We start from the raw sequence: 115,343 nt of genomic DNA, 5'->3' as shown, positions 1-115,343 counted from the left end.
GCCTTTTACAAGCGCAGGTGTTTATTTTTTAAAGCTGTATTTAACTGTACCATAGTCCAATAAGATTATTTTTATAATTTATTTAATTTAAAATTAAAAATGGCAGAGGTTTTGCATAAGTAGTACTAAACAAATTATAATACTACCATTATGGAAACTACAGAAAAAGCAATTGAAGTTTTAAATGATCTAATTGAAATTAACAATGACCGTATAGATGGCTTTGACCGCGCATCAAAAGAGTTAGGTGAAGGCGATAGCGATCTTAAAGCATTGTTTAGCAAATTTGCAGATGATAGCCGCCGCAACGTGCAAGAATTAAGTGCAGTAGTCAGGCAGGCAGGTGGCGAAGTTGAAACAGGTAATTCCGCATCGGGCACCATACATCGTGCATGGTTAGATGTTAGAGCTACATTTAGTGGCCATGATCGTAAAAGTATCTTAGAAGAATGTGAGCGTGGTGAGGATGCCATTAAAAAAGCGTACCGCGATGCTTTAACAGAAGATAATGGCTTATCAACACAAAACACCCAGCTAATTGCACAACAGCAACAAGTTATTAACGAAGGCCACGACAGGATCAAGGCTTTAAGAGACAGCCAGGTGTAATTTTAATAAAGAATATAATTAGAGAAAGGCCGTTTAGCAAATGCTAAGCGGCTTTTTATAAATATGGTGAATTTGTTAACATCAATTTTAAATCCATGGTAAAGTTTAAATCGTATATTTGTAATCATTATAAATAGCATTCCCATATTAAATCAAACTTTGTGATTATATTAATTTTCTTTTTAGCTCATTGGTTCTTATCCTTATTTTTCCAGACATTTTTTCTCCACCGGTACGCTTCTCATAAAATGTTTACTACTAATAAATTTTTTGAACGTGCGTTTTACATAATGACCTATGTTTTTCAGGGTTCGTCATTTTTAAACCCTCGCGCTTATGCAATTATGCACCGCGAGCATCACGCTTACAGTGATACCGAGAAGGACCCGCATTCACCGCATTTTTTTACAGATGTTTTCCAGATGATGTGGCACACTGTATTAAGTTATCGTGACCATATCAAGCGGTTAAAAGAACCCGAAGAACGCTTTAAAGGAAACTACCCGGAATGGAAGTTTTTAGATTATATAGGTTCTTCTATACTATCTCGCCTAATATTTGGCGCTATGTATATCGCCTTTTATATATTTTTTGCTACACAATGGTGGATGTACCTGTTAATTCCAATACATTTTATGATGGGCCCGTTGCATGGCGCTATTGTAAACTGGTGCGGCCATAAATATGGTTACGCTAATTTTGACAACAACGACAAATCAAAAAATACAACTCCGTTTGACTTTTTCATGCTGGGCGAATTGTTCCAGAATAATCACCACAAACGCCCAAACAACGCCAATTTTGGTGCCAAATGGTTCGAGATAGATCCGGTTTACCCAATCATGAAACTCATGCACTGGGCCAGGATCATCAGGCTGAGAAAAGCATATTTGTAAATATAAAGCTTTGTCCAAAACGTAAAGCGAAGAGCAATGTCCATATGATATTGCTCTTCGCTTTTTTTATGAAATGCTTTCTGCTTTAACCTTTCAGCATTAAGCTTATATTTGCTGCAATGAAAGTATCGGTATTAGCGCAAAATTTAAGCGGCTCTGAAATTATTAAGATAGCCGGCGAAATAAACGAATTAAAAAAACAAGGGCAAAACATTGCCAACTTAACTATTGGTGATTTCGACGCCGATATTTACCCCATCCCATCAGAACTAAAGGACGGTATTATTGACGCCTATAATAAAAACCAAACCAACTACCCCCCTGCCGATGGTATGCTGAGCCTGCGCGAAAGCGTATCAGATTTCCTTAGCAGCCGTATGGGATTGGAGTATGGCCCAAACCAAATCCTTATATCAGGCGGTTCAAGACCGTTGATCTACTCTGCCTTTCTCGCGCTGGTTGATCCGGGTGATAAAGTGGTTTTCCCAATTCCATCATGGAACAATAATCATTATTGCGACCTTACAGGTGCCGATGCCATTTTGGTAGAAACCCATGCCGGAAATAACTTTATGCCCACGGCAGACGAGATCCGCCCGCATTTAAAAGGCGCTACCATGCTGGCATTATGCTCGCCGTTGAACCCAACGGGTACCATGTTTGATAAAAAAGACCTGGAAGAAATATGCGACCTGGTAATTGCCGAAAACAAAACCCGTAACGCGGGTGAAAAACCACTGTATTTATTATACGATCAGATCTATTCACAACTAACTTTTGGTGAACACAAACATTATGATCCGGTAACCCTGCGCCCGGAACTAAAGGATTACACTGTGTTTATTGACGGCGGATCGAAATGTTTTGCCGCTACCGGCGTGCGTGTAGGCTGGGGCTTTGGCCCGGCGTTCATCATTGATAACATGAAGGCCATTGTTGGCCACATGGGTGCCTGGTCGCCTAAAGCAGAGCAGGTTGCTATGGCCGGTTATTTAAAGAACAACACTTTTGTTGATCAGTATCTTGATAAACTAAAATCTGGCATACAAGCCAGTCTGAATACTTTGCACCAGGGCTTTCAGCAATTAAAGGCCGAAGGTTTTAGTGTTGATTCCATTGAGCCAATGGGCGCTATTTACTTAACCATTAATGTTGATTATACCGGCAAAATCACGCCTGATGGCCAAGTGTTGAACAACAGCGCCGATGTAAACTTTTATCTGATAAAAGAAGCCGGGGTGGCGTTTGTGCCTTTCTCTGCTTTTGGTACCGGCGAAGAGATAACCTGGTTCAGGGCATCAGTTGGGGCAAGCACGCTTGAGGATATCCAGCAAATGATACCCCGCATCCGCCAGGCGTTGGCAAAGCTGAAATAACTTGTATACATTTATACTAAATAAACTTCCGTCACCATGAAAAAAGTATGTTTAGTAATACTGTTCACCATTTTTACTATAGGCACTTTGTTTGCCCAGGCGGACGCCGCAAATGATTCAGTTTATGTTTGTGCCCCCTGCGGTTCTGGCACATGTGACAATATAAAATATGATAAAGCGGGCATTTGTACTCATTGCAATATGGCGCTGGTTAAAGTATCGCTAAATGATTTTAAAAAACAGCAAGATCAAAAGCCGGTGACTATTTGTTTTTACCTGCAGGATGGCATTGAGCTGTTAGATTTTGCCGGGCCGATGGAAGTATTTACAATTGCCGGCTTTAAAGTTTTCACTGTATCGAAAACTAAAGACAAAATTAAATCACAAGGCGTACTATCTATTAATCCTGATTACAGTATACAGGATGCACCCGCAGCAGATATTATGGTGGTATTTGGAGGTAACACTGCGCCTACAGAAAGCGACCCGGATGTAATTGGATGGATAAAATCGCGTAAAGCACAAACAAAATCTTATCTATCGGTTTGTACAGGCTCTTTTATTTTAGGAAGGGCCGGTGTATTGGATGGATTAACCGCTACCACATATCACACCCAGATAGAATCAATGAGGATGCATTTTCCAAAAACAAAAGTTTTGGCAAACACCCGCTTTGTTGATAATGGTAATGTAATAACTACAGCCGGCATCTCTGCAGGTATTGATGGCGCCCTGCATTTGGTAGCTAAACTAAAAGGAAATTCATTTGCTAAAGGCGTTGCTCAAACCATGGAATACGACAAATGGATACCCGGGCAGGGTTTAATTCTTAACGCAGGCATAGCTGCTCACTAAACAAAATTATGGCTAACGGAACGCTTTTTTTAATACCTGTACCACTTGCTGACGAGGCAGCTGCAAAGTCCTTTACACCGTATTTGGTTGACACTATAAACAGTATCAAAGAATATATTGTAGAGAATGAAAAAACAGCGCGCCGCTTTTTAAAAGAGGCTGGTTTAAAAACACCGCAAAGCGAACTGGTCATACACGATTATGGCAAACATAACCGCGATGCGGGTCTTAAAGAGTTCTTTAAAGGCCTTATAACCGGTAACGATGTAGGCCTGATGAGTGAAGCCGGTTGCCCCGGTATTGCCGATCCTGGTGCTGATATAGTAGCCGAAGCGCATCGTAAAGGCATAAAGGTTGTACCGCTGGTTGGGCCGAGCTCTATTTTATTAGCGTTAATGGCATCTGGCTTTAACGGGCAAAGCTTTACGTTTCATGGCTATTTGCCAATTGATAAAATTGAACGCAGCAAACGCATTAAAGAATTGGAAGGCCTGGCCGAAAAAAACAAGCAAACGCAAATGTTTATTGAAACCCCTTTTAGGAATGATAGCATGCTGCAGGATGTATTAAAAAGCTGTAAGCCAAATACCCGCCTGTGCATAGCCTGCGATATTACTGCGCCTACCGAATTTATTAAAACCATGTCTATTGCCGATTGGCAGAAAGCATTGCCTGATCTGCGTAAACGGCCTGCAATATTTTTATTGTTTCATGCCTGATAAATGATTAGCCTGCCGCAACATACCACTGTACTGATAGTTGGTGCCGGCCCATCCGGATTAATGATGGCCGCCCAATTACTACGCAATGGTGTACAACCGGTAATAATAGACACCAGGCTCGGCCCAACCAATCAATCAAAAGCATTGGCTGTACAAGCCCGCTCACTTGAAATTTACCGCCAATTAGGGGTTATTGATAAGGTCATTAGCGGGGGTAAGCAAGCCGGGGGTGTTACTTTGAATGAAGATGGCAAACAGGTGGCTACGCTGCTTGTGCAAGACCTGGGCAATACACAAACCTTATTTCCATTTATACACTTATACGAGCAAAGCAAAAATGAGCGGATACTGCTTGAATACCTTACACAAGCTTGCTGCCCGGTTTACTGGGAAACCTCTTTAACTACCTTAAAACAAAATAAAGATAGCGTAACCGTTACCCTGCAAAATGGCGAAACAACTGCTAACCTTAATTGCAGTTATGTAGTTGGTGCTGATGGCGCTCATAGTGTTGTCCGCAAGCAATTGGGCATCCATTTTTCTGGTGATACCTATCAGCATAAATTTTACCTGGCCGATATAAAACTGGGAAATGATTTTGATGGCGATATTGTAAACCTGTTCCTTTCCAAAAAAGACTTTGCAGGCTTTTTCCCACTGCCCGAAGAAAGGTTGTTCCGGATTGTGGCCAGCTTACCGGATGAGCTGGAGGATAAGCAGGATTTGAGCATGGATGATGTAATGCCTTATCTGAATACAACTACCGCAACAGATATTAAAGTTGAGCAGGTAAACTGGTTCACTATTTATAAACTGCACCATCGCATGGCTGATAAATTCAGCGATCAGCGGTGTTTTTTGGTTGGCGATGCCGCGCACATCCACTCGCCGGCTGGCGGGCAGGGCATGAACACCGGTCTGCAGGATGCTTACAATCTGGCCTGGAAAATGGCCGCGGTAATAAACGGACAGATCAAAGAGAATATACTAACCAGCTATGCTGTTGAACGTATACCGGTAGCCAGGGAGCTGCTTAACACTACTGATCGTATCTTTAATATCATTACATCGCGCAGTTGGTTCAGTGGCTTAATAAAGCGTTATATAATGCCTAAAGCATTAAAGTTATTCTGGAGCAATAAAAATTTAAGAGAAACTTTTTTTAAGCGCATATCACAAACCAGCATCAATTATCGCGATAGCAAAATTAATTTGCAGCTGGGAAGTGTTACCTCAATAAAGGCCGGCGACCGTTTACCTTATCTGCCAATTTTTGACGAAAAAAAGCAAAGCAATACAGATATCCATGCATGGTGCAGTAAACCGGGATTCACGCTTATTACCCTGGGCGAAATAAGTGAGGTTTACCTGTTCACCCTCGCAAAGTGGATCACCCAAAATTATGCAAGCAGCCTTAATTTTTTTCACCTGCCGCCATCAGTTAACAATCAAAATGTGTTTAACACTTTTGAAATAAATGCGGGTACACGCAAAGCACTGATCATTCGCCCGGATATGCACATTGGCTACATGAATGATATTGTTGATATTGAACCGATGAATAATTACCTGCGAAATGTAGTTGGCTTTATCGCATAAATATTGTCTCATAACATACCTTGCATTCGGCAATGACCCTAATGTTATTAAGTTAAGAGGATATATTTTATAAATAGCGCCGTTAGGTGCTAAAGCTTTGTAGCGAATCATAATTAAACATTTTAGCGTGTCATCGGTATGCACCCTGGCGTAGTTCCGTACCGATGGCACGGTATTGCGATTTGATTATTTTTCTACAAAGCTTTAACCCCGATGGGGTTTATCCCCTGCTTTCCGTTAATGGAAAAGACACCCAACCTTTCTCCGGGCTGCAGATCACCGGGCATTTGCCCTATGCCTCCTGCCGGATATATTAATAATTAGCTAAAACAGCATTGCTATTTACGTTTGTCCGCACATCAACTTCCTTGTAGCTAATGACAGATAAGTTGTCCTGCATTTTCACCGTAAATGTCTCTTTACTATCCGGGAGGGCAAGTACCATGTATTCGCCAAAAGTGTTTAATAGGGTAAGGTCGCCGGTGGTGTAAATAATGGCCACCTTATGAGCATCAATAGTTGTAATGTCTGATGCTATCAGCTCAAACCTGGGCACTTCAAATAAAATATTATTGCCCAAATTGTCTGTTATCCCCGGGATGGTATTCTTTAGCATTTCTATACAATAACCAACAGAGAAACTCAACTTGTAATGAAGTGAGTTTGCCCGGCCATCGTTATTCTTCATCTCAGAAAATGTTTTCAATCTGTTACCCGGATTATAGGCTTGTGATTTGAGCAAAAATTCCTGATAGGATGCAAACAATACACTCTTTTCGAAATTACCGGTTGATGATGCATCAATAACTTGTTTGTAAGCGAGTTTAACAATTGCCTTTGCCATGATATTTATTATTAATGGTTAATACTAAAACTATAATGCTATACCAAAAGTGTAAGTACCTGTGTAACCTGCGGCAATGCTGCCAACCAATGATAATGTCTCATTTGCCAGGTCAGTGGCCGAGTTACCAAAAATACTATCAGATGCATTACGCACGGGGTTTATACCCGCGGTATACAGCGTGCTTTTATGCACCGCATCAGATATGGTTTCAGAGAAAGTAAGCTGGGCCTGCTTTTTTAAAACATCATTTACAAAAATTTCAAAGTGAATGTGTGTAGCCCTGCCGCCATACCAACCCGGGTAAATGGTTGTGAAAGCAACCGCTCCCTTAGCATCAGTTGCCTGGTAGCCGCGTAACCATGTTTCACCAACATAGCTTTTGGTACCCAGTATGCCGGGCTGGCCAGAATAACCGGAGTAATACCCATCTTTATTACAGTGCCAAAGATCAACTCGTGCATTGGCAACCACGTTGCAGTTATCATTTGTGTTTACTACAAGCAGGTTCAATGTTAACGGTACACCTGTTTGGCCACTGGTAATATCAGTTCGGTTAAGCGGGTTTTTTATTTCTCCTCCGGGATAAGGGTAAGGGCCTTCTACCTCAGTAGGTGTTACACGGCAGGCGCTGCTTGCCGTGCTTGCATCTGTAGATGTTGTGGTACCAGTGTCTGTTATACCTGATGATGCACTTTCTTTTTTGCATGCCTGTATAAGCATAGGGCCTGTTGCCGCTGCTATTGCAAATGTTTTTAAAAATTCATTCCGTTCCATATTACAAAAATCAGTAGGGGTTATTATTAACTGATATAAATGTACTATGGGTGTACAGTGTGTGGAACGGTGTATCGGTAAATGGAGAATATGTATCGACTATCCGAGTATTTTCATCTTAATTTCATCCATCGCCGGGCAAAATCAACATAACTATCGCTAATTGGCAATTCAATACTATCGAGTTTAACCTTACGGTTTTGTATCGAGTTGATTTTGTTTACAGGTACAATATAGCTGCGGTGTATGCGCTGAAACTTTTCTTCGGGAAGCTTTTCCAGTACCTTTTTCATCGGCATAAGGGTTAATACAGTTTTGGCATTTTGCAGGTGGATCTTAATATAATCTTCCATGCTCTCAATATATTCAATCTCCTTCAGGCTGATCTTAACCATACGGTATTCTGAGTATACATACAGGCTTTCATCCTGACCTTCATTGGCAGGTGCATTTTTATATTTATAATAGTCTACCGCTTTTTCAACAGCTTTGCCAAAGCGTTTTACGTCGATAGGTTTGAGCAGATAATCAATAGCTTCCAGTTCAAAGCCCTCAAAAGCAAAGTTTTTGTAAGCCGTGGTAAATATTACCATTGGCTTTAAAGTTAGCGAACGCACCAGGTCAATGCCGGTAATATCAGGCATGTTAATATCAACAAATAGCAGGTCTACAGTATTTTGGCGCAGGTATTCGGCACCGGATATGGCGTCTTCAAAAGTTTGCAACATTTGCAAGGCCGGAAACCGCGTAACGTAATTTTTAATCAATTCAAGCGCGAGCGGCTCATCATCAATGGCAACACATTTTAACTGCATAGGTTATCAGCAATGTAAGGTTAACACAACCACAAACATATTGTTGTCATCGGTAATTTTTAATATATGCCTGCCGGGGTATAAATGCTCCAAACGCTTCTTGGTATTGGCAATACCAATTCCTGTGCGTTCTATATTTTCTTTATGCTCAAATATGGGGTTAACACACATAAAGGTAACGGCACCATCTACAATATCAAGATTGATATTGATGGCACTTTCGTACTGCTTGCTTACACCATACTTAAACACGTTTTCAACAAAGGTCATGAGCAATAAAGGCGCTATTTTTTGCTGCGCGATAGTACCGGTAATGTTAAAATTAACTTTGGTTTTGCCGCCTAACCGCAATCGCTGCAAATCAATATAATCTTCAATACAAGCAACTTCACTTTGCAGGGTTACAAAATCTTCGGTAACATCATCTGTAACATAGCGCATAATGTTTGATAGCTTCATAATACTTTCGGCAGTGTTAGGGTTATTGGTAACTGCCAGCGTGTAAATATTATTCAGCGTATTAAATAAAAAGTGAGGATTGATCTGCGCCTTTAAAAATGATAGCTCGGCGCTTGCTTTCTCTGCTTCGGCGCTGATAACACGCTGCTCGGTTGCCTGCCATTGTTGTACAGTTTTTATAGCTGTGCTTAAAGCCATTATCATTACAAACAGGAACAAACTGGTGGTATCCACATGTCGCCCCCTGCCCCAACCCGGTCTGCCAAATTGCGAAAACTGGCCTTTACCCCGTGAAAATTGCTTCCCGGTTGTTAAACTATCACCAGGCGTACCTTGCCTCCCATTATTGGACGGGGGCGGCCCGCCCGGGCCAAAGCTATCATTTGGCGGATTACCAAATGGCGGCCCGCCCGGTTGCTGCATGGCCATGTTATTCCGCTTTACTACATTGTTGTGTAAGAGCCTGTCAAATGGCTGCAAAAAGTAAATGCCTGTTAACAAGCAAAAACAAACAATGGCATAGTTGAGATATTTTTTTTGAAGGAAAAGCTTCGGAAACAGAACGTAAGCGTTAAGATAGAAAAGTGCAATATAAGTGATACAGAACAACCAGTAATACGGCGATTCCAATAATGTGAAAATGCTAATAGTATTTCTACCGTTTAAGAACAGCAGCGGGAAAGCCATAAACAATAGCCAGCCGGCTATATGTATAATAATAACCGAAAAGGTTTTTAAGCGTAACATTCTCAAAGTAAGTACTATTTAGCCGTAATATAACCAATGTATCGGTGACCGGGTGCTTTGTATAGATGAACTACCCGTGTATGGTTTCGCCTTTCCCGTAGTTTTGTATCACCTGGGCCTCATAGGTCAGAAACTCTTTCCAGCGTTTGTCTACATCAATTTCAACCGCGTATTTTTTGGCCAGGCGAATAAACATAGCATAATGTGTGGCCTCACTAACCATTAATTCATGGTAAAAGGCTGATAGTTCGGCATCGTTAATGTTTTCTGACAGTACCTTAAAACGTTCGCAGCTGCGGGCTTCTATCATGGCCGAGAACAGCAGCCTGTCAATTAATTGAGCTTCGCGGCCACCGCCTATGATAATAAACTTACGCAACTCATTCACATAGTTATCCTTACGCTCTTTGCCTAATACAAAACCACGCTGAATAATTAATTCATGCACACGCTTAAAATGATCCATCTCTTCCTGCACCAAAGCTATCATTTCCTGTACCAGATCGCTCAGGTTTGGGTTTTGCACAATAAGTGTAATGCCATTTGTGGCGGCCTTTTGTTCGCAGTATGCATGGTCAGTTAACAGTTCTTCTATGTTACTTTCCACAACATTTTTAACCCAAAGCGGGTCGGTAGGTAACTGTAGTTTAAGGATGGTTTTCTCGCTCACGGAAGCAAAGATAGTAAGATTAGAATCAAGATGTAAGAATCAAGAGATAAGATGGTACCCAAGAATTTGAATTAACTACCTGTACAAACCCTTACTCTCTATAAACTTCAAAACCGGATCGGGCACAAAATATTGTACGTTCTTTTTCTCGGCTATTGATTTACGGATAAAGGTTGCGGATAATTCCATCAACGGCGTCATGGTGATGGTTACCGATGGGTGCGATGCAAATTCGGCATTTTCATAGCCCGGGCGGGGATAAACAAATATTTGATAGTCGCGCAGTATTAAACGGTAATTTTTCCATTTGTGCAGGGTCACCAGGTTATCTGATCCCATGATCAATGCAAATTCATGCTCCGGGTACTTCTCCTTTAAAAATGTGAGGGTATCAATGGTATAAGAAGGCTGTGGCAGCTTTAACTCTACATCGCTTATGGCAATATTTACAGCATTATCAGTAGCCAGTTTAGCCATCTCCAGCCTGTCGTAGGTATTAATCAGGTCGCCGTATTTTTTTAATGGATTTTGAGGCGATACCACCAGCCAAACCTTATCTAAAGTGGTGTGGTTAGCCATGTAATTGGCTATAATTAAATGCCCTATGTGTATGGGATTAAATGAACCGAATAGTAAGCCTATCTTCATTCTTGTTCATGGTTAATAGTTTATTGATCATAGCAAACAGAGTGTTTACTATGTATATTATACGCTGGCTTACTTTGAAAGGCAAGGTTATATTAATAACCTATGAGCCATTAATTTAGCAACTGCTAACTAACCAAAAAATCTTCCACCAATTTTTCTGCTTCCTTACAAGCCGTTTCAAGATCGTAATTTTTCAGGATAATATCAAATTGGGGAGCGTAGTTTAATTCTTTTTCTGCTTTTGCAAAGCGTTCCAGCAATTTTTCAGGGCTATCGGTGCCGCGGCCGCTTAAACGTTCTTTTAAAACATCTAACGAAGGGGGCTGTACAAATATGGCAAGTGCCTGCCCGTCATACTTACGCTTAAGGTGCATACCGCCCTCAACATCAATATCAAAAATAACTGTTTTGCCTTTTTGCCATATCCGCTCAATTTCGGTACGCAGGGTACCGTAAAAGGTACCCGAGTAAACTTCTTCAAACTCAACAAACTGCTTTTTGGCTATCCGGTGTAAAAACTCTTCCTTACTAATAAAGTAGTAATCTTTTTCATGCTCTTCATCGCCGCGCGCAGGCCTTGTAGTGGCCGAGATGGAAAACTCAAGATCGGGGATCTTGCCAAGCAGGTGATGTACAATAGTAGTTTTACCTGCGCCCGATGGGGCCGAAAATATGATGAGTTTACCTTCTTTCATTTTTATTGTAAAAGTTGTAAAGGTTGTAAGTGTTAAAAGGTTGCAGTGATACTTTAAAACCACTACAACCTTTACAACATTTTTAACTTTTTATAGTACGTTTAACAGTTGTTCTTTTATTTTTTCGAGTTCTTCTTTCATTCCTACCACCAGCTTTTGCATGTTGGCATCATTGGCTTTTGACCCCAGGGTGTTAATTTCCCGGCCAATTTCCTGCGAAATAAAGCCTAGTTTTTTACCATTGGCATCAGCGTTCTTTAAGGTTTCAATAAAGTAGTCGCAATGGGCCTTAAGCCTTATTTTTTCTTCCGTAATATCAAGCTTATCAATATAATAGATCAGCTCCTGCTCAAAACGGTTCTTGTCAATATTTTCGGCACCGGTTGCTTCGCTTAAAAACTGGTTTAAACGCTCACGGATAACCGGTATGCGCTTAGGTTCTTCTATCATAACCAGTTCAAGGTTTTTAAGAATTACGCCTATACGGTATTTAATATCCTGCTCTAATACGTTGCCTTCATCGCTCCTAAACTGCTGGAAAGCAGCCATAGCCTGCTGAAAAGTTTTTTCAACCAGCTTCCATTCATCATCAGATACGGTATCTTCTTCGTACTTCACTACTTCGGGTAAGCCCAAAGCCAGCTGTAGCAGGTTATCAGTTGGCTCGTTAAGCTCTTCGCTTACTGATTTTAGCTGATTGTAATAATGTTTAAGCAGTTCGCGGTCAATACCGGCTGCTTTAACATTAGTGCTTGCCTGCTCAACATTAATAGATAAATTTACCTTACCACGATCTATTTGCTTACTGCAATCATTCCGCAGCTGAAATTCCTTCTCAGCAAATATTTTTGGCAAGCGTAAAGAAAGTTCTAGAAATTTACTGTTCAGGGATTTTATTTCAACGGTGTACTTTATTCTGCCTGAGTCAAAGCTGGCAATTCCATACCCTGTCATGGATTTAATCATGTGCAAAGATAAATAAAGATTTGAGAAATGAGATTTGAGATGTGAGAAAGGGTTGTTAATGAAGCGCTTCTTTCCGATCATCTGCACATTTGCAATCTGCACATCTGCATATCCGATTTCTCAACTTTAACAATTTTTCACACTTTTAGCCGTATACATTATATAAATTTGTAAACTAAATAACCACTCTTTGAAGCGTTCCGTTGCTGTTATACTATTTGCCCTTTGTTTTTTGTCTGTTGCTTATGGGCAGCAGGCCGGCGATATTAAAGGAACCGTTTACAAAAAAATCTCGTCAGACAGGTTGGCCAATGTGTTGATCACCAATCTTAGTAGCCATTTGATAATGATGAGTGACGATCGTGGTAACTTTTCAACCAAAGCGCAAAGGGGGGATACATTGCTATTTAATAAAACGGGGTTTACCCCGCAAAAGCAAAGTTTTAACGGTTACGACATGGTGGTTTATCTGCAACCCGAAATTCAGCTGGACCAGGTTGTAGTACGCGGCCAAACCAAAAAGCAGGAGTTAAATGATATTATGGGATCATACCGCAGCCAGGGTACATTTTATAATGGCAAGCCTCCAGTGCTGTCGTTTTTATCATCGCCAATAACGGGTATATATGAATTATTTGGGAAAACACCTGGCCGGGCGCGCAGATTTGCAGAATTTGCCAAACGCGAAAATGAAGAAACTACTGTAGATAGTAAGTATACCAAAACCCTGGTAATACGTGTTACAGGAGCCCCTGATAGTACCGCCACCAAATTTATGGAGTATTACCGCCCTCTATATGCTGATATTAAAGGCTGGAGTGATTATGATTTGATCAATCACATTAAAAAAGCTTACGAAGGCTATCAGAAAAACGGCGATAAAGTAAAGTTGGAGAAACTATATTAGGGCAGAGAATTGTTGATTGGGTTGATTGAGTGAGTTGTTAAGAAACATGGGGGAGGAAGAATTTAAATCCGAAATTGAAAATCCGAAATCAATCAGATCCCTAACGTTGCACAAGCTTTTTCGGCGGCCAGTTTCTCGGCATTTTTCTTGCTGAACTCTTTACCAGAGCCCATTATTTCGCCGTCAACACTGGCTTGTACGGTAAAAAGTTTGGCGCTTTCGCCCTCATGATTGGCTATCAGATCAAACGTAATATCCTTGCCGTGGCGCTGGCACCACTCAATAAGCTTACTTTTAAAGTTAGTTTCTGTTTGCTCAAGGGTGTGAATATCAATATGCGATTTAATGATATGGTTCACCAAAAAGTTACGGGTAAAATCATAACCCTTGTCCAGGTAAACGGCTCCAATAAGGGCTTCAAACGCATCGCCAAGCAGTGAACCCTGCCTGCCTGAATTCATCATTTTGTTATCAAACTCAATTAGTTTATCAAACCCAAGCTTTTTGCCTAACGCGTTTAGATTTACACGGCTCACTATTTTTGAGCGCAGTTCGGTCAGGAAACCTTCGTCTTCGTATGGGTATAGTTTAAAAAGCACTTCGGCCACTACGCTGCCTAATACGGCATCGCCTAAAAATTCAAGACGTTCATTGCTGTTCTTCACCCCTTTTTTAATGTTTTGCGCAACAGATTTATGCCGGAATGCCAACCGGTATAAAGATAAATTGCCCGGTACAAAACCGAGCAAGTTCTTTAATACCTTAACATACTTTCTGTTTGGGGAAATATAAAGCTTGTAAAAGCGATTAATTGGCATCCAACGAGATTATTGCTGGTACTTTTTAAAAATAACAGAAGCATTATGACCACCAAAACCAAAACCATTGCTTTGCGCTATGTTTACCACACGTTTTTGAGCGGTATTAAACGTAAAGTTGATCTTAGGATCAAAGGTAGGATCATCAGTAAAGTGATTAATAGTTGGTGGGATTATATCATGCTTAAGTGCCAAAATAGAGGCAATAGCTTCAACAGCACCCGCAGCACCAAGTAAATGGCCTGTCATTGATTTTGTTGAGCTGATATTAATACGATAAGCATGATCACCAAATGTATTTTGTATCGCTTTCACTTCCTGCGGGTCACCAATAGGGGTTGATGTACCATGAACGTTCACATAATCGATATCTGCCGGTGTTAAACCTGCATCTTCTAAAGCAGCTGCCATTACCAATGATGCACCTAAACCTTCAGGGTGAGGGGCAGTCATATGATAGGCATCAGCACTCATGCCGCCGCCAACCATTTCAGCATAAATTTTAGCACCGCGTTTTAAAGCATGCTCCAATTCTTCTAAAATAATAGTACCCGCACCTTCGCCGGCCACAAAACCATCACGGTCCAGATCAAACGGACGGGATGCAGTAGCAGGGTCATCATTACGGGTTGATAGCGCGTGCATAGCGTTGAAACCGCCAATACCAGCTTCGTTTATAATAGCTTCAGAACCACCTGTAATAAACATATTAGCTTTACCCAGGCGTAAATAATTAAAAGCATCAATAAGAGAATTGTTTGATGATGCACATGCGGAAACCGTTGTAAAGTTTGGCCCGCGTAAACCATATTTAATAGATATATGGCCTGGTGCAATATCAGCAATCATTTTTGGGATAAAGAACGGATTAAACTTGGGTGTACCATCGCCTTTAGCAAAGTTTACAACCTCATCTAAAAATGTTTTTAAACCACCTATGCCCGATCCCCAGATAACGCCAATGCGGCTGGTATCCAGTTTCTCGAAATCTAAATTGGCATCTTTAACAGCTTCCTCCGTAGAAAATAAAGCATATTGCACAAACGGATCGAGTTTACGGGCCTCTTTACGGCCTAAAAACCCTTCCGCGTCAAAATCCTTTACTTCGCAGGCAAATTTGGTTTTGAACTTTGATACGTCAAAACTCTTGATAAAGGCAGCGCCGCTTACCCCATTGATCAAACTATTCCAATACTCAGGAACGGTATTGCCAATTGGAGTAAGCGCTCCAAGCCCGGTTACAACAACTCTTTTAAACTCCATTTAACAGATGTAAGGAGCTTATTTAACGTTTTTCTCAAGGTAAGCAACAGCCTGACCTACAGTACCAATGGTTTCTGCCTGATCATCAGGAATTGCAACGTTAAATTCTTTTTCAAACTCCATGATTAATTCCACGGTGTCTAACGAGTCAGCACCAAGATCGTTGGTGAAGCTAGCTTCTGGTGTAACTTCACTTTCGTCAACACCCAGTTTTTCCACGATAATAGCTTTTACTCTTGAAGCGATATCAGACATAGTCTTTATAGTTTAATGATTAATAAAATTTCAGTGCAAAGAAAAATAAATTCTGTTAAATATCAAATCTAAAAACATTTGCATAATAGTACGAACAATATTTTATTGCAATGGTTTCGATTTGTAATTTTACCGGCGTAAAAGTAATGATTTTGAACAGGAAAAATTTAAAGTTTGAGATCGATTTTGATTTTATACTCATCGCGATCACTTCCTCGCTTAAAGACTACCGGGTTTGTTACCTGATTAACAGGTATTTAAACTTTAATTTCACCAAATTAGATGATCTTAAATTAGATATAAGTCAGCTTAATTGCCCTGTTTTATTTTCATTATACCATTATAATTGGGAAAGTACCGAAACAGATTTTTATTTTATTGGTAATAAGGGATCAGACGGTTACCTTGTACCCGAAATGCGCAAGGCAGATTATTTTATTTTAATAAAGAATTATATTGATGATGACGACCTGGAAAGCATGATTTCAGCCTTAAATAAAATACCTGAAATTGTTGCTGCAGTAAAGATTGATCCGAAAAAAATAAAATCACGCGAAAATCTATTATTTTAGCGGAAATTTAGATGTGTAATTAATACACATTAATATATTACGAATACAGCCAGATTTAACCTGATAATATGAAGTTTTACTATAATCGTACAAAAATTGTTGCCACAATGGGGCCCGCCTCAGCTAAAAAAGATGTTTTATTAGCAATGATAAGAGCCGGTTTAAACGTGTGCCGATTGAACTTTTCGCACGGAAAACCCGAAGATCACAAGAAATTTATTGACCTTATCCGTGAAATAAACTCAGAATACAAAACAAATGTTGGCATCCTTGCCGATTTGCAGGGACCCAAGATCCGTATTGGTTTGGTAAAAGATGGGGGTATTCATTTAATTAATGGTACACGTATAAACATTACCACTCACGAATGTATTGGTGATGACAACAAAATATACATTACTTACGAAACCTTCCCGCAGGATGTACAGGCAAATGAAATTATTTTGCTTGATGATGGTAAACTTCAGTTAAAAGTTATTGAAACCAACCGTGTTGATACTGTAGTTTGCGAGGTGGTACATGGTGGTATATTAACATCACGCAAGGGTGTTAACCTGCCAAATACCAAAGTATCTATCCCAAGCTTAACTAAAGAAGACCTTGAAAACCTACAATATGCTTTAGAATGGGATGTAGATTGGATAGGCCTTTCATTTGTACGTACCGGCCAGGATATAATTGATCTTAAACGCATCATTCGCGAAAGCGGTAAAAGCGCCCGTGTAATTGCTAAAGTTGAAAAGCCGGAGGCAATTGATAATATTGATGAAATTATTGCCGCTACTGATGGTGTAATGATTGCCCGTGGCGACCTTGGTGTTGAAATGCCATTAGAAGAGGTGCCATTATTGCAAAAAATGATTGCCCGTAAATGCCGTGATGCATCAAAACCGGTTATTGTTGCTACCCAGATGCTTGAATCAATGATCACCACTCCTCGCCCAACGCGTGCAGAAGTGAATGACGTTGCCAACTCTGTATTGGATGGCGCTGATGCAGTGATGCTAAGCGGTGAAACTTCAGTTGGTGAATTCCCGGTTATAGTTATTGAAACTATGGCTAAAATTGTTCGTAACGTTGAGGACCTGGGCTATCCGTTCAATGCAACAAAAGCGGAGAATAAGGACACTTCATCTGAAGGTTATTTAAGCGATGCGCTTTGCGGCTCGGCAGTTTATTTAGCAGAGCACACCAATGCAAAGGGTATTGTAAGCATGACCGTTAGCGGATACACCGCTTTTGAAATATCAAGCTATAGGCCAAAGGCTGGTACTTATATTTTCACATCAAACAGGCAGTTATTAAACGCGCTTAGCCTTGTTTGGGGTGTTAGGGCTTTCTACTATGATAAAGCAGAAAGTACCGACCAAACTATTGCTGATGTTAATAACATCTTAAAATCAGAAAACCTGCTTAACCCGGGTGATGTTGTAATTAATACTGCAGCAGTGCCAATTGTTAAACAAGGCAAAACCAACATGCTTAAAGTTAGCGTGATTGAATAATATATATTGAGATAACACTCAATCAACTAAAAAGAGGGTTTTGCATATGCAGAACCCTCTTTTTGTTATTTTATATGGCATTAACCCGTGGTAGGTGTTTTCACCGCACCACTCATCTTTCAATTGCATGAGAGATGCCGAAATAAATTCGGCATGACGGTTAGCTTTGTAATGCCAGAAAAGAATGTACAGAAAGATGAGCGTAAAATGCGGATGCGGCTACCCTATTTTCGCCTTAACAATCATTGATTTCCACATATAAGGATATCTACCGCAACCAATAAAATCAGTCACGGTAAACCCCGATTCTGTTAACAATTTGCTTAATGTGGCTTTTGACCAAAACTTAATATGCGCCCCTACGGCTACCGGGTTGGTATGCACATCCCACTTATTAAAGATGCTTAACATCAGGTTTTTTAAATAGCCATGATAAGGCGTGGATATGATCAGTTCGCCCTGCGTTTTGCTTAATACATCTTTACACAAAGCCATAAACGTAAACGGATTATACAAATGTTCAATAACCTCGGTAGAGATAATAGTATCAAATTTAAGATCTCTGATAGGCCCGGGTAAGTTATTTTCTGCAAGGTCTTGTATAAAAAACCTGTCGGGGTGTGTTTTTTGGGCTATGCCTATGCCTTCGGTAGAGGCGTCAATACCATATGCGTTAAAGCCCTGCGATATTAAATATTTAACAAAGTAGCCATTACCGCAACCCAGATCAAGTATGCAGGTGTTTTTATCTTTGCTTAATAAAGATAGTAGCGGTTGCTGTATATAGTGCCATAAATAACTTGGTTTTTCACTATGGAAATGATGGTCTTTATATTCTGACATTTATACGTTTTTGCGGCTCAAAATACATCTTTTTCCTGATTAATCCGGCTAAAACTGTCATCTACTTTGCTTTCGCTACATAGCTTTTAGGATCAAGCGCCTGTGGCGACCAGCCTTGCAAAAACTCCATCACTTTGGCTTTACTATGGCCTTTACCTTCTTCCAGGTAGCCGGAGTTTTGGGTATGCAGGCGTTTACCTTTATCATCCAAAATAATAAATACAGGGAAACCAAAACGCTGCGGATAGCCCAGGTCTGCCAATACTTTTTCATTCTTATTTTCCGGGCTCCAGTTTACGTGCAGTACCACATAGTTGTCTGTAAGATATTTACTCAGGTCGGCATCTTTGGTAACCAGGTCATTAAAGCGCAGGCACCATACACACCAGTTACCGCCAATTTGCAATAACACGTTTTTATGCTGTGCCGAGGCCGTTTTCACAGCAGCCGCGATATCTGCCTTAGCATCTGCAGCCGGATTGTACAGGTGAGGCGCTTCGGTCCTGGCGGCTTCCTGTGCTTTTGCAGTTATAGAAAAGGCAATTAAAGCGACTATATAAAGTAATTTCTTCATGAGATAATGTCTAATTTTATAAATATAGCAGATTCCACTTTGAAAAGTAGTTTGCCTATTGTAAAAATTTTATACCAAAAAGCCCCGCATAAGCGGGGCTTTAAAATATTTGCATTTAATTTTAATTAAGCTAAGCGGCCCTGGTACCATCATAGGTATACCTGCCTTTATTAGTTATTGATGCTTTATCAGGATTAGAAGAGGCAAAAGGTACTGAAGTGTTATTGGTATTGTTCTTCTCATGGGTAATGTTGGTATTATTTGACCTCCCACGTAATAAACGGCGACGACGCCTTTTTAACTTATAACGATCGCCCCAATGGTCAAAAGACCCTGTAACAGCAAATATCCCGCCTATTACAAAAACCACCATCATAAATAGAACGAATATGTGTAGCGCGTTCACTAATATCTCTCTCATAAATAATTAATTAAGTAACCATCATAAGGCAATAGCCGTGCCGCTATGGGTTTAATCAATAATAAAAATTCACAATTATCTAATAATGAATGATATAATCAAAATTAATTATTAATAGATATTAGTGCCGAGCCATTAGGAGCGTGAAAAAAGAACTACATATTTCTTCTATATTGCCCGCCAACTGCATATAACGCGTTACTTATTTGCCCTAAGCTGCAATACTTACAGGCCTGCATCAGGCTTTCAAAAATATTATCACCGGCTATGGCTTTTAATTGAAGCTCTTTTAATAGTGCCGGTGCATGATTGGTATTACGTTGTTGAAATAAATGCAATGCTGCTATTTGAAACTGCTTTTCTTCTTCAGTTGCCCTTATTACTTCTGATGGTACAATAGTGGGTGATCCTTTTTTGTTAAGGAAAGTATTTACACCAATAATAGGATATTCGCCGGTATGTTTTAGGGTTTCATAATAAAGCGATTCTTCCTGGATCTTGCTGCGCTGATACATGGTTTCCATTGCACCTAATACACCGCCTCTATCATTTATAGCCTTAAATTCGGCGAGTACGGCCTGCTCAACAAGGTCGGTTAGCTCTTCAATAATAAAAGCGCCTTGTATTGGGTTCTCATTTTTGGCTAATCCCAGCTCCCGATTAATAATAAGCTGTATGGCCATCGCCCTGCGTACCGATTCTTCGGTTGGTGTGGTGATAGCCTCATCATAAGCATTGGTATGCAGCGAATTACAGTTATCATAAATAGCATATAAAGCCTGCAACGTAGTACGGATATCATTAAAGTCTATTTCCTGCGCGTGTAATGAGCGCCCGCTGGTTTGGATATGGTATTTAAGCTTCTGTGAGCGATCATTTCCCTTGTACTTGTTCTTGATAGCTTTGGCCCATATGCGCCTTGCTACACGGCCTATAACCGAATACTCGGGGTCGATACCATTGCTGAAGAAGAAAGAAAGGTTTGGCGCAAAATCGTCAATATTCATCCCCCGGCTTAAATAATACTCTACATAAGTAAAACCATTACTTAAGGTGAAGGCCAGCTGTGTGATAGGATTTGCACCGGCCTCGGCAATATGGTAGCCCGATATAGATACCGAATAAAAGTTCCGGACCTTTTCATTAATAAAATACTGCTGAATATCGCCCATCATCCGCAGGGCAAATTCGGTAGAGAAAATGCAGGTATTTTGTGCCTGATCTTCCTTTAAAATATCAGCCTGAACCGTACCGCGCACAGTAGCAATGGCATAGGCACGTATTTTCTCATACACATCGGCAGGCAGCACCTGGTCGCCGGTTAGGCCTAACAGCATTAAGCCGAGGCCATTATTACCGTTGGGCAAAGAAGCCTCACCTAAATCCTCTCCAAAGGAGAGGACTTTCCTATCCTGCTGAATATCCAGTTTCCGTTTTATAGCTTGTATTACGTTTTGGGTATTATGTAATACTTCCTCATTTGTAAAACGAATAACTTCAAAACCCTCATCATTTAAAATGCTGGTTCTTACATCATCTTGTTCTTTTGTAAAATCGTGGTATCCGCCATCAACTTCAATAACCAAGCCTTTAGATAGACAAACGAAATCGGCAATGTAACCATCAATTGCGTATTGCCTTCTTATTTTATATCCTGTTTGACTATTTCTTAACAGTTGCCATAGCACATTTTCAGCTTCGGTTGGATTCTGTCTATTAGCTTTTGAATTACTTTTCAATACCTCCCAAATGAGTAAGTCAGCAGTTTCAAAACCTTGCTTTTTTGCTCCCTCTCCTTTGGAGAGGGCTGGGGTGAGGCTTTGGTATTTAGGCCGGGTCAGTCCTTTATCATCATATAGTTCCTTATACTTTGCTTCAACTAAATGCTCAAGTTTGTTTTGGGTGATGTATTTTTCGCATTGCTGATCTATGGCGGCATTCATAAAAAAGCCCAGTAGCATAGGCGCAGGGCCGTTTATTGTCATAGATACCGATGTGCTGGCATGGCAAAGGTCAAACCCCGAATACAGTTTTTTGGCATCATCAAGCGTGGCTATGCTTACACCAGAGTTACCTATTTTACCATAAATATCCGGCCGCTCATGGGGATCTTCGCCGTATAGGGTTACCGAATCAAACGCGGTAGACAACCTATGCGCGGGCTGACCAAGTGATACATAATGGAAACGCTTGTTAGTACGCTCGGGGCCGCCCTCACCGGCAAACATCCGGGTGGGGTCTTCACCCTCACGTTTTAGCGGGAACACCCCTGCAGCATACGGGAACTCGCCCGGTACGTTCTCGGTAAGCAGCCAGCGCAGAATATCGCCCCAGGCCTCATATTTAGGCAGGGAGATCTTAGGTATTTTTAGCTGGGATAAGGAGGTATAATATAAAGGCAGTTTTATCTCTTTATCGCGTACTTTATATATAAAATTTTCGGCTTTATACTTGGCAACGGTTTCGGGCCACTCCTTTAAAAGGCGCTTACAATCGGCATGAAGGTGGTCTTCTAAATGTTTATAGACATCCTCCAAAGCCTCACCTAAATCCTCTCCAAGGGAGAGGACTTTGTCCTGTAAGGCTTTATTTCCCTCTCCTTTGGAGAGGGCCAGGGTGAGGCAGCCCCTTACCTGGAACATTTGCTGAGCTATTTTACACTGCTCGTTCACCCATTGGGTATAGGCGGTACTGCTTTCGGCAATCTCTGCCAAATAACGGATCCTATCCGGCGGGATTATGTATATCTTTTCAGATTCGCCCTCTTGGTTCTTGTCTCTTGTCTCTTGATTATCAATCAGATCCACTCCTGTTTTGGCCTTAACGGTTTTCATTAAAGCGGTAAAAAGGGTGTTCATACCGGGGTCGTTAAACTGGGATGCCATAGTGCCGTAAACCGGCAGATCATCGTCTTTGGCATCAAAAAGCATGTGGTTACGCTTGTACTGCTTGCGCACATCGCGGATGGCATCCAGCGCGCCGCGCTTGTCGAACTTGTTGAGGGCCACCAGATCGGCAAAATCAAGCATGTCGATTTTTTCCAGCTGGGTGGCGGCGCCAAACTCGGGGGTCATAACGTAAAGTGACAGGTCGCAGTAGTCGGTTATCATAGTATCCGACTGCCCGATGCCCGAAGTTTCAACTATAACAAGGTCATAACCAGCGGCTTTGCAAATATCAATACTTTCCTGTACATGCTTGCTGAGTGCCAGATTTGCCTGCCGGGTTGCCAGCGAACGCATATATACCCGAGGGTTATTTATCGAATTCATGCGGATACGGTCGCCGAGGAGGGCGCCACCGGTTTTACGTTTCGATGGGTCTACTGATATGATAGCCAGCGTTTTATCTGTCTCCATTAAAAACCTGCGCACAATTTCATCAACTAATGACGACTTACCAGAGCCCCCTGTACCGGTAATACCGAGCACGGGTGCCTCACCCCGACCCTCTCCAAGGGAGAGGGAAGTAAGCGCCCTTTTTAAGTCCCCCTCCTTTGGAGAGGGATTTAGGGCGAGGCTCAGGCTTTCATTTTCGGCAAGGGTAATGAGGCTGGCTATTGCCTTGATATCTTTTTGGGGCAGATGCTTTAGTTCGCCGTTTAGCTTGCTAACTGTTTGAAAATCACACTGCTGCATCATGTCGTTTATCATCCCTTGCAGGCCCATGGTGCGGCCGTCATCGGGCGAATAGATCTTACTGATGCCGTAGGCCTGCAGTTCGGCAATTTCTTGCGGGAGGAAAACCCCGCCGCCGCCGCCGAAAATTTTGATATGGCCCGCCCCCCGTTCGGCGAGCAGATCATGCATGTATTTAAAATATTCAACATGGCCGCCCTGGTAACTGGTGAGGGCAATGCCCTGTACATCTTCCTGAATGGCGCAGTTAACTACCTCATCTACAGATCGGTTATGACCGAGATGGATCACCTCCGCACCGGTGCTTTGCAGGATGCGGCGCATGATATTTATGGTAGCGTCGTGCCCGTCAAATAACGAGGCGGCAGTTACAAAGCGGATCTTATATTTCGATTGATAGGGAGCGATGCTTTCCATGCGGCTTAATTGGTAAAGCACAAAATTAGTTATTTTAGATAACTATGCATGCATAGTTTTTAATGCCCAAATACGAAGGTATTAGTCCGAAAACACTAAAAAATCACAAAAAATCACTAATTATCTCTAAATACCTCCATTTATTTTCTTTTTACGGCGCGATTACGCGGTAAAACTCAACGCAAAAATACGGACCAATAAATTTTAAGGATCCGGGCGTTTTTAAAACCCTCTCCTACTAAAAAAACCGGACACCTGTGGTGACACAACTTTTATTTTTTTTAACAATTGACTAAATTTGATGATGGACAACGCGCCAATAATTAAACCGGAATGGGTACCCTCGGCGTATACCGAAAAGGAGGAGACTAACCACAAAACCCCTGCCCCTGTTAAAACCGTACCACCTGCTACCCGGCAGTTAACCGATAAGCCTTTTAGGAAAGTAAGCGGGTTGAAGAAGGGGAAGTAGTAATTCCCGTCAACCTTAGATTCACGAGTACGCTCTGCTTTGGCTGTTGCTGCATACTCGCGCCAGTTAGGGTATACCTGCGTATTTTCAATGTACAGGTAATTTAAAAAAACCAATATCCTTAGCGCTGCCCTGATAGCAAATCATCCGTTTTTGCAGGCCCCTCGTTTAGATTTCTTTTCCAACACCCCCCCCGTCAACATTGATTTTACCGTTTATGATTTCCAGGTCACCGATAATTAGCTTACCAATACGCATATCGCCAAACGAAGCCTTTTTAACAGATAAACGACCAAGATAAAACGCACCAATAGCAATTGACCCGATGGCGATGCATCCTAATGCAAAGGCCCCTGTTACAGCCCCGCCCATTGCCGTGGTGCCCAATGCGTAAGCGCCTATCGCCTTAGCGCCTTCCATTTTCTTACTGATGTTTTTTGTTCTCATGATCTTTCCCATTTTGTTTTGTGTTACCATGTTGAATTCGGTTACCCTTCAATAACAAATCTTTTGATAAAGAGTTGATAACCAAAGTATTTTTCATTGCACACCAAATTAGCTAACCAACGTTTACTTAACTGTAACTTATCATTAGAGTCACGAGTACGCTCTGCTATCGCTGCATACTCGCGCCAGATGGAGGGGGGGGGGTATTTTAAATGTTAATCGCTTAAATCTACGGTAGCATGCCTTTGAAGAGGAATAACTAACTTCTTCCATTGAGCAAAATAAGATGCATAAGATTCCATATAAAGGTCTTCTTCAAACATCTTCTTGTATTCACTAAGATCGCAAAGGGTAAAGCATTTTTGTGCAGTGGCCCAAAAATCATGCAAAGCATTCACAGAGCTATTTTTCTCATCGTTGTTGTATTTCATCTTTGATAAATGTCCTCCAATATATGCAGTTCTAACAGCCGATGAAGGATGATCATCTGAAGATGATAATAATGATACTTTATTTAAAAAAAGTGTCAGTAAAAGGTTTGTAACAAAAGATAAGCTATAAGCGCCCAAATGAGGGTCTGCTTGCAAAATCGGTATTCCAGAACCAGCTGTTTTTGTCCAATCGTAAGCTATATTTGAAGCGACGAGGTCAGCATCCCATTCGAGCGTTTGACTAATCAATGGATCTATCTTAAACTCTTCATTACCGATTAATCTTGCTTCTGTAAAAAGTTGAGTTAAATATTCTGTATGGCCGTCAAAAATGTGAACCATTTCGTGGGCAATTAAAAATCTTGAAGCCATTGCAAAGAGAAAATCAATCAGCTCTATTCTTTTTTCGTCGAATAGTATAGGATCATTGCTCATTACCGATGAATCAACGTTTGTGTAGGATAAGCCGTAGTCTTTTATATTTAATGAGTACAATTTTGCGATTCCGCTTGATCTACCAACTCCTTTAAAAATATCGTTATCAGACAGGAATATTTTAATATACTCGTATAATATATAGAAAGCGCCGCAGGAAAGTGCTAATCGCGATTCTCCGCTTTTATACTTATCAAATTCTACTTGCAAAATAAAATTATCAGTAGGGTAAATCTTAATCGGTTTTTCATTGTTTGGAATCTTATATAAAAAAGCAAGCCTATAAGCATAACCCGCCAAGTTTGGAATTAATGGATCAACTACATTTCTTGTATCTATCTCTTTCATTTTGTTAGTTATTAAGGCCAGTTAGATTTCGATATGGTATTGCTTCCCTATTGGTCAAAGTTTAACATAGTGTAACTTCGACCTCCATTGTGTAAAGCTTTCAGCTACGCAAGAAAATTCTCGTGATACTTTAGTTCACAGCTGAAAGCTTCCACCAGTGCTGGACATTATATAAAAAAGTCACGAGTACGCCACAGTCCAGCCAGCGCTCCATACTCGCGCCAGTTGGGGGGGGGGGCATACTCACGCCAGTTGGGGCACAATATTATCCCGTATGTCTTTAATGACACAATTAAACTGCCTGGCTTGGTCTCTCGCCTCAGCTAAAGTGTCAACTTGCATAACAAAACCAGTTGAGTTGTATAGATAATATTTATTGTTCAAATCAGGATTGCGTATCTCATATTTTGAATCAATATACTGTTGCACTTGTTCAAATTGCTTTTTGACAAGTCGAACAAAATCTTCGGTTTTCTTCAATTCATCTGCAATAAACTGACGTGTGATTTCAAAGTCTTCTCGCGAACCACTCATATCACCCAAGCTATCTTTCTTACTTCGCAGAAATTCAAGTTTATGGTTTGTTTCTTCAATTCTTAAAAACTGCAATTGTTTAAGCATTATTCTATTGTTTAATGCCTGTTGATATAACCCTTGTGGTATTTTATCAACTTCAAAAGCGTCTTCAAGTTTAATATCCAATCCATAATCTTTATAAAATTCCACCAGTATAAAAATTGGAACCCTTACAAGTATAGATATTTCTTTAAGTGTATAGTTTTTCATAATGTATCGAGATAACTATTTGTTAAGTTCAGTAAATAGGTTCTGCCAACTGAAAAACTTACCAATTATTTCAAACCTATTTGTATCTATAAACCGACCTTTTGTATTACCCTTATTTTTTAAAGATTTCAATTCATTTAGGATTTTATCAAATATTTCTTTGTCGGTCATGGTAGGTTTAACATCGAACCGGAACGCCTCTGTTTTATAAACTATTTTACCGCTTGAATTTTGAAATATTCGTTTTTTTTCATTCAAAAATAATTCTCCGCTAAAGATTTCCCTATCAATATTCAATAATACATAGCCAATGATTTCATTAAATTTCCATGGATAACCTATATGGCTTTTAAACCATTGTTTTAGAGCGTCAAATTTTTGTCTTGCCATCTCTTTATAATAATGTTCCTCAAAAGATGACAGTGGATTAGTTAACATCCACTTGTCAACTTTAGCGTTAAGTTCTTTTTCAAATGCAGTTGGTGATGACCGATAAACAGGTATTTCAAATAGACTGTTATTCTCTGTTAATAAATATGATTCAAATAATCGCATATATGGTGGTCTAGAATGTAAACTTAACAAACAATTGGATAATCCTAATGCAAGTCATAATATCTATTCTAAAAGATTTAGACTACCCCGCTACCGCAAGCGTCCCGCTTGTGGCCGCATGCTTAGTAAGTAAGTAGTCCACACATGTCGAAGATTGCTTCGTACCTCGCAATTGACGCGATTTTTCATCCTATCGAAGGGCACAAAAAAAGCCGCCCTAAAGCAGCTTTTTAATTTCATATCATAAAACTATTACATACTGCCTTCCACACTGGAGAATTGCATCATTAAACCCACTTTTCCTTCTTTATTAAATACCCATACTTCGTGTGTGCCTGTTTTAACCTGTTTCCCGGCTTTATCGGTATATTCTTCCGATCCCCAAACACAAACCACATTTTCATTCTTGTCGCTTTTTAAACTCAGCCAGGCATGTAAAGTCACCTTATAATTTTGCATGGAGGCTCTATATTCCTTTACATTCTTCAAATTCTCTGCCTTACCTTTCACTACAGTCCCGTTTGCAAACATAATGGTCACGGTGTCTGCTAACATATCTATGTGTTTATCCAAAGTGTTATTTTCAAAATCTTTCCAAAGCATCAAAATTTTATCTGAATACTCAGGACTGGCAATGGTGAAATTTGATGAATAACTGGCTTTATAACCGCTGTGTGCCTGGCTCATTGCCACAAATGGCACAGACAGAAACAAAATAAAAAAAAGCTTTTTCATAATTTTGAGATTTAATTGATTGTAACATATTGGTTACATTAAAAGTAATCATTTAAATCCCTATGTATCAAAAAATTAGATGGCGATTTATACCCAAAAACGGGGCATATTTTATCCGCTTCCTGTTTGAGAAACACTGGATTTTGTTAGACCTTCCCCCTGCCATTTTGCAGTCGGCGCGCACCCTGCATTGTTTAAAGCTTTCGGTTTAACTGTGCATGAAATTCTTGCGATATTTTAGGCCGAAGCTGAGAACTCCGACCGGTGCGGGGGATAATCCCCCAATGTCATTATTTAAGGATAAACCCCATCGGGGTTAAAGCTTTGTAGAAAATAATCAAATCGCAATACCGTGCCATCGGTATGGAACCACGCCATGTTGCGTACCGATGGCACGCTAAAATGTTTAATTATGATTTTCTACAAAGCTTTAGCACCTAACGGCGCTATTTATAAAAGTATATCTCCTTAAATAATGACACCGGGCTAACCCCTTATCCCACTAATTTATTAAAACACATACCTAATTAACTTCATTATTGAAGAGCCTTTTTTGGGTTGCTTTTTCATGTTCAGGGCTAAAAACCCGGCAATGTAATTTGCTGTTTCTTCGACTTTGGAATGCATTAAAGAATTGGGGATCCTTAATGTGATATAACCTTTTTTAAAAGTGTGGAAAGTCCTCTCTAAATCTGACAGGGCCTGGTGCTGATCGTGATTGTGGTGCCTGGCATCAACTTCAATATGCACTTTGGCTTCTTCAATTACAATATCTACCGTTTTATGGCCGTCATACTTTTCCAATGAAGCAGGTACGCCATTTTTACGGAGCAAAAAATACAGCTCTACGGCTTCTTTTGTAGCCTGGTGATTTCTGATCCAATCCTGGTGTTCCCTGCATAAAGGGTAGCCCAAGTATTGGAGGGAGTAGTAATGAACATTGCCATCTATAGAGCAATCGCATTCGATGCAGTACATATTGGTTTTAGGTTTAATACCCAAAGGTTGTACTAAAAATTTGTATCTGCAATACGTAGTTCTACGTGATTTTCAAATAGTTCGACAGGTTGCCGAAAGACTTTGCTTTACACCAAAACTCCTTCCCCAGGGAAGGGTGTGGCTGCCTGTGAAGTGGCAGGTAAGGGTTATTTACGCCAATGCCTATCTTATAAACCCCTCCCTGCACCCTCCCGTTGGGAGGGAATCACACATATCCATCGCTTTTTTCATCCTCCGAACGCCTGCGACTGGAGCCGGGCGACTGTAACCTCCCTTTATATCTTCATAATGGCCTGTAGGGAACCGCCATAGCCAATGCCCGAATTGCGGCCTGTGAAGGTGTAAAAGCCATTGGCAAATAACGAGAACCTGCGCGTAAACGCATGGCCAAAGTTGAGGCCCGCCTTGGTAAAGGCAAAATCGCGGTTAACGCTTAAGTTTTGACTAAAGGTTTTATTATTACTTGACGCCCACTGGCCGCCAACTTCAACACTCACCTGGTTCCTGCCCGGTACAGGCACCCCAACCGACGCCGAGTATACCAGCACGTTTGGCCCGTCGAAGTCAAAAAAGCGGCGGTAACCGGCCTCCAGGTTGTAATATCCTTTAAATAGCTTGCTGTCAATTCCACCGGCGTACATCAGCTTAACTTCGCCGCCATAGGCGCCATAGCCCAATGCAATTGCCCTGTTAGTATTTTTATAAAGCGGTATTATACCCGATGCCTGTATGGACAGATAACTTTTATAGCCAAAATTAATGAGCGCATAGCTTACCCCCACCTGCATATCGCCAAGTCCGGAGCTATTTTGCGGGGTAACCGCACCTGTTGCTGTTACCAGTTTACTGCTTTGGTAGGGCGCCAGCACGTTCACCAGCAAATCCATACGGCGGGTAAGGCCATAGCCAAAATACAGACCTATAGCATAAGAGGTAAAGCCGCTGCCATCTGCACCTTTAACTTTGGTGCCGTTTCTGTCCCAGCTATCCTTTGAAGTATAGTAGTTAAAAGAGGGGATCACAATGCTCCTGTATTTACCTATAGGCCAGCCCGCAAAGGCCTGCTGCCAGGCCGAGCTAAGGATGATGAGAGATAAACAGATGATGTAAGTTTTTTTCATAAGCAAATATTTATGGTATCCTGAATTTCTCTCTCAACCAATTATTCTGAAACGTAAAGTAATCAAAGTTTACCTCGTGGGTGGAGTTAGGCACGCTCACCCATTCTTTTTCGCCGGGCTTGGTGCCTAAGTGGTTATACATGGCTAAACTGCAGCGCGGCGGGCAAAACTGATCAAGCAAACCTACGCCCATCAGCACGGGGCATTTTATATTTGGTGCAAAATTTTGCGGGTCGAAATAATCAAAAAGCTTAAAGAATTTATCCCAGGTAAAATCAGGATGGGCGCGGTTATAGTTCCTGAACTGTTTAAAAGGGAATACCTGCTCGTCATAAAAAGAAGAAATATGCCACGAGTCGCGGATATCGGCATAAAGAGGAACCTGTATGGTTAAAACGGTTACCCGTTTATCTAAGCCCGCGGTTGCAATAGCTAAAGCCGCTCCCTGGCTGCCCGCCTCTATATAGATCCTGGAAGTATCAATGCCCAGGCTTTTGTGCGACATCAGGAAATCGAGCCCGCGGATGCAATCCATATAAATACCCCGGTATATGTACTTGTTGCGGTTTTCGATATTAAGTAAGCAATAGGTTTCGGTACCTACGGCAATTTCATCCCGCGCGTTACCGTTACCCCTAACATTAAGGTCGAAGGCGATAAAGTCGTCATTATCCATATTGGGCTTAAGCGCCACCACGTAGCCCGGCAGGCGGTAATGCACAGGCAGGCTTTTAGCGTTATAGGTAGGTATCACCAGCCAGCCGCGGATCAGTATATTCTCGTACGACCGCATCTCAACCAGGTAAACTTTCTTGGCTTTGGTTGACAGGTCTTTTCTGAATATTACCTTATAATTTGGCGCTATCTGTTTAAGCGTATCCAGCGAGCCTTTCCAAAAGGCATCAAAATCGGCAGGGCGGTGCAGCTGGGTAACAATTTTTTCGGGGCTTACGCCAAACACCCTTTTAATGGTATCGTCATAAGTAGTGGTGTTCAATATAAAATGTACCCTGTAAAAGCCCGCTTTTTTTTGGGGGATGCTTACCGAATAGGTTTCTGCCGAGTTTTTTGTTAAGTGTACCGGGATAGAGTTGGTTGAGATCCTGGTGAAATCGTCTGTAAGGATGTTGTAGGTAAGCTTGCCATCCTGTGCCGCCTGGTAGGTGCTTTTTATCTTCAGCTTATAATCAACGCTTTCGTTATCTTTAAAGATAGCGCTTTTGTTGGCAGGCTTTACTTCAATGGTAACCTCGCCCATGTCCTCTGTCTCGTCCTGCGCGAAGGCGCTGCAGGCACCGGCCAGTATAATGCTGATGGTAATAACGTATAATTTTATCCCTCGTGATAATTGCATCTTAAGTATATCCTATTTAACGGTTACTGCCTGGTTTAAGGTTGTTGTACGATCATTCCTGATCAAAAAGTCCGACTTGCGAATGTAGTGATTAAGCGGTTCTTCGATCAGCTTAAATAGCAGGATAGAAACGCCGTTCAATATAATAAAAGCATACAGCACGTTCAGGTTATCATACTCAAACGGCGAATGCCAGTCAACCCCCCATTTGTCATACAAGTCAAAAACATAATCATTAAGCCGGTTAAAGCTGTAGTGCAAAAAGTTATACATATAACCCAAATGGATCAGGTAAAATATATAGGAGCTTTTGCCCAGCAGCTCAACAAATTTGTTTGAAAGTATTTTTTTGAGGATGGTAGTTTCGGTAAGCAGGCCATAAAAAAATAAAGCTATTGATGCTGCCAGCAGATAGTTATTGGTAACAATGCCCCAGGGGTTATGCAGGCCTGCCAATTCGCCTTTTGGGATAGGCAGTACAGACATTATCCACACGCATAAAAATATGAGCCCGAAACCCAGGTAGGTGTATTTAGATTTGGCCTGCCCGGTAAGGTTCCTTTTGCGTACAATTAATGCCAGCTGTATCCCGGCAAAAAACTCGAAGCACCGGCCCACGAAGGTGTATAGCATCATAAAAGTAAAATTGCCGAAGAACCCATACCAGTTCACATTCCTGAACATAAGTACCAGCAATACGCCCACGCCGGTTATTACCAGCGGCTGCACATAAAACTTGCGGTACTTTTGGGCGAAGTAAAATATGAACGGGGCCGCAAAGTAAAAGCATTCCTCAACCGTTAAGCTCCAGCCCTGGGCTATCCCCGTAAACTTAAGCTGATCAAAAAAGCCGCGTACAAAGGTAATGTGCATCAAAAATAAACCGATAGGATGGTTATAACCATTGGTTACCCTTTGATCGTGCGTGAAATAAAAGCTGATAAACGCGCCCGCTGTAAGCAAAAAGTACATGGGGTAAATACGCGCCACCCTATTTTTAAGATATTGCTTAAACCAATCGCCGTTTAATTTAAAGCTGTCAAAATATCTGAAAGCAATTAAAAAACCCGATAGCACAAAGAAAATAGTAACCCCAATATGGAACTCGGTAAGAAAACGTTGCACAGCACGGGGAAAATTTTCATCAAAAGCATAGGCGTAGTGCGATATAAACACCAGGTATGCAGCCAGTGCACGCACACCCGTTAACGCCGGAATATAGTTTTGTAAAGGTTTTTGCACCAAAGCAGTATCAGTAATTAAGCGACCCTAAGTTAATTATATAACACTGGATACAAAATTTGAGCCACTATCAGAATCAAAATTTTCCGAATTAAAAAATTCACAGAATGCCAGTCAATATAATTCTGATCATTCTTAAATTAAGCAAATTCTGATTCAGACCACTTACAACGCGCTCCCCTGCACTATGCCCCTGGTCAGTATCTGCTGATCTATATAATATTGTATCTCTGATTTTTTTAGTCCCCAGTTGGGTGCAATAAGCAGATCGCGGTCGCTGAGGCCAAAAAGGCGCTGTATTACAATATCAGGCCTTACCAGTGGCAGCAGCTCGCATAAAAAGTCGGCATAATCCGGCAGGCTGAATAGTTTAAATGGTTCGCGTTTATATTTAACCCCCATAACGCTGCCCTCCACAATATGCAGGTGATGAAACTTTACAAATTTTATTTGCGCGTGGCGGTTAATCTCATCGGCATATTTAAGCATCATCTCATTAGTTTCCCAGGGGAAACCAAATATGGTATGCACACAAACATCAAGCCTGGTATTTTCGGTAAGGGCAAGAGCGGTTATCAGTTCCTCATGAGTGCACCCCCGGTTTATCTGGTTTAGGGTATCGTTGTAAATACTCTCCATGCCCATCTCCAGGTCAACATCAAAGCGGTCGGTATAGCTTTCTAAAAGAGCGATCTTTTCGGCGTCGATACAATCTGGGCGGGTACCTACGCTAAGGCCAACAATGTTTTCGGTGTTAATGCTCAGGGCCTCATCATACAGCATTTTTAAATAATGTGCAGGTGCATAGGTATTGGTATTGGGCTGAAAGTAAATAATAAACTTATCGGCCTTGTTGCCTTTAATGGCACGCTCCATCCCTTCCTCAACCTGCTGACGCAAAGTAGGCGCATTGCGACTAACCGATGGCGTAAACGAATCAACATTGCAATAAGTGCAGCCGCCATAGCCTTTGCTGCCATCGCGGTTGGGGCAGGTAAAACCCCCATCAACAATCACTTTAAATACCCGGTGGCCCTTGTATTTATCCTTAAGCCAGGCACCGTAGTTGTTGTAGCCCTTGTAGCTTTGTAATTGCGTTTTATTAATAATTAAATCTTCCAAACAGTGTAGCATTTGGCGCTTTTACGCCGTAATTATGCAAAGATACGCTTTTTGAATTATAGTGCATTTTTGATAATGCCCGGTATTTATACTTAAAAAGGGTGAAAACACCCTTTTTATTACAGTTAAAACAGGTATAAATACGTATTGCATAAAACAAAAAATAATGCAAACTTGCGCAACGCTTAATTGTTGTAGCTCTAATGTTGCTATGGCAATATTGTTGTGAAAGGAAAAATATTTTTTACAACAACAATTTTTTACTTTATAGGAATAATATGGCTCTATATTCTACTACAAACTTGAAGGCCTTTGATGAAGTTGGAGGCGTAGAAAAGCACATTAAGTTAGGCGACAAAATATATACCGGCGATGAACATGCCCAAACGATACTAAACATTCTAAATAAATACAAAATATACGCGGCCCAACGCACAGTTGATGTAGCAGGCAAAAACGTTCACGAATTTACTATTCGTTTAAAACCAGTTGAACAGCCTGCCCGCGAACTGCAAATTAACCATTTATTGTTACCACATTACGAGGTAGAGCTGGCAAGTTAAATAAGCCAGGCTAACCCTATATTTGCTGTGTGCCTGCGGAAACAGGCGGGCAAGGTCTTTACGCGCACCCTTATGACAGGTATTATGGTATGCCCCTCACATCTTGTTTACCGAACGTAGTGTATTCCAGGTTTATCTTAAATCTAAATTTTATTTGAATCTTCTTTTTAGTGAAGTAGTTTCTTCAATTTGATGGAACCCTGCCTGCAAAAAGATATCGGATACCCACATTAGAGAATTGTTTCCGGGGTTTCCGGATTGCAGTCCTTTGCTCCATGGTTAAACCGATAATATTATTTGAATCACGACATATACTACTGATCTTTTATTAAATACAACTACAAGTAGCATAAATACAACTATAAGTATTTGCTTTTTTTTGATTCTGGAAATGCATCCGGATACCTTTGTGGTGTCAAAAAAATAAATAAAAAGATACTCATATGTTAAATACTAAAATGATCGGCAATAGAATTGCCGAAGCACGAAAGAAAAAAAATATTTCTCAAGCACAACTTGCTCAATTTCTATTTATCAGCCCGCAAGCAGTTGGAAAATGGGAACGGGGAGAATCAAGTCCGGACATCATTACTTTTAACAGGCTCTCAGAAATTCTGGGTGTTGACCTGAACTATTTTTCAGAAAACTTCCAATCCGCGAACGATGGAACGGTTTCTAAGACGCCCATTGACAGTACCGGTGATATTGAGCAAACAGCACAAGAGGTTGCTAACCTCTCCCGCACCGGGGAGCGCCAGGTGCGGATAAACCTCACCGCGGTAAACCTGCAAGAGAGTGACTTCGCGGGCGTTATTTTGCACAAAGGAAAATTCAAAGCGAGCCCATTGTGCAGAGCCGACTTTGCCGGCGCCGACCTAACCGGTAGCTCGTTTGAGGTTAGCGATGCGCGTGAAGCCAATTTTGACGGCGCAAATGTGACGGACTGCAGCTTTTCCATCACTGACCTTTCGGATGCGAGTTTCTGCAAATCCGTCCTTGTACGCACCGACTTCAACAAGTCGTCGCTGGTTGGAACAAAATTTACAGATGTAAAACTAACTGATGTAAAACTAACCATGACTGACCTTAGAAAAACAATCTTTGAGAATTGTGTCTTTAACGGCGTGGATTTCAAATATTCCGACCTGCGGGGAATGCGTTTTGATGGGCATACCTTCATTGGTGTCCAGTTTGACAAGTCTGCACTTAACGACGTTTCGTTTACGGGAGCGACGCTCAGGAACGTATCATTCCGTTTACCTTTTTCGGTGACAAACAAATCTTACCGGGCCTTCAAAACCGTCTGCTTTGACGGAGCCATAATGGATAAGCTGACCTATGCCGGGCTTAAAGGCCTATGGGTTGTCGATTTGTCAAAGGTTACTGTTATTTAAACTTAAGGAGGAAGGAAAGGCGTGGATTTGGAGATGGGGCAAGGCAGCATTTTCGCCTAGTTTGGTAGCCTAGCCCTCAAACCTGCCAAATATTGTTTCAACAGCTTTAACCCGGTAATCAAAGATCTTTTTTATTTGCTTGCCAACCAGTACTTTGTTACTTAGCCTGCCTATAATGCCGTAGGGGATGGCATAGTGCAGTAGGTCTGTCATTTCTACACCACCTGGGATCTCTTTAAAATGGTGCTGATGGTGCCACAAGGCATAAGGGCCAAAGCGCTGTTCATCCACAAAGTATTGATGATCCTGCACGTGGGTTATCTCCGTCATCCAGTTTAGCTTAATGCCAAACAATGGCGATACCTTGTAAGTAATGATCATACCCGGATACACCCTGGCTGCATCATTATAATCTGATGTTACCACAAAGTTTACTTCTGGCGGGGTTATTTTGGCCAGGTTCAATGGCGATGAGAAAAACTCCCATGCGGTATCTAAACTAACCGGAATATTCTGCTTTAATTTTAACGCGTATGTTTTCACTTATGGGTAACGAATTAAGCATTGTGCGGTTTGCACAGCACTATTTATTCTCCGTAGCTATCGGCAAATCCCTTCTGCTCCATTCGCTCCATGAACCCACATACAATTTGGCACCACTAATGCCCGCCTGCTCCATACCTAATAAAGTGTGGCAGGCAGTAACGCCAGATCCGCAATGCACAATAACATCCTGGGGGTTTACATCGCCAATGGTTTCTTTATAAATTGTAGCCAGTGCCTGCGAGGTAAGGTATTTACCCTCCGGCGATAAGCTGGTACTATAAAACAGGTTTACGGCACCCGGTATATGGCCTGCAACCAAATCAAGCGGTTCGGTGTAGCCCAGATAGCGTTGCCCCTCGCGTACATCAATCACCACACGGTCGTCTGCTTTGGCGGCGGCTTCTACTTCTTCAATATTAACCGTGTTGCGGTATGCAGGGGGTACAGGATAAGGCGTAACAGCTATGGGTGTATAAACGTCGGTGCTTAATTCAAGACCTTCGTCTGTAGCGGCTTTTAACCCGCCGTTTAACACCTGCACGTTGGTATGGCCTATAGAGCGCAGCATCCACCAAAGGCGTGCGCCGCCCATTGCCCCGGCTTTATCGTCATAAACAATAACGTGGCTATCCGGCCTGATGCCCCAGCTCCCTAAAGTCGCGGTAAAATCTGTTAACGACGGTAAAGGGTGCCTGCCGCCAAAAGCGGGATCGGCGGGGTGTTCGGCCAGGTCGTCATCCAAATTAGCGTAAATTGCATTGGGTAAATGACCGGCTAAATAGCGTTCATACGCGTTAGCACCGGCACGTACATCAATTATTATAGCTTCGGGGTCAAACACCCGGGAATCGGTAATTTCAATAAGAGGAGACATAGGCTATTATTTATTACCCAAATATATAAATGCAGGAGATATATTAAGTAAGAATTTGGTAAAGTTTGGGGGCTAAAAAGACTTACGCCTATCCGCGTTAGGCTGAGGTGATGTAATTAATTAAGCGTATGCCCTACCAATGGCGCCGTTAGGTGCTAAAGCTTTGTAGAAAATTACGATTAAATATTTTGCGTGCCGTAGGTATGCACCCTGGCGTGGTTTCCGGACCAATGGCCCGGTATTGCTCCCTGATTATTTTTCTACAAAGCTTTAACCCCGATGGGGTTTATTTTTCAATAATGACTACCCGCGTTAGGGTTAAGAGCGGATACCGGCCATGCGGCTAAGGCCTGTGCAGTATGAGCGGATAGCCCGGGCCGCAGGCAACGCCCATATTATTAATGGCTTATAAGGGGCGCAACCAAAATAACTAATGCCTTATTGCACCATTTTATTGGCACAGCAAGAGCTTGCAAAAGCTTCTGGCTTGGCTTTAAACACAAAGCCCATGCTTAGTATGTAACCCATAGCCTCGTGCAGGGCCGCGTTGCTTTTAAACATTGGGTTGGTGTTAATATCGGCATGTACTTCCAGTTCAACATCATACAGGTCAAGCAGGTCGCAAAGTTTGTAGGCAATGTCAATAGATTTTTGCACTTCGGTAAGCATGCGCTCTTTAATGCTCATTTTTTGTGAGGTACGCTCCTGATGAATAAACATGAAGGCCCCCCGTTTCTCGCGGATAAAAACAATTACGGTAGCAAAATCAGTTACGGCCCCTTTAACTTGTGAATCTGTACCGATGCAAACTTTTAATTTATTGCCCAATTCGGTTTCCCGCTCAATGGCTGCTTCTACCTCTTCTAAAATGGGCGTTTGGATCACCTCGCCGCTAAATTTTCTCCAGGTCATAAAAATCGTTTTAAGTTAATTTTGTCTGACCTTTTTTATCGGTCTATAAAAATAAGTGATTAACTATTTCATAAACGTTAAAAGCAGGTAATTTATTTGTTAACATTTTACTGAATATTAACACGTTACAGGATGCAAGCCTGCAATAGCATGTTAAATTCATAAAAATTAACAGGATAACGGCGAAGGAGGGGTTGCCGGTAGTGCGGGAAACCGACGGTATACTTATCCCGATGTAGGATTACTATTGAGTTAGCAGGAGTGTGTTTAACCGCCCCTGAATCTATTGCGTTTTCTTGTGCCTATTTTGCCGAATAACTTTATTAGCTATTGTTAAGATTATACCTGTTACTAAGGACGAGCATAAGTTAAAAAAGAAGTTACCAATCAAGAACTGGTGACTCTCCCCCGTTCCCAGCTCGGTTTGCATTGTTGACACTTTATAAAATACCTTAGGATAACCCATCTGGGTGATGTGGCTATCATTATAATGAGTAGAAAAAATGCAAAAGCATAGAAATATGACTATGGAACTTGCTGTAAAAAATTTCATGAGAGGTTTGTAAATAACACTTTATTAATACTTTCAATGACAAGCAAAAATATAACGATCCAACTATTATAAGTATAAACACCTGATTTATAAATCAGGTGTTTATTGCCGTCCCCCTAATAAATGGTGCGATCTAAAATCCGGCGGTATTGAACAGCATCAGTGATAATGAACAGATTTTCGCCTTTTGCTTTGTTTTTGGGTATTATAAAAGAAATATTCCTTTCAATTTCGTTTTCCAGTTTTTCCAGTTCAACTGCCGTGAGCTGGGAAATGTTCCTGAGCGTAAATGTTACCTCAAGCACTTCGCCTTTTGAATTAACATAATAGTTTACAACCAAAGCATTCTCTGAGTTGAGCTGGCGTAAACGATTAGTACTAAAAACGGCCGTAAATGTTTGATACATTACATAAGCCGGCTTTTTCTTAAAAAGCGAGGCGGGGTACTTTGACAGCTTTGCCGTTTGGTTAAAAAGCTCGTTCTCGGTATTAACAACAACAAAACTGTCTTTACTGATGCTTATAGTTTTAAAAATAGCTGAATTGCCCCTGATGGTTTTATCAGCGGTAAAGATCTGGGCCCGGCAAACAGTAACCGATAAAAAACAAATAGATAGTGTAATTAGTGCAGCACGAAGATTTTTCATAGTCTGATAAGGTTTGGTAAATAAAATTGTGGGCGTGAGTTTGACTTTCTCTTTTGCTTTTGGTTTAATATAGGTGGTTAAAAAAGCGTTTATATTAAACCGCCAATTACCTTAACTGAAAGATTTAAAACAGCAACCAGGACAATTGTTGCGAAACCCTTTTATATTTGCCGGCAACATTATCCGTTTATGAAAATATTGTTTGGGATACAAGGTACAGGGAACGGCCACATTAGTCGCGCCCGCGAAATTGTGCCCTTATTACAGCAATATGGCGAGGTTGACCTGCTGGTGAGCGGTACCGAAGCCGAGGTAAGCCTGTCGCAGCCGCTTAAATACCGTTTTCATGGGTTTAGCTTTGTGTTTGGCAAAAACGGCGGGGTTGATAACTGGGCCACTTTTAAGATCATGAACCTGCCCCGGTTATGGAAAGATATGCACAGCATCCCCCTAAAACAATACGACCTGATCATTAACGATTTTGAGCCGGTTAGCGCCTGGGCATGCAGGCTGCAGGGTGTGCCGTCGGTATCCTTAAGTCACCAGTGCTCTTTTGTATCTAAAAAAACACCACGCCCATCTAAATGGAACTATGCCGAGTGGCTGTTTAAGTATTATTCGCCCACCACGCATCATATTGGTTTCCACTTTGAGCGTTATGACGATTTTATTAATACCCCGGTTATCCGCAGCGATATCCGTAATATGGAAACCGCCAATCATGGGCATTACACCGTTTATTTACCCGCTTACAGCGATGCAAGGCTGGTTAAAAACTTAAGCCAGACCAATGCCGAATGGCAAATTTTCTCCAAACGCACAAAAACCGCTTACCGCGAAGGCAATATAGAGGTGTTCCCTATTAATAACGAAGCATTTAATACCAGCCTGGCCAATTGCGAAGGCCTGCTTACCGGTGGTGGCTTTGAGGGCCCTGCCGAAGCATTATTTTTAGGCAAAAAAGTTTTAATGATCCCTATGCGCGGCCAGTACGAGCAGCAATGCAATGCCCTTGCCGCATCAAAACTGGGGGTAACCGTTGTTGATACCATTAACGGCGATTTTGTGAACCGCATTAACACCTGGCTGGCAGATGATACCCGCATCAACGTAAACTTCCCCGACGAGACCGCCCAGATAGTTGACAGGATGGTAAAACAATACGCGCGGTAAAAGCAAAAAACTCCCGCAAGCCGTCGCTCGGCTCCAGCCGAGTGTCCGTTATTACGCGGCGTCCCGCCGCAGCATACACGCCATTTATTAAAGAGGCGGCCGGAGGCCTTATAATAGTTGTCACTCGGCAGGAGCCGAGCGACAGGGGATTTTCTTTTTCCTATCCCCCTCTTTGCGCGAAGCGGAGAGAGGGAAGACCAGCGCAGCGGAGTCAGGCTGAGTTAAATTGCCGCCTTGCCTGTCAACTAAAGCTAATTATTTCAAGGTATCTCACACTCCAAGTTTTTCTGTTAATTTTGCCGCAAAGCCAACCGGTAAATGATCAGTATTTTCAAGATATATAATCCGCTCAATATTTTATGGCTGGCCGTTTTGTTATTTATAACACGCATTGGCTATGTGATACAAGCACCGGATAAGCTTGAATTTATTTTTGTTGAGCCTTTTGCGCGTTTACTGGTACCGGTATCATACGAGTACGCCTTCTCTCCTATTTTAAACATTTTTTTAGCCGGTGTGCTGGTATTGATCCAGGCTGTATTCATAAATTACCTGGTTAACCACTTCAATTTACTGGGCAAGCCTACCTTTTTGCCAGCCTTAATGTATGTAACGCTTACGGCTTTATTTAAACCTTTTATGGTTTTAAGCGCTCCGCTTTTCTGCAATTTTTTATTGATATGGATGCTGTTTAAGCTGTTCAGTCTTTATAAGAGCGATGATGCCAAATCAACCGCTTATGACCTGGGCATTATTGTGGCCGTTGGCTCACTGCTCTACCTGCCCTACATTTACCTGTTCCTTTCCATCTGGATAGCGCTTATTTTATTTAAACCTTTTAACTGGCGCGAGTGGGTATCAGGCATCCTGGGCTATTTAACCGTATTTTTCTTCCTGGCTGTTTTTTATTATCTCAATAACCGGTTGGGCAGCTTTTATAATATATGGGCGCCGCTGGGTACCAAATTCCCAAACCGCATTAATATCAATTATATAAATTACCTGGTACTGGTGCCGGTGTTACTTATTTTGGTGCTTTACTTTTTTAAACTGCAGCAAAATTACCTTAAAAGCTATGTGCAGGTGCGCAAATCGTTCCAGCTGTTGTTTATCATCTTTCTGATAGCGGCATTCTCTTTTTATGTAAAAAGAGAGTTCAACCTTAATCACTTTTTGTTGTGTGCAGTACCGGCAGCCGTGTTTTTTAGTTACTACTTTGTAAACGCAACCGTCAAATGGTTTTATGAAAGTTTGTATTTATTGCTGCTTATCAGCATAATATATTTTCAGTTTAACACTTTTTAACTTTTACATTCGTTCAAATTTCATAGGTTATATTAGTTTTGTAGCATGAAATTTGGCGTAGTTATTTTCCCAGGCTCCAATTGTGATGAAGATATCATCCACGTTCTTGCAAATGTAATGGGCCAGCAGGTAGTGCGGTTGTGGCATAAAGACCATGATTTGCAGGGTGCTGAGTTTATTGTATTGCCCGGCGGCTTCTCTTTTGGCGATTATTTGCGCTCAGGCGCTATTGCCCGTTTTTCACCTATCATGCAGGAGGTTATCCAGTTTGCAGCAAAAGGCGGAAAAGTATTAGGTATTTGTAACGGTTTCCAGATACTGACCGAAGCGGGCCTTTTACCGGGTGCATTGCTGCATAACAGAACCCGCAAATTTATTTGCCGCAACATTTACATGAAGGCGCAAACCACAGATTCTTTGGTAACCCGGCAGATTGATCTGCAGCGTGCATTGAAAATACCTGTAGCCCATGGCGAAGGCAATTATTTTGCTGATGCTGATGTGCTGAAGGCCATTAATGATAATGACCAGGTGCTTTTCAGGTATTGCGACGAGTTTGGTAACATTACCGAAGATGCCAACCCTAACGGATCAATAGAAAATATTGCAGGTGTAACTAATGCAAACCGTAACGTATTCGGCTTTATGCCACACCCGGAACGTGCTGCAGATACATTGCTGGCCAATCAGGACGGGCTTGCCATATTTGAATCAGTATTAGCATTGGCTAACGCCTGATGACAAACCTGGTTATTGATATTGGCAACAGCTTTACCAAAATGGCCGTTTTTGAGAATGACCATCTGCTAAAAGTTGAACAATACCAACAAACCAGTATGCAAAATGTAGACGGCTTTTTAAGCGGCTACACTATTGACAGGGTAATAACGGCATCGGTAAAGAAAGAAAAAGAGGCCTGGCAGCTATCACTGGATGAAAAATTCGGGGTAGTTTACTTTAACAGCAGCTTACCGGCAGGTATAAATAATCATTATAAAACACCTGCTACACTCGGTGCCGACAGGCTTGCGGCTGTAATAGGTGCAAATTACTTATACCCGGGCAAAGCCAACATAGTAATAGGCGGGGGCACATGCATAACTTATGACTGTATTGATGCCGGCGCAAATTATTTTGGCGGCAGTATATCACCCGGTTTAAAAATGCGTTATAAAGCGGTAAATTATTACACAGCCGCTTTGCCACTGGTTGAGGCCGATAGAGATTTTACAGAAACTTATGGTGACGACACCGTAACGGCAATAAGATCGGGCGTGCAAAACGGGGTAAAGTATGAGCTGCAAGGGTTCATTGAAAACTATATAAAAACACAAAAAGAGTACAACATTATACTAAGCGGGGGCGATAGTATTTTTTTTGAAACTCTATTGAAAAATAGCATCTTTGCCCCCTATATTAAAATTGAGCCTTACCTGGTTCTAAAAGGATTAAACGCAGCTATACAAAAGCATAATGATTAAATATATAAGGTTCATCGTTCTAATATTACTTACCGTTACTGCATTTAGTGTAAATGCGCAAACCAATAATACTACTACTGCAACTACCAGTTCGCCGTATTCACGTTATGGTATAGGTGATATTACTCCTATTGCCCTGCCGCAAAACATTGCCATGGGTGGTATAGGTGTAGCAACAAACAATATAGCCGGGTTTAACACCCTTAATCCTTTAAACCCTGCATCTTACTCAGCATTACGGTTAACTGTAATTGATATTGGCCTTAGCAGCAGCATAAACACCTTAAGTAAGGTTGGTTTTAACAATCAAACCAACACAACGTTTAAGCTTAACCACATAGCGTTTGGTATCCCGGTATCAAAAAAATCGGCACTAAGCTTTGGCTTAACACCATACAGCGAACTGGGTTATAACTACAGGCAAGTTTTACCAAACGGTTTTGGCACAGGCTTACCTGCCGATACCAATGCCGTTAATTACTTATACAGTGGCAACGGCGGTATCACCAAGCTTTATTTGGGCTACGGTTTCGGCATAGGCAAACACTTAACATTAGGTGCAAACGTATCCTACCTGTTTGGTAACCTGCAGCAAACACAATCAACAGAAATACCTACCCTGTTTGCTAACTTAAATTCAAGGATAGAAGAAAGCAACAGCATAAAAGGTTTAAATTATGACTACGGTGCGCAATACACCGTTGATTTCTCTGCCAGGAAACACCTTGTTTTTGGTTACTCAGGAGCAGCTAATACAAAACTAACCAGCCAAAACAGCTATGTAGTAAGCAGCTATTTTAGTGACGCTGATGGCAACCCGGATATCCCGACAGATAGTTTGGTTAACAGGCAGGACCCTAAAAGCAAGATCCAACTGCCAATGATAAACCGTTTTGGTATCTCATACCAGTACGACGGTAAATTTTTAGTAGGTGCCGATTATACAATAGGCAACTGGTCAAAACTGACTATTGCCGGTGTAAACAAAGGCCTTCAGGATAGCAAAACCCTTAATATAGGCGGCCAGTACACACCAAACATTGGTTCATTATCAAGTTACTTCGCATCTGTTGATTACCGTTTAGGCGCAATTTTTGATCAAACTTATATTGTTGCAAATAACACCAGTATTAAAAGATACGCGGCCACCTTTGGCCTTGGTTTACCGCTGCGCCCTTCCACAAGCAGCTTTTATAAAATAAATTTAGCTGCCGAAGTTGGTAAACGCGGTACAATAGCTAATGGCCTGGTAAGAGAAAGCTACGTTAACATCCACTTGTCTTTCACACTTAACGATAAGTGGTTCCAGAAATACAAATTTGATTAACCTGTTAGCTATGCAAGGGCGGGTAAAACATATAAATCTTTATTTGCCGGCATTACTGATGAGCTTGCTGCTATTCAGCGCCTGCGAAAATGACCTGAACAAGGTTAGGGCCATAGCCGCGGCCGATTCTACCAAAGATATCAGCCAGACTATTGGGGTTGAAATGATTTTCAGCGACTCGGCAATAGTTAAGTTAAAATTAACGGCCCCACTCTCCATCTCTTATAAAGACAAGAAAAAAAATCCGATAACGCTTATGCCTAAGGGTGTAAGAGTTGTTTTTTATGATGATAAAATAAAGCAGATAGGAAACATAGTTGCCGATACAGGGATACAGAAGGAAGCCGAAAAACTCATCATATTTCATAAGAACGTAGTGGCCACAAATACGGAGGGTACAGTTTACAAATCAGAAGAGCTGATATATGATCAGGCCAAGAAACAGATCTACTCCAACAAAAACGTTTTAATGACCAAAGTTGGCGGCGACCAAATGACGGGGACAAGCTTTGTAAGTGATGATAAGCTAAAACACCCCATCTTTAAAAACTCAACAGCCATCATTCACGTAGACAACAGCATAACAGAATAACTAAAAAATAAAACGCAATTTTTTGTGTTATAGAATTTTAGTAAAAATTGTATCTTGCGCCTCTTTTTGAGAAATATAAAAATTTAGATAGTTATATGGGTATAATGGGTTATTTGCGGGAGCGAATGGGAAAGATTCTCGCAGGAGTTATTGGTTTAGCGCTTTTAGCTTTTATTGCAGGTGAAGTATTAAAGTCTGGCAGTTCTTTTTTTAAGGACGATGCTTCAGAAATTGGTGAGGTGAACGGGCAGGTAATAAGCTATGCTGATTTCAGCAAAAAGCTTGATGCCTCTACACAACAGTTCAGGCAACAGTCTGGGCAGGACATTACACCACAAATTAGCAGTTATTTACAGGAAACCACCTGGAATACTTACTTAAGCCAATTTCTTTTAAACAAAGAGATTGAAAAATTGGGTATAACTATAGGTGCTGCAGAAAGCCAGGCAATGGTATCAGGCAGTAACCCTGATCCGCAGATAGCACGCCAGTTCTCTGATCCAAAAACCGGTCAGTTTGATAAAGCTAAGCTTAACCAGTTTTTGGCCTACCTGCAAAGCGGCAAAGTTGACCCTGCACAGTTAGAGTCATGGAACGACTTTTTAAAGCAATTATTTGAGGCTAAAAAAGTTCAAAAATATATGGCCCTGGTATCTAACGGCCTTTATGTGAACTCGCTTGATGCTAAAGACGATTACTTGTCAAAAAACAAACTGGTTAACTTTAAATATACCACGCTTGATTATGCTTCAATACCTGACAGCAAAATTAAAGTAAGCGATGATGATTACAGTTCTTACTATAATGATCATAAATCTGAATTTAAAAACAACCAGGAGCTGCGCAGCTTTAACTTTGTAGCTTTTAACGCTGCCCCGTCTAAAGATGATTCATTAGCGATTAAAGCACAGGTTGATAAAATGGTTGGTGAATTTAAAGCCACCACTAACGATTCACTTTTTGTACAGATCAACTCTGAAACAAAATCACCGTTGGTTTATCAGAAAAAAGGTTCATTAGAGCCAAAACTTGATTCTGTAATGTTCAGCGCGGAAAAAGGTTTTATTTACGGCCCATACATTGCTAACGGCAGCTACAAAGTAGCCAAGCTGGTTGATTCAAGGATAGGCCCTGATTCTGTTAAGGCACGCCATATTTTATTAAACCCGGCTACCGAAGGTGGTGTTGATAAGGCCCTTGCTAAAGCAGATTCACTTAAAAAACTAATTGAAGGCGGTAAGCCATTTGGCGACCTGGCTAAAATGTATTCTATAGATAAAACATCAGGCGAAAAAGGTGGCGACTTAGGCACATTTGGCCGTGGTGCCATGATCCCTGTTTTTGAGGATGCAGCATTTAACGGTAAAACCGGCGATATTAAGATCGTTACTTCACAGTTTGGTGTTCACTTAATTCAAGTTGAAGATCAGAAAGGATCAGCAAAAGTTGTTAAGGTTGCTATAATTGATAAACCATTGCAGGCAAGCAGCAAAACACAAGCTGCTGTTTACAGCAAAGCACAGGCTTTTTTAAGCGCTTTAAATAAAGATAACTTTGATGCCGAAGCTAAGAAAAACAACCTTGCAGTAAGAAACGCCGAAGACGTTAGCGGTACTGCCGCTGCTGTACCGGGTTTGGATAATGCCCGTGAAATTGTTAAGTGGGCATTCAAGGCAGAAAAAAATGATTTCTCTGACCAGGTATTTGCCGTTGGCGATAAATATGTTGTTGCTCGTTTAACAACTGTTAAACCTAAAGGTGTTTTACCTTTAGATGCGGTTAAGAAACAAATTGAGCCTGCTGTAAAAAACATGGTTAAAGCTAAAGAGCTTATGGCTAAGTTTAACAGCGCGTTAAATGGTTCAACTTCAATTGACCAGGTTGCACAAAAAGCAGGCAGCAAAGTTGTACCGGTACAAAACATTGTTTTTGCTAACCCGGTTATCCCTGGTGCAGCTGCCGAGTATAAACTGGTAGGCTCAATATTTGGCTCACAGCCAAATAAATTGTCAAAACCTGTTGAAGGTTTACAAGGTGTTTATGTTTATACTGTTGATAGCTTTATTAACCCTGCACAGCTTACAAACGCTGTTAGGGAGAAACAACAGCTTAGCCAGGCGCTTTTACAGCGTTCGGAAGGACAGGTACTTGATGCCCTGAAAGATAAGGCGAATGTAAAAGATAACAGAGCTAAGTTCTTATAAAGAAATTTAAAGTAATTTTGTATCCGGCATTAGCGTTATAGCTTCTGCCGGATTTTTTTTATCTGATCAAAATGGAAATACAAGAAAATATAATAAATAAAGTTGCGCAAAGCGGCCTGGTCACTATTGACCCTGCCCAGTTTTACGCACCGGGCGAGCGCGTGGTTTATGATATTAAAGATAATTTGTTCCATGGCCTTATGCTGCGCGAAAAAGATTTTCGTGAGTTTGTAAAAGAGCACGATTGGACGCAGTACAAAGATAAAAACGTAGCGGTTACCTGCTCTGCAGATGCTATTGTACCCGCATGGGCATATATGCTGCTGGCTAACCGCCTTGCGCCTTACGCCCGCGAAGTTGTTTTTGGCGATGCCGAGGTATTAGAGACCGTTCTGTTTGTAAAAGAAATAGCCCGTTTAGATGCCGAGCAATACCGCGACCAGCGCCTGGTAATAAAAGGCTGCGGCGATATCCCTGTACCGGTATCGGCTTATGTGGAACTTACCCAAAAGCTTACACCTGTTGCAAAAAGTTTAATGTTTGGCGAACCCTGCTCAACTGTCCCTATTTACAAACGCAAGGATTAACCGGGCTAAATGAAGAAATATTACCTTTTAGCTTTACTAACCTTTTGCTTTTGTAAAACATTTAGTCAGGAAGTAACCAAAACAACCGAAGTTGCTTTCCAGCCGGGTGAACAAATAACCTATAAACTAAAATATGGTTTTTTTACCGCCGCCGAAGCTAATATCCGGGTAGAGCAAAGCCCCATTAAATTTGAAGGCCACCCTGCGCTGCACATAGTTGCCGACGCCAAAACAGCCGGCACTTTTGATCTGTTTTACAAAGTGCGCAACCGCTACGAAACGTATATCGATCCAAAAACACTATTGCCTTATTATTATGCCGAAGAAAGGCACGAAGCTAAGTACAGGCATGATGATAAGGTAACCTTTGACCACCCCGAACATAAAATAACCGCCGCTAAGGGCAGCTTCCCTTTTACAGGAAATGTGTTTGATTTTTTATCGGCCTATTATTATGCCCGTAATATTGATGTATCAAAACTTAAAGTCGGCGAAAAGCTGGAACTCCGTTATTTCCTGGAAGATGGTATCCATTCTATGACCATTACCTTTGCAGGCCGGGAAAAGGTAAAATGCGCGTTAGGTACATTTAACTGTTTAAAGTTTAATCCAACTATAATTCCGGGCCGTATCTTTCGTAAAAATAGCATGCTGTATCTTTGGGTAACCGATGATAATAACCGCATACCCGTTAAAGCGCATGTGGAATTAATAGTGGGTAGTTTAGTAATGGACCTGACGGGGGCAAAGGGCCTTAAATACCATTTAAATCCAATAAAAAAATAAAAGATCAATGATTGAAGTAGGAAGCGTTTTACTGCACGAGGATGTAGTAAAGGAGAATTTTGTATGTAACTTAAACAAATGCAAAGGCGCTTGCTGCCTTGAAGGTGATTCAGGCGCACCATTGAACCATGACGAGCTTGACATTCTGGATGAGATCTATCCGAAGGTAAAACCCTACATGACCGCCAAAGGCATTGCAACTGTTGAAGAAGTTGGCACTTACGTAACCGATTTTGAAGGCGATTACACCACCCCCTGTGTTGAGGTAAATAAAGAATGCGCCTATGTAATATGGGAGAACGGGATAACTAAATGCGCTATTGAAAAGGCTTATGAACAGGGAGCTATTACCTGGCAAAAACCTATCTCCTGCCACTTATACCCTATTCGTATAACTGCGTATCCGGAATTTGATGTATTGAATTACGACCGCTGGAGCATTTGTAGCCCAGCCTGCAGTTTTGGCAACGAGCTTAAGGTTACCGTGCATGAATTTTTAAAAGGACCGCTTATCCGTAAGTATGGCGAAGAGTGGTACCGCGAATTGGAAGATACCGTAGCCGGCATCTAAATACTGCATAACAACATCTTGTGTGTTCGTTTCGGATAAATTTAGATAAATTGCAATAAGTAAAAACCACTATCTAAACTTCACCAATGAAAAAGGCATTAATAACCGGTATAACAGGGCAAGACGGTGCTTACTTAGCAGAATTTCTACTGAAAAAGGGATATGAGGTGCACGGTGTTAAACGCCGGTCGTCATCATTCAATACCGATAGGATAGATCACCTGTATCATGACCCGCATGAGGCAGGTGTTAAGTTATACCTGCATTATGGTGATCTTTCCGATTCTACCAATTTGATAAGACTGGTACAGGAAGTTCAACCCGACGAAATTTACAACCTGGGTGCGCAAAGCCACGTTAAAGTAAGCTTTGATACCCCCGAATATACTGCCAATACAGACGGTATTGGTGTGCTGCGCATACTGGAAGCTATCCGTTTACTGGGGCTTACCAAAAAAACCCGCATTTACCAGGCCTCCACATCAGAGCTTTACGGCCTGGTGCAGGAAGTACCGCAAAGCGAAACAACTCCTTTTTATCCGCGTTCGCCTTATGCGGTGGCCAAAATGTACGGCTACTGGATAATTGTTAACTACCGCGAGGCTTATGGTATGTATGCCTGCAATGGCATCCTGTTTAATCATGAGAGCCCCATACGCGGCGAAACCTTTGTTACACGTAAAATTACACGTGCGGTTTCAAAGATTGCCCTGGGGCTGCAAAACACCCTGTATTTAGGCAACCTATCCGCACAGCGCGACTGGGGCCATGCTAAAGATTACATTGTTGCCATGTGGCTGATGCTGCAGCAGGATGTGCCCCAAGATTTTGTTATTGCAACAGGCGTAACCACAACCGTACGCGACTTTGTAAAAATGGCTTTCGGCGAGTTAGGCATCGAAGTTGAATTTAGCGGCAAGGAGGAGAATGAAAAGGGCGTGATTATTGATATTGATGAGCAGCGTATTGAAGAGTTGGGCCTCAATGCCGACTTTTTAAAGTTTGGGCAAACTGTGGTAAAGGTCGATCCTAAATATTACAGGCCAACCGAGGTAGAGCTATTAATAGGCGACCCTACTAAAGCGAAAACCAAATTAGGCTGGGAACCCAAATATGATTTGCAGGCATTGGTGACAGATATGGTACAATCCGATCTTACACTGGCCAAAAAGGATGAGCATTTAAAAAAAGGCGGTTACAAAACGCTTAATTACTTTGAATAAGGATAAATAATTCGTCCTGTATAATTTATATGAAGAAACTTTTAATCAGCATTGCGTTATTTTTGTTTGTTGTTGGTGCTGCCCGGTCGCAATCTGTGTATCAGCCATACTCTTACCAGTTCTATCAAAAACTGGATGCTGACGTTTATTCTACCAAAACCCGTGTACACAGCTCATTAAAACCTTTTTTTGCTGATGATTCCCTGCTCCGGTTCCATTATGATTCATTAATGAACTATGGCAGCGGCACTGCGGGCAACAGCAGCTTTAATAAATTATTTAACGGGCACCTGGTTGAAGTTAACCGCGCCAACTCCACCTTCTATACAGACCTCCTCCCTGATTTTAACATAGGCCGTGATTTTTCAAACAGGAAAAACACCTATTTAAGCTCGTTAGGTTTGCAATTTGGCGGCAGTGTAGGTAAAAAGTTCTCTTACTATGCCGCGGGTTATATTAACCGGGCTACGTTTGCGCCCTATTTGGCAACTTACGTTAACCAGGTTGGTATTATACCGGGCCAGGCTTATGGCAGGTATGCCAACAGCGCCCATGATGTGTACGACTGGCAGTACATTACCGCGGTAGCATCATACACGCCTAACAAGTATTTAAATATATCTGCCGGCCGCGATAAAACTTTTGTTGGCGATGGCTACCGGTCGGTGCTATTATCAGATTATGCCAGTCCCTATCCATTCTTGAAGTTAACCGCCAACTTAGGCAATGTAAAATATATGGCCATGTGGGGATATTTTGCAGACCCTGCATCAACCAGCGACCAGTTCATCGACAGGAAAAAATGGGGCATTTTTCACTACCTGGACTGGAACGTAAGTAACCGCCTGTCCTTTGGCTTTTTTGATTCGGTAATATGGGCCGATACGGACGACAAAGGCCACAAGCGCGGTTTTGATTTTAGCTACATAAACCCGGTAATATTTTTAAGGCCCGTTGAGGCATCAAACGGCTCGCCGGATAATGCGCTGATAGGCTTCACCAGTAAATACAAGCTAACTGATGGCATTACCGCTTACGGGCAGTTCTCGTTAGATGAGTTTGAGGCCAAAAACTTTTTCTCAAACAAAGGCAGTTCACGCAATAAATTTGGTTTCCAGCTGGGTTTAAGGGGAGCAAACCTGTTTAAGATAAAAGGCTTGAATTACCTTGTCGAGACCAATAATGTTAAGCCGTACACCTATTCGGAGCGGTCATCAATACTGAGCTACTCGGCCAACAGCGAACCGCTTGCACACCCATGGGGCGCCAACTTCCGTGAGTTTGTTGGTTTACTGAGCTACTCATATAAACGCTTTGATTTTTCGGGCGAGTTGGATTACGGTCATTATGGTTTGGATATTAATAACCAAAACTACGGCAAGGATATCTTCTTATCATACCGCGAACCGGTACAGGAATTTGGCAACTATATAGGCCAGGGCTTAACCACCAACATGGTTTATGTGCAAGGCAAAATCGCTTACCTGCTTAATCCTAAATACAACCTCCGTTTAGAGCTTGGCGGTATAATTCGCAATGAAAAAAACGGCAGCACCTTTCTGGATAAATCAAGTATGATCACCTTTGGCCTGCGTAGTTCCTTCCGTAATATTTATACAGATCTGGCGAGCTATAAAACGCATTAAACTATCCTTTCTCTTACAGAGAAAGAAGGTTTAAAAGAAAAAATCTTGTCGCTCGGCTCCAGCCGAGTGACCGTTATTATGCGGCGTCCCGCTGCAGTATATAAGCAATATTGTTTTTAAAGGCGGCCGGAGGCCTTATAATAGTTGTCACTCGGCAGGAGCCGAGCGACGGCATGGTAAATTATATATCGCAAATCAACTCCGTATTTTGGTGTCCTCACCAAAATCTTTAGGCAAGTCGCCGAATGCAACTGTTTGTGAGGACACAAACAGCGGGGTAAATTATATATCGCACCAAACTACCCTTTCATTTCTTCTTTTACGGCTCTCAAAAACTCATTGGCCTGTTGCGAGCCTATGATGTAGAGCAAACCGTCACGATCTGTCAGGTGGATGGCCTCGTTTCCGGCAGTATAAAACCGGATAGTGCCTTTGGTGTGCAGGTTATAAACTGGGTTATTAAACAGGTAGCGGCTATAAGTGCCCTTCTCCGCTTTAACAATACTATTTAAGTCGATTTTTACACGGCGGGTTGTCCATAGGCCGTCAAGCACCACGCTTTTGTTGGTTACCACTGTTTTAAAATGCAGCAGGAAACCCATTATGATTGATATGGTAATAATTACGAAGCCAACAACAGCAAGCAGGTCGCCGTTACGTTCGCGCTCATCGGTAAAAAAATAAGCCGCGAAACAAAACATGGCCAAAACAAGGCGGATGGTAATAGGTATCCATTCCCTGCCCAGGTACTGTTTTTCTACAAAAACGGGTTTATCGCTCATAATTTTATCAATTCGAATATAGTAACTTTTTTAGTGTTATCATTTACTTTGTACCTTTCGCTTAAACGGTAGCCGCCTATCCAAATAATGTCGCCGTTGCCGTTTATCAGAATAGGCAATTCGTTTTTCCGGTTCAGCGGAATTTTCTCATTAATAAAAAAGTCGCTTAGTTTTTTGCGGGTTTTCATCCCCAGCGGGTAAAAATGATCGCCCTGCTCCCATGCTCTAACAGTTAAGGGGTAAACCAGCAATTCCGAATCGACAGAAACCGCCATCGGGTTATCCTTAACAATAAGCGGACTATCATCATGCAGCAAATTAAGCTTGTAGTCCCTGTAGGTTATATGGCTGTCAGTGTCACTAATTTCGATGCGATCATCCTGCGGTGTAGTTCTTTTACTGATAATTACCTTACCACGATCAACAACCAGAGTAAAATCAGCATTTTCAAACACCCGGCCCGAATGCTTATCTAAAGCCGAGATCAGGTCATCAATAACGGTATCGGTAAAATTATAGGATTGCAGCAGCTTAAAAAGCAACAGGCGCTGTGGGTTCAGCTTTTTAATATCATCTAAAGAAATGTGTACTTCATCGTCATGAAAAACCAGCAATTCCTTCTGTAACTCCTCCACCTTTTGGTTCAGCAATATCTCCATATCACGAAAATGCTTCAGGTTATTCTCAAAGGTAGCTTCGATGGATGGGTTTAGTTCCTTTAGCAAAGGCACAACCTGGTGCCTTATTTTATTGCGGGCGTATTTAACCGACGAGTTGGAGCTATCCTCCACAAAGGCTAAACCTTCCTGCTCAATAATGGTCAGTATATCGGCCCTGGTCAGGAACAGCAGGGGCCGCACTAATTGCCCGTTTACAGGTAAAATACCATGCAAACCGGCAATGCCTGTACCCCTTGTAAGGTTTAACAATATTGTTTCAATACTATCGTTTTGATGGTGTGCAAGAGAAATTACCTGGTAACCTTCTGTTTTACAGAGGTGGCCAAACCATTCATACCTAAGCTCGCGCGCTGCCATCTGGATAGATATTTTGTGAACAGCGGCGTAATCTTTAGTATCAAAATTTGTAGTATGAAAGCTTACGCCCAGTTGTTGTGCAAGGCTGCGGGTAAATTCCTGTTCGGCCAGTGATTCGGGGCCGCGTAACATAAAATTGCAATGTGCTATGCCAAAATTATAACCGGCCGCCTTTAATAAATGTGCCATTAAAACAGAATCCATGCCGCCGCTAACAGCCGCCAGTATTTTATTACCAGGCACAAATAATTTATTTTTTTCAATAAATTCAACAAACTGTTTAACAGGAAGCATAAGCCAAAATTATTAATTTAATAACCCCCGCAAAAAACTAATTTTGCTATCGTGATAAAATACTTTTTAAGCTTATTCCTGGTACTGCTCACTTTTGCCGCAATGGCCCAGAAAAAGTCTGTCGTAATATTAGTAAGATCTGACAGAAGTGAAACCATTAAAATTAATGGGGAAGACGTTATTAAGGTCTATCAGGGTACGTTTAAGCAGGATTACTCTATCATGCGATCTGACAGTGCCTACTTTTACCCTCAAAAAAATGCCTTTGATGCCTTTGGCCATGTGAATATTACCCAGGGCGATACGCTGAATATTTATTCGGATAAGCTTAATTACAACGGTAATACTAAGGTAGCCATCCTTACAGATAATGTGCGGATGATTGATAAAGACGCCATTTTAACCACCAACTATTTAACTTATAACACCGCAACCCGTATTGGTACCTACACCGGCGGTGGCAAACTGGTTAATAAAGAGAACGTACTCACCAGCAAAAACGGTTACTATTTTGCGAAATCGCGCGATGCTTACTTTAGGTACAATGTGGTTTTGGTTACGCCCGATGCTTTGATAAAAACGGATACCCTGCGTTACAGCACGGCAAGCCGGATCTCCTACTTTTTAGGGCCATCGAACATTTATGATACCAAAGACAAGAAAGACACGCTGTATACCGAGAACGGTTTATACAATACCGTAACCGAACAAGCCTTTTTTGGGAAGAACAATCTGTACAAACAGGGCACCAAACAAATGAAGGGCGACAGCTTATTTTATGACAAGATAAAAGGCTATGGCCGTGCGGTAAAGCATGTTGTATTTACCGATACGGAGCAAAAGATAACGATGAAGGGCGACCTGGCCACTTATTTTAAAGCCGATGAAAAAACCATTGTAACCCAGGACCCCTACGTAATTATTGTTACCGAAGAAAAAGATACTACCGCCAAAGCAGATAGCACGCTCAAAGCGGATTCTGTTGCTAAGAGCAAAACCGCAAAGGTGGTTAAGCCGGCGGCTAAAGATGCTTCTGTGAGTTTACCAAATGTGGGCAGCGTTTCGGTTAAGTCGTTAGCTATGCCGCAGCTTAAAACGCTCACTAAAGATACCACTATAAAAGTGCCGCCTGCGGTTACCAATGCGGCAAAATCATTATCAATGCCACAACTTAAAACGCTGGCAAAGGATACCGTAATTAAGCTTAAGCCCCCGGCAGGTACGATGCCCGTAAAAGCATTATCAATGCCGCAGCTTAAAACGCCGGCACAGGATACCCTTGATAAAAGTAAGCCTGCAAAAGAGAAGGTTAAAAAGGATTCTGTTTATATCTCTGCCGATACACTGGAGACCCAGATCATGACGTTTAAAAATTACAAGATCATGCTGGAAAACCTGCGGTTATCAAGGATACGCGATACCACAGCCAAGGTTAAAAAGCCGGTGACAGATGCAAAGCCTTCCAAATCTTCTAAATTGTTAACGGCTACCTATCCCAAATTCAAAGTGGACAGCACAATGTTTCACCGTGATATTTTTGGCAAGCCTAAACCTGCCGTTGCAAAAGCTAAGGCCCCGCAAAGAAAACCCGAGCCTGATCCCGCAGATAATGAGCCGGAAATAAGGCCCTACAAAAAGGTTGTTTTGAGCGATACGGCAAGGGTAAGGATAGTAATAGCGCACCATCATGCCAAGCTGTTTAAATCTGACCTGCAGGCCAAGGCCGACTCCATGTTCTACAGCTACAGCGACTCTACTATCCGTTGTTATATCGACCCTATTATATGGACGCAAGGCTCGCAATTATCGGGCGATACCATATATATGCAGATGAGGAATAAAAAGCTGGACAACCTGGATATGTTCCCATCCGCACTGATCGTAAATATTGAGAAAAAGGATTCGCTACATTTTAACCAGATAGCGGGCAAGCGGATGAAGGGATATTTTAAGAGTGATAAGCTGGACCGGATGTATGTAACCGGCAACGCCGAAAGTATATATTTTGTGCGCGACAGCCTACAGGTAAAAGAAATGCAACGGTCATTGAGCAGCCGCATGCGTATCCGCTTCAAAAATAATTCGGCACAAAATATTACCTTTTTAATTCAGCCGGATCATAAATACGCAGGCTTAGGCAAGTTTACCGAGGAAGAACGGATATTGAAGGGCTTTCTATGGAAGCCAAAAGAAAGGCCAATATCAAAAGAATCTATCCTGCCATCGTACGGCCGAAAGCATAACCCTCCTGCACCAAGACCAAAACCGGGGGCGGTTAAAAAGCCAGGGGCAGGTAATGCCCGGCCTGCAAAAGGTGAAATGGCAGGAGACAGCACATCAAGCCGGGAAACGCCCTTAACAACAGGCGACGATTCGACAGACGTAAAATCAACGCCGGTTATAAAACGGGATTCGGCAGGTGTGAAAGCTACGCCGCCTGCTATTAATGCCAAAAAAGACAAGACAGATGTAAGAACATCACCTGCTATCGAAACCAAAAAAGATTCGACAGGTGTAAAAACTACGCCGCCGGTTATTAAAAAAGATTCGGTAACCAATAAAGCTTTACCGGTAACCAAGCCCAAAAAAGATTCGGTAGCTGTTAAAAAGAAGCCTTAATATTTTGTAAGGAGGCTCCTATGGACGAGACAATTCAAAGACAACTAGATATACTCTGAAAGGGTAGCTCCTAACGGAGCAAAGAAATTGTTGTTTCCTTTTTCTACAAAGCGTTAGTTCCTACGGAACATTATTAGAAGTATTTAATAAAAATAATAAATACCCCAGCGGGGTAACCGCTTTGTAGAAAACAACCGCCGCAATATTTTGCCCTGTTAAGGGCTGCCCGTTATACTACAAAGCATTAATTCCTACAGAACATTATTTAATAAACACCGGATATAACTCTGAAAGGGTAGCTCCTAACGGAGCAAAGAAATTGTTGTTTCCTTTTCTACAAAGCGTTAGTTCCTACGGAACATTATTAGAAGTATTTAATAAAAATAATAAATACCCCAGCGGGGTAACCGCTTTGTAGAAAACAACCGCCGCAATATTTTGCCCTGTTAAGGGCTGCCCGTTATACTACAAAGCATTAATTCCTACAGAACATTATTTAATAAACACCGGATATAACTCTGAAAGGGTAGCTCCTAACGGAGCAAAGAAATTGTTGTTCCCTTTTCTACAAAGCGTTAGTTCCTACGGAACATTATTAGAATATTTAACAATAACAACAAATACCCCAGCGGGGTAACCGCTTTGTAGAAATAACCGCCGCAACATTTTGCCCTGTTAAGGGCTACCCTTTATACTGCAAAGGGTTAGATCCTACAGAACATTATTAGAATATTTAGCAATAACAATAAAATACCCCAGCGGGGTAACCGCTTTGTAGAAATAACCGCCGCAACATTTTGCCCTGTTAAGGGCTACCCTTTATACTGCAAAGGGTTAAGTGTTTATAGAAAACATGCAAATAATCTCCGGGCTCCATCGGAGCCTCCTGTTATGAATTTGCCCGGGCGTTTAAAAATGTGATGAGCTGATCCATTGCCCTGCCCCGGTGACTGATGCGGTTCTTTTCGTCCATGCTCATTTCGGCAAAGGTGATCTCGTAACCATCGGGCTCAAAAATAGGGTCATAGCCAAAACCATCTGTTCCGCTTAGCTCATGGCGGATGGTCCCTTCTACCGTGCCTTCAAAAAAATGCTCTTCGCCGTCCCATATCAATGATATTACGGTACGGAACCGGGCCTTGCGGTTATTACTTCCTTTTAGCTTATCCAGTACTTTATCAATATTAGCCTGGTGGTTACCATGTACCCCCGCATACCGCGCCGAATAAATTCCCGGCTCGTTATTTAGCGCGTTAATCTCCAAACCACTATCGTCACCAAAACAACTGAGCTGGTATTTATCATAAATATACCTGCTTTTTATTGACGCGTTTTCGGCAAAGGTTTGGCCGGTTTCGGCAATATCTTCATGGCAGCCAATATCGTCTAAACTAAGCAGGTTAATTTTACCGTTTAGCTTGGCGGCTACTTCTTCCAGCTTGTGTTTGTTATTGGTTGCAAATACTAATTGCTGCATGTTATAGTTTTTTCATTTGTTCCCAAAAAGCCTTTTTGTTATCGTTGCTATCCATCATTTCATCAAAGCTAAAACTGTATAGCGCGGTGTAACTTCCAACCGGTACCGGCTCGTTAAGCGTTAGCTTATCAATGCCCGCGGGTAAAGCTTGCGCGCCAAGCACCAATAACTTTTCGGGATTAAAGTATCCGGTTATTTGTTGTATGCCGATGCCCGGGTAGGTATGGGTATTAAATATAGCCACATCTGCTATAGCCAGGTCTTTGCGTTTTAGGATGTTTTCAAGCGCGGTTAAGTGCGCGGCGGCTATAAATTCTTCGGCAGCATAATTCACCAGTATCACAAAACGCTTATTATTATCGCCCAGATAATTAAAAGTAATTTGCGGCGTTTCTACAATTGGTTGGGTAACTGCAGGGGGATCGTTTACGGAGATATTTTCTGTTGATGGTATGTTTTTTACCCCTTTATCCTTATCAAGCAAATATATTTCATCCTGCATAATAAAACGGAAGGCTTGCGGGTTATCAACTTTCATATTTAACATTTTTTAACCAAAAGTAAGTAAACCAGTTGAAGCATTATCAGCATATTCGCACAACGGGTTAATTATACATTATTATTAATAAATTTTACCGAAATTTGCATTTTTAACGGACTAAACACCCGTATTATTATTTCAATAAATTCATGAGAAAATTAGGGCTATCCATTCTAAATATTTTACTGATCCTGTCTGTAGCTCACGCGCAGGAAAAACGTACTATTGATAAAATTGCTGCTGTAGTTGGCGCAAGTGTTATACTGCAATCTGATATTGAGTTAGAGTACGCGCAATACCTGGTAAGCGGCCAGCAGCCAAACCCTGCTTTTAAATGTATTATTTTACAAAATAAGCTTACCCAAAAACTATTGGCCCAACAGGCTATTATTGATAGTGTTACGGTTAAAGACGAAGAAGTTGATGCTGATATTGAGCGCCGTATGCGTTCATTCATGCAACGCGCAGGTGGCCAGGAAAAACTGGAATCGTTTTTAGGCCGTTCAATTATCCAGTATAAAGATGAGCTTCGCCCGGATATTAAGGAGTCGTTGATTGCACAGCGCATGAGGCAAAAGATCACCGAAAAGGTGAACACAACCCCGCAGGATGTTAAAAACTATTTTGAGAGCTTAAAAAAAGACAGCATCCGCTCTTTTAACAAAGAGGTTGAGGTTGGTGAAATAGTTTTCTCCCCAAAACTGAATAAGGATGAAAAACAATTCTATAAAGAAAAGGCCGAAGAGCTAAGGGCCCGTGTTAAAAAAGGCGAAGACTTTGGTACCATTGCCAGGTCATACTCACAAGATCCGCAATCGGCAGTTGAAGGTGGCGACCTGGGTTTTGCTGACCGTACCACTTACGTGAAAGAATTTGCCGCTAATGCCTTTAAATTAAAGACCGGTGAACTTTCGCCTGTGTTTGAAACTGACTTTGGTTTCCACTTTTTACAGGTTATTGAGCGCCGCGGTGAGCAGGTGCATGTGCGCCACGTATTAATTATACCCGCGCTTACCCAGGCAAGTTTAGACCGCTCAAAAACTACTGCAGATAGTGTTTATAAAGTTATGAAAGGCATGAAGAAGTTTGATTTCTCAAACGCTGCTTCTGTTTTCTCTGATGATAACGAAACCAAGTACAATGGCGGTATGATGTTAAATGCTGACAATGTACAAACCCGTACAACATATATCCCTACCGATAAGCTTGACCCACAGGTTGCGCTGATTACCGATACCATGAAGGTTGGCCAGATATCACAGCCGCAATTATTTACCGATGCACAAAGCGGTAAAAAAAGCTACAAAATTTTATATTTAAAATCTGTTACCGATGCGCATAAAGCTAATCTTACACAGGATTTTGCCAAGTTGAGAGACGAAGCAATGTCTGATAAGCTTAACCGTACTGTAAGCCAGTGGTTTGAAAAACGCAGAAAAGAAACTTTTATTAAAATTGACCCTGAATATCAGCAATGCCCGCCGCTAAAAGGTTGGATAACCCCCACAACCACCACCGCAGAGGCTGCTAACCCACAATAATTATATATGCAACACCGCTCAGATGTAGAAGCTGCTGATGCCTTAAAGCATGCCTATCAGCAAATTCGTGCAGAAATTGGAAAGGTTATTATTGGCCAGGATGAGGTAGTAAAGTTTGTGCTGATATCTATTTTCAGTAACGGGCATTGCCTGCTGGTTGGTGTACCCGGCCTTGCAAAAACGCTGCTGGTACAAACTGTTGCACAGGTGTTGGATCTTGATTTTAAACGCATACAATTTACGCCAGACCTAATGCCATCTGATATTATAGGATCAGAGATCTTAGGCGAAGACCGTAATTTTAAATTTATACCCGGCCCGGTTTTCGCAAACATTATCCTGGCTGATGAAATTAACCGCACCCCGCCAAAAACACAGGCCGCGCTTTTAGAGGCCATGCAGGAAAAAGCGGTTACTGCCGCGGGTATTACCCACAAGTTAGCACAGCCATTTTTTGTACTGGCTACGCAAAACCCAATTGAGCAGGAAGGGACATACCCACTGCCCGAAGCACAGCTGGATAGGTTTATGTTTAACGTAGCTTTAAACTACCCTTCTTTTAAAGAAGAACTGCAGGTGGTTAAAAATACAACCAGTACCAATCAGGTAACTATAAATAAGCAGCTAAACGCCGCGCAGATCATATACTTTCAGCAATTGGTAAGAAATATACCGGTGGCAGATAATGTTTTGGAGTACGCGGTTAAGCTGGTATCCAAAACGCGGCCTAACAGCGAATTTGCAACCCCACAGGTTAAACGTTTGTTAAACTGGGGCGCCGGCCCGCGCGCGTCACAATTCCTTATCCTGGGGGCTAAATGCCACGCTGTATTAAACGGAAAGTATTCGCCGGATATTGAGGATGTGCAGGCGGTTGCAATGCCTATATTAAGCCACCGCATAGTAAGAAGCTACCACGCCGAGGCTGAAGGCCTTTCGGCTAATGATATTATCGAGCAGTTATTTTAAGATCAACCTATCCACCCGTAGAGACACAATATTTTGTGTCTCCCAAAAAATAGACACAACAGAAAGAGCCGCAAATTTTGCGGCTCTTTCTGTTTAATGAAAGTCTTAAATTTTCTTAGTTCTCAACTGTCGAAAACATTTCTACCAGGATATTCCACTTGTGTTTGGCATCAATTTCCCAAATACGTACGTAGTTGTAATTGTTTACCATATTGCCCTTTTTAATCCGCGCCTTGCCATAGCTATAAGCCAGATCATTACTTGTTGAACGGCCTGCATTAGTTGTTTGGGCAGAGATGCTTATACCTTCGTTATCAAGGAACTTTAAAATTTTATCCGGAGCGGTTATTTGTTCAAAACCGGGGAAATAGTAATGTGCCTCCGGGCTTAAAAATTCTTTATAAGCCGCAAGCGATGATAATTCTAATGAATGGTTCATTATATTATCATTATCCATTATTATTTTTTTACCGTTAAAAAGCTCTTTACTTGCGGCCTTTTGTTTTGAAAGATCAGGTTCTTTAAAATCCGTTGATGTTACATGCTGAGGCTCCGGGTGTTGTATGCCCAGGTTTATCAGCAATTTGAATTTATTCTCAGCATCTAATCTCCAAACAGAAAGATAATCGCCATATACTTTATCATCCTCGGTTTTACCGTTCTGGTAAATATACGGGCCTGCTGTAAAACCAAGGTCGCCGTTGGCAGATATACGTGCAAGTTTTGGCTGCGAGGTTAGTTTACCCGGCTGTTTATCAATGGAGCTATAAAACTCAGTGATCTTAATTGCCTGTGGTTTAAATACTACGCCTTCAATATCGGCAACAGATAAAAACCCGTTTTTGATTCCTTTGCGTTCAACTACTTTATTAAATTCTTCTTCGGCATTTACTACTTTACTTACTTCAACAGTTGTTGTTGGTGTTGTTGTTGTTTGTGCTAAAACCGGGTTTATGAAACCGGCTGAAATGATAGCTGCAGCTAATATTAATTTTTTCATGTATGATGCAATAGATTTAGCGGGCATTATATTAATAATTGGATGTAATGCAAGCATACCCCGGCTTGCCTTATACCTATTTAGTGTGTTTTTAAATTTTTACCCAGTCGGTTGTTCCCTGTTTGTTATCATTTAACTGGAATCCGGCCTGCTTTAAGCCCTCGCGTATCTTATCAGATGTGGCATAGTCTTTATTTGCTTTGGCTTCGTTACGCAGCTTAACAATAAGTTCCATTAACTGCCCGGTATCACCGCTTTCGTTATCATCCTGCTTTAAACCTAAAACATCAAAAAAGAAGTCGTTGTAGGTTTTTTTCATTCTTGAGAACGTTTCTGCTGATATCTCGCCGGAATTGCGGCTGTTGGCAGCAAACGAATTTATCCACTTTGATAAATTGCTTAGTGCTTCTAACGTTTTGGGCGAATTAAAATTGTCATTCATTCCCCGGTAACAATCTTCACAAAATTCGTTAATCGCCGTATCAACTTCCGTCTCAACAGCTACAATGGTGTTTTGTTCTAAAGTTGCCAATTTTTTGGCAGATTCCGCAAGCCGCTTATAAAATATCTCAGCAGCCTCAATGGCTTCGTTTGAAAAATCTACCGTGCTGCGGTAGCTCGCCTGCATAAAAAAGAACCTTACCACCATAGGGCTGTAACCCTTTTTTAACAACGGGTGTGTGCCCAAAAACAACTCATGCGGTAAAAAACTATTACCTAATGATTTTGACATTTTTTGCCCGTTGATAGTAAGCATATTGGTGTGCAGCCAGTACGATGCCGGAATTTTACCGCAGCATGCTACACTTTGTGCTATCTCGTTGGTATGGTGTGTAGGCATCAGATCAATACCGCCGCCATGTATATCAAATTGATGGCCCAGGTATTTATTGCTCATGGCCGAGCACTCCAGGTGCCAGCCCGGGAAACCTACGCCCCAGGGCGATGGCCACTTCATTAAATGCTCCGGTTTGGCTTTTATCCACAGGGCAAAATCAAGTTTGCCATGCTTTTCATTCTGCCCGCCTAAACTGCGGGTATTGTTCAGCATATCCTCCAGCTTGCGGCCGTTCAGTATCCCGTAATCCTGCGTGGCGTTATATTTTTCTACATCAAAATATACTGATCCATTTTCTTCGTAAGCATATCCTTTTGCAAGGATCTCTTTTACCATTTCTATCTGCTCAATTATATGCCCGGTAGCGGTAGGCTCAATGCTTGGCGGTAACGCGTTAAATATTTGCATTACGTTATGAAAATCAACAGTGTATTTCTGTACAATTTCCATTGGCTCCAGTTGCGCTATCTTTGCCTTTTTTGATACCTTATCCTCACCCTCATCGCTATCGCCCTCCAAATGGCCGGCATCGGTAATATTACGCACATAGCGCACCTTGTAACCCAGGTGTAACAGGTACCTGAAAATCAAATCGAAAGAAATAAAAGTACGGCAGTTGCCTAAATGCACATCGCTATATACTGTAGGGCCACAAACATACATGCCCACATGCGGGTCATTAAGCGGCTTAAACTCTTCTTTTTTACGTGTTAAAGTATTGTAAACAAATAATTTTTGTTCCATGTGCGCAAACTTACGATTTTTTAGATTTGAAGTTTATAGGTAATGTTAATGGCTACTTTTAGGCGACTATTGTTGTAATAAATATGCAAATGTGTATTGCGGATCATATCCCAGCTGTTTTTTGGCCTTGTCGCAAACATAAACACGGTCAATAGTTTGCGGGAATACCCAGCCTTTTGCCCGGTATACCTCTTCGGCCTGCGGATAGTGTTGCAGAATTACCTGCTTTGGCGAATGTTTTAACAACACAGTTTCTGATTTATTAAATGGCGACCCGCTGGAGATATTGAATATTTCAAAATCAGCAAATTTAATGCCCAACGCCAGCCTCAGGGCCTCTGCCCCGTCGCGTTCATCTAATCCACGGTAAAGGCGGTGGTTAATCTTCAGGTTATCATCCTCAGGCAAAAACCTGCCCACACGGTATACCGAAGTTTGCAGGCCCTCTTTATAAAAGAGATCTTTACACAGCTGCTCCGCGGTTTGCTTGGTAATATCGTAAATATCACGGGGCATTTCAATAAGTGATTCATCAACCCACACCGCTTTATCAGCATCAACCAACGCGCCCCCATATATTGATGTGGTGCTGGTATATAAGAATTTACCGGTCCCGTTTTTTACACAGGCGTTTAACAGGTTAAGCGTGCCGTAAATATTGGTATCAATAAACGCTTCCCTGGGATAGTTAAGCTCATAATGCTTCCCGTGGATGGCTGCGGTATGTATAATGGCGTCCACACCTTTGGCAGATGCTTCAACAGCGGCTTTGTCTTTTATATCCAGCAGTTCATCAGTGGTATCGGCAGGAATAATATCAACCCCGTGAACGGTGTGCCCATACTGCCTTAAATGCTTCACCGTTGCAGCGCCTAACTGGCCGGATGATCCCGTAACCCAAACTTTCATTGATCTGTTAATTTAATATAAGCTCGGTTTTTAACGGATAATGATCTGATAGTTTCTTTTGGATAATACGGTAATCGTTCACACCAATCTGCGGACTAACCATTACAAAGTCTATCTGGTAATTTGGGAAATCGCCGTTGTAGGTACGGCCCAGGCCGCTGCCTTTTTCACTAAAGGCATTCTTTAAGCCTTTTGCCATTTGCGTAACCGCGAATGATGCCGGGGTATCATTAAAATCGCCTGATATGATGTATGGATAAGGGCAGGTTTTAGCATGATTTCTTACAATAAAAACCTGCTCGCTTCTTTTAATGAATGCAATTTTAAGCTTGGTGCCTAAACGTTTGGTAGCATGCATATCTGTTTTACCTTTGTTTGATAAGCTGCCCAGATACTTATAGTCTTCCGGCTCAAAATGGATAGATTGCAGGTGTACGCTGTACATCCTGAATTTAGCACCGTTCTTTTCCACATCAACATAAAGGCACTGGTTACCGGTGCCACTTGGAAATTTAACCCAGCCATGATCTAATATTTTATACTTCGAGAAGATAGCCATCCCCATTGATTCTTCCGGTACTGCATCAAAAGGCTCATAGTAATATTCGTTACTGTTCATGATCCTTTTTAAAGAATCTATCATGTTATACTGCCCGCGCCTGCGGGTATAAAACTCCTGCATGCCAATAATATCAGGGTTTTGTTGCTTAATTAATTCTAAAAACTCGTGCTTGGTGTTCAGATCATTATTAGCGCCATAGGGCTTAAAATTATGAACATTGTAGGTCATTAAGGTTAAGGTGTTTTTGTTTGCCGTATTATCGCTATCGGCAGGCAGCCTAAAGCCAATGTTATTTAACAAAACATTCCAGCCTATTGCTATGGTAATAAGGGAGAGCAGCACATACCGGCTTTTACGCAACAGCCAATAAGCCGCCATAATAACAGCGGCCAATAACAGCGGCGGGTAAGCCAGCCCAAAAAAGGCGAACAACCAAAATTTTCGCGGGTCAACATATCCGGCTAAGTAACTAAACAAAAGGGCCAGGCAAAGCAGGCAGTTCAGGTATAAAAGTATTTTATCAATAAAGCCTAATCCGTTTTTTTTAGCTCTCATTATTGTTACTTGCTCTGAACAATGTTTCTTTTTCCTGCTTGGTCAGGCTATCGTATCCGGTGCCTGATATTTTATCTAATATACGGTCAATCTCATCCTGGCGGGGCAAACCTGATGATCTTTTTTGTGCATTATTGTTGGTAATTACTTTCATTTTAGGCTGTGCATGCTTAAACAACTTATTTATAGCGCCTAAAAAGTCATTGCCTCTTTGTAATTGTTTAATGTAGATAAAGCCCATTAAAGCGCCGCCAATGTGGGCAATTTCGCCGCCGGGGTTGCTGCCTACTATCATTATAAAATCAAGTATCACCAAAAACAGCACCAGCCATTTTAGTTTTACAGGGCCAATAAATATTAAGGAGATAGTATAGTTGGGCAATAAAGTAGCTGTGGCAACCACAATAGCCATTACACTTGCTGATGCACCCACTACCGTACTGTTTTCGGCAGCATTTACGTTGGTAAACGCCGGCAGCAGGTTATAAGCAGCTACAAATAGCAAGCCGCCTGCCAGCCCGCCTGCTATGTAAAGGCCAATGGTGCGTTTATTACCCAGGTATTCTTCAAATATCTGGCCCATCCAATACAGCCAAAGCATGTTAAACAGAATGTGCAGCACACCGGCATGCATAAACATATAGGTAATGGGCGTCCAAAACCTAGTTAATAATTTTGGCAGCGCCGCCGGCAAATGCAGGTATTCGTTAGTAAAAGCCAATATAGCGCTGTTACCAAAGCCGGTGAATAATTGTTCAACTACTGCGGTTACGTTTATCGCCAAAAAAACAATAACATTAATACCGATCAGCAGGCGTATTTTACTGCCCGACTGCTGTATTTTATACTGGATATTTTGCCAAAGGGTACTCATATCAAAACAAGGTTATATATTGATAACTACCAATTCTTAGTAAAAATTGTTTGGCCTTTTTACGCGCCAAAGCTTTATTAACAGGAACCCAAATAATGCACCGCCCAAATGCGCGAAATGCGCTACCGAATCGCCCGCAAAACGGCTAACACCAGTGAACAATTCAATGGCTACATAACCTATAACTACATACTTTGCCTTTATAGGTACCGGGATGAACATGATCATCATCTCTAAGTTAGGGAAAAGCATCCCGAAACCTACCAGAATACCAAATATAGCACCTGATGCACCCAACATTGGGAAATTGAAGTAACCATAAAGGTTTTGCGCGTTTTCCTGGCTGCCATAGTTAAAATATGATGCTTGTAACTCGGGATGCGGAATGGTAAATGCGCCGGCAATAGCATGTATCTGTATGGCTTGCACCAGCATATACAAAACATAACCGCCAATACCGGTAATAAAATAGTAGTTAAAAAACTTCTTTGACCCTAAAGTGTACTCCAGCATTGGCCCAAAAGATACCAGGGCAAACATGTTAAACAAGATATGTGTAAAACCGCCATGCATAAACATGTAGGTAATTATTTGCCATGGTTTAAATAAAGGCGAAAACGGATAATAGGCTGCTAAATATAATTTAAGATCCACAAACTGTGCTAAGGCATAAGTAGCAATAAAGAAAATGATGTTTATAATAAGCAGGTTTTTTACAACCGGCGGCATATTGGCAAATGGTGATTGCATTGTATAATGTATATATGGTTTAAGGTATTAGCTATTTTTCAAATCGTTCTGCTAATTCGTTCAATGTAAAGGTAGTAATTACAGGCTTGCCATTTAGTGCAAGGTTTGGCATTTGGCAGGCAAAAAGTTGGTCAACTAACTGGTTCATCTCTTCTAATGATAACTTTACACCTGTTTTAATAGCGGCATTACGTGCCAGCGACCGTGCCAGGTTATCTCGTTTATCTAACTTTAAAATGGCCAGGTTGTTTTTAAACCCCTCTAATAATTGCTCCAGTAACTCATGCTCGTTAGCATTGCTTATATCTGCGGGTATGCCTTCTACAACTACCGTGTTTTTACCAAACTCGCGTATGTCAAAACCCAGTCCGCGTATGTCTGGCAGCAACTCTCTTAACAACTCAAAATCGCTGCTGTTTAGTGTAACAGACTGCGGAAATAAGCTTTGCTGACTTACCCCCGAGTGGTTTTGTAATTGCTGTAAGAACCGCTCATACAAAATACGCTCATGCGCCGCCTGCTGACTGATCAGCATAAAGCCCGATTTGATCTGCGACATAATGAACCGGTTATGCACCTGAAAAAACTGCCGTTCGCTGCTTTTGGTTATTTCCTGCTCATCAACCGGGATGCTTTTTTCGGCATGGATCTCGTGCTGCAGTGTTTCTTCTTTCCTGCTGATCTCATACAGCGTATCCCAATTGCGCGGGATGGCCGTTTGGTAATCATTGGTATTTCTTAAGAACGGTATTTCACGTTCCGATTTTTTCTCGTTGGCAAAGGGGTTAAAATCAGGATTAAAAGCAATGGATGGCTGTACTATCTCATCAAACGGCTTGGGCGTAATGAGGTGGCCAATGCTGTTCTCCTGGTCAAAATCAAGCGTGGGCGTAATATTATACTTACCCAAAGAGCGTTTTACTGCCGACCGTATAATAGCGTAAATTGATTTCTCGTCCTGGTATTTAATTTCTGTTTTTGTGGGGTGAACGTTAATATCTATCTTACTTGGGTCAATATCAATAAAAAGCACATACAGCGGGTAGGTTTCATCAGGCAATAATTCCTGGAAAGCCGTTAGCACCGCGTGGTTCAAATACGCATCCCTTATAAAACGGTTGTTTACAAAAAAGAACTGCTCGCCGCGTGTTTTACGGGCAAACTCGGGTTTGCCTACAAAACCGCGCAGGTTAATAATGGTAGTTTCTTCCTCAACGGGAACCAGCCGCTGGTTATAATTATTACCAAACAAGTGAACAATCCGCTGCTTAAGCGCGGCCGATGGCAAATGATAAACTTCCTGCCCATCATGGTGCATGGTAAAAAATACCTGCGGGTTAGCCAAAGCCACCCTTTGAAACTCATCAATTATATGGCGCATCTCTACCGGGTTACTTTTTAAAAAGTTACGGCGGGCGGGCGTGTTATAAAACAGGTTCTTGATAGATATTGATGTACCGGTATTAGCAGAGCAGGCTTCCTGGCTTACCACTTCAGATCCCTCAATTAAAATACAGGTGCCCAGCTCGTCCTCATGGCGGCGGGTTTTTAGCTCAACCTGTGCAATCGCGGCTATTGAAGCCATTGCCTCGCCCCTGAAACCCATGGTACGGATGGCAAAAAGATCTTCGGCCTTGCGTATTTTTGATGTTGCATGGCGCTCAAAACACATGCGCGCGTCTGTAAGGCTCATTCCACAGCCGTTATCAATCACCTGTATCAATGATTTTCCGGCGTCTTTAAGTATCAGTTGTATCTTATCGGCACCGGCATCTATCGCGTTCTCTATCAATTCCTTTACTGCGGATGCTGGTCGTTGTACTACTTCTCCCGCGGCAATTTGATTGGCTACGGCATCCGGTAAAAGTTGAATTATATCTGGCATTAAAATTATTTCCCTTCTTAGCCAACAGGCATATTCTTTTTCGATGCTAAATTAATTATTTGATTGCATAACTTTACCTTTACATACTTGTATATAGTATTTACGTTATATTATTTACATCCCCCTGTTAAATTACATATGAAGAAACTATGGCCTGTGCTGTTTTTACTGGTAGCGGCATGCAAACAAAAAGAGTACAATGCCGATCTGTTAGTTAAAAACGCAGTTGTTTATACGGTAGACAGCACCTTTACTACAGCCGATGCTTTTGTAGTAAGCAATGGCAAAATTTTAGCCGTTGGCAAAGCCGATACATTAGAACAAAAATATTTAGCCCGCGAGGTTGTTGATGCCGGTGGTAAAGCCATATATCCGGGCTTTATTGATGCGCACGCGCACTTTTATGAATATGGCCTGGGCTTGCAGGAAGTTAAGCTAACGGGCAGTAAAAGCTGGGCGGCGGTATTAGATACCGTAAATAGCTACTCGAGGCACCATACCGAAGGGTGGATAATAGGTAACGGCTGGGACCAAAACATTTGGGCCAATAAACAATTCCCTAATAAGGCAAAGCTTGATTCGTTATTCCCGGTGCGCCCGGTGATATTGAGCCGGATTGACGGCCACGCGGCCATTGCAAACCAGGCAGCCCTGAATATTGCAGGCATTAAACCGGGACAAACCATTACAGGCGGTAAAATTGAAACCGTTAACGGTAAGCTTACCGGCATATTAATTGATAACGCGGTGGGTATTGTTACCCGCAAAATTCCCTCGCCTACAGAGCTGGTTACACAAAATGCCTTGTTAGATGCACAACGCAACTGCTTTGCCGTAGGTTTAACAACTGTTGATGATTGCGGCCTGCCTTATACCATGGTGAGCACTATTGCCGCCCTGCAGCATAAAGGCGACCTTAAAATGCGCATGTATGTAATGCTTGCCGACCAGGAAGAGAACTACGACTACCTGTTTAAGCGCGGCGCTTATAAAACACCGGGGCTGAACGTAAGGGCGTTTAAGGTTTACGCCGATGGCGCATTAGGCTCGCGCGGTGCATGTTTGTTAAAACCCTACTCCGATCAAAAAAACTGGAACGGCTTTTTATTAAGCAGTCAGAAACATTTTGAGGAAGTGGCCGCTAAAATAGCTGCCAAAGGTTTCCAGATGTGTACCCATGCCATTGGCGACTCGGCCAACCGGGTAATTCTAAAAATTTATGCTGATGTTTTAAAAGGCAAGAATAATAAACGCTGGCGCATTGAACATGCCCAGATCGTATCGCCTGAGGATATTAAATATTTTGGCAACGATAACATCATACCTTCGGTACAACCTACACATGCTACATCAGACATGGTATGGGCAGCTAAACGTTTAGGCGCCGCACGTTTAAAAACCGGCTATGCCTACAAACAATTAATGAAGCAAAACGGTTGGATACCCCTGGGGACGGATTTCCCGGTGGAAAACATTAACCCTATGTACACCTTTTACGCGGCTACTGAACGCAAGGACCTGAAGGGTTTTCCTGCAAGGGGTTTCCAGATGGAGAACGCGCTGAGCCGCACAGAGGCCTTAAAAGGCATGACCACCTGGGCCGCAAAAGCAAACTTTGAAGAAAAGGAAAAAGGTAGTATTGAAGTTGGCAAGTATGCCGATTTTGTAATACTGGATAAAGATATAATGAAAGTTAAGGGAAGCGAACTACCCAATGTTAAAGTAATAAAAACGTATATAAATGGTGTTAAGGTTTATGAGAAAAAATAAGCGGGAGTGTTATTTCCTGCTTATGTTGGGGTTCGTTCTTTTTAATTCGGCATGCGCGCAAAACCCTCCCTTTACAGGCAAGGCATATGTGCAGGAAGAACGCCTGGTTGAGCAGTCTACAGTATTGTTGAATAATGAAAGTAAGGTTGTACCGCTGCAGGGTTTAGAAAATATCAGGGTAGCGAGCATCCGTTTTTCAAGCGCATTCGCGATAGCGTTTGATAGCTTGTTAAATAAATACACAAAAGTTACATCTTTTAACGGGAACGATTACCTGGGGCCAAAAACGTTGGATATGCTGGCGATGGATACCAAGTTCTCCAATACGCTTGTTATCCAGGTAAATGACGCCGACCTGAACAACCCGCAGATAGTAGACTTTATTACAACCAATCAAAAACTTAAAAATACTATTGTTTCGTTTTTGGGGAACAGCGCGTCACTCATCAAACTAAACGGTGTTACAGCGCCGGTGATCTGGTCATCAAGGATTTCGCCGGTTTCTGCATACTATAGCGCGCAGGCCATATTTGGCGGCGTGCCTATCACCCAAAAGCTTACTAAAAATTATACCGCAAAATATCAGTCGGGTGCCGGATTTATAACCTCCAAGATCCGCCTGCAATATACAGTGCCCGAGGATGCAGGGATCAATTCAAATAATTTAAAAGCAATTGATGATATTGCCCGAGAAGCCATTTCAAACAGGGCAACACCGGGCTGTGTAGTACTGGTGGCTAAAGATGGCAAGGTGATATTTAACAAAGCCTATGGTTACCATACCTATGATAACCTGCAGCCCGATAAAATAACCGACATATTTGACGTGGCATCCATGACAAAAATATCGGCCACTACTATGGAGGTGATGCAGCTATACGATCAGCAGAAGCTGAATTTAGATTCAACCGCCGGTAGCTATCTTGCTTCCACACGTAAAACCAATAAAAGCAACCTCACTATACGCGAGATATTAGAGCACCAGGCCGGGTTAATACCAGATATCCCAACCTTTGGAAAGATAAAACCGACCGATTATTCGGCAGATTCATCAGCAGCATTCCCAACAAAGGTGAACGATGGTTATTATTTAAGAAAAAATTATTTTGAAGATGTAATGTGGCCCGATGTTTTAAAATCGGCAGTTAAAACACGCGGGCAATACGTGTACAGCGATGTTGGCCTTGTTATGATGCAGCAGATAGCAGAAACACTTACCGCCACCCCGTTAAATGTTTTTGTACAGCAAAACTTTTACAACCAGCTGGGGATGCAAACCGCGGGCTTCCTACCCTTGTACCGCTTCCCTGCAGACCGGATAGTCCCGACAGAGGACGATAAAATAGACCGCCATGCCTTGCTTGATGGCTATGTACATGACCCTACCGCGGCTTTAATGGGCGGCGTTGCAGGTCACGCCGGTTTATTTGCCAGCGCTAATGATATCGCCATACTTTATCAAATGATGTTAAGCCGTGGCTTATACGGTGGCACACAATATATAAAACCCGAAACGGTTGATCTGTTCACGTCCAAGCAGTCGGCTGTTAGCAGGCGTGGTTTGGGTTTTGACCGCTGGGACCCTATTGAAGATCGTCATTATCCATCTAAACTGGCATCAAACATGACATTTGGCCACACCGGCTTTACCGGCACCTGCGTTTGGGTAGATCCTAAATATAACCTGGTATATGTATTCCTATCTAACCGTGTAAACCCAACTGTGGGCAGCAAATTAGGCAGCTTAAACATACGGCCCCGCATACAGGATGCCGTTTACGAGGCGATACAAAAGGGGATGTAGGAGCCTCACCCAACCCTCTCCAAAGGAGAGGGCTTTAAAAGTATAAACACAAAGAGCGGCATTTTGCCGCTCTTTGTGTTTATACTTTACCCGCGCGTCATTGCGAGGTACGAAGCAATCCCCGACATGCTTGTAGTCGACTTTTCTCTTAGGGATTGCTTCGTACCTCGCAAAGACGCACTATAATTAAACAGAAAAGACCCAGCAAATGCCGGGTCTTTTCTGTTTAAACTGCTTTGCCATGCTGAACGGCAGTGAAGCATCTATCCGCTGATAAGTAACCGGCAAGCACATTTGCTATCAGATCCTTCGCTATCGCACAGGATCTTCAGCTTAATCTATCCACTCAAACTTAGTGTAAGGCACTAATACCTCCGGTATTTTAATGCCTTTATCTGTTTGGTTATTTTCTAATAAGGTGGCTACTATTCGCGGTAAAGCAAGTGCGCTACCGTTTAGGGTATGGGCCAGTTGCGTTTTACCTTCTGCATTACGGAAACGCAGTTTTAAACGGTTACTCTGAAAAGTTTCAAAGTTTGATACTGATGATACCTCCAGCCAGCGTTGTTGCGCGGCGCTCCAGGTTTCCATATCGTAGGTAAGGGCAGCGGTAAAGCTCATATCGCCGCCGCAAAGGCGTAATACACGGTAGGGCAAACCTAACTTTTGCAACAGGCTTTGCACATGTGCGCTCATACCTTCCAATACTTCGTATGATGTATCAGGGTGTACCACCTGCACAATCTCTACCTTATCAAACTGGTGTAAACGGTTTAACCCGCGTACGTGTGCCCCGTAAGAACCAGCCTCTCGGCGGAAACAAGGGGTATGCCCGCAGTTTTTAACCGGCAATTCATCCGCTTTTAAGATCACATCACGGTAAAGATTGGTAATAGGTACTTCTGCAGTGGGGATCAGATACAGATCATCTACACCAACATAATACATTTGTCCCTCTTTATCCGGTAACTGCCCGGTACCAAACCCAGATGCCGCATTTACCATTAGCGGGACACTCACTTCGCTGTACCCTGCTTTTTCGGCTTCGTCAATAAAGAAATTGATAAGGGCGCGTTGCAGTTTAGCCCCTTTATTTTTATAAACAGGGAAACCTGCGCCGGTTATTTTAACGCCCAGTTCAAAATCTATCAGGTTATATTTTGCGGCCAGCTCCCAGTGTGGTAAAGCATTGGCAGGCAACTGTGGGATAGCGCCATTCTCCAGTACCACTTCGTTTTCCTCTGGTGTAATACCTTTTGGCACTGATGAATGCGGCAGGTTAGGTAACAAAACCAGTTTTTCCTGCAGCTCTGCTTCAAGTATAGCCAGTTGTTCGCCAAGCTGTTTACCTTCTTCTTTCCATTTGCCGGTATTGGCCTTTATGGCTTCTGCCTCGTTCTTTTTACCGGTGCGCATTAGCTCGCCAATTTGTTTGGCAGCCGCGTTAGATTGCGACGAAACAGTATCCAGCAGGTTTTGTGTTTGGCGGCGTTTTTCATCTAATCCAATCACTTCATCAATTAATTCGGGCTGTTTAAAATTTTTTACAGCCAAACGTTCTAAAACCTGTTCCCTGTTATCGCGGATATAACTAACTTGCAGCATTGATTTTATTTTAAAAGGCAAATATAACAGTTTGCAGTTTGCGGGCGGCAGTTAGAATTCATTTTCTATTGTTAAGTTAGTTTGCAGTGGGCGGTTTGCAATAACATCGCACCGGAAATAAGTTACTTTTGGAAAAAATCAGCAAACTGTTAACTGAAAACTGCAAACTGAATGACCGGCAAACTATACTTAGTCCCCACCCCCATTGGTAACCTGGAGGATATGACCTTTAGGGCTATCCGGATCCTAAAAGAGGCCGATCTGATACTGGCCGAAGATACCCGCACATCAGCACCAATGCTGAAACACTTTGATATCCAGAACAAGGTATTTTCGCACCATCAGCATAATGAGCACCAATCAAGTAACGAGATCATTAAGTTTCTGTTGATGGGGCAAAACATCGCTTTAATTTCTGATGCGGGTACGCCTGCCATATCTGATCCGGGGTTTTATTTGGTGCGCGAAGCTTTAAAATTTAATATACCGGTAGAATGCCTGCCAGGTGCTACGGCTTTTGTTCCGGCCTTGGTTAACTCGGGTTTCCCTACAGATAAATTTTGTTTTGAAGGATTTTTACCGCTAAAAAAAGGAAGGCAAACCCGGTATAAAACTTTAGCGACCGAAGAGCGCACCATCATACTTTATGAATCGCCGCACCGTTTATTGAAAACTCTGGATGAGATGGCTACCTTCTTTGGAGCCGACCGCCAGATTTCAGTATCGCGCGAGCTGACAAAAATGTTTGAAGAAACAGTAAGGGGCACAGTAGCCGAGGTGAAAACTTATTTTGAGACCCACCCTGTAAAAGGTGAGTTTGTGATGTGTGTAGCAGGAGCCACACCCGCCGAAGGAGACGGCAAAAAGAAAAGGAAGTATGAGGACGAGGAGGAGGATTAGGCCATCATTGTACTGCCAATTAATTGAGCGTCATTGCGAGGTACGAAGCAATCTCCAGATAGGACACGTTTTCGCATGACCGATAACCATAGTTATGAGATTGCTTCGTACCTCGCAAAGACGCGTTGAAAACTAACAAATGAAAAAAAACTTACCATTAGCCATACTTTCCGGTTTATTACTTTGGATTGCCTGGCCGCCTACTTCTTATACCACTTTTTTACTGTTTGTTGGGTTGGTGCCTATGCTGCTGGCTATGGAGAACATCATTGAATCTACAGCTATCGGCAAGGGGAAGAAAATATTTAACACCACCTTTTTAGGTTTCTTTATCTGGAACACGCTCTGTATTTATTGGGTGTATAACTCATTAAAGATCATTGGTCCCTTAATTGCTGCACCTATCACCCTGATACCATATGCCCTTGGCCCGCTGTTAATGGCAACCGCATGCTGGTTGTATTACCGCTTAAGGCTGATCACCAACCGTGCTTTAAGCTTAGCAGCGTTGGTTTGCTTTTGGATAGGCTACGAATACCTGCACCAAAGCTGGGACCTCAACTTTCCGTGGATGACTTTAGGTAATGGCTTTGCAGTATCGCACCAATGGATACAGTGGTATGAATATACCGGGGTTTATGGCGGTACTATATGGATATGGGCTGTTAATATTTTGGTGTTTCTGCTATACATTGGCTTACGCGAAGCACAAACCAGGCAACTGCGCAAAAGACTGGTAATTGCATTTAGCGTGATATTAATATTACCACTTGGCTTTTCGCTGTATAGGTATTACAGCTATAAAGAGCTGGTTAATCCATCAAACATTGTGGTGGTACAGCCTAATATTGATCCTTATGACAAAGAAGGCACCATACCGGTATCTACACAAATTGCCACGCTTACACATCTTTCAGATTCTGTAGGCCAACCCAATACCGAATTCTTTATCTGGCCGGAAACTGCAATTCCGGAATATATAGATGAGAACCATATTCTTGGTAGTAACCATTACGCACAGGTAAAACAATTTTTAAACAAGTATAGAAATGGCAACGTAATAACCGGCGGCGAAACGTACCGCACTTACGATACCCGTGTAAATAAAACTGCCTCACCTATGCCCAATGGTGGATTTTGGGATCATTACAGTTCGGCTATTAATATTGAGAATTCGCAAAAGGTACAATTTTACCATAAATCTCGCCTGGTACCGGGGGCAGAGTCGCTACCGTTTGGGAATGCGTTGTTTTTTCTGAAACCGGTATTTGAGCATTTAGGTGGAGCAACTGGCGCTTATACTGTTCAGGATCAGCCTGGAGTGTTCTATTCGCAAAGCGGGATAGGCGCCGCGCCGGTTATTTGTTTTGATTCCATCTGGGGTGCCTGGGTGGCCAAAGCGGCTAATGACGGTGCGCAATTCATCGCCATTATCACTAACGACGGCTGGTGGGAAAACACATCAGGCAAAGACCAGCATATGGATTATGCCAAGCTCCGTGCCATTGAAACACGCCGCTGGGTTTGCAGGTCGGCTAATACAGGGATCTCGGCTTTTATTAATCAGCGGGGCGATGTGGTACAACATACTAAATGGTGGGTAAAAGGGGCGTTAAAGCAGGATATTAACCTAAACAGCAACATTACCTTTTATGCAGCCCATGGCGATTACCTGCCAAAAGCCGGAAGCATATTAGCGGTGCTGGGAATTTTATTTGTGGCAGTAAAGCGCAAAGGCAGCCGGGCTTAAACCTGCTTATAGCGCAAAATAGCCACTCCCGAATCAAGTTGTTTTACATTGATCAATTCCAGCTTGCGCCGGTTTGTCAATTGCTGAAAGAATGATTTGCCTTTTGTTAAAATTACCGGGTTAACAACCAACTGGTATTCATCTATCAGGCCGGCATCTACCAGCGTTGCGGCCAGTTTTGCGCCACCAAAAGTCAGCATGCTTTTGCCGGGCGCTTGCTTTAGTTTATTTACTTCAGCCACAATATCGGTATCTACAATCCGGGTATTATCCCATTGCGGGTCATGAAGCGTTTTGGAAAATACAATATGCTGCGTTTTTTCGGCAAGCTTTGCATATTTCACTTCGCTTTCTGATGCTTTTTGGCCTGCTAATGCGCCCTTCCAATAATCTCTGTAATCTTTAAACATTCCTCTGCCTAAAAGAAAAAGATCAACATCAGCAAGCATCTCAAAAAGATCGTCCCACTGTTCCTTGTCATCTACCATCCAGCTCATGTCACCGTCTGCCCCTTCAATAAAACCATCCAGTGTAACCTGCATCGATAAAATTAGCTTTCTCATACCTTAATAATTTAATAAGGTAAAGATCAGGCAATTAAATATACAAAGACAGGTACGAAAGCGACAATTAGAGGGTAATTTTACGACTTGGAAAAATAGGATCAGCTATTGGCCCGATTAACGATAAACTCCAGCAAATCATTAATAGGTTGCCTGATGATCTTGCCTACATGCACACTGTTGGCTTCACAAATGGCTTTTAGTTCATCAGCAAAAATATAAGCTATTGAGCCTACAAAATGGCATTTGTATTTAGCGTATTGCGAGTGGGTTTTAATGTTGGTTTCTACAAACTCCAGCAAGCCTTTATGCAGTATGGCCTGGCCATATTCTGTATTGCGTATCCCTGTTATAAATTTGGAGAAAGATGCCAGGTAAGAATTTGCCCGCGCTTTTTGATACACGTTCTTAATTACTGTTTCTTTATCAAGGTGATAAGCTTCTTTAAACTTAGTATTAATATCGCCGGGCATGGTGCCGTACAAATAATCGGTAATGAGCGTTTTGCCAAACCAGGTGCCTGAGCCTTCATCGCCCAGTACATAGCCTAAACCATGCTGCCCGTCGTGAATATCCTCTCCATCAAAAAAAGATATGTTTGAACCGGTGCCTAACACACAGCAAAAGCCTTTCTCGTGCCCGCACGTGGCGTATGCCGAAGCCAAAAGGTCACTATCAACACTAATGTACGACTTGGTAAAGAAAGTGCTGAGCGCGTTTGAAACGATCTCGTGCCTATCCGGACTGGAGCAGCCGGCGCCAAAGAAGTATATTTCGGTAATCTGGGGGGCTAAAGCTATCAGTTCAGGAATTTGATCCTGCAGGATCTTTATAATTTCCTTTTCGGTTAAAAAGTACGGGTTTAATCCGGCAGATTTAAATGCCCGGGGCTGCTGATCAGGCGATGCAAGCAGCCAGTCTGTTTTTGAAGATCCGCTGTCTGCTACTAATATCATGTACAAAGTTCCTCAAGCGCTTCGTGGGTGAGGGGTTTATGTAAAAACTGTGCTACGTATTTATTATTAAGTGTATTACTCAAATCGGTAGGATCAAGTGAAGAGGAAAGAATAAATATTTTTACTTTGTCCTTATCATCCATCTTCATAGTCTCAAATTCTTGCAAAAACTCAAAGCCTGTCATTTGCGGCATACGAATATCCAGGAAAATAACATCGGGTTTAACGCTGCCATTACGCAGTGCTTCAATAGCATCTGTAGGCGATTGATGTACTATGATATTCTCTGCAAAATTACCGCTCTCCAAAATCTTACGCGTGACAAAGTTGTCAATATAATTGTCATCTATCAGCAAACAGGTTTTGTAGCAAACTGGCATTTTCGAAATTAAAAGCAATAATAAATATTCTTATTGAATATTTATACTGTTAGTGATTTGTTTTAATGTTACCTCGGCCATTTTGGACTGGTATTGTGCTGAAAAGAACACAGATTGTGCATTAAGATAATTTCTTTGCGCTTCGCGGATCTCTAACGGGGTAATATTTCCTATTTTATATTTCTCTAAAGATATTTCCAGATTTTTACGGGCCAGCTCTACATTTGATTGGCTCAGCTTGATCAGATCAAGGCCAGAAAGGTAGGCTACATAAAAGTTATTGATATCTGCCTCTACATTCAACCGGGTTTGCTTAGTGGTTATCTCGGCGTTATCTATCTGAAATTTGGCATTACGTTCTCTTCTCCATTGGTTTAACCCATCAAAAATATTGATGGTTGCTGTTAAGCCATAATTAAACCCGTGTGCATCCTGGCGCAAAGTGAAGCCGGCCGGTGTACGGTTATTTGTGATGGTATAGCCTGATGTTATCCCTATTTGCGGGTAGCGGGTTGATTTTATTTGTTTCAGATTAATATCTGCCAGGCGCTTGTTAATTTGCGAAGCTAATATAGAAGGGTTTTGTGCCTGCGCTTTAGCAATGATATCTCCCAATATCAATTTATCATCAACCACAATGGTATCGCCAACGGCAAACTCACTTTGTAAATCGCGTACCAGCAATTGGTTTAGCTGGATCTTTGTTGTTTTAAATTGCTGCAGCTGCGTTATCAAAGCGGCGGTATCGGTATTCAAATTAACCTGCGCGTTATATACATCTAACCGGGATACGCGGCCAACGGCAAATTTATCGTTAGAGTAACGCATCTGCGTTCTTGAAATTTCAATAGCGCCCCGCAAAGCTTTTATCTGCTCATTTTGGCTGATAAGGTTGTAGTAGGTATTAATAACGTTGGCTATGGTAGATTGTATGGTATCCTGCAGCCTGATGGCCCCTAATTTATCCAGTTGCTTTAACTGATCATAAGTGGCAAACATATTAAAGCCGTCAAATATGGTCCAGTTAAGGTTAACACCATAATTTAAATTGGAGTTACGGGCGCCCTTTATATCATTAAAAGTACCATCAGACCGGGTTTGCTTGGTGGTTTGGATACTGTTGTTTGATGTGGCATTACCGGTAACTAAAGGCAAAAAACCGGCATTGCCCAACGTTACATTATTGCCGGCTATGGCTTTATTGTTTTGTGATAGCTGTATGTTATAATTATTCTTTAAAGCTATTTCAACAGCATCTTTTAAAGTAAGTATTGGCGCGTTCTGCGCTTTTACACCCGCAACAAAAGCTAAAGCGCAAAAAATCAAGCAAACTATTCTCTTAAATTTCATATTGCTTACAGATTTTCAATTAATAAGGGTGTTTTAGTCTCTTCTACCTCTTCTTCGGGCTCATGATCAGGGTCACGGCGGGTTTTTGATGCAAATACCATATACATGGTAGGGATAACATACAAGGTAAGCACCAGCGAAAATAACATACCGCCAATAATTACGATACCTAATGATACACGGCTTTTAGCACCGGCACCCAGCGCCATCGCAATAGGTACCGAACCCAGCACAACTGCCAAACTGGTCATTAAGATAGGGCGCAAACGCGCGGTGGCCGCTTCAACAACAGCCTCGTATTTACTTATGCCGTGCTCCATACGCTGGTTAGCAAACTCCACAATAAGGATACCGTTCTTGGTTACTAAACCAATAAGCGTTATGATACCTATCTCGCTAAAAATATTCAGTGTTTGGTTAAATAACCATAGCGATAAAAATGCGCCTGATATAGCCAGCGGCACAGTAAGCATTACAATGAACGGATCCATAAAACTTTCAAACTGGGCGGCAAGCACCAGGTATATGAGCAATAATGCAAATGCAAACGCAAATAATATATTAGATGAACCTTCTGCATAATCACGTGACGGGCCGCTTAACGCGGTACTAAAAGTATCATCAAGCAGGTGGGCTTTTATCCGTTCCATTTCTGCGATACCATCACCCACGGTTTGGCCGGGAGCAAGACCTGCCTGTACCGTTGCCGATTTATAACGGTTAAAGTGATAGATAGATGGCGGGCTGGCGCTTTCTGTAACCTTAACCACGTTATCCAGCTGTACCAGGCCACCTCTTGTGCTACGTACATATATTGATTTCAGGTCTAACGGCTGGTCGCGGTTAGCCCTGTCAACCTGTGCAATTACCTGGTATTGCTTGCCATTTATCAGGAAATAATCCAATCGGCCGGCACTATAGTATAGTTGTAAGGTTTGTGCAATATCATCAACCGATACCCCCAGGTCCCGGGCACGGTCGCGATCTGTAGTTACCCTTAGTTCGGGCTTGGTAAATTTTAAGTTAACGTCAGATCCCTGGAAAACCGGGCTCCTGGATACTTCAGCAAAAAACTCGGGCAGTACCTTACGGATCTTTTCAAAATCCTGATTTTGGATAACAAACTGTACCGGCAATGAGGTACGCGCACCGCTACCCCCACCGCTTATGGTTTGCTCCTGCACTACAATGGCGCGGGCATCAGGCATGCGGGTTAGTTTCTTGTTAAGCCAGTCGGCTATTTCCTGCTGGGAACGCTCTCTTTGATCAGGCGGGACTAAGCCCACACGGCCAAAGCCGGAGTTAGACGAGCCGCCGCCGCCAAATGATGGCGAAACAATCTCCAGGTTCACGTTAGCCTCGGGGATAGAATCGGCAACCAGGTCGGCCACCTTATCCATATATTTTGTCATGTACTCATAGGTAGCACCTTCAGAACCGGTAACCGAATAGCGCAGCAAGCTGCGGTCATCTAACGGTGCTAATTCTGATGGCGTAACTTTTACCAGTATACCAATAACCACTAATGAAATACCCAGAATAACGAATGATACCCATTTCTTTTTCATGAAGTTAACCAGTGTTTCGGTGTAGCCGTTGGTCATATTCACAAAGAAAGGTTCGGTCATTTCATAGAATTTCGATTTCTTTTGGTTTTTACGGATAAGTTTAACGTTAAGCATTGGTGTTAACGAAAGGGATACAAAAGCCGATATCAATACCGCCCCGGCAACTACAACCGCAAACTCGCGGAACAACCTTCCTGTAAAGCCCTGTAAAAAGATGATGGGTAAAAATACCGCTGCCAATGTAACCGATGTAGAAACTACCGCAAAGAAGATCTCGGCAGAGCCCTCAAACGCGGCTTTCCGGATAGCCATACCGGCTTCAACCTTTTTGTAGATATTCTCTGTTACCACAATACCGTCATCCACCACCAGGCCCGTGGCCAGCACAATACCCAGCAGGGTTAATATATTAATGGAGAACCCAAACACATACATGATAAAGAATGCCCCGATTAATGATACCGGGATATCAATGAGCGGGCGGAAAGCGATGAGCCAATCTCTAAAGAAGAGGTAAATAATAATTACCACTAATATGAATGATATGAGCAGGGTTTCTTTTACTTCTGTAATAGAGTTATTAATGAACCTGGTATTATCCAATGCTACTTTTACCGTAATATCGGGCGGAAGATCTTTTTTGATCTGCTCCAGCCTTGCATAAAAATCCTTAGCAATTTGTACATAGTTGGCGCCCGGCTGCGGCACAATGGCCAAACCAACCATCGGCACACCTGATTCCTTTAAAGCGGTCTCTTCATTGGCAGAACCTAACACGGCATAACCAATATCATTCAGCCTGATAACACGGTTGCTATCGGCACGGATAATTAAGTTATTAAAATCTTTTTCGGTGGTGAGCTTACCTAAAGCACGGATAGTGATCTCGGTATTATTACCTTCAATTTTACCGGCCGGCAGCTCCACATTCTCGCGGGCTAATGCCGCGCCAATATCTGTAGCGGTTAACCCTAACGAGGAGAGTTTATTAGGATCTATCCATAAACGCATAGCGTACTGGCGCTGGCCCTGCACGTTAATGGTACTTACGCCCGGTATGGTTTGCAAGCCTTCCAGTAAAACATTTTCGGCGTAATCATCAACCTGGGTAATGTTACGGGTGTTACTGCTTACGGTAAGGGTAATGATCTGATCGGCACTGGCATCGGCTTTGGTAACTACCGGCGGGGCGTTAATATCCTGCGGTAACTGGCGCTGTGCCTGGCTCACCTTATCGCGCACATCATTGGCCGCTGTTTCCAGGTCGGCATCAAGGTCAAACTCAACAGTGATGTTACTTGAACCTACCGAACTTGTTGACGATATATTACGGATGCCCGGTACACCGTTAATGGCTTTCTCTAATGGCTCGGTTATCTGCGATTCAATTACATCTGAGTTGGCGCCCGAGTAACTGGTAGATACAGAAATAATTGGCGGATCGACCGATGGAAAATCCCTCACTCCTAAAAACGTATAGCCTATAACACCAAATACAACAATAACAACAGATAATACCGTTGCCAGCACAGGTCTTTTTATACTTACTGACGATAAACTCATATTGCTTATTTGATAACTTTAAGAATCTTCAATGGTGATTTAGGGCGAATTTGGATCAAGCCAGAAACCACTATACTGTCTCCGGCTTTAAGGCCATCAATAATTTGAATTTTGGTATCGGTACGTAAGTCTGTCTTAACATTTTTGGCAACAGCTATGCCATTTTTGTAAACGTAAATCTTACTGCTTTTTAGATCGGGAATTACGCACTCTGTAGGTACCATAATAGTTTTAGGGATCTGGTCAAGCGTTAAATTGATCTTGGCAAAAGCGCCCGCGCTTAATAATCCATTAGGGTTAGGTGCCTTGGCACGAACAGTTATAGTACGCGAATTGGCATCTAACGCCGGCTCAATTGCATAAACGGTAGCATTAAAATTTTCCCTTGAGCTTTCAACGGTAAAAGTAACCTTGCTGCCCTTGCCTATAATTGGCAGGTAACGCTCAGGTACCGAAAAGGTAACCTTTGCCGGATCGATATTCACAAGCGTAGCAATTGAGGTTGATGGCGACAAATAACCACCCGGACTAACGTTTCTTAAACCAATGGTCCCTGAGAACGGCGCACGGATTTCGGTACGGGATATTTGGGCTCTTATCACATCGGCCTGCGCCTTCATCGCATTTAACGATGATAATGAAGTTTCATATTCTTCTTTGCTCACAGCTTCTTTCTCCAATAATATTTTATTACGGTTGTTTATATCGCGGGCCAATATCATTTGCGCCTGCACCTGTTGTAATGACGATTGCAGATCCTGATTATATACTTTTACCAGCAACTGGCCTTTCTTAACCTTAGTGCCTTCTGTAAAGTAAATACCGGTAATGTTCCCGGCAGTTTGGCTTATCAGGTTTACCCTTTCATTAGCATCAATTGTTCCGGTAATATCTATCTGGTTACGTACAGTAGTATCTTTTACAATCATTATGTTAACAGATACCGGCCCATTCTTTTTCTTGCCTTTACCCGATGCTGCTGCACTGGTTGCCTTTGCTTTTTTACTATAAAACTTATTGTATATCAAAAAAGCTATCAGCAGGGCCAGTAAAGTATAAATTATGTACTTGGTTTTCATAAAACGCGGGGTCAGGTTGGTTTTAGTTACTAAATTAAAAATTTGCCGGTGTTAAACTTACTCATTCCGGAAAACAATACTTTAAATAATGATGCTAATCTTATAAACGGTTAATGTTCGCAAAACTAATCTCTTGGGTTATAAATTGGCGGCATGTATCAACCATTTTACAACATATGTCTTTTTTAGCCGGGCAGTTAAAAAAATAAAAATTTATACCTTGCCGCATGAAAAAACTTCGACTAATAGCACTGGTTAATTTAATTCTTATTTTTATGAACGCTACACCCGGCAAGGCGGCTGTCCCTGCAAAAATATCTTACATAGTAACTTTCCCGGAGGCTCAGGCTCATTATGCTGAGATAGAAATGACCGTAAGCGGATTAAATCAGCCAGCTCTTGATCTTAAAATGCCGGTTTGGACACCCGGATCATACCTGATAAGGGAATTTTCAAAGAACATAGAATCGTTAACGGCTACTGCCAACGGCAAAGCTGTTGCAGCCCCAAAACTGAATAAAAATACCTGGCACATTAATACTACCGGCATTACCTCGGTTACAGTTAAATATAAGGTTTATGCTTTTGAATTATCGGTACGTACCAGTTTTATTGATGTATCGCACGCGTTTTTGTCAACATCAGGCATATTCTTATGGCCTAAAGGCATGCTTGACCAGCCATCAACCATTAACATAAAACCTTATAAAGACTGGAATAAAGTATCAACCAGTTTAGAAAAAGTTGGCGGCGATGCATTTACACTTACTTCTCCTAACTATGATATTTTATATGATTCGCCAATTGAAGTTGGTACACAAGATGTGTTTGGCTTTGATGTTAACGGCGTAAAATACGAAGTGGCCATGTACGGCGGCGGTAATTATGATAAAGAACGCCTTAAGGTTGATATGGCCAAAATAGTAGCGGCGGAGGTTAACGTGTTTGGCGAAAACCCTAACAAGCATTATACCTTTATAGTGCACAACAAATTGCGCAACGGCGGTGGTCTGGAACATTTAAGTTCGACCGTTTTAGGTGCATCACGCAATAATTATGGTACCGAGCGTGGCTACAGAGGCTTTTTAGGTTTAGTTGCCCATGAGCACTTTCACCTGTGGAACGTGAAACGTTTACGCCCGATTGTATTAGGCCCGTTTGATTATGAGACCGAGAACTATACTACCAACCTGTGGATAGCCGAAGGCTTTACCGCTTACTACCAAACCCTGATACTGCGCCATGCAGGTATATCAGATACCGAAGACTTTTTAACTGGCATGGCCGGCGATATTAATACGGTTGAGAACCAGCCCGGCAGTAAAGTACAGCCGCTGGCCGAATCAAGCTTTGATGCCTGGATAAAATCATACCGCCCTAACGAAAATTCTGTTAATACAGGCATATCTTATTATGATAAAGGCGCCGTAGTTGGTATGCTGCTTGATCTGGAAATTATTAACAGCACAGGTAGCAAACAATCACTAAATGATGTGATGAAGTATATGTATACAACCTACTACAAGGGTAAAAAACGTGGTTATACTGATGCTGAATTTAAAGCTGCTTTTGAAAAATTTGCCGGAAAAAAACTGGACGATTTTTATGCAAAATACATTAATGGCTTAACCCCGTTTGATTACAATAAATACCTGGGCTATGCCGGTTATAAAATAACTGATGACCTGGCTAACAGCAATGAACCAACAATGGGGATAGTTATAAGTAACGGCCCTAAAAAAACGGTAACTACTGTTTTTCGCGGTAGTGCGGCATGGATACAGGGCATTAACGTTGGTGACGAGATCGTTTCAATAGATGGTACCCCGGTAACAGACCCGGGCACTGCTATTAACGGCAAAAAAGTTGGAGACCAAATTAACGTAACCGTTACCCGCGATGGCCAGGCCATGATCATTCCGATAACGTTACTGCGCAACCCTATGCAAAAGAACAAAATTGAAGAATTACCAAATGCTACCCCGCAGCAATTAGCTGTAAGAAAGAAATGGCTGAATTTGTAGTTAGCTAATAATATAGCTTAAAACGCCTCTTTCCGTTGTTTGGAAAGGGGCGTTTTTGTTTTTAAGATCTCTCCTGTCAATCTCAGATAAATTCTCTTTCTAATTAATTTTTAAAACCTTTTGGGCTAATTTTTTATTATATTAATATCTATTGAGGAGAAACATTCATTTAATTAAATCAACTTACCATGAACTCACTATTGTATACAATTGCCATTATACTTGTTATAGGTTGGGCAATCGGCGTGTTTTTTACTGCAGCAGGCAATCTTATCCATATATTATTAGTAATTGCTATTATCGCAGTGTTGCTTGGCATTATACGCAGGCCTAATGCGGTATAACTGCTCAGTGTAAATTAAAGGCCGGGCAAAGTCCCGGCCTTTTTCATGATCACCTAACCTGTTAATTTAATATGAAAATTCCGTTCACCCCGCAGCTTCTTGGCGACCTTATTGAAAAAGGATATACCTACATGCTGGCAAATACCAATACCGATGGATCGGCCGAATCAACAATAATATTGAAACCGGTAAGAGAAAAGCCCGATCTGAGCAACCTGCCCCAAGGTTATGAGACCTTCTATAAAATCACCCGCGAACCTATGCAACTGGCATGCGCAGATGCCGATACAATTATTATGGTTGATTACACAACTATGAATGATAGCATTACCAGTGATGATATTTTTGAGGATAGTTATTTTAGGATGAGTGAAGATTTTTTTAGGCAAGTATTAGATAGCCTTGAAGATTATGCCGTGATAACTACCGATAAAAACGGCGATATTAACAGTTGGAACTCGGGTGCTGAACGGGTTTTGGGTTACCATGAAAATGAAGTTATAGGCCGTAATGCATCAATATTTTTTACACCTGAAGACATTGCGGCCGGTGAACCCGAAAAAGAGCTGACTACTGCATTAACAAAAGGCCGCGCCGTTGACGAGCGTTACCATGTTTGTAAAGATGGTATCCGTTTTTGGGGCAGTGGTTTGGTTTTCCCTTTATATGATGAAAAGCACCACCACCGCGGATTTACCAAAATAATGCGTAACCTGCGCGAGTATAAACAGGCCGGGCAACAAGCAAACGAGCAATAGTTGGCTATTTTTTAATAAGCTTTGCGGCTATAAAAGCAAACAATCCCTGTATTAAGCCAAATACTACACCAAATATTGGGGCCATTAGTACCATTGCAACCCTTGGGTGTGTGCTAAAATAAGTGGGCATTTCTCCAGACATTTTTGTTATATCTGGATGATGGGTGGCATAACTTTTATACATCAGCACATGTACGGCTGTTATCCAAACACTGTTAATGATACTTAATACAAAGCCATGCCAAAAATATTTGCCGGTACCGGCTTTTGCAATAACCACCGCGCAGAAGCAAAATATCACCAACCAAAATATGGGCTCTATCTGTTGGGGGATCAGTGATACTGTACCAAAGGCCATTATCAACCCAAATAATGATAGCTGCAGTAAAAGTTTTATGTTCATAAGCAATTGATCCTGAGTAAATATAGTTCAAATTTAATTAAACCATACCCCCTCAGGACCAAATGACAGTGGTATAAAAATGCTTTCGTTAATTTTTTGCTTTCGCTTTTTTCAGGGTTACCAATATTACCCCGTTTAGAGCTTTGACGCCATATAAACTTGTTGCTGCCGCGTCTTTAAGTACAGATATGCTTTCAATACCTTTGGGGTCAATTGTATTTATGCTCTCTACTTCTTTACCATCAACAATATAAAGAGGGTCATTTATGCCTCTTATGCCCGTTAGCCTAACGCTTTGTTTAGAGCTATCAGAGGGGCTGGTAAAAGTAAACTTTTGTTTATCTTGAGTAGTTTTTGTTGCAGGTACCGCACCGGTTTTATTTTCTGCCTGTGCTAATGAAAATTGTATAGGCACTGTATAAGTTACCCTTACCTTACGTCCGTTTTGAACTCCTGCTATCCATTTTGGCGATGCATTAATAACCCTTACAGCTTCTTCATCGGCGCCATCGCCTATGCCACGTATAACATGGGCATTAGTAATAGAGCCATCCATTTCAACAACAAAGGCTACAATTACACGGCCCTGTGTTTTATTCTCCCGTGCCCTGGCCGGATATCTCACATTTTTTGCCAGATAGCCCTGGAATGCTGCATTGCCTCCTGGGAAGGTCGGAGATAGCTCCACAGCAGTAAAAATTTGGTTTTTGTTATCGTCTGTTCCCTTATAACTAACTTCTGGGGCTTTCTCGTTGTTTTTAGGAGGCGTATAAGTAATGGTAGTCTCTGTAAGCGAAAACTGGATAGGTACGGAGTACTGCACCCTAACCTTACGCCCGTTTTGAATACCAGGCTCCCATTTGGGTGATTTTTTTAAAACCCTTACAGATTCTTCATCGGCACCGCTGCCAATACCGCGTAGTATCTTTATATCAGTAAGCTTACCATCTGGTTCAACAATAAAGGTTGCTATAACCCTGCCTTGTACATTATTTTCTCTTGCTTTCTTTGGGTATCTAATATTCTTACTTAAGAACTGGCTAAAAGCTTTGTCGCCACCCGGAAAACCCGGCGAATGTTCTACTTGTGTAAATACTACCTTTTTATTGGGTACGGTATCTATGTTTTTTCCATTATCTGCTGATCCGGGCAGTACGTGATCTGTGGCTTTGGCCTTTGTGCCCTCAGGTGTTATTATTTCTAATTCTGCCTTATGTTGCACCATCTCCGGTTCTTCGTCAGGTATAACAGATGTTGCCGGCTGCAAAAAAACCTCTTCGGCTTTATTATTAATTACTTTAACTGCCTTACTGTTGCTAATTGTAGCTGATGACAGTATCAGCATTAAAATAAACAGCGGCGCCGACAAGCCATATTTGGCCAGCTTTATACGCTGCGAATTACTTTTTTGCAACATCATAATTCGTTGTTTTAATAAGCTGTGATTAAAAAACGGATTAACTAAATGGTGCACAGGCGAGTTAAACGTTTGGCTCAGCAATAGCAAAGCATAATCGGCCTTGTTAGTACCGGCTTTTAAAGCCTGCCTGTCGGCAATAAATTCATGAATGTGTTTAATGGCAAGCCGGTACAGGTAAACAACCGGGTTAAACCAGTTAATTATCATAACCGCCTCTATGATCAGCACATCGGCCGAGTGCCATTGCTGTGCATGTACCTCTTCATGTTTTATAATTACATCGCGGCCCGGAATATCAGCAGTAAGCTTTATCCTTTTAAAGAAAGAGTAAGCAGCTGATGTTGGCTGATTGATCATCCGCTTTAATAATACAAGATGGTATATCAGCCTTGCAGCTAACACTACCGCGCCAATTATATACAGCGTTATCAGCATTTCGCCAATAGTAACCGGGTTATCCTTAATAGGTGTAAAGCTTACTATCATATCAGGAGCGGTGGTGCTGTAAATAGTTTGTACCCTTTTGGTTATAAAAAGATCTTTAACCCATTGTGCCTGTATCAACGGAATAAAAAAAGATAATAATACCGCACCTACCAGGTAAATGCGGTTTAGCTGAAAAAAAGTTTCCCGGCGGAGCAATAGTGTATAAAACCCGAAAAACAATACGAGGTAAATGTTTACAAGTAATAAATAATGCCACCAGGTCATAACTATTTATCTTTAAGTTTTTCAATCAGTTTCATAATATCATCGGCTTCTTTCAGGTTAATTTTTTCCTTCTTCACAAAAAAGGACAACATCCTGTTCACCGAGTTATCAAAGTATCCTGTTAAAAGTTTATCAGCAGCAAAAGTTTTGTATTGCTCTTTGCTGATAACAGGATGATACTCATGGCTTTTACCATAGGCAGTATGGCCAACAAAACCCTTTGTTTCCAATATCCTTATAATTGTCGATACCGTGTTATAGGCCGGTTTAGGTTCCGGCAAAACATCTAACACATCTTTTACAAACCCTTTTTGCAGCTGCCAAAGCACTTGCATTATTTGTTCTTCTGCGCGGGTTAATTCTTTAATTTCCATAGGGGGGAATGAATTACTTTTTAAATTACACTCTAAGTTATATTATATAAACCAATTTAACAACTAAATGTTTAGTTTATTTTAAATTAAACTTTTATTTGTCTATTTGGGTTTACAAGACAACTAAAATTATAAATGGATATAACCTTTCACGGTGCGGCCCGTAATGTTACCGGCAGCAAACACCTGCTTCGCTTGCAGGATGGCACAAGCGTATTATTAGATTGCGGTATGTTCCAGGGACTGGGCGACCAAACCGAAGACATGAACGAACATTTTGGCTTTAACCCCAAAAAAGTTGATTACATGATACTCTCGCATGCCCACATTGATCATTGCGGCTTAATACCCCGGCTTGTAAAAGAAGGTTTTGAGGGACAAATATTCTGCACCGCCCCTACTATGGAGCTGGCTAAGATCCTGCTGTTAGATTCGGCTAAAATACAGATGCAGGATACTGAATACACCAACAAGCACAGGGCAAGAAAAGGCCAGCCATTGTTAGAGGCTTTATATACCGAAGAAGACGCCATTGCGGCATTACGCCAGTTTAAGATTGTTGATTATCATGACGAATATGCCATTACCCCACATATAAAATTCCAATTTACTGATGCAGGCCACGTTTTGGGCAGCGCGGCAATGCATATAACGGTTTTGGAGGATGGCAAAGAAACGCACATTACCTTTAGCGGAGATGTTGGCCGTTATGGCGACCTGCTGCTTAAAAGTCCGCAAACGTTTCCGCAGGCCGATTATATTTTGCTGGAATCTACCTACGGCGACTCCCTGCATAAAGATATTGGCCCCATTGAGGACGCTTTATTAGAAATTATTAAACATACCTGCGAGATCAAAAAAGGCAAGGTAATTATCCCGGCGTTTAGCGTGGGCCGTACACAAGAACTATTATATGCCCTAAATGCTTTGGAACTAAGGGGTGATTTACCCAATGTGCCTTATTATGTAGATAGCCCGCTATCTGAAAAGGCCACACAGATCTTAAAAGATCATCCCGAGGTGTATAATGGGAATGTTAAAAAAGTTTTAAAGGTGGATGCCGATCCATTTGGGTTTAAGGGATTAAAGTTCATACAATCTACCACAGAATCAATTGCCTTAAATGATGATGTAAGGCCTTGTGTTATCATTTCATCATCGGGTATGGCCGAGGCTGGCCGTGTAAAACATCACATTAAAAACAATATCAACAATCAAAAGAACACCATATTAATGGTTGGCTACGCCGAACCAAATTCATTAGGCGGCAGGCTGGCACGCGGCGAAAAAGAAGTGCATATCTTTGGTGAACAATACCACGTGAATGCCGATGTGCAATCCATCAAAAGCATGAGCGCCCATGGCGATTATGAAGATCTGCTGCGTTTTATTTCTAACCAGGATCCGGGGTTGGTTAAAAAACTTTTCCTGGTACATGGCGAGTATGAAGTACAGCAACATTTTGCCGAGACACTGAAAGAAAAAGGATTTGCTAATGTTGAAATACCGTATCAGCACGAAAAAGTGGTATTGGAGTAAAAGCGGGTAAAAGCCCTATCGCCGGTGCGAGGAGCCAGTCCACGCGTCTTTGCAATGGCATATTTTTTAATTTTACTCCACCCATCGTGTCATTGCGAAGCCCAGGTAATGGGATTGCGCGCTGGTGGGCTGTGGCAATCTCGTCGTATGCAAAGCGATCATGCATTTGCTACGAGATTGCCCCGTCGCTGCGCTCCTCGCAATGACATGTTATTTATTTCACTTTCACCCAGCGCGTCATTGGTACGAAGCAATCCCCAACATGCTTATCGCCTACCGTTCTATCGGGAGATTGCTTCGTACCTCGCAATGACGCGGCGGGTGGAACAGCTGCCTACGAACAAATACCGTCTTTGCGAACGATAGCGAAGCAATCCCCAACATACTTGTCGTCTACTTTTCCATCGGGAGATTGCTTCGTACCTCGCAATGACGAGTGGTGATAACAAGAAAGGCCAGCTTAAAGCTGGCCTTTCTTGTATCTGGAATAAAATTATTTCTTTAACCCTATCTCCCTTAAACGCTCGTCCAGGTACTCACCAGCGGTGATATCTGTGTATTGTTTAGGGTGTTCGGCATCAATGGTTGATGGTAGGCTGGTTAAATCCATATTTGATTTTGGGTGCAGGAAAAAAGGCACCGAAAAACGGGAATTCTTCATCTCCTCGCGCGGCGGGTTCACTACCCTGTGCGTGGTTGACTTTAGTTTATTGTTTGTTAAACGCTGTAACATATCGCCAACGTTAACTACCAGGTCTTCACCAAAAGCTTTAACCGGGAACCATTTATTTTCGCGGGTTAGCAGCTCTAGTCCGTCAGCACTGGCACCAATAAGCAGCGTGATCAGGTTAATATCCTCATGCGCGCCGGCACGTACCGCATCATCCGGCAAAGAATCCGGATCTGTTATAGGGAAATAATGCAGTGTGCGCAGTATCGAATTACCGTTTTCTACCTTATCATCAAAATAATTTTCGTTTAAACCAAGGTATACCGCTATAGCACGCAACAGATATTTGCCTGCGTTTTCCAGCTTTTTGTAAACCTCAAGTGTTGTAGTATTAAACTCGGGCAGTTCATCTACCACAATATTATCCGGGTAATCCGCTTCTTCAGGCACATCGCCGGTAACGGTTTGGCCTATCTGCCAAAACTCTTTCAAATCGGGCACTTTAAAGCCTTTAGCAGTCTCCTTATTTTTGCCCGTATAGCCCCGCTGGCCTGCCAGATCGGGTATTTCGTACTTGTCTTTTATATCTTCTGGCAAAGCAAAAAGTGCTTTTACCTGTGTATAAAGCTTGTCTATCAGTTCTTTACTTAAGCCATGATTGGTGATGGTTACAAAACCTGTTTCGTTAAAAGCTTTACCAATGCTGTCAGAAAAAGCCTTACGTTCGTCGGCAGAGCCATTAATATACGTGTTTAGATCAAGGCGCGGGATATTTACAGTGCTCATATTTATGGTTTTAAATAACAGTCAAAATTATTTAAAAAACAGGTAGATTAATAGTCAGGACTAAAAATATCTGCAATAATGTAATTGTTATACAATATTAAGGTTCAAAACAATTAATTGTTTAAACGTTTTGGAGTAAATACTGTCTATACACTGTAACACACTATAACTTTTTATACTACCACCCATGAAAAATATAAATAAACTTTGGGGAATGGCCCTGTTAGCATTCATGCTGATATTGGCAGCCCCGCATAAAAGCATAGCACAAGGCTACGACGACCAATATATATCTGACCAGGAATTTTACGATCAGTTATCTCCATATGGCACCTGGGTAAGCGACCCTAACTATGGCGATGTTTGGGTACCTGATGTTGATGGCGATTTTAGGCCATACGTTACTAACGGGCATTGGGTTTTAACAGAATACGGAAACACCTGGGTATCAGACTACCCCTGGGGATGGGCAACCTTCCACTATGGCAGGTGGCACTATGATGACTACTACGGATGGGAATGGGTACCCGGCAATGAATGGGCGCCTGCATGGGTAAGCTGGAGAAACGGCGACGGTTACTATGGCTGGGCTCCGCTTGAACCACAAATAAGCATTGAGGCATCATTTGGATATAATTATAGCGCGCCTGATATTTATTGGGCATTTGCGCCGTATGCCTATATTAATCAGCCCAATATTTATAACTATTGTGTACCGGTTACAAGGGTAAGGAACATTTATAACCGTACTACTATTATCCGCAATACCTATGTTTATAATAACCGTACTTATATAGCAGGCCCCCGCCGTGACGACATACAGCGCTATACTAAAAGGCCTATACGGGTTTATAACATCAACAATATTAACAGGCCGGGTGCAAATACTGTTAACAATAATACAGTAAATATTTACCGCCCAAGTATTAGGCGTTCTGGCGATGCCCGCCCTGCAAGGGTTATTGATGGCGCAGCTTACAGGCAGCAAAATCCTAACCAACGTATAGGAGGCACCAATAATCGCCGTGGCCCAACATACAACAGGGAAAACGCGTCAAAGCTGGCTAACGAGGTAAGATCAAATACACCCGACAGTAGATTTGTGCGTGTTAACACCCGTGGCGGTGCGGCAAACCCTGCACAAGACAACCGCCCTAACAGGCCGGGTGTTAACAACCCAAACAGGCCCGATAACAACGGCCGTGTTAACCCTCCTGCAGATATTAATAACCAACGCCAGCAACAAAGAGAGCAGGCCCGCCAAATGCGCGAACAACAAAGGCAGCAACAAAACCCGCAAATGACTGAGCAGCAAAGGCAGCAACAACAGCAAGCCCGTGAGCAGCAGCGCCAGGCTAGGGAACAGCAAAGACAACAGCAAAACCCACAGCAACAGCAAATGACCGAGCAGCAACGCCAGCAACAACAGCAGGCCCGTGAGCAGCAGCGCCAGGCTAGGGAACAGCAAAGACAACAGCAAAACCCGCAAATGACCGAGCAGCAAAGGCAGCAACGCCAGGCACGTGAGCAACAAAGGCAACAGCAAAACCCGCAAATGACTGAGCAACAACGCCAGCAACAACAGCAGGCCCGTGAACAACAACGCCAGGCAAGGGAACAACAAAGACAACAGCAAAACCCGCAGCAGCAACAGGCTATTGAGCAACAAAGACAGGCGCGCGAACAACAAAGGCAACAACAGGCACAACAACAGCAGCAAGCCAGGGAACAACAACAAAGACAACAGGCCGATCAGCAACGCCAGCAGCAGGCACAGCAACAACAGCAACAAGCCAGGGAACAGCAGCAAAGGCAACAAGGCGAACAGCAACGCCAACAACAGCAACAAGCCCGCGAACAGCAGCAAAGGCAACAAGGCGAACAGCAACGCCAGCAACAGCAACAAAGGCAGCAGGCTGAGCAGCAACAACGCCAACAACAGCAACAAGCCCGCGAACAGCAAAGGCAACAACAGGAACAACAAAAGCAACAACAGGAACCTCCACGGCCGGTTCGCCCGTAAGGAATTAGGTGTATATTTGAAACAGAATTGCCCGGTTTTATCGGGCAATTCTGTTTTAAATAATTTGTTAACTCACATTAAAGATTTGCTTTATGAAAATTTGATGAAAAAAAACAACGGGTGGCTTAAACCTTTTATTTTTATTAATGTCAATAAGCTATAACCCAATTACCTAACCTCATGAAAAAAATCAAAACTTTCTTTGGAACCGGCTTTATGGTTGCTGTGCTTTTTTTATCAGCGCCGGCATTTGCTCAAACCGCGGAACAACAACCGCAAACAAACAATGATCAGGCAAATGATATCCAGGCATTTTTAAAGAAGTACCAAAAAAACATCGCCCGGAAAGAACTGAATGCAGCAAAAAAACAAAATGTATCCATCGGTATTGGCTGGGAATCGCCATTAACCAATCATACGCGCAATATGCAGCCCTCTCTACTACAAACACAAGCTTTAGCGCCTTACCTAACCCCCACACAAGTACAGCAGGTTACTTTTGCTATCCTGCAAAACTCTCCAGTTATTTATCAACGCCAACAAAAAAGTGAGGATAATGAACAAGCTAAAAGATTAGCGGATCCTCAATTAGTGAGACAACAGATCCAGGAAATTAAACTACAGGAGTTTGCCAAACAACAAGACATTAAAGAGAAGGTGAAAACCGAACCTGACAAAGAATAAAAAGCGATAAACAGTTTGTTTCCTTTTAAAAAACCGGCCTGCCCTTTATAAGCGTTATTTGAAGTATAGCGCAAACAGGAGTAAGAAAGGCACAAAAAAAGGCCGAAAAACTCTCGCAGTATTTCGGCCTCTACATCTACCTATGAAAAACACCTTTTGGGAAAGGTTATTAAATCTAATTCAAATGCTGTGCCTGTTTTAAAAAGGGCCCATATTTAAGCTCAAACGTATCTTTTAATTTTATGTAACCTTTTTGTGTAGAAATAGCTTCACAAACTGTGGGGAAATTTTACCTATTATGGTTTTAAATTTCAATTTTATGAAACACAATTGATTATTATTGGGTTATGTTTATAGGCTTGATTATGTACTAATCATAACTAACAATGTTACAGCAAAATGGATCATAATGTATATTTATTGGCTACCGACCCAAATGATGCCTGCCGGGATGTTATTCATTCAAGAGATACCGGTTTAAAGATCAGGGTTTTTTGTATTAGCGAAGAGCGGTTCCGTGCAAACAATAACGAAATACAGCTTTATGGGTATGCCGATAAAAAGCTATATGCCTTTGAAACCATTAACATTACTGCCGACGATGCCCTTGATGTAGTAGGCGCTATACAGTGGTATGCCGAATATATTGATTGCCCTGAAATGGAAATTTTACCGGAAGATCCTCGTCCGGGACAAGAAATAGCCATGTGAGAAAATATAACTTACTGTATATCTATCAATTATAAATATTTTAAATTATTTTTTGAGGTATTGGCTGCAAATTCTATATTTGCAGTCCCAAAACGAACGGGCTGTAAAGCTCAACTGTTTCGGGAAGAACCAAAGGGAGTTTAGCTCAGCTGGTTCAGAGCATCTGCCTTACAAGCAGAGGGTCACTGGTTCGAACCCAGTAACTCCCACCAAAAGGGATACTTTAATTCCCAAAACCCTGTAAATTATATGATTTACGGGGTTTTTTGTTTTCAGACCACTCAATTTAACGCATACTTTCTTAATGTTTCCGGTACCAAAGTGAGTACCAAAATGTGATTGCTACATTTGTGGTACTCTAAAACGTCATAATTAATTGTTTTTCAGGTTATTAACCCTGAAAAAACTCATTAAAAATGACCTGTTTTGAGCCTGTTTGACATGTTATTTCCAGCGGTTGGGAGTACCAAAATATCAAACCATTTTAAAGTCTATTAAAACAGATTAATTATGAAAGCAACAAACAGATTCAATGTCCACTTCAAAATCAGGACGGAGAGGATGAAAGACGGCTTTGCGCCGGTCTTTTTAGGTATTGTGGTCGACGGGCAGAAAAGCTATATGTCCCTTAAAAACTTCCAAGCCGATGCTGAGCACTGGGATCGGGTCAAGGGATTTGGTCGGAAAGACACCAAACAGGGGCGCGCGATCAATGAATACCTGGACGAAGTAAGGATGATGATCAAAAGTCATTACCGGGATTTGGAATTGAACGGAACCCGTATTACATGCGAAGCTTTAAAAGACGCTTTTCTTGGGAACGTCCACGAGGATAGCCCCATCATGTTTTCCGAATTAGTGGGTTTTCACAACGAACAGGCAATGGCTTTATTAAGCATTGGCACGATGAGGCATTATTATGTAACTCAACGTTACCTTATTAAATTCTTGAAGTTGAAATACAAGAAAGAGGATGTTCCTCTTTCCGTCTTTAATTACAAATTCATCGCCGACTTCGAAATTTTCTTATACAATCACAAACCAGCCGATCACCAGAAGGCCATGGACACTAATGGCGTACTCAAACACCTTGTGAGATTGAAGAAAATGGTTAACCTGGCTATTAGTCTCGGCTGGCTTGACAAAGATCCTTTTAAAGGCTTCAAAATGAAAAAGAAAAAGGTTGAAAAGGAATTTCTTAACGAATGGGAGCTAGACTCCATTGAAAAGAAAACTTTTGATATAGAACGTCTCGCAATGGTCAGGGACATGTTCGTGTTTTGCTGTTATACTGGACTATCTTACGTTGACCTTATGAATTTAAAACCGGAGCATATTGTTAAGGGCATCGATGCTGAACCGTGGATCAAAACCTTTCGTCAGAAGACATCCATTCCGGTGAACACTCCATTACTGGGACAGGCACAAGAAATTCTTAATGATTATAAAGACAATCTTCGGTCGAAAGCAAAAGGTACCGTATTTCCAGTCATCAGCAATCAAAAAGTAAATAGCTATTTAAAGGAAATAGCTGATGTTTGCGGCATTAAAAAGAATTTGACCTTCCATATTGCCCGTCACACATTTGCGACTACCATAACGCTTTCTAATGGCGTTTCTATTGAAACCGTAAGCAAGATGCTGGGGCACACAAAAATTGCGACCACACAAATCTACGCCCGGGTGCTGGAGAAGAAAGTAAGCGATGATATGACTCTATTACGTAAAAAGTTAAATAAGGTATAAAATAGTTAGTATTCTTTGTCGCTACAGACAAGGATAAAAGTCATGAGCTAGTCTCGCCCCTTTTGATTATTGTTAGGGATAAGCCCTGCACATGTATAGAAAAACACAATTTTCTATACATGTGCAGCCGTACAGAGCGCCATTTCAAATTCGGTATTAGTGAACCTTTACAATCGACAATTTTAAGTTTAATAAGACATCGAAAAAGGTACCGGCTCAGATAGCTTAAAAGACAAGTTAAATTTTTCGGTTGTTTACGGAGTGATGTGATCAAGGCTTGTGTTAAGCTGACTTGGCAACAAGCCGCTTAATACTTAACTTTGTAACTGTTACTTTCGGATAACAGTAGTTCTTGCATTGATATCAACATTTATTTTTGATTACCAATTCCCAACGTTTTTTCAGTTGGCTATGGGCTTAATTAGTGTAAACGGTTTTGTAAAACAGCTAAATGTCAAGGGTCTGAAAATATCTGATTTGATTTATAGCTACCCATCACTGATGTTCTCTCAGTTTGTCATGGGCATGATTAGTATAAACGATTTTGTAAAACAATTAAATTTAAAGGATATGAAAAATAACATAATATGGTGGATAGGGGTTGTTGCGGGGATGATTCAAAAAAGTTGATCTGTTGAGAAGGTGCAAGAACGAAAATATCATAACACCCCAGAGGTTCGAGCCCTCACATCTCCACAAAAAGAGCCAGCTTAACACTGGCTCTTTTTAATTTTTTAGCATCATTTCAGCCCATCCAAAGGAGGGTACAAATTATCCTCTAAACCCGCTGCATTGTGCAGATCACGCATAAAAGAGTTCGATTTTTGTAGTCTAGGGACCACCTCACGGGAAAGCACTTCCAAGTTAAGTGTTTTCCCATTTTTTTTCTAACATATTGTTTAGCTATACCTGCTTAATCTTTTTGAATTGTGTCAGCTACTGACAAAAATACGCTACGTAATAATTTTTAATTTAGCCACAAGGTCATGGAAATACTTAGGAGACCATATATCCAGCGCTTTAGGGTCTTTAATAAAACGCCTGATGTCGTTTATTACATAGTCCATTTTTACAGTATCTATCTTCTGTTTTAATAACTCACGAAATTCCGATTCAGTAATTTTTTCTTTATCCCAATCACCGCTATCTTTTGCTCGTATAACGAAATGCGCTAAATTCAGAGGTATGCCTTTTCTGATGTACCATTCCATATCATACCAATCTCTGCCTTTTACATTTGTGCCCCACTTACGGAATAATAAAGCATGCATTTTACCAGCAAAAAGGTTAGGAAGTGTAAAGCACTTGACGTAAAAAGATACTGGTCTCAATAATAGTTTTTCTTCCGTGTCAAATCCCATGGGCGGTTCGCGGTCAACTTCAATTTTGATCGTGATATTGGCTACTTGATTCAGGCCACTTTGGGGAATAATACTTTCCAGTACCAACTCCTTCCAAATCGTTTCTGACTTTAAAAAGGCAGAATCTATATTCGTATGCTTCGATTTTTGTTTTTCTTTGACAACTACCTGCATTCCTAAAGAACGGAACTCATTTATAATCGCATCCTGATATTTACCTAATGAAAATTCAGGCTCGACCTCTAAGAGAGAAAAATCGAGATCTTCCGAAAACCGGTCAAGGCCATAAAATATTCTCAAAGCGGTACCGCCATAAAAGGCAGCCTTTTCAAAAAAACTGGCACGGGATAATCCTGCCAGTGCAATTTCCTGCATTATTTCTCTAAGGGCATCTTTTGCTTCCTGCTGGTTGGCAGGCTTATATTCTTCAATCCATTCCTTTATCATAAGTTCTCGATGGTTTTGATTAGCGTTTCCAAGCTCTCCTTTTTCGGGGCATCAGTAAGCCAGCTGAGAATATTCTTAAGATCCAATTTTTTGAGAGACGATTCCTCGATCCTCAAGTCTTCCAATAAATAGGCCTTTGCCTGGGTTGTACTTCTTAACAATACACCTGATGTACTCACGATCTTGTCACATAATGCCTTTTCGGGTGAGGCAATGATAGCGCACTGCTCCGGTGAAAGCTTTACCATGTTTAATCCGAATGCATAATAGGGCAACGGAAGATGCGTATAAGTAAATAAACCGGCAGGAGTATTAAATTCTTTACTGGTCTTCGTGGTCATCGAAGCTGTTTCATATACCCGCTCAGGAATTAGGTCATGGTAAGATAAAGCAGTTTCTAATGACACATAACTTGGGCCATATATCTGATTTGCCAGTAAAAAGTTTTCTGGTTTTGATGAGCTAATTTTCGGACCTGCGATATATAATCCCTTTTTAATTGATTCGATTACACCTTCGGCTTTAAGCGCCTTTAATTTATCGTTGGGACGTTTATAGTCCTTTAGAAAAGACATCAATAGTTGATGCGTCAATGGATGTGATGAATACTTTTGGATCGTTTGATTTAAGTCCATATTCAAATGTAATTTTTTAATGTGATAATCGGAAATGTTTCGATTATCTATTTATTAATTAACATGAATAATTTAAAGATGCGAATAATTATACATATAAACGATTTTCTTTCGATTATCCATTGAAAATTTAACAACTATGAATCTTTGATTAAGGTCTATGGTCAATGACACTTGGCTAATGATGATTCTTATACAGAGCGGGATGAAACAAAGCCATCCATTGAGGTAGCCCGTAATATGGCTAAATTGCTAGATACTACTGTAGGCCATTTATTGGGAGAAAACGATGATTTGAACGCGCTGAAAGACCCGGCTATGCTTAAACGTCTCAACGAATTAAACTCACTTTCCGAACCTGACAGGGACAGCGTTTTATATGCTCTTGATGACTTGCTTTGTTATTTAAAGCCCGTAAAACTTACGCGCTTTAAATAACAAAGCCCGGCCCTCGAGCCAGGCTTTGTGTAAGCATTTTATAATGTTCAACCTTTAATAATATCATCGTCTAACTTACCTCTTGCTATTCCTTTTGCAAGGTGTTCAACAGTTAATGGGTCTTTCTTTCTATTATTCTGATTTAAAAAATCAAATGCAGATGGTTCAGGATCAAAGTATTTGTTGAATTTAAATTTATCGATGTTTACTTTAAAATGCTTACTAAATTCAATAATTAACTCTTCTGCATCATCCCCGCTAACGCCTAAATCATCTTCGATTAGAGAGTTATAATTAATTTCGTCTTCGTTAACTCCCGATCGTTTGCTTATGAAAGCAATAAGGTCTGTATTATAATTTTCCATTTTATAAAATATATAACATTATGGCATGTATTAATGTTCTGGATGCCAGATAGTCTTACTATCACCCATCATTTCAGGTGCCTTAGCCTGGTCACTATAAGGTAAAGCATTTATTATTTTAGGGGAAAGATAATCACTAATAGAGTAACTAACATCTAATATTGTATATATAGCTGACGCTCCGCCTAAACCAATAGATGCCCTTCTCCCGAAGTAACGTCCTCAGGTAGATGCATATCGCTTAACCCCATTTTCTCCAACATGTGTAAATAACCTTCTTTTGCCATACCAATTAATTGGCTTAGTCCACCATTTACTTAATCCATAAGATAATAAAGTAGTAGATTTTGATGCTCCCGGTAAAATTGGGCCAAAAAGAGTCTTAGGGATAGGCCAAGTAAAGAGACCAACTAAAGGAGCTATAGCATGCTTAGCATATCCAACAATAGTTACTTCCGGAAGTTGTTTAACCTTTCCTGTATCCAAACCAATGGGATCAATGTAGCGCATAGGATTATTCATGACATAATTATACGGACTCATATCATAGTGAATAGGAGAAGTTTCGGCTGTAAACGCCGGTGACCCCATATTTCCCATCATTCCACTACCATTGTCGTCTTCTTGATTATCATCGCTATTCATATCAGAATTTTGAGCTCCGAAAGACTGTCTTTTTTGTTTCATATCCCCCGGGAAGTAATCATCTTCTCTTAAAGGATCAACCGTTGTCCATCTTCCAACAACAGGATCATAAAACCGCGCGCCATAATCGTATTGCCCCTTATAAGTTTTACGATTTTCCGTGGTTTTTCCACTTGCACGTTTTCGGTGCTATAAAGAACGTTAAGGCACGTAAAGTTAACAGATATTTTTTTGCGTACAAGCCCCGAGAGTTGGTTGATTTTTACCACAGGCCGCCGCCGGGTTGGTTGTTTTTTGAGTTTATAAGGCCAGAACGGCGCGATTTTTTTAAGATAAAGTTAGTGGATGATGCTTGTTAAGAGCCTCTTTCAGGTCTTCCAGATTGGTGGTTTTATACCTTTCAGTTGAGCTGACATAACGATGCCCGGCCATATATTGAACGGTGCGCAGGTTCTTTTCTTTGAGCCATTCCGTGATTACACTTTGCCTGATCTGTTTAGCATGTTTGTATTTTGGGTTTAGTTTTCGAAGCGCATAGTTGAGGTGTAAGAGACTGTTTTTGATGTCCTCTAATGTGTTGATGCTGATAAACAAACGCTCGATATCCTGTTCATCTTTGTAACGATCCGGCTTGCGCCCCGGTCGTTCGGCCAGGCGCTCGGCCAATATTTTCGGACGGATCACTAACAGGTATTCATGCAGTTCCAGGATTTGGTGGGGCTGTAATGGAAGTAACCGGCCCAGTTGTCTGCCGGTAGCAGGAATATGGATTTTACCCTCCCTCAGTTTCAGGTGTTCAGGGCGCAGGTGGCTCAGTTCATCTCTTGTAATGGCCTGATAAACAAGCAATCCTATGATGACCTTATTGCGGTAGGTACGATTATCAATAACCTGGTAACTTTCATAAAGCGCCTCCATTTCAGGCATGGTTAACAGGTCGTGCGGGAGGTTTCTGACTGTACCTTTCAATATGATTCCCGCTGCCGGATTGATGCCAATCTCCTGTTCCTGTTGCAGGTGCGAGAAGTAATATCGCAAAGTCCTCATGATCTGATTGATCAGCTTGATGCTAAAGCCTTTCTGCCTGAGCTGGTCGGCAAACTCCATCACATCGGCATGGGTAAGCTGCGCTAATGCCAGGCTTTGGCCGGTAAGCCATTCGTGGAATGTGGCTGTATAGTTGATAGTTTGGTGTATATAGCTGTGGCTGAACTGCTCTTGTTTCAGATATCCCCGGAAAGGTTCTAAAGCGGCCAGCGTAGCCGGAGCAAACTCATATTTTTTGTTCATGCTGAAGATGGGTGTAGATCTGCGTACTTTCCATGCTGCCATGCCCTAAAAAGCGTTGTATCTGTTCCAGTTGCATACCGGAATGCAGCGGGTGGCTGGCAATACTGTGCCGCAGGGTATGCAGGCCCACAGGTTTAGGGATAGCCGCCGCTTTTTTCATTGTTTGTAAACGATCATAACAGGTTTGGCCGGTGAGCCTTTTTCCACTGACGTTAAGCAGTAAAGCATCTTCTTTTTTATCACCGGCGAAGTGTGGGCGGGCATAAAGGATATAGTTCTCCAGATCGGTTTTAGCGGTACCTGCCAGTGGCACATACCGCTCTTTATAACCTTTTCCTTTACGGACGTAAACCAATTCTTTATCGGGCAGGATGTCCCTGACATTGACGTTTATAGCTTCATTCTTTCGTAGCCCGCAGCCATAATACAGGGCAAGCATCGCCCTGTCCCTCAGCCCGTATATATCATCTTTAACTACATCATATAGCTTGCTGATCTCGGGCAGGGTTAGTATGCTTTTGATATTGGTGCTCTTGCCTTTGATGCGCAGTTTCACGGTAAAGCTGGGCTGGCCGCTCTCCATCAGGTAACGGCTGAACTTACGGATCACCTGTAAGTGTTTCCGGATATAGTTCAGGCTGATCGCACCGGCAGCGGTCTGGCTTGGCCTTTCATGCAGATATTCTAGATATTTTTTAAGGTGTTCCGGCTGTATATCATGCGGATGGTCGCAGCCCTGGGCTTCTAAGTAAAGCAGGAACTCGGCCAGCATTTTAGGCATATCGCGGGGACTGGTAGGTTCAAAGTTGAGTATCCGAAGCCATTGCGTGAAGCCTGCATGCTGCCGGATATACAGTGGATTTATTAAGGTGCCTTGCATTTTCTATTGTTGTTGGGCTACTGAGGTTTTCTTACTGGTTTTCTGCACGTTATGTAACCCATCGGGGCTTTGGGCTACACCTGGGCTACTATGATTTACCTTACGTATCTCAGCAAGGATATTTTCCATCATTTCGTGGGCATCATTGGTCAGGGTTTCCAGATCATCCCAGCTTTGTACCTTGTATTCAAAGCCTTTATAGCGGCTGCCGCGCGCTATTTTGATATAACCCATGCGTTCCAGTTCATACAGGTAACGGCTCAAACTGCTCGGGCTGAGCCGAAAGACCGGGCGCACTTCCTTGCTGTAAAAGGTTTCGCTATCATTTTGTCTTAGCCAGGATTTCAGCTTTTCAAAGAAAGAACGGCAGCTATCGTTCAGCTCATCGCTCTTTTTGAGTAGGGTTGTTTCGAGCAGCGAAAAGGCGACCTCAATATCTTCAATCGTGGTTTCCACGTATTGCTCACCGGTAGTGGTATCGGTTTGCAGTTCCCGCTGGTATTGATGGTAGAACGTAATAGTTTCGGTGAACAACAAGAGCAGCAGCATGGTGCGCCTGGGTTTGAAGATGGCCTCCGGCAGTTGCAGGAAAGTAGCAAAAGGGTTTTTAACGCCGACCGGCTGCAGCAGTCGCTGGACGTTTTTTAACTGCTCGCGCACGTTGCGCTCGGCCTGATGATCAAGCAGCCCGGCGCTTTGTTTACGCTGGTAGTCCATGATCTTTTTATCCTGCTCAGGACTATCGTCTGTGTACAGCAGGATGCAACGGTTTGCGTTATCCTCATAAAGCTGTTCGCGGGTGGTACACCCGCTTACACATACCGGCCCCTCTACGTTAAGCGTAACAGTTTTAAGGTTGCCCTTGCTGTCTTTCAGGGTTACCGTTTTGCTGATCCGGCGCTTGCTTTGCAGTTCCTGGAGCGGGTACAGCACGTTATCTGCACCATCCATATCTTCGATCAGCAGCAGCTTGTTTTTAAGCTCATCCTTACCGAAGTAATAAAAAGCGTTCATCGATAGCATGGTGATCTCCAGCTTATCTTCTTCCGGGATCAGTTCGCTGACCCTTTCCTGTAACCAGGTCTTGCCGGTGCCGGAAGGCCCCAGGCACATCAGGTGTAGCAGAGTATTCCGTTTTCTTGATGTATAGATCAGGTAGGCGATCAGGCTGTTCACTTCCTCGCCAACTATGCCGCTGGCCGAGATGGCCTGCCGGGTCCGTCCGAGCAGGCCGGGCGCTTTGAGGTATTACAGGGCAGTCTTACGTTCGGCCTCGCTGAGCTGTTTCTTTTCTGCCTGTTTTGGCTTCCAGCCGCTCGGTCCGGTAATCTTCCAGGGCAGCAGTCAGGCGGCTGATCACCCCGGCCAGTTCAGCCGCAGCCACATCCAGTGCATCACCGGCTTTCTCTATCAACTGTTCGGTGTGAACACTGTTGTACAAGTCAAGGTTGTGGCGAAAGGCCCTGTTGGTGTTGCCACCGCTGACAATCTTCAATGTTACTTTTAAGCGGTCAAAGCCGGTCAGTTTGATGCCGCCCAGCACGGTAATGTGCAGTTTACCATCAATGTATAACAATAGTTCAGGATTTTCTGCAATAAGCTTAGGTACTATATTCATTGGTAATGATGTTATATACTACTTTTTTATTCTGCAATAATAAGTATGGTGCTTGCACAAACGCAAATGATACCCATTTGTATTTTACCACGTACTATATGTATCATTCTTAGTATTTTTGATGTGATAGGAACAAGGAATAATGAGTTTAGGAACCCGGATCAAGGAGTTACGTATCCAAAAAAGACTGAAACAGGCGGAGCTTGCCGAAATCGTCGGCCTGAACTCTTATGTGCAGATTGGCCGCTATAAGATAGGCAAGGCCAAACCCGCAGCAGATATGCTTTCCAGGCTGGCCAAAGCGCTGGATACTACTACCGATTACCTGGTGAATGATGATGTGAGCGATTCATCTGTAACTGCGCAGCTCACTGATCGTGAACTGCTTAGACAGTTTAAGGAAGTGGAGTTGTTTAGTCCGGAAGATAAGCAGGTCGTTAAGATTTTCATTGATGCCTTTATCACTAAAAGGCATATCCAAGAATTGGCTAAGTAAAAGGTTATAAACGAAGAAAGCCCCGTAATCGGGGCCTTCTTCGTTTATCGCATATGTTATTATTTTCAAAGTAAAGCATGATTATTCATGCTTGGCAATGTTTTTCAATAACTTGTTCCTTAAATAATCATAAACTTGATTATCGATAGGGTTAGGTTGTATAAAAATAGAAAGTCTCGATTCCCCATATTTAATCCCACTGTCATAGAGATAGAAGTATGTTAAGTTCCCCTCTGCTTGAGCGGGATTATCCTTATAAAAAGGAGAATTAAACGTGATATATTCACGATGATATAATCCCTTTCTAAAGGCATGCTGCAAGATCGGATTGGATTTTATTACCTTATATTTTTTAGTTACCTGTTGTCTAAGTTTTGAGGGATCTGAGTTTATATAATATTGATAAAACATACCATCCTTTTTTTTAACAATGATTAAGTACCACTTGTCAGCAATCGAAAATAAAAGATAATTGCTCCTTGTCAATATTTTTAGATTGTTGACGGTAATATGGGCCTTTTCTCTGCTAACGCTATCGACGTGATTCAAACTTTGTCCATGAATTAACCCGCTCACAAAGCAGCAAAGTAACCCAATAATCAATGTTTTTATTTTCATAATCTTATTTATCTTTTTCAACAGGTAATGCGGTTGGATTTGGAACAATTCCACCTCCATGATCAGATCCATCTCTTTGTGTCGAAATCCCCATCACTCGACGAAATAAGTTTTCCATTCTAATAGCGTTCGTATTATTCGCTGCTGGAGTTGCGCCACTTGCACTTGGGATACCATGACCAAACACTTCATGTCCCAAGGTAGTTGCTTCATTTCCACCACTTGGATAAGTAACGCCTGATCCTTGCAATAATACAGAATAAGAACCATTGCTCGTTTTAACTGTTAATGCTCCACCACCTAAAGCATTCACTAATGATGATGACATTGTGCCGTCAGGCTTCAAAATCGAATTGCCTACACCGGGTGATTTTGAGTTAATAGCATCCTTAATAAAACCAGAACCTTCGGTAGATACTGATCCACTTGCATCAGCATATTCCACTTTATGCACTTCGGTAGAATTAATTGCCCCTGATACTTGGCTTATCAAAGCCTTATCGTCAGCACTTAGGTTATTATCTTTTAAAGCACTGGACAAAGCATCCGAACTAATAGAGTTGAACGTCTTTCCATCCTTGCCAATTGTTAAATTGCTCCTAAAAGAATCAAACTTCTTATCAGCAAAAGTTTTATTCAAATTTGCTTGAGCTTTTTGGGCGTCAGCAGCCGTTTCCCCCTCTACAATTCCCATTCCGTCAGGATCGATAAACCTGATAGGATTATTACCGCCATAATTATAAGGAGTAAATCTTCGATAATCCTCAGCTTTAGGATCTAACGTTGTCCAACGTGCAATTACAGGGTCGTAGAAACGTGCACCGTAATCGTACTGGTCGTTGAGCTCCTTCTGTATCTCCTTTTTATTGTAAAGATAATTATTTTCAGGACTTACTATTGCCCCCCTGTGAACATTCAATCCGAACGGATAATAATCATCCTCCCCTACCTTGCCATTTGTCTGGTCAAACGTCACCCGGTTGTTACCCAGGTGATCGCTCAGCGTATACTCATAGTTGTAGCCGCTGCCACTTTTAATCGCGCGGCCTTCTTCCGTCCGAATAAAGTCGATCGCCGTACCGTTATACTGGATGCCGCTGATGTATTCCGTTGCTACCCCGCCCGCTATTTTCCGGAGCTTCTGCCCCGTGGCATCATACGTATAAGTGAGGTTCTTGCCCGGGATATCAGCCGGCAGGTTCAGCAGGTTGTAGTTGATCGTATGCCCCATCCCGTCACTCGTCGCGTTCCCGTTGGCATCATAACCATAAGTGCGGAAACCAGCACCACCGTTGGTTACCGTCGTCAGCTGGTTGCCCTGGTAAATATAGGCAAGACTGGCGCTCTTTGTACCGCCCCGGATGAGCGACCCGATATTGCCCATCAGGTCATAACTGATCACTGTTTCACTATAGCCCGTACTGTTGTTACCCGCCATTAACCGGTTGAGGTTATCATAACTGTAAGTTACACTTTGAATACCGGGCGTTGGGGAATTATAAACCCTATAGGCTTGCTCGGCTATATTGCCATTGTATTGTGCCACTGCACCATACTGGGTCGTATTGTAATTGAACTGCTGGGAGAACAGCTGCCCCGCGGTTGATGCTATAGCCGGGTCGTTGATCTTACTCAACCAGCCCCGCTCATTGTAGGAATAGTTAATGCTTTGCGTATTATTATGCAGGCCCTTTGACCGCAGTTGCCCCAGCTCATTATACGTTAAGCTCGACAGCAGTGTCGGAACGGGCGCGGCATCGTTTCCATTCGAGATGGCTTCCCGCGTTTCTGTCTGTCTGCCCATATGGTCATAGGCATAGGCCGTGCCGATCACTACGGCGGGCGCCGCCGTGTTGGCGCTCGTATAATGGTGCCGCGTGCTTAGGGTCACCTGGCCGTTAAAGTTGTAGGTAAAGGCCGTATTGTCGTAATTACTGTTACTTAAGCCGGCCGTTCCGCCCAGGTAGTGCTGCTTATACACCTCCGCCTGTCGCCCCTCGTCGTCATAATAGATCACCGACCACAGCATTGCGTCAAACGTACCGTCGGGCTTCAGCACCGTCGCCCGGCTGGCTGTTAACAGTCCCCTGGGCTGCGCCATCGTGCCGCTGACTGTAGGGTTATAAGGATTGTCCGGATAGCTGTAATCATCATAGTAGTTAATAATGAACACCCAGCTGAGCGTTGTCGGGTAGCTGCTCAGCACATAGGGCGACGGGGTAACACTATAGTTCCGCGCGTCATATTGCGCAGCCCCATAAACATTCGCCTGAAGGGTTGCCCGGCTGAGCGCGGCCGTGTTTTTAAACAGGCCCGTCATGATCACCCTGCCTAGGGCATCATACTTGGTAAACGTCCATTCCTGCGGGGACCTGCCCCGCTGGACACCGTCCTGGGTCAGTACCGGCTGGTCAAGCTTATTGTAGATGATATACTCCCAGTCCTTACCCGGCAGCTTTTTCCCCGATAAACGGTTCCTTTCGTCATACTGGTACTGATAACACATGCTGTTCAGCGTTGCCTGGTTAGCGGCGCTGCTGATTCCTGCATCGGCGCCCGCCCCCGGAGGCAATACGAAGGCCAGGTTACCTAAATCATCATATACATAATACGTGGACAAGGTCTGCGTTACCGTGCCTGCCAGGTTAAAGCTGCGCTTGAGCACCACATGGCCTTCCTTATCTTTATATTCTTCGGTCGTATTGAATTTACCAGAGGTCCAGTTCTCGTCCTTACTCACCGTTACATAAAGCTGCCCCGCCGGGTAGGTGCTGCCGGAGGTGTTCCCTACAGTAAGCGTGCGGCTCTGGTCGCTGTTGACCGTTACCGTGTACAGCTTGGCGACAAAACTGCTGGCGTCATTTGTCGTATAGTCTATTTTTACCGTATGCCCGGCCGTACTTCCGGTTACTGGTTGCCAGTCGGGCCCCGGCGCACCCTGTTCCACTACCCTGTTCAGCGGGGATGGCTCGTAACCAGTGACCGAATATGGTTTGGGATTATAAACCACCCCGTTGCTTTGCTGGCTACCTGAGGCTGCCACCGATGGGTAATAAAAATTCATTAGGCCCGTGCTCAGCGCGTCCGTCTTATAAGCGCCGTCAGCGGTCGTTGCCGCGTACGGCAGGTATTTGACCGATTCCCTGCCAAACTGGTCATAGGCAACCGGCTGCACCACATCTTTGTTTCCCGTCGAGCCCATCACCTGCACCGTTTGCAGCGACCGACCCAGCCCGTCAAAATACTGCACCGTCTGCATCACATCACAGGTCAACAAACTTGCCGACGAAGGATTGAAACCCGCTTTGCGGGGGATCGAACTCACAATATAATTCTTATCGGCAAAATAGAGCGCCGGTAAGGTCGTACAATCTTCTCCTCCAATATAAAAAAGGTAATTGCCAGTCGCCCCGTTCACACTAAAGCCCGGGCTCATAATAATGCTGGTATTACTAAAATAGGAATTGGGCGCTAGGGTTGACGTTGTCAGCGGTGCCGTCACCTCGACCTGAGCATGCAGCTCCAGCGTTAACACCAGAAAACAAAAAACGGCCAGGTAGATCCGGGGGACTTTTGGTATGTGTTTAAATATGGTATACATCGTTATTTGATCTAAAGGTTATTGTCCCTGGTAATGGTAATCCATGTGCTTTATAATATTGCGGTCTTTGTCTTTGATATTGATCAGCCGCTGAAAACCGTCGTATTCGTAATACGTCGTCAGCCCCTTTGGGTCGGTACTGCTGGTCATTCCTATTAACGGATCATAGGTATAAGTCGTCATTTGTGCGTTGGCAGGGTAAAACCGAACGTCGTCTATATGGGTATTTATTGCGGGGGATACGCCAATAGTATAAGTGCTGCCAGTAATTGTAACCGGCGTACTAACTAGCAACCAGGCCGAACCTGATTTTTGCCAATAATTTAACACATAATTGCCAGCACTCAGGTCCGATAAGGCTTTGGTATAAGCGCCCGTATGGCTATAATGGCCGGTCCTGCTGTCATCCGGCAATGTGTTGCCCGCCCCTTCTTCGAACCCTTCATAAAAATACTGGTTTTCAGTCACGATATTTTGTAATAGGGCTTGGTAAGAACAAGCGATACCGATCTGGAAAGTATAGCTTTGAAACGTTGTACTTCCCGTTAATGACAGGGTATAATTGCCCTGCGGCATGTTTGTATATGTTATTGTTCCGTCTGCCGGCAAATTACAAGTGCCGTTGCTGCAGGAAAATGATCCGCTCTTGTTGCTTGGTCCTGTCAGGCTGAAGCTGAAACTAGTGCTGGCTGTGGTGAAAGGCACTCCAGCTGAAAATTGCAAAACAATATTCCCGGCTGTGTTTTGTACGAATGTGGTCGTTGACGAGTTCGGATAATTGCTGCCGGTTGGCCCAAGATAAATGGAAACATTTTTAGTGTCCACGCCGGCATCAGCTACAATAGTACTATAGTTGTGGGCATTAACTACCTTGGCAACGGGGTATTGATTATTATAACCCCATTGATAAGAGGTACTAATTCCACCCGGTTGTTTTGCTTCCAACAGGAGGCCTTGGGCATTGTAATTATTGAATATTTGTTTTGAAAAAATCGGATTGCTACCCACCTGATTTTCTACAGTTTTCGGGAGATACAAGCCCCCGTTGAACACATCGTAATTATTACGGGAAAGTAACTGCTGAACATTGTTTACTTTGACAGTCGTTTCGATCATGGGCGATATGATATTTTTAGCGACCATGCTGGAATATACTGTGCCCGGCAAATCAAACGGATACTTGTAACCCGTTTCCGTTGTTTTTCCGTCGCTGCCAATTGTTGTTTGCTTCCGCAACGAGTAATTGGTGGGATCATACTCATACTGCGCAATCGTCGACACCTCTGCAGCGCCGTCATAGTTCGTCGTTGTCTCACTCATTTTTTGAACGATCCCCGAAAGTACAGGAACCCCTTTGGCAAACTGGAAACTTCCCTGCGCGGATGTAATCAATATCTCCCTCCAGAGCGATTTGCCCCTGTACTTCACACCGACATCCCATGTCGTTTGTTTTTTTAATGCCGGGCTCCCGTTCTTGTAGTATGTGACAGACTTGGGTAAAGACCGGGCAAAGTCATAACTTTCATAAGGCCCTTCCTGACCGTCTCCCAATCCGTAATTAACCCCAAGGTTATCGGGATAATCCAAATGAGAGGTAAACTCGTAATCCGTTCTTATGGTAGATCCTATTGTTTCCCTGACGTTAAAGTAATAAACGGGGGACTGCGACAAGGAATAAAGTGAGCTAGATTTCCAAACCTGCCAGTTTTGCTGAATGTCAGGCGTGGGAGTGCCGAACAGCCACTGGAGATCTCCGCTTGGCGTGGTAACGAGCAAAGAGACATAATAATTATTTACAGGAGCAAGGGTCACACCACTGCTTACACTGCTGTTGGCGAACAAGTCATAACTGTAATCTTTAACAACCGGGGGATTGCCATTGATATCTATATCCGTAATCCTTCTAATCCTGATACCCCCACCTGTCTTTTTACCGATCACCTGGTTGTTCTCCAGGTTACTTTGGCGGACATAACCGTATTGATTTGGTTCATACTCGAATGTAGATGAGCCGCCTGTCGGATAGGTGATCTTTTTTAATGATCCCATTACTGTGTAAGCGAACACAGGATCCCTGTTTGCATTATAAGGTGCAAAGGGCAACAGGGTGCTGTTGTTAACGCCGTTATAATAGCCCCAATAATCAATCCCGCGTTCAAAATATTGACCGGACGGAAAATCGTTATAATTAAATGTATGCGTCTTATAAGCTACCGGCCCTGTTGTAATCGACTTTTCTTTAAGAGAGTCTAAAACAGCGTACATGTCGCTGCTCGAGTAGGTCAGCTCGAACTGCTTTACCGGATTACCATCTGTCGCTGTTAAGGACACACTTTTCAAGGAGTGTAAAAGCGAACCGGTTTGAAGGTTATTGTAGTCAAAGTTCACTTTCCAGCCCGTCCCGCTGATTTGCGTTAAAAAATTTTCACTGGACACACTGTAGCTCTCGCTGTAAAAAGGCGCAAAAGAGTGACCCGGCCATTGTTCAAAATAGTCATAAGGCGATTGGGTCACACGCTGTCTGTTATCGGCTATGTAGCCGGTTGAGGCGCGGTAATCATTTTTATAAGTAAGTTTGATCTTGTTCCCGTTGGCATCCTCTATTTCCTGTAAGAGCCAGGCCGAAACGGGCGTGAGGTAATTAAATGTTGTAGGTTGAAATAAGCCATTTTGGGCGAAAGAATATTCCACATTTTGCATCGGCTGGTTAACATTGATTTCCAGCAAACTGGCCACCGGGTCGCCAAACCTGTAGATCGTGCCGGCCTCGTCTGTGATGGTAAAAGAATAGAAGCTATCATGCACCGCATTATGTATCCTGGGGTCTGTCATGAAATGGGTAAATTGTATTTTGAGTTTTCTATCTGAGACGATGTGCGGCTGTCCGTCCTGTCCGAAAAAGAACTTCCCATTAAGGCTACCTGCCGAAAAATAAAACATGTCCGGCTCACCGTCCAAAGAACCTTGATTGAAACCGACCGGGCAGCCATCCCCCGAACAGTTCAGCGTCCCGTCTGTATTCAACAAGGTATTAATATTGGCACTGTTATAAAGATATCCTAGATTGTTGCCACCATGATGGTCATCAGGAAGGTTTCTCACCACCCGTGTCACTACCCCGCCCGCCATAAATGACCAACCTTTACCGACAACTCCCGGAAGCTCGGATGGCCGGTAGCCACTATAGTTATAATTAAGAGATATCGGCAAATTCAACGAACCTTCTTTGAGGTCCAGCAATTTAATCGATAAATTTGCCTGGCCTGAGCTGTAATTAACTGGGATCTCACCAAATTTACCAATCGAAGCCGAATTTGGGGAAGGCGGAATGATCCTAACAGTCGGATCCAATGTTTGCGCTTTGGCGGACGGCGCCTGGGCAAGTAAAAGGATAAGGCTTGGTAACATTACCTTTTTGCAAAAGTTGAAAAGCATTCAGATGTGATATTAGATTGTGAAAGATTAGTTAATTCAAAAAGGGCTGGAGTATCGGGAATGTAATTAACAGGTGAGCTTTGAGCTTGTATTTTCGATACCGAGATAAAAACAAAAAACCTTGTCGGCCAATAACCAAGTATAGAATGTTTCATAAAAATTATTTACTGGTTTTCTTAAGTAAGAATTCAAGTTTACTTTCCAGTACTTTTATTCGTTTTTCCTGGCCGACAAGCTTTTGCTGATGTGCTTCGTTTTTCTGCTCGCTCTCAATGGCGTATAGGGTAAGTTCCTCCACCTTTTTAACCAGCAGTTTGTTCATCTCGCCCAGGTC

104 protein-coding genes and 1 tRNA gene are annotated in these 115,343 nt (G+C 42.3%); 42 read left to right on the top strand and 63 right to left on the bottom strand.

Translation table 11 applies throughout. From position 1 onward, the window contains the following. Positions 1 to 150 precede the first annotated feature (150 nt). The 6 genes from WC743_RS17495 to WC743_RS17470 all read left to right on the top strand — a co-directional run bounded on the left by WC743_RS17495 (position 151) and on the right by WC743_RS17470 (position 6,057). Positions 151 to 609, top strand: a complete 459-nt coding sequence (locus WC743_RS17495) for a PA2169 family four-helix-bundle protein (protein WP_373013959.1) — start codon at positions 151 to 153, stop codon at positions 607 to 609. A 161-nt stretch (positions 610 to 770) separates the two neighbouring features. Continuing rightward, complete coding sequence (locus WC743_RS17490; protein WP_373013957.1) at positions 771 to 1,505, top strand: acyl-CoA desaturase; 735 nt, start codon at positions 771 to 773, stop codon at positions 1,503 to 1,505. A 119-nt stretch (positions 1,506 to 1,624) separates the two neighbouring features. After that, positions 1,625 to 2,881, top strand: a complete 1,257-nt coding sequence (locus WC743_RS17485) for a pyridoxal phosphate-dependent aminotransferase (RefSeq protein WP_373013955.1) — start codon at positions 1,625 to 1,627, stop codon at positions 2,879 to 2,881. 36 nt (positions 2,882 to 2,917) lie between these two features. Continuing rightward, complete coding sequence (locus WC743_RS17480; RefSeq protein WP_373013953.1) at positions 2,918 to 3,736, top strand: DJ-1/PfpI family protein; 819 nt, start codon at positions 2,918 to 2,920, stop codon at positions 3,734 to 3,736. A gap of 8 nt (positions 3,737 to 3,744) precedes the next feature. Continuing rightward, complete coding sequence (locus WC743_RS17475) at positions 3,745 to 4,455, top strand: SAM-dependent methyltransferase (protein ID WP_373013951.1); 711 nt, start codon at positions 3,745 to 3,747, stop codon at positions 4,453 to 4,455. Between the two features lie 3 nt (positions 4,456 to 4,458). Then, positions 4,459 to 6,057: an FAD-dependent monooxygenase gene (locus tag WC743_RS17470; RefSeq protein WP_373013950.1), complete on the top strand. Its 1,599-nt coding sequence runs from the start codon at positions 4,459 to 4,461 to the stop codon at positions 6,055 to 6,057. 313 nt (positions 6,058 to 6,370) lie between these two features. Here the strand turns inward: WC743_RS17470 and WC743_RS17465 are convergent, their stop codons facing one another. From WC743_RS17465 to WC743_RS17430, 8 genes are all read right to left on the bottom strand, one after another. After that, entirely contained in the window at positions 6,371 to 6,901 is a 531-nt protein-coding gene (locus tag WC743_RS17465) for a hypothetical protein (protein WP_373013949.1), read from the bottom strand. Positions 6,902 to 6,931: 30 nt separating this feature from the next. After that, positions 6,932 to 7,678, bottom strand: a complete 747-nt coding sequence (locus WC743_RS17460; RefSeq protein ID WP_373013948.1) for a hypothetical protein — start codon at positions 7,676 to 7,678, stop codon at positions 6,932 to 6,934. A 113-nt stretch (positions 7,679 to 7,791) separates the two neighbouring features. Continuing rightward, the gene (locus tag WC743_RS17455) at positions 7,792 to 8,493 is read right to left on the bottom strand and encodes a LytR/AlgR family response regulator transcription factor (RefSeq protein ID WP_373013947.1); all 702 of its coding nucleotides are present in this window, start codon (positions 8,491 to 8,493) and stop codon (positions 7,792 to 7,794) included. A 6-nt stretch (positions 8,494 to 8,499) separates the two neighbouring features. After that, on the bottom strand, positions 8,500 to 9,699 hold the full coding sequence (locus tag WC743_RS17450; protein ID WP_373013945.1) for a sensor histidine kinase: 1,200 nt from the start codon (positions 9,697 to 9,699) through the stop codon (positions 8,500 to 8,502). 70 nt (positions 9,700 to 9,769) lie between these two features. After that, positions 9,770 to 10,369, bottom strand: a complete 600-nt coding sequence (locus WC743_RS17445) for a tRNA-(ms[2]io[6]A)-hydroxylase (protein WP_373013943.1) — start codon at positions 10,367 to 10,369, stop codon at positions 9,770 to 9,772. A gap of 75 nt (positions 10,370 to 10,444) precedes the next feature. Further along, a complete protein-coding gene (gene nadD / locus WC743_RS17440) occupies positions 10,445 to 11,017 on the bottom strand; it encodes a nicotinate (nicotinamide) nucleotide adenylyltransferase (protein ID WP_373013941.1) in 573 nt (190 codons plus the stop codon). A 125-nt stretch (positions 11,018 to 11,142) separates the two neighbouring features. After that, positions 11,143 to 11,712 carry a guanylate kinase gene (gene gmk, locus WC743_RS17435; RefSeq protein ID WP_373013939.1) on the bottom strand — a complete coding sequence of 190 codons (570 nt, stop codon included), beginning with the start codon at positions 11,710 to 11,712 and terminating at the stop codon, positions 11,143 to 11,145. A gap of 90 nt (positions 11,713 to 11,802) precedes the next feature. After that, a complete protein-coding gene (locus WC743_RS17430; protein WP_373013937.1) occupies positions 11,803 to 12,678 on the bottom strand; it encodes a YicC/YloC family endoribonuclease in 876 nt (291 codons plus the stop codon). A gap of 190 nt (positions 12,679 to 12,868) precedes the next feature. On the opposite strand from WC743_RS17430, the gene WC743_RS17425 reads away from it, so the two are divergent. Next, positions 12,869 to 13,585, top strand: coding sequence for a hypothetical protein (locus tag WC743_RS17425; RefSeq protein ID WP_373013935.1), 717 nt, complete (start codon positions 12,869 to 12,871; stop codon positions 13,583 to 13,585). A gap of 92 nt (positions 13,586 to 13,677) precedes the next feature. Here the strand turns inward: WC743_RS17425 and rnc are convergent, their stop codons facing one another. Genes rnc through WC743_RS17410 form a run of 3 tightly spaced genes read right to left on the bottom strand, consistent with a single transcriptional unit; the run spans position 13,678 to position 15,921 of the window. Next, the gene (gene rnc, locus WC743_RS17420) at positions 13,678 to 14,403 is read right to left on the bottom strand and encodes a ribonuclease III (RefSeq protein ID WP_373013933.1); all 726 of its coding nucleotides are present in this window, start codon (positions 14,401 to 14,403) and stop codon (positions 13,678 to 13,680) included. Positions 14,404 to 14,412: 9 nt separating this feature from the next. Next, positions 14,413 to 15,666, bottom strand: a complete 1,254-nt coding sequence (gene fabF, locus WC743_RS17415; RefSeq protein ID WP_373013931.1) for a beta-ketoacyl-ACP synthase II — start codon at positions 15,664 to 15,666, stop codon at positions 14,413 to 14,415. An 18-nt stretch (positions 15,667 to 15,684) separates the two neighbouring features. Then, the gene (locus tag WC743_RS17410; RefSeq protein ID WP_031266521.1) at positions 15,685 to 15,921 is read right to left on the bottom strand and encodes an acyl carrier protein; all 237 of its coding nucleotides are present in this window, start codon (positions 15,919 to 15,921) and stop codon (positions 15,685 to 15,687) included. Between the two features lie 152 nt (positions 15,922 to 16,073). Here WC743_RS17410 and WC743_RS17405 point away from each other — a divergent pair, with 152 nt between their 5' ends. Further along, positions 16,074 to 16,493, top strand: coding sequence for an IPExxxVDY family protein (locus tag WC743_RS17405; protein WP_373013928.1), 420 nt, complete (start codon positions 16,074 to 16,076; stop codon positions 16,491 to 16,493). A gap of 68 nt (positions 16,494 to 16,561) precedes the next feature. After that, positions 16,562 to 17,998, top strand: coding sequence for a pyruvate kinase (pyk, locus tag WC743_RS17400; protein WP_373013926.1), 1,437 nt, complete (start codon positions 16,562 to 16,564; stop codon positions 17,996 to 17,998). A gap of 219 nt (positions 17,999 to 18,217) precedes the next feature. Here pyk and WC743_RS17395 read toward each other — a convergent pair whose 3' ends face one another. From WC743_RS17395 to WC743_RS17325, 15 genes are all read right to left on the bottom strand, one after another. Then, a complete protein-coding gene (locus WC743_RS17395) occupies positions 18,218 to 18,841 on the bottom strand; it encodes a class I SAM-dependent methyltransferase (protein WP_373013925.1) in 624 nt (207 codons plus the stop codon). A gap of 61 nt (positions 18,842 to 18,902) precedes the next feature. Beyond that, positions 18,903 to 19,415, bottom strand: a complete 513-nt coding sequence (locus tag WC743_RS17390) for a thioredoxin family protein (protein ID WP_373013923.1) — start codon at positions 19,413 to 19,415, stop codon at positions 18,903 to 18,905. Between the two features lie 130 nt (positions 19,416 to 19,545). Continuing rightward, positions 19,546 to 19,836 carry a hypothetical protein gene (locus WC743_RS17385; protein ID WP_373013921.1) on the bottom strand — a complete coding sequence of 97 codons (291 nt, stop codon included), beginning with the start codon at positions 19,834 to 19,836 and terminating at the stop codon, positions 19,546 to 19,548. A gap of 155 nt (positions 19,837 to 19,991) precedes the next feature. After that, positions 19,992 to 23,891 (bottom strand): methylmalonyl-CoA mutase family protein, encoded by a 3,900-nt coding sequence (locus WC743_RS17380; protein WP_373013919.1) that lies wholly within the window; start codon positions 23,889 to 23,891, stop codon positions 19,992 to 19,994. Positions 23,892 to 24,113: 222 nt separating this feature from the next. Continuing rightward, complete coding sequence (locus tag WC743_RS17375) at positions 24,114 to 24,479, bottom strand: hypothetical protein (RefSeq protein ID WP_373013917.1); 366 nt, start codon at positions 24,477 to 24,479, stop codon at positions 24,114 to 24,116. A 52-nt stretch (positions 24,480 to 24,531) separates the two neighbouring features. Then, entirely contained in the window at positions 24,532 to 24,810 is a 279-nt protein-coding gene (locus tag WC743_RS17370) for a hypothetical protein (protein ID WP_373013915.1), read from the bottom strand. A gap of 215 nt (positions 24,811 to 25,025) precedes the next feature. Then, entirely contained in the window at positions 25,026 to 26,024 is a 999-nt protein-coding gene (locus WC743_RS17365) for a hypothetical protein (protein ID WP_373013914.1), read from the bottom strand. Between the two features lie 243 nt (positions 26,025 to 26,267). Further along, the gene (locus WC743_RS17360) at positions 26,268 to 26,810 is read right to left on the bottom strand and encodes a hypothetical protein (protein ID WP_373013912.1); all 543 of its coding nucleotides are present in this window, start codon (positions 26,808 to 26,810) and stop codon (positions 26,268 to 26,270) included. Positions 26,811 to 26,825: 15 nt separating this feature from the next. Next, positions 26,826 to 27,365: a hypothetical protein gene (locus tag WC743_RS17355; protein ID WP_373013910.1), complete on the bottom strand. Its 540-nt coding sequence runs from the start codon at positions 27,363 to 27,365 to the stop codon at positions 26,826 to 26,828. Positions 27,366 to 27,617: 252 nt separating this feature from the next. Next, complete coding sequence (locus WC743_RS17350) at positions 27,618 to 28,100, bottom strand: hypothetical protein (RefSeq protein ID WP_373013908.1); 483 nt, start codon at positions 28,098 to 28,100, stop codon at positions 27,618 to 27,620. 510 nt (positions 28,101 to 28,610) lie between these two features. Next, positions 28,611 to 29,078 (bottom strand): DUF559 domain-containing protein, encoded by a 468-nt coding sequence (locus tag WC743_RS17345; protein ID WP_373013906.1) that lies wholly within the window; start codon positions 29,076 to 29,078, stop codon positions 28,611 to 28,613. A gap of 296 nt (positions 29,079 to 29,374) precedes the next feature. Beyond that, positions 29,375 to 30,220, bottom strand: a complete 846-nt coding sequence (locus WC743_RS17340) for a hypothetical protein (protein ID WP_373013904.1) — start codon at positions 30,218 to 30,220, stop codon at positions 29,375 to 29,377. Between the two features lie 10 nt (positions 30,221 to 30,230). Next, entirely contained in the window at positions 30,231 to 31,574 is a 1,344-nt protein-coding gene (locus tag WC743_RS17335; protein WP_373013902.1) for an acetylxylan esterase, read from the bottom strand. Positions 31,575 to 31,586: 12 nt separating this feature from the next. Then, the gene (locus tag WC743_RS17330) at positions 31,587 to 32,816 is read right to left on the bottom strand and encodes an acyltransferase family protein (RefSeq protein WP_373013967.1); all 1,230 of its coding nucleotides are present in this window, start codon (positions 32,814 to 32,816) and stop codon (positions 31,587 to 31,589) included. Positions 32,817 to 32,981: 165 nt separating this feature from the next. Next, positions 32,982 to 33,950: a TIGR01212 family radical SAM protein gene (locus WC743_RS17325; protein ID WP_373013900.1), complete on the bottom strand. Its 969-nt coding sequence runs from the start codon at positions 33,948 to 33,950 to the stop codon at positions 32,982 to 32,984. A 266-nt stretch (positions 33,951 to 34,216) separates the two neighbouring features. On the opposite strand from WC743_RS17325, the gene WC743_RS17320 reads away from it, so the two are divergent. Both WC743_RS17320 and WC743_RS17315 read left to right on the top strand, forming a co-directional pair. Further along, positions 34,217 to 34,501: a hypothetical protein gene (locus WC743_RS17320; RefSeq protein ID WP_373013898.1), complete on the top strand. Its 285-nt coding sequence runs from the start codon at positions 34,217 to 34,219 to the stop codon at positions 34,499 to 34,501. Positions 34,502 to 34,944: 443 nt separating this feature from the next. Continuing rightward, complete coding sequence (locus WC743_RS17315; protein ID WP_373013896.1) at positions 34,945 to 35,895, top strand: pentapeptide repeat-containing protein; 951 nt, start codon at positions 34,945 to 34,947, stop codon at positions 35,893 to 35,895. Between the two features lie 69 nt (positions 35,896 to 35,964). Here WC743_RS17315 and WC743_RS17310 read toward each other — a convergent pair whose 3' ends face one another. The 4 genes from WC743_RS17310 to WC743_RS17295 form a co-directional block, all read right to left on the bottom strand. Next, positions 35,965 to 36,438 carry a hypothetical protein gene (locus WC743_RS17310; protein WP_373013894.1) on the bottom strand — a complete coding sequence of 158 codons (474 nt, stop codon included), beginning with the start codon at positions 36,436 to 36,438 and terminating at the stop codon, positions 35,965 to 35,967. Positions 36,439 to 36,478: 40 nt separating this feature from the next. After that, positions 36,479 to 37,315, bottom strand: coding sequence for a sulfurtransferase (locus WC743_RS17305; RefSeq protein WP_373013892.1), 837 nt, complete (start codon positions 37,313 to 37,315; stop codon positions 36,479 to 36,481). Positions 37,316 to 37,753: 438 nt separating this feature from the next. After that, a complete protein-coding gene (locus tag WC743_RS17300) occupies positions 37,754 to 38,227 on the bottom strand; it encodes a ribonuclease H-like YkuK family protein (RefSeq protein WP_373013890.1) in 474 nt (157 codons plus the stop codon). Between the two features lie 669 nt (positions 38,228 to 38,896). Beyond that, the gene (locus WC743_RS17295) at positions 38,897 to 39,427 is read right to left on the bottom strand and encodes a hypothetical protein (protein ID WP_373013888.1); all 531 of its coding nucleotides are present in this window, start codon (positions 39,425 to 39,427) and stop codon (positions 38,897 to 38,899) included. A gap of 189 nt (positions 39,428 to 39,616) precedes the next feature. On the opposite strand from WC743_RS17295, the gene WC743_RS17290 reads away from it, so the two are divergent. From WC743_RS17290 to WC743_RS17235, 12 genes are all read left to right on the top strand, one after another. Next, positions 39,617 to 40,600, top strand: a complete 984-nt coding sequence (locus tag WC743_RS17290; protein WP_373013886.1) for a glycosyltransferase family protein — start codon at positions 39,617 to 39,619, stop codon at positions 40,598 to 40,600. Between the two features lie 318 nt (positions 40,601 to 40,918). After that, the gene (locus WC743_RS17285) at positions 40,919 to 41,905 is read left to right on the top strand and encodes a DUF6427 family protein (protein ID WP_373013884.1); all 987 of its coding nucleotides are present in this window, start codon (positions 40,919 to 40,921) and stop codon (positions 41,903 to 41,905) included. Positions 41,906 to 41,950: 45 nt separating this feature from the next. After that, entirely contained in the window at positions 41,951 to 42,643 is a 693-nt protein-coding gene (gene purQ, locus WC743_RS17280) for a phosphoribosylformylglycinamidine synthase subunit PurQ (protein ID WP_373013882.1), read from the top strand. After that, the gene (locus WC743_RS17275; RefSeq protein WP_373013880.1) at positions 42,643 to 43,386 is read left to right on the top strand and encodes a type III pantothenate kinase; all 744 of its coding nucleotides are present in this window, start codon (positions 42,643 to 42,645) and stop codon (positions 43,384 to 43,386) included. Before purQ ends, WC743_RS17275 begins: the two co-directional genes overlap by 1 nt. After that, positions 43,379 to 44,713, top strand: a complete 1,335-nt coding sequence (locus WC743_RS17270; protein ID WP_373013878.1) for a hypothetical protein — start codon at positions 43,379 to 43,381, stop codon at positions 44,711 to 44,713. Before WC743_RS17275 ends, WC743_RS17270 begins: the two co-directional genes overlap by 8 nt. Before the next feature lie 58 nt (positions 44,714 to 44,771). Continuing rightward, positions 44,772 to 45,305 (top strand): LPS export ABC transporter periplasmic protein LptC, encoded by a 534-nt coding sequence (lptC, locus tag WC743_RS17265; protein ID WP_373013876.1) that lies wholly within the window; start codon positions 44,772 to 44,774, stop codon positions 45,303 to 45,305. A 95-nt stretch (positions 45,306 to 45,400) separates the two neighbouring features. Further along, positions 45,401 to 47,509: a SurA N-terminal domain-containing protein gene (locus WC743_RS17260; protein ID WP_373013874.1), complete on the top strand. Its 2,109-nt coding sequence runs from the start codon at positions 45,401 to 45,403 to the stop codon at positions 47,507 to 47,509. A gap of 71 nt (positions 47,510 to 47,580) precedes the next feature. Next, a complete protein-coding gene (locus tag WC743_RS17255) occupies positions 47,581 to 48,096 on the top strand; it encodes a DUF2480 family protein (RefSeq protein ID WP_373013872.1) in 516 nt (171 codons plus the stop codon). A gap of 9 nt (positions 48,097 to 48,105) precedes the next feature. Then, positions 48,106 to 48,882, top strand: coding sequence for a DUF3108 domain-containing protein (locus WC743_RS17250; protein WP_373013871.1), 777 nt, complete (start codon positions 48,106 to 48,108; stop codon positions 48,880 to 48,882). Between the two features lie 7 nt (positions 48,883 to 48,889). Next, positions 48,890 to 49,453: a DUF3109 family protein gene (locus tag WC743_RS17245; protein ID WP_373013869.1), complete on the top strand. Its 564-nt coding sequence runs from the start codon at positions 48,890 to 48,892 to the stop codon at positions 49,451 to 49,453. Between the two features lie 86 nt (positions 49,454 to 49,539). Further along, entirely contained in the window at positions 49,540 to 50,676 is a 1,137-nt protein-coding gene (gmd, locus tag WC743_RS17240) for a GDP-mannose 4,6-dehydratase (RefSeq protein ID WP_373013868.1), read from the top strand. Positions 50,677 to 50,705: 29 nt separating this feature from the next. Then, positions 50,706 to 52,322, top strand: a complete 1,617-nt coding sequence (locus WC743_RS17235) for a gliding motility protein RemB (RefSeq protein ID WP_373013866.1) — start codon at positions 50,706 to 50,708, stop codon at positions 52,320 to 52,322. A gap of 299 nt (positions 52,323 to 52,621) precedes the next feature. Here WC743_RS17235 and WC743_RS17230 read toward each other — a convergent pair whose 3' ends face one another. Together WC743_RS17230 and tilS are read right to left on the bottom strand one after the other, a co-directional pair. Then, a complete protein-coding gene (locus tag WC743_RS17230; protein WP_373013864.1) occupies positions 52,622 to 53,104 on the bottom strand; it encodes a hypothetical protein in 483 nt (160 codons plus the stop codon). Further along, positions 53,101 to 54,435, bottom strand: a complete 1,335-nt coding sequence (gene tilS / locus WC743_RS17225) for a tRNA lysidine(34) synthetase TilS (RefSeq protein ID WP_373013862.1) — start codon at positions 54,433 to 54,435, stop codon at positions 53,101 to 53,103. The genes WC743_RS17230 and tilS overlap by 4 nt, the downstream gene beginning before the upstream one ends. 51 nt (positions 54,436 to 54,486) lie before the next feature. Here tilS and WC743_RS17220 point away from each other — a divergent pair, with 51 nt between their 5' ends. Further along, on the top strand, positions 54,487 to 57,054 hold the full coding sequence (locus WC743_RS17220; protein ID WP_373013860.1) for an OstA-like protein: 2,568 nt from the start codon (positions 54,487 to 54,489) through the stop codon (positions 57,052 to 57,054). Between the two features lie 889 nt (positions 57,055 to 57,943). On the opposite strand, the gene WC743_RS17215 is transcribed toward WC743_RS17220, so the two are convergent. Beyond that, positions 57,944 to 58,531, bottom strand: coding sequence for a non-canonical purine NTP diphosphatase (locus WC743_RS17215; protein WP_373013858.1), 588 nt, complete (start codon positions 58,529 to 58,531; stop codon positions 57,944 to 57,946). Position 58,532: 1 nt separating this feature from the next. Continuing rightward, the gene (locus WC743_RS17210) at positions 58,533 to 59,069 is read right to left on the bottom strand and encodes a hypothetical protein (RefSeq protein WP_373013856.1); all 537 of its coding nucleotides are present in this window, start codon (positions 59,067 to 59,069) and stop codon (positions 58,533 to 58,535) included. Positions 59,070 to 59,221: 152 nt separating this feature from the next. Between WC743_RS17210 and WC743_RS17205 the strand changes: the two genes are divergently transcribed. Both WC743_RS17205 and WC743_RS17200 read left to right on the top strand, forming a co-directional pair. Next, positions 59,222 to 60,613: a peptidylprolyl isomerase gene (locus WC743_RS17205; protein ID WP_373013854.1), complete on the top strand. Its 1,392-nt coding sequence runs from the start codon at positions 59,222 to 59,224 to the stop codon at positions 60,611 to 60,613. A 6-nt stretch (positions 60,614 to 60,619) separates the two neighbouring features. Continuing rightward, positions 60,620 to 61,582: an AAA family ATPase gene (locus tag WC743_RS17200; protein WP_373013852.1), complete on the top strand. Its 963-nt coding sequence runs from the start codon at positions 60,620 to 60,622 to the stop codon at positions 61,580 to 61,582. Positions 61,583 to 61,697: 115 nt separating this feature from the next. Here WC743_RS17200 and WC743_RS17195 read toward each other — a convergent pair whose 3' ends face one another. The 7 genes from WC743_RS17195 to mutL form a co-directional block, all read right to left on the bottom strand. Next, on the bottom strand, positions 61,698 to 62,582 hold the full coding sequence (locus WC743_RS17195) for a hypothetical protein (protein WP_373013851.1): 885 nt from the start codon (positions 62,580 to 62,582) through the stop codon (positions 61,698 to 61,700). A gap of 91 nt (positions 62,583 to 62,673) precedes the next feature. Beyond that, positions 62,674 to 64,164, bottom strand: coding sequence for a cysteine--tRNA ligase (gene cysS, locus WC743_RS17190; RefSeq protein WP_373013849.1), 1,491 nt, complete (start codon positions 64,162 to 64,164; stop codon positions 62,674 to 62,676). A gap of 66 nt (positions 64,165 to 64,230) precedes the next feature. Then, complete coding sequence (locus tag WC743_RS17185; protein WP_373013847.1) at positions 64,231 to 65,073, bottom strand: NAD-dependent epimerase/dehydratase family protein; 843 nt, start codon at positions 65,071 to 65,073, stop codon at positions 64,231 to 64,233. A 7-nt stretch (positions 65,074 to 65,080) separates the two neighbouring features. Further along, positions 65,081 to 66,190 (bottom strand): endonuclease/exonuclease/phosphatase family protein, encoded by a 1,110-nt coding sequence (locus WC743_RS17180; RefSeq protein WP_373013845.1) that lies wholly within the window; start codon positions 66,188 to 66,190, stop codon positions 65,081 to 65,083. Further along, a complete protein-coding gene (locus WC743_RS17175) occupies positions 66,180 to 67,064 on the bottom strand; it encodes a rhomboid family intramembrane serine protease (protein ID WP_373013843.1) in 885 nt (294 codons plus the stop codon). The genes WC743_RS17180 and WC743_RS17175 overlap by 11 nt, the downstream gene beginning before the upstream one ends. 36 nt (positions 67,065 to 67,100) lie before the next feature. Next, positions 67,101 to 67,814, bottom strand: coding sequence for a rhomboid family intramembrane serine protease (locus tag WC743_RS17170; protein WP_373013841.1), 714 nt, complete (start codon positions 67,812 to 67,814; stop codon positions 67,101 to 67,103). Between the two features lie 31 nt (positions 67,815 to 67,845). After that, positions 67,846 to 69,699 (bottom strand): DNA mismatch repair endonuclease MutL, encoded by a 1,854-nt coding sequence (gene mutL / locus WC743_RS17165; protein WP_373013839.1) that lies wholly within the window; start codon positions 69,697 to 69,699, stop codon positions 67,846 to 67,848. A 138-nt stretch (positions 69,700 to 69,837) separates the two neighbouring features. Here mutL and WC743_RS17160 point away from each other — a divergent pair, with 138 nt between their 5' ends. Next, a complete protein-coding gene (locus tag WC743_RS17160) occupies positions 69,838 to 71,469 on the top strand; it encodes an amidohydrolase (RefSeq protein WP_373013837.1) in 1,632 nt (543 codons plus the stop codon). Then, a complete protein-coding gene (locus WC743_RS17155) occupies positions 71,456 to 73,273 on the top strand; it encodes a serine hydrolase domain-containing protein (protein ID WP_373013835.1) in 1,818 nt (605 codons plus the stop codon). Before WC743_RS17160 ends, WC743_RS17155 begins: the two co-directional genes overlap by 14 nt. A 333-nt stretch (positions 73,274 to 73,606) precedes the next feature. Here WC743_RS17155 and serS read toward each other — a convergent pair whose 3' ends face one another. Beyond that, positions 73,607 to 74,878 carry a serine--tRNA ligase gene (serS, locus tag WC743_RS17150; RefSeq protein ID WP_373013833.1) on the bottom strand — a complete coding sequence of 424 codons (1,272 nt, stop codon included), beginning with the start codon at positions 74,876 to 74,878 and terminating at the stop codon, positions 73,607 to 73,609. A gap of 171 nt (positions 74,879 to 75,049) precedes the next feature. Between serS and rsmI the strand changes: the two genes are divergently transcribed. Both rsmI and lnt read left to right on the top strand, forming a co-directional pair. Beyond that, positions 75,050 to 75,778, top strand: a complete 729-nt coding sequence (gene rsmI, locus WC743_RS17145; protein WP_373013831.1) for a 16S rRNA (cytidine(1402)-2'-O)-methyltransferase — start codon at positions 75,050 to 75,052, stop codon at positions 75,776 to 75,778. Between the two features lie 139 nt (positions 75,779 to 75,917). Then, positions 75,918 to 77,528: an apolipoprotein N-acyltransferase gene (lnt, locus tag WC743_RS17140; protein ID WP_373013829.1), complete on the top strand. Its 1,611-nt coding sequence runs from the start codon at positions 75,918 to 75,920 to the stop codon at positions 77,526 to 77,528. Here the strand turns inward: lnt and WC743_RS17135 are convergent. From WC743_RS17135 to WC743_RS17110, 6 genes are all read right to left on the bottom strand, one after another. Continuing rightward, positions 77,525 to 78,091, bottom strand: coding sequence for a dihydrofolate reductase family protein (locus WC743_RS17135; RefSeq protein WP_373013827.1), 567 nt, complete (start codon positions 78,089 to 78,091; stop codon positions 77,525 to 77,527). The genes lnt and WC743_RS17135 overlap by 4 nt on opposite strands. A 101-nt stretch (positions 78,092 to 78,192) precedes the next feature. Then, complete coding sequence (locus WC743_RS17130; RefSeq protein ID WP_373013825.1) at positions 78,193 to 79,047, bottom strand: N-acetylglucosamine kinase; 855 nt, start codon at positions 79,045 to 79,047, stop codon at positions 78,193 to 78,195. Further along, positions 79,044 to 79,427 carry a response regulator gene (locus WC743_RS17125; RefSeq protein ID WP_373013823.1) on the bottom strand — a complete coding sequence of 128 codons (384 nt, stop codon included), beginning with the start codon at positions 79,425 to 79,427 and terminating at the stop codon, positions 79,044 to 79,046. The genes WC743_RS17130 and WC743_RS17125 overlap by 4 nt, the downstream gene beginning before the upstream one ends. 30 nt (positions 79,428 to 79,457) lie before the next feature. Next, entirely contained in the window at positions 79,458 to 80,777 is a 1,320-nt protein-coding gene (locus WC743_RS17120) for a TolC family protein (RefSeq protein ID WP_373013821.1), read from the bottom strand. A 5-nt stretch (positions 80,778 to 80,782) separates the two neighbouring features. Beyond that, positions 80,783 to 83,908 (bottom strand): efflux RND transporter permease subunit, encoded by a 3,126-nt coding sequence (locus WC743_RS17115; RefSeq protein ID WP_373013819.1) that lies wholly within the window; start codon positions 83,906 to 83,908, stop codon positions 80,783 to 80,785. Positions 83,909 to 83,913: 5 nt separating this feature from the next. Next, the gene (locus WC743_RS17110) at positions 83,914 to 84,987 is read right to left on the bottom strand and encodes an efflux RND transporter periplasmic adaptor subunit (RefSeq protein ID WP_373013817.1); all 1,074 of its coding nucleotides are present in this window, start codon (positions 84,985 to 84,987) and stop codon (positions 83,914 to 83,916) included. Positions 84,988 to 85,214: 227 nt separating this feature from the next. Here WC743_RS17110 and WC743_RS17105 point away from each other — a divergent pair, with 227 nt between their 5' ends. From WC743_RS17105 to WC743_RS17095, 3 genes are all read left to right on the top strand, one after another. Beyond that, the gene (locus tag WC743_RS17105) at positions 85,215 to 87,011 is read left to right on the top strand and encodes a M61 family metallopeptidase (RefSeq protein ID WP_373013815.1); all 1,797 of its coding nucleotides are present in this window, start codon (positions 85,215 to 85,217) and stop codon (positions 87,009 to 87,011) included. 188 nt (positions 87,012 to 87,199) lie between these two features. Then, the gene (locus tag WC743_RS17100; RefSeq protein WP_373013813.1) at positions 87,200 to 87,355 is read left to right on the top strand and encodes a lmo0937 family membrane protein; all 156 of its coding nucleotides are present in this window, start codon (positions 87,200 to 87,202) and stop codon (positions 87,353 to 87,355) included. Between the two features lie 71 nt (positions 87,356 to 87,426). Then, positions 87,427 to 88,113 (top strand): PAS domain-containing protein, encoded by a 687-nt coding sequence (locus tag WC743_RS17095; protein ID WP_373013811.1) that lies wholly within the window; start codon positions 87,427 to 87,429, stop codon positions 88,111 to 88,113. Positions 88,114 to 88,117: 4 nt separating this feature from the next. On the opposite strand, the gene WC743_RS17090 is transcribed toward WC743_RS17095, so the two are convergent. From WC743_RS17090 to WC743_RS17080, 3 genes are all read right to left on the bottom strand, one after another. Next, on the bottom strand, positions 88,118 to 88,516 hold the full coding sequence (locus WC743_RS17090) for a hypothetical protein (RefSeq protein WP_373013809.1): 399 nt from the start codon (positions 88,514 to 88,516) through the stop codon (positions 88,118 to 88,120). Between the two features lie 88 nt (positions 88,517 to 88,604). Further along, positions 88,605 to 90,647 carry a TonB family protein gene (locus tag WC743_RS17085; RefSeq protein WP_373013807.1) on the bottom strand — a complete coding sequence of 681 codons (2,043 nt, stop codon included), beginning with the start codon at positions 90,645 to 90,647 and terminating at the stop codon, positions 88,605 to 88,607. A gap of 2 nt (positions 90,648 to 90,649) precedes the next feature. Then, positions 90,650 to 91,021 (bottom strand): BlaI/MecI/CopY family transcriptional regulator, encoded by a 372-nt coding sequence (locus tag WC743_RS17080; RefSeq protein WP_373013806.1) that lies wholly within the window; start codon positions 91,019 to 91,021, stop codon positions 90,650 to 90,652. A gap of 135 nt (positions 91,022 to 91,156) precedes the next feature. Between WC743_RS17080 and WC743_RS17075 the strand changes: the two genes are divergently transcribed. Then, positions 91,157 to 92,560, top strand: a complete 1,404-nt coding sequence (locus WC743_RS17075; RefSeq protein WP_373013804.1) for an MBL fold metallo-hydrolase RNA specificity domain-containing protein — start codon at positions 91,157 to 91,159, stop codon at positions 92,558 to 92,560. 493 nt (positions 92,561 to 93,053) lie between these two features. Here the strand turns inward: WC743_RS17075 and WC743_RS17070 are convergent, their stop codons facing one another. Next, the gene (locus WC743_RS17070) at positions 93,054 to 94,016 is read right to left on the bottom strand and encodes an isopenicillin N synthase family dioxygenase (RefSeq protein ID WP_373013802.1); all 963 of its coding nucleotides are present in this window, start codon (positions 94,014 to 94,016) and stop codon (positions 93,054 to 93,056) included. Between the two features lie 187 nt (positions 94,017 to 94,203). On the opposite strand from WC743_RS17070, the gene WC743_RS17065 reads away from it, so the two are divergent. The 6 genes from WC743_RS17065 to WC743_RS17040 all read left to right on the top strand — a co-directional run bounded on the left by WC743_RS17065 (position 94,204) and on the right by WC743_RS17040 (position 99,810). Beyond that, a complete protein-coding gene (locus tag WC743_RS17065) occupies positions 94,204 to 96,039 on the top strand; it encodes a DUF6600 domain-containing protein (RefSeq protein ID WP_373013800.1) in 1,836 nt (611 codons plus the stop codon). A gap of 180 nt (positions 96,040 to 96,219) precedes the next feature. Then, positions 96,220 to 96,723 (top strand): hypothetical protein, encoded by a 504-nt coding sequence (locus WC743_RS17060; protein ID WP_373013798.1) that lies wholly within the window; start codon positions 96,220 to 96,222, stop codon positions 96,721 to 96,723. Between the two features lie 399 nt (positions 96,724 to 97,122). Then, on the top strand, positions 97,123 to 97,434 hold the full coding sequence (locus tag WC743_RS17055; RefSeq protein ID WP_373013796.1) for a hypothetical protein: 312 nt from the start codon (positions 97,123 to 97,125) through the stop codon (positions 97,432 to 97,434). Between the two features lie 134 nt (positions 97,435 to 97,568). Beyond that, positions 97,569 to 97,646: transfer RNA gene (locus tag WC743_RS17050), tRNA-Val, on the top strand. Between the two features lie 298 nt (positions 97,647 to 97,944). After that, entirely contained in the window at positions 97,945 to 99,180 is a 1,236-nt protein-coding gene (locus WC743_RS17045; protein WP_373013794.1) for a site-specific integrase, read from the top strand. A gap of 357 nt (positions 99,181 to 99,537) precedes the next feature. Next, positions 99,538 to 99,810 carry a hypothetical protein gene (locus WC743_RS17040; protein ID WP_373013792.1) on the top strand — a complete coding sequence of 91 codons (273 nt, stop codon included), beginning with the start codon at positions 99,538 to 99,540 and terminating at the stop codon, positions 99,808 to 99,810. 323 nt (positions 99,811 to 100,133) lie between these two features. Here the strand turns inward: WC743_RS17040 and WC743_RS17035 are convergent, their stop codons facing one another. Further along, complete coding sequence (locus tag WC743_RS17035) at positions 100,134 to 100,988, bottom strand: nucleotidyl transferase AbiEii/AbiGii toxin family protein (protein WP_373013790.1); 855 nt, start codon at positions 100,986 to 100,988, stop codon at positions 100,134 to 100,136. Further along, entirely contained in the window at positions 100,985 to 101,623 is a 639-nt protein-coding gene (locus WC743_RS17030) for a hypothetical protein (protein ID WP_373013788.1), read from the bottom strand. The genes WC743_RS17035 and WC743_RS17030 overlap by 4 nt, the downstream gene beginning before the upstream one ends. Positions 101,624 to 101,863: 240 nt before the next feature. On the opposite strand from WC743_RS17030, the gene WC743_RS17025 reads away from it, so the two are divergent. After that, entirely contained in the window at positions 101,864 to 102,061 is a 198-nt protein-coding gene (locus tag WC743_RS17025; protein ID WP_373013786.1) for a hypothetical protein, read from the top strand. Between the two features lie 47 nt (positions 102,062 to 102,108). Here the strand turns inward: WC743_RS17025 and WC743_RS17020 are convergent, their stop codons facing one another. The 6 genes from WC743_RS17020 to WC743_RS16995 all read right to left on the bottom strand — a co-directional run bounded on the left by WC743_RS17020 (position 102,109) and on the right by WC743_RS16995 (position 106,859). Next, entirely contained in the window at positions 102,109 to 102,426 is a 318-nt protein-coding gene (locus WC743_RS17020) for a DUF1493 family protein (protein ID WP_373013784.1), read from the bottom strand. Positions 102,427 to 102,648: 222 nt separating this feature from the next. Continuing rightward, positions 102,649 to 103,113, bottom strand: coding sequence for a hypothetical protein (locus tag WC743_RS17015; RefSeq protein ID WP_373013782.1), 465 nt, complete (start codon positions 103,111 to 103,113; stop codon positions 102,649 to 102,651). A gap of 285 nt (positions 103,114 to 103,398) precedes the next feature. Beyond that, a complete protein-coding gene (locus WC743_RS17010; RefSeq protein ID WP_373013780.1) occupies positions 103,399 to 104,361 on the bottom strand; it encodes a tyrosine-type recombinase/integrase in 963 nt (320 codons plus the stop codon). After that, positions 104,345 to 105,241 carry a tyrosine-type recombinase/integrase gene (locus tag WC743_RS17005; protein ID WP_373013778.1) on the bottom strand — a complete coding sequence of 299 codons (897 nt, stop codon included), beginning with the start codon at positions 105,239 to 105,241 and terminating at the stop codon, positions 104,345 to 104,347. The genes WC743_RS17010 and WC743_RS17005 overlap by 17 nt, the downstream gene beginning before the upstream one ends. A gap of 3 nt (positions 105,242 to 105,244) precedes the next feature. Next, positions 105,245 to 106,417: a hypothetical protein gene (locus tag WC743_RS17000; protein ID WP_373013776.1), complete on the bottom strand. Its 1,173-nt coding sequence runs from the start codon at positions 106,415 to 106,417 to the stop codon at positions 105,245 to 105,247. Positions 106,418 to 106,502: 85 nt separating this feature from the next. After that, entirely contained in the window at positions 106,503 to 106,859 is a 357-nt protein-coding gene (locus WC743_RS16995; protein WP_373013774.1) for a hypothetical protein, read from the bottom strand. Positions 106,860 to 107,001: 142 nt separating this feature from the next. Between WC743_RS16995 and WC743_RS16990 the strand changes: the two genes are divergently transcribed. Continuing rightward, a complete protein-coding gene (locus WC743_RS16990) occupies positions 107,002 to 107,355 on the top strand; it encodes a helix-turn-helix domain-containing protein (RefSeq protein WP_373013772.1) in 354 nt (117 codons plus the stop codon). Between the two features lie 81 nt (positions 107,356 to 107,436). Here WC743_RS16990 and WC743_RS16985 read toward each other — a convergent pair whose 3' ends face one another. Genes WC743_RS16985 through WC743_RS16975 form a run of 3 tightly spaced genes read right to left on the bottom strand, consistent with a single transcriptional unit; the run spans position 107,437 to position 114,982 of the window. Continuing rightward, positions 107,437 to 107,973 carry a hypothetical protein gene (locus WC743_RS16985; RefSeq protein ID WP_373013771.1) on the bottom strand — a complete coding sequence of 179 codons (537 nt, stop codon included), beginning with the start codon at positions 107,971 to 107,973 and terminating at the stop codon, positions 107,437 to 107,439. A gap of 4 nt (positions 107,974 to 107,977) precedes the next feature. Next, a complete protein-coding gene (locus WC743_RS16980) occupies positions 107,978 to 111,574 on the bottom strand; it encodes a DUF6443 domain-containing protein (protein WP_373013770.1) in 3,597 nt (1,198 codons plus the stop codon). Between the two features lie 18 nt (positions 111,575 to 111,592). Next, positions 111,593 to 114,982 (bottom strand): hypothetical protein, encoded by a 3,390-nt coding sequence (locus tag WC743_RS16975; RefSeq protein WP_373013768.1) that lies wholly within the window; start codon positions 114,980 to 114,982, stop codon positions 111,593 to 111,595. Positions 114,983 to 115,343: the final 361 nt, after the last annotated feature.

This window comes from Mucilaginibacter sp. (genome assembly GCF_041660805.1).
Lineage (GTDB): Bacteria > Bacteroidota > Bacteroidia > Sphingobacteriales > Sphingobacteriaceae > Mucilaginibacter.
Note: the sequence above shows the minus strand (reverse complement) of the source record. Positions and strands in the feature narration are given on the sequence as shown.

What these genes read in the sequence shown, in the direction of transcription:
- WC743_RS17495 (WP_373013959.1), top strand. Translation starts at nt 151, where the DNA reads ATGGAAACTACAGAAAAAGCAATTGAAGTTTTAAATGATCTAATTGAA.
- WC743_RS17485 (WP_373013955.1), top strand. Translation starts at nt 1,625, where the DNA reads ATGAAAGTATCGGTATTAGCGCAAAATTTAAGCGGCTCTGAAATTATT.
- WC743_RS17480 (WP_373013953.1), top strand. Translation starts at nt 2,918, where the DNA reads ATGAAAAAAGTATGTTTAGTAATACTGTTCACCATTTTTACTATAGGC.
- WC743_RS17475 (WP_373013951.1), top strand. Translation starts at nt 3,745, where the DNA reads ATGGCTAACGGAACGCTTTTTTTAATACCTGTACCACTTGCTGACGAG.
- WC743_RS17470 (WP_373013950.1), top strand. Translation starts at nt 4,459, where the DNA reads ATGATTAGCCTGCCGCAACATACCACTGTACTGATAGTTGGTGCCGGC.
- WC743_RS17465 (WP_373013949.1), bottom strand. Translation starts at nt 6,901, where the DNA reads ATGGCAAAGGCAATTGTTAAACTCGCTTACAAACAAGTTATTGATGCA.
- WC743_RS17460 (WP_373013948.1), bottom strand. Translation starts at nt 7,678, where the DNA reads ATGGAACGGAATGAATTTTTAAAAACATTTGCAATAGCAGCGGCAACA.
- WC743_RS17455 (WP_373013947.1), bottom strand. Translation starts at nt 8,493, where the DNA reads ATGCAGTTAAAATGTGTTGCCATTGATGATGAGCCGCTCGCGCTTGAA.
- WC743_RS17450 (WP_373013945.1), bottom strand. Translation starts at nt 9,699, where the DNA reads ATGTTACGCTTAAAAACCTTTTCGGTTATTATTATACATATAGCCGGC.
- nadD (WP_373013941.1), bottom strand. Translation starts at nt 11,017, where the DNA reads ATGAAGATAGGCTTACTATTCGGTTCATTTAATCCCATACACATAGGG.
- gmk (WP_373013939.1), bottom strand. Translation starts at nt 11,712, where the DNA reads ATGAAAGAAGGTAAACTCATCATATTTTCGGCCCCATCGGGCGCAGGT.
- WC743_RS17430 (WP_373013937.1), bottom strand. Translation starts at nt 12,678, where the DNA reads ATGATTAAATCCATGACAGGGTATGGAATTGCCAGCTTTGACTCAGGC.
- rnc (WP_373013933.1), bottom strand. Translation starts at nt 14,403, where the DNA reads ATGCCAATTAATCGCTTTTACAAGCTTTATATTTCCCCAAACAGAAAG.
- fabF (WP_373013931.1), bottom strand. Translation starts at nt 15,666, where the DNA reads ATGGAGTTTAAAAGAGTTGTTGTAACCGGGCTTGGAGCGCTTACTCCA.
- WC743_RS17410 (WP_031266521.1), bottom strand. Translation starts at nt 15,921, where the DNA reads ATGTCTGATATCGCTTCAAGAGTAAAAGCTATTATCGTGGAAAAACTG.
- pyk (WP_373013926.1), top strand. Translation starts at nt 16,562, where the DNA reads ATGAAGTTTTACTATAATCGTACAAAAATTGTTGCCACAATGGGGCCC.
- WC743_RS17395 (WP_373013925.1), bottom strand. Translation starts at nt 18,841, where the DNA reads ATGTCAGAATATAAAGACCATCATTTCCATAGTGAAAAACCAAGTTAT.
- WC743_RS17390 (WP_373013923.1), bottom strand. Translation starts at nt 19,415, where the DNA reads ATGAAGAAATTACTTTATATAGTCGCTTTAATTGCCTTTTCTATAACT.
- WC743_RS17385 (WP_373013921.1), bottom strand. Translation starts at nt 19,836, where the DNA reads ATGAGAGAGATATTAGTGAACGCGCTACACATATTCGTTCTATTTATG.
- WC743_RS17380 (WP_373013919.1), bottom strand. Translation starts at nt 23,891, where the DNA reads ATGGAAAGCATCGCTCCCTATCAATCGAAATATAAGATCCGCTTTGTA.
- WC743_RS17370 (WP_373013915.1), bottom strand. Translation starts at nt 24,810, where the DNA reads ATGAGAACAAAAAACATCAGTAAGAAAATGGAAGGCGCTAAGGCGATA.
- WC743_RS17365 (WP_373013914.1), bottom strand. Translation starts at nt 26,024, where the DNA reads ATGAAAGAGATAGATACAAGAAATGTAGTTGATCCATTAATTCCAAAC.
- WC743_RS17360 (WP_373013912.1), bottom strand. Translation starts at nt 26,810, where the DNA reads ATGAAAAACTATACACTTAAAGAAATATCTATACTTGTAAGGGTTCCA.
- WC743_RS17355 (WP_373013910.1), bottom strand. Translation starts at nt 27,365, where the DNA reads ATGCGATTATTTGAATCATATTTATTAACAGAGAATAACAGTCTATTT.
- WC743_RS17350 (WP_373013908.1), bottom strand. Translation starts at nt 28,100, where the DNA reads ATGAAAAAGCTTTTTTTTATTTTGTTTCTGTCTGTGCCATTTGTGGCA.
- WC743_RS17345 (WP_373013906.1), bottom strand. Translation starts at nt 29,078, where the DNA reads ATGTACTGCATCGAATGCGATTGCTCTATAGATGGCAATGTTCATTAC.
- WC743_RS17340 (WP_373013904.1), bottom strand. Translation starts at nt 30,220, where the DNA reads ATGAAAAAAACTTACATCATCTGTTTATCTCTCATCATCCTTAGCTCG.
- WC743_RS17335 (WP_373013902.1), bottom strand. Translation starts at nt 31,574, where the DNA reads ATGCAATTATCACGAGGGATAAAATTATACGTTATTACCATCAGCATT.
- WC743_RS17325 (WP_373013900.1), bottom strand. Translation starts at nt 33,950, where the DNA reads ATGCTACACTGTTTGGAAGATTTAATTATTAATAAAACGCAATTACAA.
- WC743_RS17320 (WP_373013898.1), top strand. Translation starts at nt 34,217, where the DNA reads ATGGCTCTATATTCTACTACAAACTTGAAGGCCTTTGATGAAGTTGGA.
- WC743_RS17315 (WP_373013896.1), top strand. Translation starts at nt 34,945, where the DNA reads ATGTTAAATACTAAAATGATCGGCAATAGAATTGCCGAAGCACGAAAG.
- WC743_RS17305 (WP_373013892.1), bottom strand. Translation starts at nt 37,315, where the DNA reads ATGTCTCCTCTTATTGAAATTACCGATTCCCGGGTGTTTGACCCCGAA.
- WC743_RS17300 (WP_373013890.1), bottom strand. Translation starts at nt 38,227, where the DNA reads ATGACCTGGAGAAAATTTAGCGGCGAGGTGATCCAAACGCCCATTTTA.
- WC743_RS17295 (WP_373013888.1), bottom strand. Translation starts at nt 39,427, where the DNA reads ATGAAAAATCTTCGTGCTGCACTAATTACACTATCTATTTGTTTTTTA.
- WC743_RS17290 (WP_373013886.1), top strand. Translation starts at nt 39,617, where the DNA reads ATGAAAATATTGTTTGGGATACAAGGTACAGGGAACGGCCACATTAGT.
- WC743_RS17285 (WP_373013884.1), top strand. Translation starts at nt 40,919, where the DNA reads ATGATCAGTATTTTCAAGATATATAATCCGCTCAATATTTTATGGCTG.
- purQ (WP_373013882.1), top strand. Translation starts at nt 41,951, where the DNA reads ATGAAATTTGGCGTAGTTATTTTCCCAGGCTCCAATTGTGATGAAGAT.
- WC743_RS17275 (WP_373013880.1), top strand. Translation starts at nt 42,643, where the DNA reads ATGACAAACCTGGTTATTGATATTGGCAACAGCTTTACCAAAATGGCC.
- WC743_RS17270 (WP_373013878.1), top strand. Translation starts at nt 43,379, where the DNA reads ATGATTAAATATATAAGGTTCATCGTTCTAATATTACTTACCGTTACT.
- lptC (WP_373013876.1), top strand. Translation starts at nt 44,772, where the DNA reads ATGAGCTTGCTGCTATTCAGCGCCTGCGAAAATGACCTGAACAAGGTT.
- WC743_RS17260 (WP_373013874.1), top strand. Translation starts at nt 45,401, where the DNA reads ATGGGTATAATGGGTTATTTGCGGGAGCGAATGGGAAAGATTCTCGCA.
- WC743_RS17255 (WP_373013872.1), top strand. Translation starts at nt 47,581, where the DNA reads ATGGAAATACAAGAAAATATAATAAATAAAGTTGCGCAAAGCGGCCTG.
- WC743_RS17250 (WP_373013871.1), top strand. Translation starts at nt 48,106, where the DNA reads ATGAAGAAATATTACCTTTTAGCTTTACTAACCTTTTGCTTTTGTAAA.
- WC743_RS17245 (WP_373013869.1), top strand. Translation starts at nt 48,890, where the DNA reads ATGATTGAAGTAGGAAGCGTTTTACTGCACGAGGATGTAGTAAAGGAG.
- gmd (WP_373013868.1), top strand. Translation starts at nt 49,540, where the DNA reads ATGAAAAAGGCATTAATAACCGGTATAACAGGGCAAGACGGTGCTTAC.
- WC743_RS17235 (WP_373013866.1), top strand. Translation starts at nt 50,706, where the DNA reads ATGAAGAAACTTTTAATCAGCATTGCGTTATTTTTGTTTGTTGTTGGT.
- WC743_RS17230 (WP_373013864.1), bottom strand. Translation starts at nt 53,104, where the DNA reads ATGAGCGATAAACCCGTTTTTGTAGAAAAACAGTACCTGGGCAGGGAA.
- tilS (WP_373013862.1), bottom strand. Translation starts at nt 54,435, where the DNA reads ATGCTTCCTGTTAAACAGTTTGTTGAATTTATTGAAAAAAATAAATTA.
- WC743_RS17215 (WP_373013858.1), bottom strand. Translation starts at nt 58,531, where the DNA reads ATGCAGCAATTAGTATTTGCAACCAATAACAAACACAAGCTGGAAGAA.
- WC743_RS17210 (WP_373013856.1), bottom strand. Translation starts at nt 59,069, where the DNA reads ATGAAAGTTGATAACCCGCAAGCCTTCCGTTTTATTATGCAGGATGAA.
- WC743_RS17205 (WP_373013854.1), top strand. Translation starts at nt 59,222, where the DNA reads ATGAGAAAATTAGGGCTATCCATTCTAAATATTTTACTGATCCTGTCT.
- WC743_RS17200 (WP_373013852.1), top strand. Translation starts at nt 60,620, where the DNA reads ATGCAACACCGCTCAGATGTAGAAGCTGCTGATGCCTTAAAGCATGCC.
- WC743_RS17195 (WP_373013851.1), bottom strand. Translation starts at nt 62,582, where the DNA reads ATGAAAAAATTAATATTAGCTGCAGCTATCATTTCAGCCGGTTTCATA.
- cysS (WP_373013849.1), bottom strand. Translation starts at nt 64,164, where the DNA reads ATGGAACAAAAATTATTTGTTTACAATACTTTAACACGTAAAAAAGAA.
- WC743_RS17185 (WP_373013847.1), bottom strand. Translation starts at nt 65,073, where the DNA reads ATGAAAGTTTGGGTTACGGGATCATCCGGCCAGTTAGGCGCTGCAACG.
- WC743_RS17180 (WP_373013845.1), bottom strand. Translation starts at nt 66,190, where the DNA reads ATGAGAGCTAAAAAAAACGGATTAGGCTTTATTGATAAAATACTTTTA.
- WC743_RS17175 (WP_373013843.1), bottom strand. Translation starts at nt 67,064, where the DNA reads ATGAGTACCCTTTGGCAAAATATCCAGTATAAAATACAGCAGTCGGGC.
- WC743_RS17170 (WP_373013841.1), bottom strand. Translation starts at nt 67,814, where the DNA reads ATGCAATCACCATTTGCCAATATGCCGCCGGTTGTAAAAAACCTGCTT.
- mutL (WP_373013839.1), bottom strand. Translation starts at nt 69,699, where the DNA reads ATGCCAGATATAATTCAACTTTTACCGGATGCCGTAGCCAATCAAATT.
- WC743_RS17160 (WP_373013837.1), top strand. Translation starts at nt 69,838, where the DNA reads ATGAAGAAACTATGGCCTGTGCTGTTTTTACTGGTAGCGGCATGCAAA.
- WC743_RS17155 (WP_373013835.1), top strand. Translation starts at nt 71,456, where the DNA reads ATGAGAAAAAATAAGCGGGAGTGTTATTTCCTGCTTATGTTGGGGTTC.
- serS (WP_373013833.1), bottom strand. Translation starts at nt 74,878, where the DNA reads ATGCTGCAAGTTAGTTATATCCGCGATAACAGGGAACAGGTTTTAGAA.
- rsmI (WP_373013831.1), top strand. Translation starts at nt 75,050, where the DNA reads ATGACCGGCAAACTATACTTAGTCCCCACCCCCATTGGTAACCTGGAG.
- lnt (WP_373013829.1), top strand. Translation starts at nt 75,918, where the DNA reads ATGAAAAAAAACTTACCATTAGCCATACTTTCCGGTTTATTACTTTGG.
- WC743_RS17135 (WP_373013827.1), bottom strand. Translation starts at nt 78,091, where the DNA reads ATGAGAAAGCTAATTTTATCGATGCAGGTTACACTGGATGGTTTTATT.
- WC743_RS17130 (WP_373013825.1), bottom strand. Translation starts at nt 79,047, where the DNA reads ATGATATTAGTAGCAGACAGCGGATCTTCAAAAACAGACTGGCTGCTT.
- WC743_RS17125 (WP_373013823.1), bottom strand. Translation starts at nt 79,427, where the DNA reads ATGCCAGTTTGCTACAAAACCTGTTTGCTGATAGATGACAATTATATT.
- WC743_RS17120 (WP_373013821.1), bottom strand. Translation starts at nt 80,777, where the DNA reads ATGAAATTTAAGAGAATAGTTTGCTTGATTTTTTGCGCTTTAGCTTTT.
- WC743_RS17115 (WP_373013819.1), bottom strand. Translation starts at nt 83,908, where the DNA reads ATGAGTTTATCGTCAGTAAGTATAAAAAGACCTGTGCTGGCAACGGTA.
- WC743_RS17110 (WP_373013817.1), bottom strand. Translation starts at nt 84,987, where the DNA reads ATGAAAACCAAGTACATAATTTATACTTTACTGGCCCTGCTGATAGCT.
- WC743_RS17105 (WP_373013815.1), top strand. Translation starts at nt 85,215, where the DNA reads ATGAAAAAACTTCGACTAATAGCACTGGTTAATTTAATTCTTATTTTT.
- WC743_RS17100 (WP_373013813.1), top strand. Translation starts at nt 87,200, where the DNA reads ATGAACTCACTATTGTATACAATTGCCATTATACTTGTTATAGGTTGG.
- WC743_RS17095 (WP_373013811.1), top strand. Translation starts at nt 87,427, where the DNA reads ATGAAAATTCCGTTCACCCCGCAGCTTCTTGGCGACCTTATTGAAAAA.
- WC743_RS17090 (WP_373013809.1), bottom strand. Translation starts at nt 88,516, where the DNA reads ATGAACATAAAACTTTTACTGCAGCTATCATTATTTGGGTTGATAATG.
- WC743_RS17085 (WP_373013807.1), bottom strand. Translation starts at nt 90,647, where the DNA reads ATGACCTGGTGGCATTATTTATTACTTGTAAACATTTACCTCGTATTG.
- WC743_RS17080 (WP_373013806.1), bottom strand. Translation starts at nt 91,021, where the DNA reads ATGGAAATTAAAGAATTAACCCGCGCAGAAGAACAAATAATGCAAGTG.
- WC743_RS17075 (WP_373013804.1), top strand. Translation starts at nt 91,157, where the DNA reads ATGGATATAACCTTTCACGGTGCGGCCCGTAATGTTACCGGCAGCAAA.
- WC743_RS17070 (WP_373013802.1), bottom strand. Translation starts at nt 94,016, where the DNA reads ATGAGCACTGTAAATATCCCGCGCCTTGATCTAAACACGTATATTAAT.
- WC743_RS17065 (WP_373013800.1), top strand. Translation starts at nt 94,204, where the DNA reads ATGAAAAATATAAATAAACTTTGGGGAATGGCCCTGTTAGCATTCATG.
- WC743_RS17060 (WP_373013798.1), top strand. Translation starts at nt 96,220, where the DNA reads ATGAAAAAAATCAAAACTTTCTTTGGAACCGGCTTTATGGTTGCTGTG.
- WC743_RS17055 (WP_373013796.1), top strand. Translation starts at nt 97,123, where the DNA reads ATGGATCATAATGTATATTTATTGGCTACCGACCCAAATGATGCCTGC.
- WC743_RS17045 (WP_373013794.1), top strand. Translation starts at nt 97,945, where the DNA reads ATGAAAGCAACAAACAGATTCAATGTCCACTTCAAAATCAGGACGGAG.
- WC743_RS17035 (WP_373013790.1), bottom strand. Translation starts at nt 100,988, where the DNA reads ATGATAAAGGAATGGATTGAAGAATATAAGCCTGCCAACCAGCAGGAA.
- WC743_RS17030 (WP_373013788.1), bottom strand. Translation starts at nt 101,623, where the DNA reads ATGGACTTAAATCAAACGATCCAAAAGTATTCATCACATCCATTGACG.
- WC743_RS17025 (WP_373013786.1), top strand. Translation starts at nt 101,864, where the DNA reads ATGGCTAAATTGCTAGATACTACTGTAGGCCATTTATTGGGAGAAAAC.
- WC743_RS17020 (WP_373013784.1), bottom strand. Translation starts at nt 102,426, where the DNA reads ATGGAAAATTATAATACAGACCTTATTGCTTTCATAAGCAAACGATCG.
- WC743_RS17015 (WP_373013782.1), bottom strand. Translation starts at nt 103,113, where the DNA reads ATGAAACAAAAAAGACAGTCTTTCGGAGCTCAAAATTCTGATATGAAT.
- WC743_RS17010 (WP_373013780.1), bottom strand. Translation starts at nt 104,361, where the DNA reads ATGAACAAAAAATATGAGTTTGCTCCGGCTACGCTGGCCGCTTTAGAA.
- WC743_RS17005 (WP_373013778.1), bottom strand. Translation starts at nt 105,241, where the DNA reads ATGCAAGGCACCTTAATAAATCCACTGTATATCCGGCAGCATGCAGGC.
- WC743_RS16995 (WP_373013774.1), bottom strand. Translation starts at nt 106,859, where the DNA reads ATGAATATAGTACCTAAGCTTATTGCAGAAAATCCTGAACTATTGTTA.
- WC743_RS16990 (WP_373013772.1), top strand. Translation starts at nt 107,002, where the DNA reads ATGAGTTTAGGAACCCGGATCAAGGAGTTACGTATCCAAAAAAGACTG.
- WC743_RS16985 (WP_373013771.1), bottom strand. Translation starts at nt 107,973, where the DNA reads ATGAAAATAAAAACATTGATTATTGGGTTACTTTGCTGCTTTGTGAGC.
- WC743_RS16980 (WP_373013770.1), bottom strand. Translation starts at nt 111,574, where the DNA reads ATGTATACCATATTTAAACACATACCAAAAGTCCCCCGGATCTACCTG.
- WC743_RS16975 (WP_373013768.1), bottom strand. Translation starts at nt 114,982, where the DNA reads ATGTTACCAAGCCTTATCCTTTTACTTGCCCAGGCGCCGTCCGCCAAA.